102 protein-coding genes and 2 pseudogenes (1 of these 104 only partly in view) are annotated in these 114,840 nt (G+C 54.4%); 66 read left to right on the plus strand and 38 right to left on the minus strand.

All coding sequences use genetic code 11. The features are described from left to right. Positions 1-306 precede the first annotated feature (306 nt). The 3 genes from ACTHPM_RS16850 (at position 307) to ACTHPM_RS16860 (ending at position 2,665) form a co-directional block, all read left to right on the plus strand. Positions 307-975 carry a cobalamin B12-binding domain-containing protein gene (locus ACTHPM_RS16850; protein ID WP_440396605.1) on the plus strand — a complete coding sequence of 223 codons (669 nt, stop codon included), beginning with the start codon at positions 307-309 and terminating at the stop codon, positions 973-975. Position 976: 1 nt separating this feature from the next. Further along, a complete protein-coding gene (locus tag ACTHPM_RS16855) occupies positions 977-1,555 on the plus strand; it encodes a hypothetical protein (protein WP_440396604.1) in 579 nt (192 codons plus the stop codon). Positions 1,556-1,708: 153 nt separating this feature from the next. Then, entirely contained in the window at positions 1,709-2,665 is a 957-nt protein-coding gene (locus ACTHPM_RS16860) for a bile acid:sodium symporter family protein (RefSeq protein WP_440396603.1), read from the plus strand. 166 nt (positions 2,666-2,831) lie between these two features. Here ACTHPM_RS16860 and ACTHPM_RS16865 read toward each other — a convergent pair whose 3' ends face one another. Further along, positions 2,832-4,052, minus strand: coding sequence for a hypothetical protein (locus tag ACTHPM_RS16865; RefSeq protein WP_440396602.1), 1,221 nt, complete (start codon positions 4,050-4,052; stop codon positions 2,832-2,834). A 279-nt stretch (positions 4,053-4,331) separates the two neighbouring features. Here ACTHPM_RS16865 and ACTHPM_RS16870 point away from each other — a divergent pair, with 279 nt between their 5' ends. The 11 genes from ACTHPM_RS16870 (at position 4,332) to ACTHPM_RS16920 (ending at position 15,831) form a co-directional block, all read left to right on the plus strand. Continuing rightward, positions 4,332-5,309, plus strand: a complete 978-nt coding sequence (locus ACTHPM_RS16870) for a ring-cleaving dioxygenase (protein ID WP_440396601.1) — start codon at positions 4,332-4,334, stop codon at positions 5,307-5,309. A 237-nt stretch (positions 5,310-5,546) separates the two neighbouring features. Then, positions 5,547-6,503, plus strand: coding sequence for a phosphotransferase family protein (locus tag ACTHPM_RS16875; RefSeq protein ID WP_440396599.1), 957 nt, complete (start codon positions 5,547-5,549; stop codon positions 6,501-6,503). A 103-nt stretch (positions 6,504-6,606) separates the two neighbouring features. Next, the gene (gene ypfJ, locus ACTHPM_RS16880) at positions 6,607-7,437 is read left to right on the plus strand and encodes a KPN_02809 family neutral zinc metallopeptidase (RefSeq protein ID WP_440396598.1); all 831 of its coding nucleotides are present in this window, start codon (positions 6,607-6,609) and stop codon (positions 7,435-7,437) included. Positions 7,438-7,579: 142 nt separating this feature from the next. Further along, the gene (locus ACTHPM_RS16885) at positions 7,580-8,764 is read left to right on the plus strand and encodes an NAD(P)/FAD-dependent oxidoreductase (protein ID WP_440396597.1); all 1,185 of its coding nucleotides are present in this window, start codon (positions 7,580-7,582) and stop codon (positions 8,762-8,764) included. A gap of 36 nt (positions 8,765-8,800) precedes the next feature. Beyond that, on the plus strand, positions 8,801-9,670 hold the full coding sequence (sigJ, locus tag ACTHPM_RS16890; RefSeq protein ID WP_440396596.1) for an RNA polymerase sigma factor SigJ: 870 nt from the start codon (positions 8,801-8,803) through the stop codon (positions 9,668-9,670). Between the two features lie 192 nt (positions 9,671-9,862). Further along, positions 9,863-11,485, plus strand: a complete 1,623-nt coding sequence (locus ACTHPM_RS16895; protein WP_440396595.1) for an ABC transporter substrate-binding protein — start codon at positions 9,863-9,865, stop codon at positions 11,483-11,485. Positions 11,486-11,639: 154 nt separating this feature from the next. After that, positions 11,640-12,590 carry an ABC transporter permease gene (locus tag ACTHPM_RS16900; RefSeq protein ID WP_440396594.1) on the plus strand — a complete coding sequence of 317 codons (951 nt, stop codon included), beginning with the start codon at positions 11,640-11,642 and terminating at the stop codon, positions 12,588-12,590. Positions 12,591-12,594: 4 nt separating this feature from the next. Next, positions 12,595-13,440 carry an ABC transporter permease gene (locus ACTHPM_RS16905; protein WP_440396593.1) on the plus strand — a complete coding sequence of 282 codons (846 nt, stop codon included), beginning with the start codon at positions 12,595-12,597 and terminating at the stop codon, positions 13,438-13,440. Between the two features lie 37 nt (positions 13,441-13,477). Next, positions 13,478-14,491 (plus strand): ABC transporter ATP-binding protein, encoded by a 1,014-nt coding sequence (locus ACTHPM_RS16910; protein WP_440396592.1) that lies wholly within the window; start codon positions 13,478-13,480, stop codon positions 14,489-14,491. Continuing rightward, entirely contained in the window at positions 14,488-15,375 is an 888-nt protein-coding gene (locus ACTHPM_RS16915; RefSeq protein WP_440396591.1) for an ABC transporter ATP-binding protein, read from the plus strand. The genes ACTHPM_RS16910 and ACTHPM_RS16915 overlap by 4 nt, the downstream gene beginning before the upstream one ends. A gap of 21 nt (positions 15,376-15,396) precedes the next feature. Beyond that, positions 15,397-15,831 (plus strand): hypothetical protein, encoded by a 435-nt coding sequence (locus ACTHPM_RS16920; RefSeq protein ID WP_440396590.1) that lies wholly within the window; start codon positions 15,397-15,399, stop codon positions 15,829-15,831. Between the two features lie 203 nt (positions 15,832-16,034). Here the strand turns inward: ACTHPM_RS16920 and ACTHPM_RS16925 are convergent, their stop codons facing one another. From ACTHPM_RS16925 to ACTHPM_RS16960, 8 genes and pseudogenes are all read right to left on the minus strand, one after another. Next, entirely contained in the window at positions 16,035-16,934 is a 900-nt protein-coding gene (locus ACTHPM_RS16925; protein ID WP_440396589.1) for a GNAT family N-acetyltransferase, read from the minus strand. Next, positions 16,924-19,329, minus strand: a complete 2,406-nt coding sequence (locus ACTHPM_RS16930) for an S-layer homology domain-containing protein (RefSeq protein WP_440396588.1) — start codon at positions 19,327-19,329, stop codon at positions 16,924-16,926. Before ACTHPM_RS16930 ends, ACTHPM_RS16925 begins: the two co-directional genes overlap by 11 nt. Before the next feature lie 195 nt (positions 19,330-19,524). Beyond that, the gene (locus tag ACTHPM_RS16935; RefSeq protein ID WP_440396587.1) at positions 19,525-20,451 is read right to left on the minus strand and encodes a helix-turn-helix transcriptional regulator; all 927 of its coding nucleotides are present in this window, start codon (positions 20,449-20,451) and stop codon (positions 19,525-19,527) included. Positions 20,452-20,553: 102 nt separating this feature from the next. Next, positions 20,554-21,723 carry an epoxide hydrolase family protein gene (locus ACTHPM_RS16940; RefSeq protein ID WP_440396586.1) on the minus strand — a complete coding sequence of 390 codons (1,170 nt, stop codon included), beginning with the start codon at positions 21,721-21,723 and terminating at the stop codon, positions 20,554-20,556. A 252-nt stretch (positions 21,724-21,975) separates the two neighbouring features. Next, positions 21,976-22,983: a FecCD family ABC transporter permease gene (locus ACTHPM_RS16945; RefSeq protein ID WP_440396585.1), complete on the minus strand. Its 1,008-nt coding sequence runs from the start codon at positions 22,981-22,983 to the stop codon at positions 21,976-21,978. Continuing rightward, entirely contained in the window at positions 22,980-23,984 is a 1,005-nt protein-coding gene (locus tag ACTHPM_RS16950) for a FecCD family ABC transporter permease (RefSeq protein WP_440396584.1), read from the minus strand. Before ACTHPM_RS16950 ends, ACTHPM_RS16945 begins: the two co-directional genes overlap by 4 nt. A 6-nt stretch (positions 23,985-23,990) precedes the next feature. Further along, positions 23,991-24,809 (minus strand): annotated as a pseudogene (locus ACTHPM_RS16955) (iron-hydroxamate ABC transporter substrate-binding protein); the annotation flags it as partial. A 243-nt stretch (positions 24,810-25,052) separates the two neighbouring features. Then, positions 25,053-25,838 (minus strand): ABC transporter ATP-binding protein, encoded by a 786-nt coding sequence (locus tag ACTHPM_RS16960; RefSeq protein ID WP_440396583.1) that lies wholly within the window; start codon positions 25,836-25,838, stop codon positions 25,053-25,055. 196 nt (positions 25,839-26,034) lie between these two features. On the opposite strand from ACTHPM_RS16960, the gene ACTHPM_RS16965 reads away from it, so the two are divergent. From ACTHPM_RS16965 to ACTHPM_RS16975, 3 genes are all read left to right on the plus strand, one after another. Further along, entirely contained in the window at positions 26,035-27,084 is a 1,050-nt protein-coding gene (locus tag ACTHPM_RS16965; protein ID WP_440396582.1) for an NAD(P)/FAD-dependent oxidoreductase, read from the plus strand. A 461-nt stretch (positions 27,085-27,545) separates the two neighbouring features. Beyond that, positions 27,546-30,344, plus strand: a complete 2,799-nt coding sequence (locus ACTHPM_RS16970; protein ID WP_440396581.1) for a sensor domain-containing phosphodiesterase — start codon at positions 27,546-27,548, stop codon at positions 30,342-30,344. 66 nt (positions 30,345-30,410) lie between these two features. Continuing rightward, on the plus strand, positions 30,411-32,048 hold the full coding sequence (locus ACTHPM_RS16975; protein ID WP_440396579.1) for a thiamine pyrophosphate-binding protein: 1,638 nt from the start codon (positions 30,411-30,413) through the stop codon (positions 32,046-32,048). Positions 32,049-32,119: 71 nt separating this feature from the next. Here ACTHPM_RS16975 and ACTHPM_RS16980 read toward each other — a convergent pair whose 3' ends face one another. After that, the gene (locus ACTHPM_RS16980) at positions 32,120-32,863 is read right to left on the minus strand and encodes a hypothetical protein (protein WP_440396578.1); all 744 of its coding nucleotides are present in this window, start codon (positions 32,861-32,863) and stop codon (positions 32,120-32,122) included. A 287-nt stretch (positions 32,864-33,150) separates the two neighbouring features. Here ACTHPM_RS16980 and ACTHPM_RS16985 point away from each other — a divergent pair, with 287 nt between their 5' ends. Then, positions 33,151-34,746: a PTS sugar transporter gene (locus tag ACTHPM_RS16985; RefSeq protein ID WP_440396577.1), complete on the plus strand. Its 1,596-nt coding sequence runs from the start codon at positions 33,151-33,153 to the stop codon at positions 34,744-34,746. 25 nt (positions 34,747-34,771) lie between these two features. On the opposite strand, the gene ACTHPM_RS16990 is transcribed toward ACTHPM_RS16985, so the two are convergent. Continuing rightward, positions 34,772-34,912, minus strand: coding sequence for a hypothetical protein (locus tag ACTHPM_RS16990; protein ID WP_440396576.1), 141 nt, complete (start codon positions 34,910-34,912; stop codon positions 34,772-34,774). A gap of 175 nt (positions 34,913-35,087) precedes the next feature. Between ACTHPM_RS16990 and ACTHPM_RS16995 the strand changes: the two genes are divergently transcribed. Then, positions 35,088-36,062: an aldo/keto reductase gene (locus ACTHPM_RS16995; RefSeq protein ID WP_440396575.1), complete on the plus strand. Its 975-nt coding sequence runs from the start codon at positions 35,088-35,090 to the stop codon at positions 36,060-36,062. Positions 36,063-36,425: 363 nt separating this feature from the next. Then, entirely contained in the window at positions 36,426-37,838 is a 1,413-nt protein-coding gene (locus ACTHPM_RS17000; protein WP_440396574.1) for a hypothetical protein, read from the plus strand. Positions 37,839-37,928: 90 nt separating this feature from the next. On the opposite strand, the pseudogene ACTHPM_RS17005 reads toward ACTHPM_RS17000, so the two are convergent. Continuing rightward, positions 37,929-38,174: pseudogene (locus ACTHPM_RS17005) on the minus strand (KGG domain-containing protein); the annotation flags it as partial. A gap of 318 nt (positions 38,175-38,492) precedes the next feature. Between ACTHPM_RS17005 and ACTHPM_RS17010 the strand changes: the two are divergent. The 6 genes from ACTHPM_RS17010 to ACTHPM_RS17035 all read left to right on the plus strand — a co-directional run bounded on the left by ACTHPM_RS17010 (position 38,493) and on the right by ACTHPM_RS17035 (position 42,451). After that, a complete protein-coding gene (locus tag ACTHPM_RS17010) occupies positions 38,493-38,930 on the plus strand; it encodes a VOC family protein (protein ID WP_440396573.1) in 438 nt (145 codons plus the stop codon). A 112-nt stretch (positions 38,931-39,042) separates the two neighbouring features. Further along, a complete protein-coding gene (locus ACTHPM_RS17015; protein WP_440396572.1) occupies positions 39,043-39,624 on the plus strand; it encodes a TetR/AcrR family transcriptional regulator in 582 nt (193 codons plus the stop codon). Positions 39,625-39,673: 49 nt separating this feature from the next. After that, positions 39,674-40,132, plus strand: a complete 459-nt coding sequence (locus ACTHPM_RS17020) for an SRPBCC family protein (protein WP_440396570.1) — start codon at positions 39,674-39,676, stop codon at positions 40,130-40,132. 40 nt (positions 40,133-40,172) lie between these two features. After that, on the plus strand, positions 40,173-41,117 hold the full coding sequence (locus ACTHPM_RS17025) for a helix-turn-helix transcriptional regulator (protein WP_440396569.1): 945 nt from the start codon (positions 40,173-40,175) through the stop codon (positions 41,115-41,117). Between the two features lie 68 nt (positions 41,118-41,185). Next, positions 41,186-41,719: a DinB family protein gene (locus ACTHPM_RS17030; protein ID WP_440396817.1), complete on the plus strand. Its 534-nt coding sequence runs from the start codon at positions 41,186-41,188 to the stop codon at positions 41,717-41,719. A gap of 261 nt (positions 41,720-41,980) precedes the next feature. Further along, positions 41,981-42,451 (plus strand): hypothetical protein, encoded by a 471-nt coding sequence (locus tag ACTHPM_RS17035; protein WP_440396568.1) that lies wholly within the window; start codon positions 41,981-41,983, stop codon positions 42,449-42,451. On the opposite strand, the gene ACTHPM_RS17040 is transcribed toward ACTHPM_RS17035, so the two are convergent. Further along, positions 42,448-43,584: a glycosyltransferase WbsX family protein gene (locus ACTHPM_RS17040; protein WP_440396567.1), complete on the minus strand. Its 1,137-nt coding sequence runs from the start codon at positions 43,582-43,584 to the stop codon at positions 42,448-42,450. The two genes, ACTHPM_RS17035 and ACTHPM_RS17040, sit on opposite strands and share 4 nt — an antisense overlap. A gap of 21 nt (positions 43,585-43,605) precedes the next feature. Then, complete coding sequence (locus tag ACTHPM_RS17045) at positions 43,606-44,805, minus strand: glycosyltransferase family protein (RefSeq protein ID WP_440396566.1); 1,200 nt, start codon at positions 44,803-44,805, stop codon at positions 43,606-43,608. 254 nt (positions 44,806-45,059) lie between these two features. Here ACTHPM_RS17045 and rlmN point away from each other — a divergent pair, with 254 nt between their 5' ends. Beyond that, positions 45,060-46,157, plus strand: coding sequence for a 23S rRNA (adenine(2503)-C(2))-methyltransferase RlmN (rlmN, locus tag ACTHPM_RS17050; RefSeq protein WP_440396565.1), 1,098 nt, complete (start codon positions 45,060-45,062; stop codon positions 46,155-46,157). Between the two features lie 85 nt (positions 46,158-46,242). Here the strand turns inward: rlmN and ACTHPM_RS17055 are convergent, their stop codons facing one another. Continuing rightward, positions 46,243-46,611 (minus strand): DUF423 domain-containing protein, encoded by a 369-nt coding sequence (locus tag ACTHPM_RS17055; protein WP_440396564.1) that lies wholly within the window; start codon positions 46,609-46,611, stop codon positions 46,243-46,245. A 257-nt stretch (positions 46,612-46,868) separates the two neighbouring features. On the opposite strand from ACTHPM_RS17055, the gene ACTHPM_RS17060 reads away from it, so the two are divergent. The 7 genes from ACTHPM_RS17060 to ACTHPM_RS17090 all read left to right on the plus strand — a co-directional run bounded on the left by ACTHPM_RS17060 (position 46,869) and on the right by ACTHPM_RS17090 (position 54,024). Beyond that, positions 46,869-47,837: an AAA family ATPase gene (locus ACTHPM_RS17060; RefSeq protein ID WP_440396563.1), complete on the plus strand. Its 969-nt coding sequence runs from the start codon at positions 46,869-46,871 to the stop codon at positions 47,835-47,837. Then, positions 47,837-48,940 carry a DUF58 domain-containing protein gene (locus ACTHPM_RS17065; RefSeq protein ID WP_440396562.1) on the plus strand — a complete coding sequence of 368 codons (1,104 nt, stop codon included), beginning with the start codon at positions 47,837-47,839 and terminating at the stop codon, positions 48,938-48,940. Before ACTHPM_RS17060 ends, ACTHPM_RS17065 begins: the two co-directional genes overlap by 1 nt. After that, positions 48,940-50,187 carry a hypothetical protein gene (locus ACTHPM_RS17070; RefSeq protein WP_440396561.1) on the plus strand — a complete coding sequence of 416 codons (1,248 nt, stop codon included), beginning with the start codon at positions 48,940-48,942 and terminating at the stop codon, positions 50,185-50,187. The genes ACTHPM_RS17065 and ACTHPM_RS17070 overlap by 1 nt, the downstream gene beginning before the upstream one ends. A 217-nt stretch (positions 50,188-50,404) precedes the next feature. Next, the gene (locus ACTHPM_RS17075; RefSeq protein ID WP_440396560.1) at positions 50,405-51,502 is read left to right on the plus strand and encodes a glycosyl hydrolase; all 1,098 of its coding nucleotides are present in this window, start codon (positions 50,405-50,407) and stop codon (positions 51,500-51,502) included. A gap of 205 nt (positions 51,503-51,707) precedes the next feature. After that, positions 51,708-52,580, plus strand: coding sequence for a diguanylate cyclase domain-containing protein (locus ACTHPM_RS17080; RefSeq protein ID WP_440396559.1), 873 nt, complete (start codon positions 51,708-51,710; stop codon positions 52,578-52,580). A 12-nt stretch (positions 52,581-52,592) separates the two neighbouring features. Then, positions 52,593-52,736 carry a hypothetical protein gene (locus ACTHPM_RS17085; protein WP_440396558.1) on the plus strand — a complete coding sequence of 48 codons (144 nt, stop codon included), beginning with the start codon at positions 52,593-52,595 and terminating at the stop codon, positions 52,734-52,736. Continuing rightward, on the plus strand, positions 52,729-54,024 hold the full coding sequence (locus tag ACTHPM_RS17090) for a glycosyltransferase family 2 protein (RefSeq protein WP_440396557.1): 1,296 nt from the start codon (positions 52,729-52,731) through the stop codon (positions 54,022-54,024). Before ACTHPM_RS17085 ends, ACTHPM_RS17090 begins: the two co-directional genes overlap by 8 nt. A 129-nt stretch (positions 54,025-54,153) precedes the next feature. On the opposite strand, the gene ACTHPM_RS17095 is transcribed toward ACTHPM_RS17090, so the two are convergent. Then, positions 54,154-54,615: a DUF4385 domain-containing protein gene (locus ACTHPM_RS17095; protein ID WP_440396556.1), complete on the minus strand. Its 462-nt coding sequence runs from the start codon at positions 54,613-54,615 to the stop codon at positions 54,154-54,156. A gap of 292 nt (positions 54,616-54,907) precedes the next feature. Here ACTHPM_RS17095 and ACTHPM_RS17100 point away from each other — a divergent pair, with 292 nt between their 5' ends. Beyond that, positions 54,908-55,444 carry a CD3072 family TudS-related putative desulfidase gene (locus tag ACTHPM_RS17100; protein WP_440396555.1) on the plus strand — a complete coding sequence of 179 codons (537 nt, stop codon included), beginning with the start codon at positions 54,908-54,910 and terminating at the stop codon, positions 55,442-55,444. Positions 55,445-55,599: 155 nt separating this feature from the next. Continuing rightward, on the plus strand, positions 55,600-56,376 hold the full coding sequence (locus ACTHPM_RS17105) for a hypothetical protein (RefSeq protein WP_440396554.1): 777 nt from the start codon (positions 55,600-55,602) through the stop codon (positions 56,374-56,376). 52 nt (positions 56,377-56,428) lie between these two features. Here ACTHPM_RS17105 and ACTHPM_RS17110 read toward each other — a convergent pair whose 3' ends face one another. After that, the gene (locus tag ACTHPM_RS17110; protein WP_440396553.1) at positions 56,429-57,202 is read right to left on the minus strand and encodes a hypothetical protein; all 774 of its coding nucleotides are present in this window, start codon (positions 57,200-57,202) and stop codon (positions 56,429-56,431) included. A 167-nt stretch (positions 57,203-57,369) separates the two neighbouring features. On the opposite strand from ACTHPM_RS17110, the gene ACTHPM_RS17115 reads away from it, so the two are divergent. Both ACTHPM_RS17115 and ACTHPM_RS17120 read left to right on the plus strand, forming a co-directional pair. Further along, positions 57,370-58,329 (plus strand): helix-turn-helix transcriptional regulator, encoded by a 960-nt coding sequence (locus ACTHPM_RS17115; RefSeq protein ID WP_440396551.1) that lies wholly within the window; start codon positions 57,370-57,372, stop codon positions 58,327-58,329. 43 nt (positions 58,330-58,372) lie between these two features. Beyond that, positions 58,373-58,861, plus strand: a complete 489-nt coding sequence (locus ACTHPM_RS17120; protein ID WP_440396550.1) for a GyrI-like domain-containing protein — start codon at positions 58,373-58,375, stop codon at positions 58,859-58,861. A gap of 76 nt (positions 58,862-58,937) precedes the next feature. On the opposite strand, the gene ACTHPM_RS17125 is transcribed toward ACTHPM_RS17120, so the two are convergent. After that, positions 58,938-59,477, minus strand: a complete 540-nt coding sequence (locus ACTHPM_RS17125) for a PadR family transcriptional regulator (protein WP_440396549.1) — start codon at positions 59,475-59,477, stop codon at positions 58,938-58,940. 166 nt (positions 59,478-59,643) lie between these two features. Further along, a complete protein-coding gene (locus ACTHPM_RS17130) occupies positions 59,644-60,804 on the minus strand; it encodes a YhgE/Pip domain-containing protein (RefSeq protein WP_440396548.1) in 1,161 nt (386 codons plus the stop codon). Positions 60,805-61,039: 235 nt separating this feature from the next. Between ACTHPM_RS17130 and ACTHPM_RS17135 the strand changes: the two genes are divergently transcribed. The 6 genes from ACTHPM_RS17135 to ACTHPM_RS17160 all read left to right on the plus strand — a co-directional run bounded on the left by ACTHPM_RS17135 (position 61,040) and on the right by ACTHPM_RS17160 (position 67,306). Beyond that, positions 61,040-61,459: a BlaI/MecI/CopY family transcriptional regulator gene (locus tag ACTHPM_RS17135; protein WP_440396547.1), complete on the plus strand. Its 420-nt coding sequence runs from the start codon at positions 61,040-61,042 to the stop codon at positions 61,457-61,459. Positions 61,460-61,476: 17 nt separating this feature from the next. Then, positions 61,477-63,741 carry a M56 family metallopeptidase gene (locus ACTHPM_RS17140; RefSeq protein WP_440396546.1) on the plus strand — a complete coding sequence of 755 codons (2,265 nt, stop codon included), beginning with the start codon at positions 61,477-61,479 and terminating at the stop codon, positions 63,739-63,741. A 155-nt stretch (positions 63,742-63,896) separates the two neighbouring features. After that, positions 63,897-64,187, plus strand: a complete 291-nt coding sequence (locus ACTHPM_RS17145) for an ArsR/SmtB family transcription factor (protein WP_440396545.1) — start codon at positions 63,897-63,899, stop codon at positions 64,185-64,187. Positions 64,188-64,337: 150 nt separating this feature from the next. Next, positions 64,338-65,345 carry an NADP-dependent oxidoreductase gene (locus ACTHPM_RS17150; protein ID WP_440396544.1) on the plus strand — a complete coding sequence of 336 codons (1,008 nt, stop codon included), beginning with the start codon at positions 64,338-64,340 and terminating at the stop codon, positions 65,343-65,345. 41 nt (positions 65,346-65,386) lie between these two features. After that, a complete protein-coding gene (locus tag ACTHPM_RS17155) occupies positions 65,387-66,691 on the plus strand; it encodes an aldehyde dehydrogenase (protein ID WP_440396543.1) in 1,305 nt (434 codons plus the stop codon). A gap of 207 nt (positions 66,692-66,898) precedes the next feature. Then, positions 66,899-67,306: a hypothetical protein gene (locus ACTHPM_RS17160; protein ID WP_440396542.1), complete on the plus strand. Its 408-nt coding sequence runs from the start codon at positions 66,899-66,901 to the stop codon at positions 67,304-67,306. Positions 67,307-67,382: 76 nt separating this feature from the next. On the opposite strand, the gene yedF is transcribed toward ACTHPM_RS17160, so the two are convergent. Together yedF and yedE are read right to left on the minus strand one after the other, a co-directional pair. Then, positions 67,383-67,610, minus strand: a complete 228-nt coding sequence (gene yedF, locus ACTHPM_RS17165) for a sulfurtransferase-like selenium metabolism protein YedF (RefSeq protein WP_440396541.1) — start codon at positions 67,608-67,610, stop codon at positions 67,383-67,385. Beyond that, the gene (gene yedE / locus ACTHPM_RS17170; protein ID WP_440396816.1) at positions 67,600-68,808 is read right to left on the minus strand and encodes a selenium metabolism membrane protein YedE/FdhT; all 1,209 of its coding nucleotides are present in this window, start codon (positions 68,806-68,808) and stop codon (positions 67,600-67,602) included. Before yedE ends, yedF begins: the two co-directional genes overlap by 11 nt. A gap of 213 nt (positions 68,809-69,021) precedes the next feature. Between yedE and ACTHPM_RS17175 the strand changes: the two genes are divergently transcribed. Continuing rightward, complete coding sequence (locus tag ACTHPM_RS17175; RefSeq protein WP_440396540.1) at positions 69,022-69,300, plus strand: hypothetical protein; 279 nt, start codon at positions 69,022-69,024, stop codon at positions 69,298-69,300. Positions 69,301-69,477: 177 nt separating this feature from the next. On the opposite strand, the gene ACTHPM_RS17180 is transcribed toward ACTHPM_RS17175, so the two are convergent. Beyond that, the gene (locus tag ACTHPM_RS17180) at positions 69,478-70,224 is read right to left on the minus strand and encodes an SDR family NAD(P)-dependent oxidoreductase (RefSeq protein ID WP_440396539.1); all 747 of its coding nucleotides are present in this window, start codon (positions 70,222-70,224) and stop codon (positions 69,478-69,480) included. Between the two features lie 296 nt (positions 70,225-70,520). Between ACTHPM_RS17180 and ACTHPM_RS17185 the strand changes: the two genes are divergently transcribed. From ACTHPM_RS17185 to ACTHPM_RS17195, 3 genes are all read left to right on the plus strand, one after another. Continuing rightward, on the plus strand, positions 70,521-70,697 hold the full coding sequence (locus tag ACTHPM_RS17185; protein WP_440396538.1) for a hypothetical protein: 177 nt from the start codon (positions 70,521-70,523) through the stop codon (positions 70,695-70,697). Between the two features lie 201 nt (positions 70,698-70,898). Then, positions 70,899-71,600: an N-acetylmannosamine-6-phosphate 2-epimerase gene (locus ACTHPM_RS17190; RefSeq protein ID WP_440396537.1), complete on the plus strand. Its 702-nt coding sequence runs from the start codon at positions 70,899-70,901 to the stop codon at positions 71,598-71,600. A gap of 36 nt (positions 71,601-71,636) precedes the next feature. Then, the gene (locus tag ACTHPM_RS17195; RefSeq protein ID WP_440396536.1) at positions 71,637-72,545 is read left to right on the plus strand and encodes an ROK family protein; all 909 of its coding nucleotides are present in this window, start codon (positions 71,637-71,639) and stop codon (positions 72,543-72,545) included. Positions 72,546-72,902: 357 nt separating this feature from the next. Here ACTHPM_RS17195 and ACTHPM_RS17200 read toward each other — a convergent pair whose 3' ends face one another. Continuing rightward, positions 72,903-73,103 carry a hypothetical protein gene (locus ACTHPM_RS17200; protein WP_440396535.1) on the minus strand — a complete coding sequence of 67 codons (201 nt, stop codon included), beginning with the start codon at positions 73,101-73,103 and terminating at the stop codon, positions 72,903-72,905. A 112-nt stretch (positions 73,104-73,215) separates the two neighbouring features. Beyond that, complete coding sequence (locus tag ACTHPM_RS17205; RefSeq protein ID WP_440396534.1) at positions 73,216-73,563, minus strand: hypothetical protein; 348 nt, start codon at positions 73,561-73,563, stop codon at positions 73,216-73,218. Positions 73,564-73,674: 111 nt separating this feature from the next. Here ACTHPM_RS17205 and ACTHPM_RS17210 point away from each other — a divergent pair, with 111 nt between their 5' ends. Further along, entirely contained in the window at positions 73,675-74,031 is a 357-nt protein-coding gene (locus tag ACTHPM_RS17210) for a MerR family transcriptional regulator (RefSeq protein ID WP_440396533.1), read from the plus strand. A gap of 23 nt (positions 74,032-74,054) precedes the next feature. On the opposite strand, the gene ACTHPM_RS17215 is transcribed toward ACTHPM_RS17210, so the two are convergent. Beyond that, on the minus strand, positions 74,055-74,939 hold the full coding sequence (locus ACTHPM_RS17215; protein WP_440396532.1) for a LysR family transcriptional regulator: 885 nt from the start codon (positions 74,937-74,939) through the stop codon (positions 74,055-74,057). 167 nt (positions 74,940-75,106) lie between these two features. Here ACTHPM_RS17215 and thrC point away from each other — a divergent pair, with 167 nt between their 5' ends. The 3 genes from thrC (at position 75,107) to ACTHPM_RS17230 (ending at position 79,630) form a co-directional block, all read left to right on the plus strand. Continuing rightward, positions 75,107-76,348 carry a threonine synthase gene (thrC, locus tag ACTHPM_RS17220; RefSeq protein WP_440396531.1) on the plus strand — a complete coding sequence of 414 codons (1,242 nt, stop codon included), beginning with the start codon at positions 75,107-75,109 and terminating at the stop codon, positions 76,346-76,348. A gap of 252 nt (positions 76,349-76,600) precedes the next feature. Next, positions 76,601-77,830: an MFS transporter gene (locus ACTHPM_RS17225; RefSeq protein WP_440421616.1), complete on the plus strand. Its 1,230-nt coding sequence runs from the start codon at positions 76,601-76,603 to the stop codon at positions 77,828-77,830. 378 nt (positions 77,831-78,208) lie between these two features. Beyond that, the gene (locus ACTHPM_RS17230; RefSeq protein ID WP_440396529.1) at positions 78,209-79,630 is read left to right on the plus strand and encodes an FAD-dependent oxidoreductase; all 1,422 of its coding nucleotides are present in this window, start codon (positions 78,209-78,211) and stop codon (positions 79,628-79,630) included. A 433-nt stretch (positions 79,631-80,063) separates the two neighbouring features. Here the strand turns inward: ACTHPM_RS17230 and ACTHPM_RS17235 are convergent, their stop codons facing one another. After that, positions 80,064-81,623 (minus strand): hypothetical protein, encoded by a 1,560-nt coding sequence (locus ACTHPM_RS17235; RefSeq protein WP_440396528.1) that lies wholly within the window; start codon positions 81,621-81,623, stop codon positions 80,064-80,066. A 225-nt stretch (positions 81,624-81,848) separates the two neighbouring features. Between ACTHPM_RS17235 and ACTHPM_RS17240 the strand changes: the two genes are divergently transcribed. Both ACTHPM_RS17240 and ACTHPM_RS17245 read left to right on the plus strand, forming a co-directional pair. After that, on the plus strand, positions 81,849-82,460 hold the full coding sequence (locus ACTHPM_RS17240; protein ID WP_440396527.1) for a TetR/AcrR family transcriptional regulator: 612 nt from the start codon (positions 81,849-81,851) through the stop codon (positions 82,458-82,460). 158 nt (positions 82,461-82,618) lie between these two features. Continuing rightward, complete coding sequence (locus ACTHPM_RS17245; protein ID WP_440396526.1) at positions 82,619-85,735, plus strand: MMPL family transporter; 3,117 nt, start codon at positions 82,619-82,621, stop codon at positions 85,733-85,735. A gap of 124 nt (positions 85,736-85,859) precedes the next feature. Here ACTHPM_RS17245 and ACTHPM_RS17250 read toward each other — a convergent pair whose 3' ends face one another. Both ACTHPM_RS17250 and ACTHPM_RS17255 read right to left on the minus strand, forming a co-directional pair. Further along, positions 85,860-86,984, minus strand: coding sequence for an NADH:flavin oxidoreductase (locus ACTHPM_RS17250; protein WP_440396525.1), 1,125 nt, complete (start codon positions 86,982-86,984; stop codon positions 85,860-85,862). A gap of 114 nt (positions 86,985-87,098) precedes the next feature. After that, positions 87,099-87,410: an ArsR/SmtB family transcription factor gene (locus ACTHPM_RS17255; protein ID WP_440396524.1), complete on the minus strand. Its 312-nt coding sequence runs from the start codon at positions 87,408-87,410 to the stop codon at positions 87,099-87,101. A 287-nt stretch (positions 87,411-87,697) separates the two neighbouring features. Here ACTHPM_RS17255 and ACTHPM_RS17260 point away from each other — a divergent pair, with 287 nt between their 5' ends. Together ACTHPM_RS17260 and mprF are read left to right on the plus strand one after the other, a co-directional pair. After that, the gene (locus ACTHPM_RS17260) at positions 87,698-89,836 is read left to right on the plus strand and encodes a catalase (protein WP_440396523.1); all 2,139 of its coding nucleotides are present in this window, start codon (positions 87,698-87,700) and stop codon (positions 89,834-89,836) included. A gap of 147 nt (positions 89,837-89,983) precedes the next feature. Beyond that, positions 89,984-92,629, plus strand: a complete 2,646-nt coding sequence (gene mprF / locus ACTHPM_RS17265; RefSeq protein WP_440396522.1) for a bifunctional lysylphosphatidylglycerol flippase/synthetase MprF — start codon at positions 89,984-89,986, stop codon at positions 92,627-92,629. A gap of 70 nt (positions 92,630-92,699) precedes the next feature. On the opposite strand, the gene ACTHPM_RS17270 is transcribed toward mprF, so the two are convergent. The 8 genes from ACTHPM_RS17270 to ACTHPM_RS17305 form a co-directional block, all read right to left on the minus strand. Continuing rightward, on the minus strand, positions 92,700-94,757 hold the full coding sequence (locus ACTHPM_RS17270; protein ID WP_440396521.1) for a CotH kinase family protein: 2,058 nt from the start codon (positions 94,755-94,757) through the stop codon (positions 92,700-92,702). Between the two features lie 112 nt (positions 94,758-94,869). Next, a complete protein-coding gene (locus ACTHPM_RS17275) occupies positions 94,870-95,568 on the minus strand; it encodes a DUF4956 domain-containing protein (protein ID WP_440396520.1) in 699 nt (232 codons plus the stop codon). A 51-nt stretch (positions 95,569-95,619) separates the two neighbouring features. Beyond that, a complete protein-coding gene (locus tag ACTHPM_RS17280) occupies positions 95,620-96,333 on the minus strand; it encodes a polyphosphate polymerase domain-containing protein (protein WP_440396519.1) in 714 nt (237 codons plus the stop codon). A 281-nt stretch (positions 96,334-96,614) separates the two neighbouring features. Next, entirely contained in the window at positions 96,615-97,922 is a 1,308-nt protein-coding gene (locus tag ACTHPM_RS17285) for a sensor histidine kinase (protein WP_440396518.1), read from the minus strand. Continuing rightward, a complete protein-coding gene (locus ACTHPM_RS17290) occupies positions 97,915-98,601 on the minus strand; it encodes a response regulator transcription factor (protein WP_440396517.1) in 687 nt (228 codons plus the stop codon). The genes ACTHPM_RS17285 and ACTHPM_RS17290 overlap by 8 nt, the downstream gene beginning before the upstream one ends. Before the next feature lie 179 nt (positions 98,602-98,780). Beyond that, the gene (locus tag ACTHPM_RS17295; protein WP_440396516.1) at positions 98,781-100,061 is read right to left on the minus strand and encodes an MFS transporter; all 1,281 of its coding nucleotides are present in this window, start codon (positions 100,059-100,061) and stop codon (positions 98,781-98,783) included. Positions 100,062-100,267: 206 nt separating this feature from the next. After that, complete coding sequence (locus ACTHPM_RS17300; protein ID WP_440396515.1) at positions 100,268-100,690, minus strand: DoxX family protein; 423 nt, start codon at positions 100,688-100,690, stop codon at positions 100,268-100,270. Then, entirely contained in the window at positions 100,690-101,208 is a 519-nt protein-coding gene (locus tag ACTHPM_RS17305) for a cupin domain-containing protein (protein WP_440396514.1), read from the minus strand. Before ACTHPM_RS17305 ends, ACTHPM_RS17300 begins: the two co-directional genes overlap by 1 nt. Positions 101,209-101,630: 422 nt before the next feature. On the opposite strand from ACTHPM_RS17305, the gene ACTHPM_RS17310 reads away from it, so the two are divergent. Beyond that, a complete protein-coding gene (locus ACTHPM_RS17310; protein WP_440396513.1) occupies positions 101,631-102,335 on the plus strand; it encodes a DUF2294 domain-containing protein in 705 nt (234 codons plus the stop codon). A 23-nt stretch (positions 102,336-102,358) separates the two neighbouring features. On the opposite strand, the gene ACTHPM_RS17315 is transcribed toward ACTHPM_RS17310, so the two are convergent. Further along, positions 102,359-103,198 (minus strand): lipoate--protein ligase family protein, encoded by an 840-nt coding sequence (locus ACTHPM_RS17315; protein ID WP_440396512.1) that lies wholly within the window; start codon positions 103,196-103,198, stop codon positions 102,359-102,361. Between the two features lie 57 nt (positions 103,199-103,255). On the opposite strand from ACTHPM_RS17315, the gene ACTHPM_RS17320 reads away from it, so the two are divergent. Both ACTHPM_RS17320 and ACTHPM_RS17325 read left to right on the plus strand, forming a co-directional pair. Continuing rightward, complete coding sequence (locus tag ACTHPM_RS17320; RefSeq protein ID WP_440396511.1) at positions 103,256-103,399, plus strand: hypothetical protein; 144 nt, start codon at positions 103,256-103,258, stop codon at positions 103,397-103,399. Positions 103,400-103,608: 209 nt separating this feature from the next. Beyond that, positions 103,609-103,833 carry a cold-shock protein gene (locus ACTHPM_RS17325; protein ID WP_440396510.1) on the plus strand — a complete coding sequence of 75 codons (225 nt, stop codon included), beginning with the start codon at positions 103,609-103,611 and terminating at the stop codon, positions 103,831-103,833. A 78-nt stretch (positions 103,834-103,911) separates the two neighbouring features. Here ACTHPM_RS17325 and ald read toward each other — a convergent pair whose 3' ends face one another. Beyond that, on the minus strand, positions 103,912-105,042 hold the full coding sequence (gene ald / locus ACTHPM_RS17330; protein ID WP_440396509.1) for an alanine dehydrogenase: 1,131 nt from the start codon (positions 105,040-105,042) through the stop codon (positions 103,912-103,914). A 199-nt stretch (positions 105,043-105,241) separates the two neighbouring features. Between ald and ACTHPM_RS17335 the strand changes: the two genes are divergently transcribed. The 7 genes from ACTHPM_RS17335 to ACTHPM_RS17365 all read left to right on the plus strand — a co-directional run. Beyond that, positions 105,242-106,933, plus strand: a complete 1,692-nt coding sequence (locus tag ACTHPM_RS17335) for a PucR family transcriptional regulator (protein ID WP_440421617.1) — start codon at positions 105,242-105,244, stop codon at positions 106,931-106,933. A 35-nt stretch (positions 106,934-106,968) separates the two neighbouring features. Then, complete coding sequence (locus tag ACTHPM_RS17340; RefSeq protein ID WP_440396507.1) at positions 106,969-107,970, plus strand: glycosyltransferase; 1,002 nt, start codon at positions 106,969-106,971, stop codon at positions 107,968-107,970. A gap of 96 nt (positions 107,971-108,066) precedes the next feature. After that, entirely contained in the window at positions 108,067-109,812 is a 1,746-nt protein-coding gene (locus tag ACTHPM_RS17345; RefSeq protein WP_440396506.1) for an ABC transporter ATP-binding protein, read from the plus strand. Between the two features lie 28 nt (positions 109,813-109,840). After that, positions 109,841-111,679, plus strand: coding sequence for an ABC transporter ATP-binding protein (locus ACTHPM_RS17350; protein WP_440396815.1), 1,839 nt, complete (start codon positions 109,841-109,843; stop codon positions 111,677-111,679). A 327-nt stretch (positions 111,680-112,006) separates the two neighbouring features. Then, entirely contained in the window at positions 112,007-113,230 is a 1,224-nt protein-coding gene (locus ACTHPM_RS17355; RefSeq protein WP_440396505.1) for an ABC transporter substrate-binding protein, read from the plus strand. 26 nt (positions 113,231-113,256) lie between these two features. Continuing rightward, positions 113,257-114,123 carry a carbohydrate ABC transporter permease gene (locus ACTHPM_RS17360; protein ID WP_440396504.1) on the plus strand — a complete coding sequence of 289 codons (867 nt, stop codon included), beginning with the start codon at positions 113,257-113,259 and terminating at the stop codon, positions 114,121-114,123. Continuing rightward, positions 114,123-114,840 carry the 5' portion of a carbohydrate ABC transporter permease gene (locus tag ACTHPM_RS17365; protein WP_440396503.1) on the plus strand. Its footprint extends 101 nt past the window's final position, so 718 of the gene's 819 nt are visible here — the first part of the coding sequence; it begins with the start codon at positions 114,123-114,125; its stop codon lies beyond the right edge, outside the window. The genes ACTHPM_RS17360 and ACTHPM_RS17365 overlap by 1 nt, the downstream gene beginning before the upstream one ends.

Raw genomic sequence — 114,840 nt, forward strand, 5'->3', positions numbered from 1 at the left:
GCAGCAGCCTTGCATCTGCTAAACGACGGGGCGGCAATCCAATGAACAATATACATACAGGATCCTCCTCAGCACTCTATGAATGCTAAAATAGATTATAATTAGGGTAAATGACAGTATATCCAATTCCTTCAAGTATTCCTTATCATAGTGGATACAACCGAACCTCGTCAATTTCGACAAAAGCTTCGGTTTGAGACGACAAAAATCCCCTAGTCGCGCAACGGGACGGTGTATTACAATGTTGTACGCGTCCTGGAATCTTCAGCACGGATTATCGATGATCAGAGGTGATTGTCTGTGAATATGGAAATTGAACATCTGGCGGAGCAGATGATTAGCGGCATGACGGAACCATGCTGGCAGAATCTCGTCCATCATATCGATTCGGGAAAAAACAGTCTATATATTTACGAGCAGCTGCTCGTGCCTGCCATGCGTTACATCGGATCGCTCTGGGAGCAGAATCTCATCACGGTGGCGGACGAGCATTTGGCCTCCGGAGTGTGCGATATTTTGCTTACGCGTTACGCGGCCTTGAGCAAGCCTGAACAGGGCCATGGAAGAAGGGCAATGTTTCTGTGCCTGGAAGAGGAAGCCCATAATTTTGGTTTGAAAATGGTAAGCTCGCTCTTTCAGGAGCGGGGTTTCGAGACCCGATACTACGGGGCCGACCTGCCGCTGGAATATGCCATGCTAAGCGCGATGAAATGGAAGCCGGACGTGATCGGACTGTCTGTTTCCATCGCCTATCATCTGCCTAAGCTGCAGGAGTATGTGGAGGAGCTCGGGAATCTCAGCTATCAGCCGATCATCATGATTGGCGGCCGCATCATTGAGCCTTACGGGATTCATCAACGGCTTGGGGACCGTGCCGTATTTTTGCCGGATCTTCTCCAATTAAACGACTGGATCACCCAATACTTGTTTACAGAACTCGGATTAAAGAATGCGAGGGAAACAATATATGGATAACATGGCTTATTTGCCGGTTCCCTATTTCGAAATTGACGAAAATTTCCGGATAGGATCCGTTTCCGACTCGGCCCGAGCTTTGTTTCCCGATACGGAGTACTGGTTTCAGCTGGTGGATGAGGGGTCGCTGGACAAAGCCGGGGAATATTTGTCTCCTTCGCACTCAGGCTTCAAGGTGGAGTTGATTCTCAGAACCCGAATGGAGCCGTTCGTGCCTTTTGACGTGTATCAGCACTGGGGGCCGGATGGGACGGGGTATGTGGTATGCATCTGTCAGCAGGGCCGTTATCAGACGGTCACGAATCAGCTGAGCCAGCTGGAGGAGAGTCTGAGGCAGGGGGTGCACGGAATACACGGTAGAACGGCCCCCTTGAACGGGATGGAAATACAGGCTCAGCCTTTGCTTAATTCAAGCAAGTCCGTCAGCCGAGAACTATGCGCGACCCTTGAAACCGTCCGGGATCTGGTCGATCTTCTGTACCCGAGTTTGCTGGAAATCGATCAGACTACCTACGCGGACATTATTAAGGAGCAAATCGACACCGCGTTAAAAGACCTGCCTTACGGATTTCGCAGATAGATCAATGGAAGAGCCCGCGCGCAGCAGCACGTTATCCGGGCTCTTTGTGCGCTGCTTCAGGAAGGAAATTCCATTGTGGGACGCGGTGTCTAGGCGTAGAATGATTTTTAATATACAGCTTGGTGATTACATCGGAAGTGAGGTTTGATGCGGATGGGCAACGTTGCAAAGGTAAGCCGTTTTGTGGGAGGGACCTTTTCCCTGTGGGTCATTTTGTTTGCGGCATTGGGCTTTTTTTTACCCGGAGCCTTTAGCCATTTAAAGGGGTACATTTCCCTCTTTCTCGGTATCGTCATGTTCGGCATGGGACTTACGCTGTCCTCTGCGGATTTCCGGGAGGTATTCCGCCGCCCGTTGGAAGTACTGATCGGGGTTGTGGGCCATTTCATAATCATGCCGCTGCTCGCGTATGTGCTGGCGCTTGTACTGAACCTGCCTCCGGATATTGCGGTGGGCGTGATTCTCGTCGGCTGCTGTCCCAGCGGCACCTCGTCGAACGTCATGACGCTGCTAGCCAAAGGGGATGTCGCGCTCGGGGTGTCGATCGCCTCAGTCTCGACGCTGATTGCACCGCTGGCTACGCCGGCTCTAATCAGCCTGCTGGCGGGACGCTGGATGCCGATCGACGGCGGGGCGCTGATCAAGGACATTTTGATGGTCGTGATTCTGCCGATTGTTCTGGGCGTCATCGTGAAGACGCTGTTCAAAAGGCAGGCGGAGGCAAGCGCGCAGGCTCTGCCGCTCGTCTCGACCCTGGCCATTGTGCTGATCGTGGCAATCGTCGTAGGCGGCAGCAAAACCAAAATTATCGAAAGCGGCATGCTGATATTTGCAGTCGTGATCCTGCACAACGTTCTCGGCTATGTCCTGGGATACTTGTTTGCCAAGCTGTTCCGGATGAATGAGGGTAAGCGCAAGGCTGTCCTTTTCGAAACGGGCATGCAGAATTCCGGCCTCGGCGCCGCGCTTGCCGCTGCTCACTTTAGCCCGGTAGCCGCCGTTCCGAGCGCGATCTTCAGCGTCTGGCACAACATTTCCGGCTCGCTGCTCGCGACCTGGTTTGCACGGCGGGCCGAGAAGGAAAGCCGGGAGGCAGGCAAGGCAGCCTGATGGAGCCTGTCGATTCCGTAAAAAACGATCCAAAACGAACAAAAAGCAAGGCCATCCCGGAGGACGGGATGGCCTTTTGAAGCTGGGTAGACGAATGAAAGATGAATGCCCGGACCGGCTTGCTATAATGACTTGTGCCGCGCGTTTGCTTGAAAATCCGTGCGGGCTACCATGGGATTCCGTTATTCTCCAAGAACTGCCGGCTCACATCCAGATCCTGCCTGGCGGCAGCCTTATACATGTCGATCGCTTCTTCGATTCGCCCCTGCTGCTGAAGCATGATGGCGTAGTTGTGCTGAGCCATCGCATCTCCCTGCCTGGCAGCTTGGCCATACCACTTGAATGCGCCTTCGGCATCTCCCAGCTCGCCCAGCAGGCAAGCGAGGTTATACTGGGCATCGGTGTCGCCCTGATTCGCGGCGAGCGAGTACCATTTCACGGCTTCCTGCGGCTCCTTCTCCTCCAGCAGGGCGCCGAGGCTGAATTGGGCGGCGGCCATGTCCTGTCCGGCCGCCATCTCATACCAGGATCTTGCCTCCTCCGGATAGCCATCCTTGCTCAGCATATGTCCCAGGCGATACTGGGCCTCGGCAAGCCCTCTTTCCGCCGCTTCGTGGATGAACTCGTACGCCTGGGTTCTCATCTGGTGTGCCGCATAGATGCTGCCGAGGCTGAATATCGCCTGGACATGCTCCTGTTTGGCTGCCTCCTCGTACCACTCGGCAGCCTTTTGCAGATCGGCCTGCTCCTGCTCGTAATATCTGCCTAACCGAAACTGGGCCTCCGCATCACCGTCTGCAGCCGCCCGTTCGTAGGCCTCCATCGGCGTTCTCGCTTTGTCATGAGGATGACGAAGTTCCTGCTCCGGGGCTCTTCCCTGCATCCGACGCTCCTTCACATCCTCTTCGTCTGTTCCCTCCCACAAGGCCAGCTTTTTGCGGGCTCCGGGGACACCAAGCTCATCTGCTTTTAAATAGAAACCTTTCGCTTCATCTACGCTTCCCTCCTGATAGAGGAGATCTCCATAAAAAAGAAAGGCAAGCGGGTAATTGTCCTCTAAAGCATCCTCGATAAGCGTCATGCCAGCTTCGGAAGCGCCGGATTGAATATACATGGTCCCAAGATTATATTTGGCTGCGGCATGCTGCTCCAGAATCGCAAGCTTATACCACTTTTCGGCCTTCTTCGGTTTGCCCAGGAACTGGTAAGCTTGGCCGGCGCCGGTTTTAGCCGCGGTATTGCCTTGCTTGGCCGATTTTTTATACCAGGCCAGGGCGCTCTTATACTCACCCTTATTCATTAAATAGCTTCCCAAGGCGCATTGTGCCTGGTGGTCGCCATTTTTGGCTCTTCGTGTTAATCCTTCGACATCGACGTTTTTTTCCATTTGCGTATTCAAGCCTCAGTCCATCTCCTTTTCTTCTCGCGCGTAATTATGAATGATGACAGGATGGCAGACCGGTATACTTAGGTCACTCCATAATTTACACCATAAGAACGCAGGATGGAAACCCGGCCAAAGCCTCGAACCGAAAAAGTTGACAGACAAAAGGCAGCATGTTATTATTATCTTAAATTAAAGATTCTTTATTATTAAATGATGAACGATCACACATTCATCTAAAATACGGATTTGGGGAAGCTTACATTTAAAGGAGGAATTATGATGAACGGATTAAAAGGCGTGCACCACGTGACTGCGATTACGAGCAGCGCGGAAAAAAACTATGAATTTTTCACTTATGTGCTCGGAATGCGGCTGGTGAAGAAGACGGTAAACCAGGACGACATTCAGACCTATCATTTATTTTTTGCTGACGATAAGGGCAGCGCGGGAACAGACATGACATTCTTTGATTTTCCAGGCATACCGAAGGGGGTGCACGGCACGAATGAAATTTCCAAAACGTCGTTCCGCGTGCCGACCGATGCGGCGCTGGATTATTGGGTGAAGCGCTTTGACCGCCTGAACGTACAGCACTTTGGGATTAAGGAGATGTTCGGGAAAAAGACGCTGTCCTTCGCCGACTTCGACGATCAGCAGTATCAGCTCATCTCCGATGAGCACAACGAGGGAGTCGCATCGGGAACGCCTTGGCAAAAGGGACCGATTCCTTTGGAGTATGCGATCACAGGCCTTGGCCCCGTATTCGTACGGATCGCGAACTTTGATTACTTCAAGGAAATGCTGGAAAAGGTGATGGAATTCCAAGAAATCGGCCAGGAAGGCTCGTACCACCTGTTCGAGGTGGGCGAGGGAGGCAACGGCGCGCAAGTGGTCGTGGAATATAACGCCGTGCTGCCGCCTGCCCGCCAAGGCTTCGGCACCGTGCATCACGCGGCTTTCCGCGTGGAGGACAGAAGCGTGCTGGAACAGTGGATCAAGCGCCTGGACCAGTTCGGGTTCTCGACCTCGGGCTATGTGAACCGCCATTTCTTCGAATCGCTGTACGCCAGAGTCGCACCGCAGATTCTGTTCGAGCTGGCCACGGACGGCCCAGGCTTCATGGGCGACGAGCCGTACGAGACGCTGGGCGAGATTCTGTCGCTGCCGCCGTTCCTCGAGCCGAAGCGGGAGCAGATCGAAAAGCTGGTGCGTCCAATCGATACCGTACGGAGCACGATCGAATTCACGAAGGAATAACGATAAAGAGCAGAGAAGCATGAACAGGGGAGTGCATCCACGATGCACTCCTTTTTGCCATCGGCCTTGGTGCAGCCTCGTTACGAAAGCACGTAACTATGAATAGAGGGAAGCGGCACCGGCCAGCCGTGCAGTACGGCCAAGAGATAATCTTTCATTATAAATAAACTATACCGCAACGCCTCAGGAATCCTTCCTTTATAATCACTGCTATACGGAGCGGAAGGAGCGATGGGATTGAATACCAGGGAAGCGCCGTCCATTGAACGGGTGGCGGCCTACGCCCGGCGTTATTTTCAGAGCGCCGAATTCCATATCGAAAGGGAGCCGAGCGGCGTCTCCACATATGTCTACCGCATTCGTGCAGGAGGGGAAACGTTCTACCTGCGCATACTTCCAGAGGCGGATAGAAGCTTTGGTGTTGAGGTCCATGCTCATGGACTGCTGCGGGACATGGGAGTGCAGGTTCCCGAAGTGGTTGGATACGAACAACTTGCCGAAGGGCTCGGCATGTCCGCCATGCTGGTGCGCGAAATCGAAGGAAGCGCAGCCGGGCAGGACGCCGGCATGACGACGAGCGCTTCGTATGACCGTGTCATGAGGGAAGCAGGCAGGCAAGTGGCCCTGATGCACCAGGTTCCAGTGGATGGCTTTGGATGGATCCGGCGTGACCGCCATGAGGCGGATGCTGTTTTGCGGGGAGAAAAGGGTACCGCGAGCGGACACCTGACCGAATTTTGGGAGGAGGACCTGCGCTTTCTATCCCAGGCGATTTTGAGCGAGGCGGAGATTTTCCGGCTGCGTGAACGATTCGAGGCTGGATTTCCGCTGATGGCCAGGCAGGAAGCAAGGCTGGTGCATGGCGATTTTGATGATTCCCATATTTTTCAGTCAGGCGGCGCGTATACCGGCATCATAGATTTCGGCGAGATGCAGGGGAGCAGCCCGCTGTACGACCTGGGACATTTGAAGCTGCATGACGGGCAGCGTTTTGCAGGATTCGGAGCGCTGATGGCAGGTTACGGGGAGGTAACGCCTCTGACGACCGAGGATCGGCTGGAAATCAGCCTTTGGACGCTTTGGATCGGCATCAGAAGAATGGCGATTGCCGGCCGCCGGTCCCACGTTGGCTATCTGAAGCACTTAACGAAGGCGGTAAGACATGAACTGGACCAAATCGGCAGCGAATGGTAAAAACGTAACATGTTATTTTTAGACAGCTTCAATCCACCTGTGATCGGGGTATTAACTTACACGGAAGATGTGAAGAACTCCAATCAGGCAGGAGAGGATATAGATGCAGTGGAAAGGCAGAAGAGCTAGCTCCAATGTGGAGGATCGCCGCGGCAAAGGCGGGGGTCTCGCGATCGGCGGCGGCATCGGCGGGATTATTCTGGTGCTGCTCGTCACGCTGCTCGGGGGCGGCAATGGCGGCGATATTCTGAATTCGTTGACGGGTCTTGGCACCGAATCGAGTACGCCTTATCAGGAAACAGCGGAGGAGAAGGACCTTTCGCAGTTCGTGTCCGTCGTATTGGCCGATACGGAGGATGTGTGGACCGACATATTCAAGCAGAAGGGCATGACATATGAAAATCCGACGCTTGTGCTGTACACGGACCGGGTACAGTCCGCTTGCGGCACGACGGGCTCCTCCGTTGGACCGTTCTATTGCCCGGGGGATCATAAGCTGTATATCGATCTCAGCTTCTATGACGAGCTGCGGCAGAAGTTCCAAGCGCCGGGAGATTTTGCGATGGCTTATGTGGTCGCGCATGAAGTTGGCCACCACGTGCAAACCCTTTTGGGGGACATCAACAAAAAGGCCGCGGGAGGACAGACCTCGAACCAGTTGTCTGTGCGAACCGAGCTTCAGGCGGACTATTATGCAGGGGTGTGGGCACATCATGCGCAGGACATGAACGTTCTCGATCCCGGAGATCTGGAGGAGGCGCTGACCGCCGCGAGCGCCGTCGGCGACGACACGATCCAGAAGAAGGCTCAGGGCTACGCCGTGCCGGAAAGCTTCACGCACGGGACGGCCGAGCAGCGCATGCGCTGGTTCAAGAAGGGCTTTGACAGCGGGACCATTGAAGGCGGCGATACGTTCCGTGCGAGCAAGCTGTGAGCCGCGTCGAATCGGGAAGAGGGCTATCGGGCCCTCTTCTTTTTTTGTGCGATTTTTTATCGTTTATGCCTTCCTTTCGTGTCACAAAACAGCGCCCTATTTCGTTTTAGGTGCAGCACAAGGAATAGGGAGACGATTCGTTATGAGACATTTCACATGCATTGTTATCGGCGGGGGATACGCGGGGATTCAGGCGATTCAGGCCATTCGGAAGGGAATTTCCGAGGGGGCTCTTCCGGGCGGCACGAAGTTGATATTGATTGAAAAACAAGCGCATCACCTTCGGAAAGTGCTTCTTTTTCAGCCGGCCGTTCAGGAGAAGGATATCACGGTTCCGTTTGAGCAGCTTTTCCCGCAAGGATTGGAGCGGATACAAGCGGAAGTGACCCGCCTGGAACCGCAGGCCAAAAAGCTATGGTACCGGGATGCTGAAGGAGTCCTGCACGAGCTGGATTACAACGCTGCCGTGCTGGCGGCAGGAAGCGTGGTACGCGATCCCGGCCCGGACGCTGGGGGCATCGCATTAACGGGTCTGCGATCGGCGGAACGGATCCGCGAAGCCTGGCAGGCCAATTTGCGCCAAGCCGTGGCCGAGGAGCGCGCGGAGGAGCGGCAGCGGCTGCTGACGACGGCAATCGCCGGCGCGGGCATCAGCGGGATCGAAACGGCGGCGGAGCTCGTCCACGGCATCCGGGCCGACGCCAAAGCGCTGGACATCGAACCGGAGGAGATCCGTATTCTTCTATATAATGCAGCGGACCGCTTGTTTACGGAAGGGCCCGCCAAGGCAGGCTTTAAGCTGGAACGTCTGCTGACGGCCATGAGAATCACCGTCATTCATCGGTGCAAGGTGACGCGGGAAGCCGGCGGCGTGCTGAACCTGTCGGACGGCGGGCAGACGCCGGTGGGTTTGTGCGTCTGGACGCTCGGAACGCAGCCTGCTCCCGGTATGCGCGGCCTGGGCGTGCCGCTGACGCCGGACGGGTACGTGCCCGTCGACTCCGGCTATCGCGTTCCGGGATCGGAGGGGCTGTACAGCATCGGGGACTGCGCCCGGATCATCGATCCGCGGTCCGGACAGGTGGACGGCAAGACCTGCAAGGAGGCTTCGGCGCAGGCGGCCAGGCTGGGCCAGGTCATTGCCGCCGATTTGACGGGTAGGCCGGCTCCGGAGCATAAGTCTTACATGGATTTTTTCTGCTTCGGCCTTGGACCGCAGCAGGGTATGGTATGGACACGCCAGTGGGGCCTCGACCTGTATATCACGGGGAAGCTTGGGGGACGCATACGCAAGATGACATGGGACATGGCGAGTCTGTTAAGATAAGCTTAAGTAAAGATTAGGCGATGGGAGAGGTCGGAAGTGCGGGAGCTGTATAAGCAATATAAGGGACTGTTGTTTACGTTGGCTTATCAAATAATGGGATCGGTATCGGACGCGGAGGACGCCGTGCAGGACGTGTTCGTCAAAGTCCATGATGTCCAGCTGGAGCGTTTGACCGAACCTAAAGCCTATTTGTGCAAAATGGTCACGAACCGCTGCCTGGACCTGCTCCAATCGGCCCGTAAACGGCGTGAGCAGTATTTCGGGGAATGGCTTCCCGAGCCGCTGCTCACCCCTATCCAGGATGCCTTCGAGTCGGTCATTCGCGGCGAGCTGCTCTCCTATGCGATGCTGGTCATGCTGGAGAAGCTGAGTCCTGCGGAACGGGCGGCATTCGTGCTGCGCGAGGCGCTCGGCTTCGAATATGGTGCGATAGCCGAGCTTCTTGAGAAAAGCGAGCCGAGCTGCCGCAAGCTGCTGAGCCGGGCACGCGGCAAAATGGGACTATCCGTCGACGAGGTGAGGACCCTTCGTGCAGAAGAGGCGACCGGGGTCTGGGTGAAACGCCTTCTGGAAGCCATCGAACGGGGCAGGGTGCAGGATGTGGTATCCCTATTAGCGGAGGATGTCGTGCTGGTCTCCGATGGCGGGGGAAAGGCCTGGGCGGCCGTTCATCCGATTCGTTCCGCGGAACGGGTAGCCAGGTTCCTGCTCGGCATTATGAAAAAGGCGCCTGATTATTATGAAGGCGACTTGGAGATCGAGCTGACGGACATCAACGGTCAGACCGGGGTGCTTGTCCGAACGGAACGACAAATTACCGCAGCCGTTCTGCTTCATGTGGAGGCTGGCAACGTCCAATATGTGTACTTTGTCCGCAATCCGGATAAGCTGACATTTCGACAGTGAATTTCGACATTTTTCGAAAAATAGCTATAGCAATTTAGAATCAAACCTACTAAAATAAAGTTAGTTAATATTTTAGTCCAGCACCTTGTTAAACTGGCGCAACCGTTGTGAAATTCGGATTTTCATTGCAATTCCGAGTAATCCGATATACAATGAAAAACAGTTTGATAGAGAGATGGGGGATAAGACATCATGCGTAAAAAATATTTATCCGGAGTCATGATTTTGGCATTGCTGACGATGCTGGTCAGCGCATGCGGCGGCTCGGGAGACAGCTCGAGCAGCACGTCCGCGCCTTCAGGCACATCGTCCGATGCAGCGCAAACTACCGGAGACCAGCCGAAGGATGGCGGCAGTTTAATTATCGGCGTTGCAGCCGATCCGGTGATTTTGAATCCAAACTATGCGGGCGACCGTGTCAGTCTGACGATTGACCAGGCGCTTTACGCACCTCTTTTCCAAGTAAACAACGGCAAAAAAACGTTTTATCTGGCGGACAGCCTGGAGCCATCCGCGGATAATTTGACGTATACACTGAAGCTCAAGAGCGGGCTGACTTGGCATGATGGAGAGAAGCTGACGGCGGATGACGTCGTGTTCACCGTCGACAAGATTCTGGACGAGAAGCAAAACAGCATGCTCCGCGGCAACTTCATTATCGGCGGCAAGCCGATCAAGGCGGTGAAGGTCGACGATACGACGGTGGAATTCAAACTTCCGCAGGTCAGCCCGGCTTTCGAAGCCACGCTGGTTCAGGTATCGCCGATTCCGAAACATATTTTTGAGAATGAAGCCAATATCGAGAAGAGCCCTAAAAACAATGCGCCTGTCGGTTCCGGACCGTTCAAGTTCAAGGAATACAAAACGGGCGAGTATGTTACCCTGGAGCGCTTTGACAATTACTTTGGCGGCAAACCGCATCTGGACTCCATCACGTACCGGATTTCCAAAGATGCGAATGCGTCGAACCTGGCCCTGCAAAATGGCGAGATCAACATCAAGTATGTCGATCCGCAGGATGTAGCGACGATCGAGGCGACCGGCAACTTTGAAATGAAGAACTACAGCGAAGGACGCCTGTCCTACCTGCTCTTTAACCAGAACAGCGACACCGGCCTGATGGCCAAGAAGGAAGTCAGAGAAGCTTTGTCGTACGCCCTGAACCGCGAAGAACTGATTCAAGTGGCTTACACATCTCCGGAGTATGCCGATCCGGCCAAATCCTTTGTGACGCCTGACGGTTTGTACCACGACAATAACGTTACAACATACGACAATGACGTGAATAAAGCCAAAGAGCTGCTGCAATCGAGCGGTGCTGCGGGCATGAAACTGCGTTTCATGGTGTCTGGCGGCAACAAGGCTCAGGAGGCCATCTCCCTCTATGTTCAGCAGAAGCTGAAAGAAGTGGGGGTAAACGTGGAGATCCAGACGATGGATGCTTCCGCTTACAGCACCAAATTTACGGATCCAGCCACAGCTGACTATGAAATGACGGTAGGCGGATATATTATGGGCTTCGATCCTGACGCATACAGCATTCTGTATACTTCAGGCAACGACTCCAACTATGCGCACTACTCCGACAAAGAAGTGGATGAACTCTTCGCGCAAGGCGCCGGTGAAGCCGACGATACGAAACGCGGAGAAATCTACAAGAAGCTTCAGGAAAAAATCGCTTCCGATGCCGTTATCTATCCGATTGCATATACGAAAACAATCGTGGCCGTAGACAAGAAGTTCGGTGGCCTGGATGAAGCGGTGCTCAAACCAGTCGTGATCTTCGAAGATCCGGCCAAGCTTTATCAAAAGTAAAGTCTAAGATTTGAGAATCATAGCCTGAAACGACAGCTGCGCCCTTAAGGGTGCAGCCGTTTCTGTTCTGTTCGAGATATGATTTATGACCGAAACTGCGGTATAGGAACGGGAGACCTGTCCTTTTACCGAATTCAACTAGGAGACTATGAGCATGAAAAGACTGATCGTCAGAAGATTATTGCAAACCGTGCCCCTGCTGTTTTTTGTGTCGATCGTCTGCTTTGTTTTGGTGAAGGCGGCGCCGGGGGATCCCGTGCGTTCTTTTGTTACACCGAACATGCATGCGGCGGACATTGAGCGCGTAAGGCATAACCTGGGCCTGGACAAGCCTGCATACATTCAATATTTTATTTGGCTGAAAGAGTGCCTGACAGGCAATTTCGGCTACTCGCTCGTCAACCACCAGCCCGTGCTCGGGCAGATTCTCGACCGTCTGCCGGCAACGGCAGGCCTGATGGCTTCTGCCATTGCTCTGGCGGTCATTTTGGCGATCCCGCTTGGGATGGTGGCCGGGGCGAACCGCAGCCGCTGGGTGGATAAGCTGATCAATATGATCGCTTATATCGGGATTTCGCTTCCGCTCTTTTGGCTGGCGATTCTGCTGGTTTACTTTTTTTCGATTCAAATGCACTGGCTTCCAAGTATGGGGATGCGCACGATCGGCAAAAGCTCCGCGATGGACGTGATCAAGCACGGCATCTTGCCCTGCTCCGTTCTTGCGATCGGTTTCCTGACCGTGTACGTCAGGTATATCCGTTCAAGCACGATCAGCCAGCTGAAGGAAGATTACGTGCAAATTCAATATGCTTTTGGCTCTACGAAAAGAAACATTTTATTCCGGCACGTCATGAAGCACGTGCTGCTTCCCGTCATTACGCTGCTTGGCATGACGATGGGCGACCTCGTCGCAGGGGCCATCGTGACGGAGACGGTATTCTCCTGGCCGGGCATCGGCTCGCTGGGCATGACGGCGGTGCGGGGGATGGATTATCCGGTCATTATGGGCATAACTTTATTTTCCTCCGTTCTGCTGATCCTGGGTAACCTGCTCGCGGATATCCTGTACGGCATCGTAGACCCGAGAATTAAAACAACGAGGTGATCTCATGAAACGGAGTAAATGGGTTAATGTTGCCCGCGAGCTGAAGGGGAACAAGCTGGGGATCGCCGCCGTTATTCTTCTGCTTGTCATCGCCCTGGCCGCGATTTTTGCATTTTTGTCCTCGAAGGATCCCAACCAGTTGAATGCGTTGGAACGTCTGAAGCCGCCGAGCAAGGATCATTGGTTCGGTACGGATGATTACGGACGCGATACGTTTGCAAGAGCGCTGTACGGAGGCCGCATCTCCCTGATGGTTGGCGTGCTGTCCATGCTGTTCGCGACGGTGATTGGCGTGACGGTCGGCGTGATCAGCGGTTATTTCGGCGGTTGGATCGACGGTCTGCTGATGCGTATCCTGGATATCATCATGTCCATCCCGTCCTTCCTGATTCTGCTGCTGCTCAGCGTGTATCTGAAGCCGAACGTCAGCAGCATCATTATTATAATTTCCCTGCTCATGTGGATGAGCATTGCCCGGGTCGTGAGGGCGGAGACGATGACGCTGAAGGAGCGGGAGTATGTCCTGTATGCAAAGGCATCGGGCCAGAGCGCCTTCGGCATTATCCGCAAGCATATTCTTCCGGGGCTTCTATCCGTTGTCATCGTTAGTGCAACCAATAACATCGCCTCGGCGATCATGATGGAATCGTCCCTCAGCTTCCTGGGCTTTGGCGTTCGCCAGCCGCAGGCGACATGGGGCAGCATGCTGAACGGGGCTCAAGGGTATATAGCTCAGGCACCTTACATGGCTCTGTTCCCGGGGCTGCTTATTTTCTTAACGGTGCTCTGTTTTAACATTCTAGGCGATATTCTGCGCATCGGGCTGGAACCGAAGCTTGGCAAAAGATAAACCGCCGGCGCAGGCGATGAAGGAGTGAGAAACCAATATGACAAAACCACTACTGAACGTCGATGAGCTTAGGGTCTCATTCCAAACCAGGGACGGACAAAACCAAGCGGTACGCGGGGTTAGCTTTCACGTCGGCGCGGGCGAGACCGTCGGCATCGTCGGCGAATCCGGAAGCGGCAAGAGCGTGAGCGCGAAGGCCATCATGGGCCTGATTGCCCCGCCGGGCAAAATCACGCACGGCAGCGTTGATTTCCAGGGGCAAGACTTGGTGAACATGACCGAAAGCCAGTGGCGCAAGCTGCGCGGCAACCGGATCGCGATGGTGTTCCAGGACCCGATGACGGCGCTTAATCCGGTCAAAACGATCGGGTACCAGATGACGGAGGTCATCCGCCGCCACCGGGGGATCGGCAAGAAGGAAGCGCTGCAGGAAGCGGTGGAGATGCTGCGCAAAGTCGGCATTACCGAGCCGGAGCGCCGCGTGAAGCAGTATCCTCATGAATTCAGCGGCGGGATGCGCCAGCGGGTCATGATCGCGATGGCCCTTTCCTGCAGTCCGGAGCTGCTGATTGCGGACGAGCCGACAACGGCGCTTGACGTGACGATTCAGGCACAAATCCTCGATCTGCTCAAGCAGCTGAAAGAGGAGTCCGATACCGCCGTCATGCTCATTACCCATGACCTCGGCGTCGTTGCCCAGGTATGCTCTCGTGTCGTCGTGATGTACGGGGGCATGGTCATGGAGGAAGGAACGGTCGAGGACATTTTCTATCGGACCGGCCATCCGTACACCCAGGGTTTGCTGCGCTCGCTGCCGAAGCGGGTCGGCGCAAACCGCGAGCGGCTCGTGCCGATCGAAGGATCGCCGCCTGACCTGATTGATCCGCCTGCCGGCTGTCCGTTCCGGGACCGCTGTCCATATGCGTTCGATAAATGCTCGGAGCTGCCTCCCATGGCCGAGCTCGCCGAAGGGCACCGCTCCTTGTGCTGGCTCGTTCAGGACAAGGACACGCTGGCTGAGGCGCTGGCGGAAGGAGGGACAGGGCAATGAGCGAACAGATTATGGTCGACGTACGGAATCTGAAGAAGCATTTCAAGAAGGGAACGGAAGTGCTGAAGGCCGTGGACGGCGTCAGCTTCCAGATCCGCAAGGGAGAAACATTCGGTCTCGTGGGCGAGTCCGGCAGCGGCAAATCCACTGTCGGACGCTGCCTGATCCGGCTTTACGACTATACCGAAGGTGAAGTTTATTTTGACGGACAGAACCTTTCTAATCTGGGCGATAAGCAGCTCAAGCCGTACCGCCGGCGGATTCAGACCATTTTCCAGGATCCGTATTCATCCCTGAATCCGGGCATGAACGTGCTGGAGCTGATCGGGGAGCCGATGGATATCCACGGCATTCATACGAAAGCGAATGAACGCAAGGAATTCGTCGCAGGCCTGCTGAAGAAGGTCGGACTGAAGGAAGAGCATCTGTACCGTTACCCGCATGAATTCAGCGGCGGGCAGCGGCAGCGCATTTCGATCGCGCGTGCGTTATCGGTGCGTCCGGACTTTGTGGTATGCGACGAGCCAATCTCGGCGCTGGACGTGTCCGTGCAGGCGCAGGTCGTGAACATGCTGGAGGATTTGCAGGCCGAATTCGGCCTGACCTATCTGTTCATCGCGCATGACCTCTCGATGGTGCGCCACATTTCGGACCGCATCGGCGTGATGTACAGGGGGCGGCTGGTTGAAGTGGCGGAAAGCGACGAACTGTACGATAATCCGCTCCATCCTTACACGAAGGCGCTCCTCTCTTCCATTCCGATTCCGGATCCGCGGACGGCTCATGAGAGAATGGCGATCAAATACGAAGTACCCACAGCAGGAGACGGCGCGGTGCCGGAGCTGCGGGAAGTTAGCCCTGGCCATTTCGTGGCCGATCATTAAGGTACGGGAGGCGTTTTAAGCATGGACGAGAACCAACGCGTCAAACTATCCCAATGGGATGCATTAATGCTGGAAGGACTGCGGGCGTACGGCTGGTCCGATGAGGAGCTGCTGCAGCGGGTTCGCGAGCGGAATCTGCCCGAAGACACCAGCATGTACGAGTTCGATTATCAGGCTCTTGCCGAGTTTGCGGCTGCCAATTCCGACCTGTTCGAGTCAGCGGTCCGGGACGGATATTCCATCAAGTACAACACGCTGGGTGGCCTGCGTTCGTGGATTGCCGTGGCATATGGCCTCGAGCCGGTGATCGTGCGCGAGCCGGGACAGGAAGCGGTCTTCGCCGAGCTGACTCCCGCCCAGAAGGAGCGTCTGGAATCCGTCATTTCATTCGGCTGGGCTATCCTCGAGGAAGAGGGCAAGCCGGGCACGTACCGGATGGAGCCGATTCAGCGGTAAACAGCATGGTGCTCTACAAGTGTGGATAGAAAGACAAAAATAGAATGCGCCTTTCCCAAGTTCGCCTGACCTTTGTGGTCCGGATTAGCTTGGGGAAGGCGTATTTTTGTGTAGCCTTCATGCTCCTCATTGACGCTCAATTGCTCCGATAAGCCTTGGAATAAAAAGAACCTGCTCGCCGAGCAGGTTCTTACTTACTATTCTTATGAAGTCAGCGTAGAGGAAGTCCGCCATAATATTTCCTTGCGGATACCGGGATGGTTCATACGCCGGTGCATGAATTGGATCATGCTCTTATTGTCCGCTTCTGCAAAAAAGATGCCGTTTGTGTACTTTCCATCATGGAGTACGCGGCGGTATGCCTCGGCAACCAAGGCGATTCCCCGCCCCATGCGCTGGTATTCTTTCTTGACAAACATCGTTTTGAACAGGATAGTTTGATCGTCAAAATGCTCCAAGATCATCCAGCCGATAACCTTATGAAGGTGACGGAGGATTAAACTGCGCTCATGGTCGATGTGTTCTTCTTCGGCGAACGGATCGAGAATTGAAGGATACCAAATTCCTTTTCCTTGGCGAATCATCAAGCGTTCCTCTGGGGATAAGCCTCCAAAGGAATGAACCGTAAACGGAGGAGACAGCTGCAGCCTTTCGAGCCAAGGAGAATGCTGCACCATTTGAAGCGGACTGCTCCAGATATGGATTCCAGGGAGAGGCTCATGATAGCCGCATGTACCCAAAAATCGGGATGGAACCGAATCCGGTTCCGTCCCGGCAAGAAATTCAGCGTTTACGCATCCAATTCCCTGCTGCTTGAGCATGGATTCGAGCAATCGGTACAATTGACTGCCGATGCTTCTTCGTCTAACGGTCTCATCGACGTTGAGTGCAAGAAGCCGGGCCGTACCGGCAGAAGGGCGAAGATCGGCAATGGCGAGACCGAGTGGTGTACCTCCAAGCACGGCCCCCAGCGTCAGGCAGGAGGCAGGTAATGCTTGAAGAAAGGAGGCGATCTCCGGCGGAATTAAGGATGCAAATTCGCGTGGGAGGCTCTCTTGGTAATAACGTACTTCGATTTTGTGCGTAGGGGAGTTAAGGGACATCGACTACTTTAACTCCATCCCCTTGTAGATTGTTCCTTGCATAATCGGTAAATCCGAGAAACGTGATTTTAAACTTTGCCCCTGCTACGGGCTGAATATCCGATATCAAGGATATATCGAGTTCCTTGCCTCCATCTGAAAGGGCAAATGTATAATCCTGGTTACGAGTCAAATCTTGGGTCGATTCATCGAAAGAGCCGTCGGGAGAGTATTGTAGCTCAATATCCGGAAGTAGAGAGGACTGATATGGTTCCATGGAAACAGCCTCGTCGAATGTGACTTTGATTACGCCTTGTTCATAAGTAGCAGAAGTAACCGATGGTCCAGTCGTATCAAATCGGATCGGGAGGGATACGCTGTTCCTTTCTGTTTTATCGCTGCCAGACCCCTCGAATAGAGTGAAAACGAGCGACTCATTCACATTATTCTCGGAAGGATTTATAGGAGTCAATCGGACACCAAAGCTATCACTTCCAATGGTAACGGCCGGATTGTTTGAATTCCCCAGCTTCATGTCGATGGTTCCAACGACGTTCTTGGTCTTATCATCGATAACCTTGAAGACCTTCTCTTCAGTGTTAAATGTGAGAGACTCCATATTTCCGTTACGTGTAACCTTGATCAGATTCTTGATGTTTCTTTTGTTGTAGGACTCAGGGGAGGCATTATCAACAATGTATACACCTTGTCCCGATAAGTTAAGCAAAAAATCATTTGCAACTAAGGACAACGTTAACGGCTGCACCGGTACCTGCCAGCTTCCCAGTTCCCGGTATGCGGATTGAAGATGGTTGTAGGCACCCGAGATGGATTCTTGATCCGCTTCGGCGTCGGCAATCACTTCACCGGCATCGGCTAAAGCTTGCTGCATTTGCTCTACCAGAATTGGCGAATATTCGCCCGCCTCGTCACCGATATGATCCTTTGCCTGGTCATACAGGGCTTGCGCTTCTGCAACAAGGCCGCTTAGAAGCTGCTTGTTCGCTGCAAATATGGCCTGGATGTGGTCAAGAGGGGAAGCCAATTTCCCGGAGATGCTGCGGACGGTCGCATCCTGCGATTGAGGCTGATAGGAGATCTCGTAAGGATCGCCCATTCTGAGCGGGGAATCCAATATGATTTCAATGCTTTTGCCTTGGATCGCAATTTGTTTAATTGCTCTGGGAATCGCCTGGGATCCGTCCATAGAATAAACGTGGAGGTCGTCTTTAGTAGGAACATGACCGGTATCCAGGTCCTCTCCGTAACGTAGCACCAGCGTATCGCCTTTGGAAAAAGATACAGAAGGGCGGCCTAAGGCATAGGCTTGAAGCGTAATCGGCGGGGAGAGGCTTGACACTTTCCCGTACGAATCTGCCACATACAGCTTATATTCACCTTCGTACAGGGACGAAGTGGATACAGCAGTATCCGCATTGGCCGTAACGATAGACGCTTTAACCGCCATGTTGGCGCTTACCAGGGAATCGAGCAATTCTTTGGAGGTCGGGGCTTGTCCGGAAGGAACCAGATAGACGGTGCAGGGTTTGCTGCTTCTCATCTTGATATCTTGTCCGATTTGTACAGGGGACGCAGATACGAGCGTAACGATAGGAGCCGTGGTATCAGGCGTACTAGGCGTTCCCGGGTTAGGATTGCTGGTGCCGCCGGATGAACTTGGCTGTGACGAAGTATTCGTTGGTGTGGGTACGGTAGGCATAGGCTTGGTCTCGAGAGTCTCTTCGGAAGGTTTGGTAGGCGAATTTTCGTTATTCCTTATTTCCTCCTTTACCTGCAGGAATTGGATTGCAACCTGAGCTACCGCTTGCCTGTCAGCATTTCCGACAGGGTTAAAAGAACCGTTCGTGTTCCCTTGCAATAATTTCAGCTCAACCGCTGCAGCAACGGCATCCTTGGCATAATCGGCAATGATATCTTTATCCGTGAATTGAAGGGAGGCGCCTTTGCCTGAGATATTCAGGTCAGTTAGTGATTGTATCGATCGTACGAATAATACCGCCATGTCCTGGCGAGTCAGATTCTGGCCGTTGCCGAATTTTCCTTCCCCCATGCCTTTGATCAGTCCGGCTTTCGCAGCCGCTTCTACGAATTGGTAAGCATAAGAAGATGCAGGTACATCAGAAAAGGTGGCTGTTGCGGGGGCAGATGTTACGTCAAGGTTCAGGGCCTTGGCAAGGATAATGGCAAAATCCTGTCTCTGAATATTTCCTGTCGGATTAAAATTACCGTTACCCACGCCGTTAATGATGCCTTTATTGGCGAGTTCCGATATAGCATTCTTTGCATAAGAACCGTCGATATCGCCGAAGGTTGCGGACGCTGCATGAACCGGCAGCGCAATGGCTCCGAACAAGGCAGCCGTTGTCATGACTTTGAAAATAAGCTTTTGTTTCATAAATGTCCCCCTCATTTAATTCAAATTTAATCCAAGCTAGCCTATGTGAATGATTTGTGACTATATCATATATGGCGCGAAATTCCTTGGCAATTGTTTTTTTATGTCGAATAATCTTCTTAAACGGACATGGTCTGCACAATAAAAAAAGCATCCTTTATTTAGGATGCCTCTTCAAAATAAATAGGTTTGTCATCACAGTTCATACTTGCCCGCCATCGCCGCGATATGCCGTTTCAGCTCCTCAATTACCTCGGCTGGTTCCAGGACCGTGACGGCGCTGCTGAAGCTCAGGATGTTCTGCATCGCTTTATCCATCGAGGAGTAATGCGCGGTGACGGAAACCGTCCCGTCGGGATGGTCATGCATGCGATCATAGCCGAACTCGTCGCGCACCCGTGTCTTGACGTCCGGCCTGAAATGCAGCACGGCATGAACGCGCTGGAAATCGGCTTGGCTCATGAACTGCTTCTCCACGTCCTGAAGCGTGTAGGGGCGCCGAAGAAAGGTCTGAGGCAGGCTCTGGAGCTCGGTCATGCGGGTCAACCGGAATACGCGGATATCGGAACGGGTCAGGCAGTATCCGTAAAGATACCAGACATATCCTTTGAGGAACAATCCCATCGGCTCGATGGTGCGTTCCGATTCTTTGCCCTTGTTGTCGAGATACAGGAACTGGATCAAATGCTGCGTTTTGACTGCCTGCTGGATCGGCGTGATTTTCTCCTTTACCAAAGGTTCGGGTTGGAAATCGAGGTCGATATGCCCGCTGCTTAGGCCGATCGTACGCTCTGGTCCAGGCATTAATGCTCCGATCCTCTCGAGCAGTCCGTCGATGTCCAGGCTGTCCGTAGCCGACCGGGCCCCGCGCAGCGCGGAACAGATCGAGGAGAAATCCTCCAGGGACAGAACCTGCTTATCGATGCGGTAGCCTGACATGATCTCATATCCTCCGTCCGAACCGGCGAAGGAGACAATAGGAATACCTGCCTGGTTGATGGCCTCCATATCACGGTAGATGGTCCTTAGCGATACCTCAAAGCGTGCAGCCAGCTCGGTTGCGCTGACCCGCTGCTGATTCAACAACATCATTGTAATGGCGAGCAACCGATCCAGCTTCACGAACACATTCCTCCCGGCTAGAAATTCATCCCGATCATTTGGATATCCTCTTATTTCAACAGTGCGGATTCAAGACCTGCATCATTCCCAGAAAAAAGACGTTTATTCTGCTCTGAACCGGCGGAAAAACTTGCGGATGTCCGCAGTCAGCACGGCAGGCTCATCCATGGCGGCGAAATGGGTGCCGCGCTCGAATTCCGACCAATGCACGATATGGCTGTTGTCGCGCTCCGCGAAGCGGCGGATGGACTTGAAATCGTTCCCGAACACGGCCACCCCGGTTGGAGCAGCATTCACGCCTTGGGCGGCTTCCGCATTTCGGATGTTCTCGTAATAAATGCGCGCCGAGGACTCCGCGGTGTTCGTCAGCCAGTACAGCATGACATTGGACAGGAAGGCGTCGCGGTCGATAAAGTCGATATGATCTCCGAAGCCGTTGAACAGATCCGCGATCCAGGCCAGCTGTCCGGCGGGAGAGTCCGCAAGGCCGTAGGCGAGTGTCTGCGGGCGGGCCTGCTGAATTTGATTAAAGCCTGCGCGTTCGAAGAACTGCCCAAGGAATTGAAGACGCTTCTGATCCTCTTCCGTCAAGTCAGCCATTTCGGCCGGATCGCCGGATGGAAAGGAGAAGAGCTGCAATACATGGATGCCGAGCAGACCCTCCGGCTGCTGCAACCCCATCTCGCGGGACACGAGAGCGCCGCAGTCGCTGCCATGCGAGCCGTACTGCTCGTATCCAAGACGCTTCATCAGGGTATCCCATGCTCTGCCGATGCGAGAGATGTTCCAGCCGGCGTCAAGGGAAGATCCGGAGAACCCGAATCCGGGGACGGAGGGAATGACCAGATGAAAAGCGTCGGCCGGATCGCCGCCATAGTCGCGGGGATTGGTGAGCGGGCCGATCAATTCCAGAAATTCGACGACGGAGCTGGGCCAGGAGTGGGTCAGAATGAGCGGAAAGGCATCCGGTTCGGGAGACTTGACGTGAAGAAAATGAATGTTGGCTCCATCGATCGTCGTCGTAAACTGCGGGTATTCATTCAAGCGCCGCTCGTGCACACGCCAGTCGTAGCCATGTTCCCAATAGGCAGCCAGTTCTTTTATGTAATCAAGTGAAACGCCGTATTTCCAGTCTGCTCCGGGCAGTGCATCAACCCAGCGGGTACGGGAGAGACGGTACTTCAGATCGTCCAGTTCGGCTTGCGGGATATCGATACGGAACGGGCGGATGTCGCTTTCTTGCTTAATAAGATTTTGGTTTGTGATGGTCATGGGTATGGCCTCCTCAATCGGGATTGGATTTGGTTAACTCTTATATATTCATATTAAGCCAGCCACCCTGACAGCCTTATGTCAGGGTGGCGAGGAGGCGAAAAAATTATTGATTATTTTAGCAAAAACAAAATCAGTTCCGGTGCGGCTTCGAACTTCAGTCAGTTGCTGCGTCCACGGTATCAATCTAAAAAAGCTCAAGGCAGGCCTCGGATAATGATCCGTGCACTGCTTGAGCTTTTATAAGAATGGTTATTTTTTGAGCAGCAAATAGATAAAGTATGGTGCACCGATCAGCGCGACCACAATGCCTGCCGCCAATCCGTCCGCACTGGGAACCTGGCGGCCGATCGTGTCGGCCAGCACAAGCAGCCAGCCTCCGAGGAAAATAGCCACGGGAATGAACATTTGATTCCGCGGTCCGACCAGCGCTTTTGCGATGTGCGGCGCCATCAGACCGATGAACGCGATGCCGCCCGTCACCGACACGGCTGAAGCGGCGAGCGCCACCGCTGTTAACAGAAGGACGATCCGCTCTTTGTTCAGCGACACACCGACGCCGATGGCAACGGGTTCGTTCAGGGACAGCAGATTCAGACGATTAGCCTTGTACATCGTAAAAGGAATCAGGATGATCAGCCAAGGAAGAATGGCCAGGACAAATGGCCAATCGGCCCCCCAGACGCTGCCCGCGATCCATTTGGAAATAAAATCGACCTTCTCCCGTTCGGCGGAGGACACCAGCACGATCATGATGCCGGAGAACGCCATGGAGAAGCCGACGCCCATGAGTACCATCTTCACCGGCTGCAGGCCGGTTTTGCGGTTATAGGAGAAAACATAGATCAGGACCGCGGTGGCCATCGCACCGGCGAATGCGACGACCGGCAGCAGGTAAATGAACGATCCGGCTTCGATCGGGGCGAACAGGAAGAACAGCGCCACCGCCACCCCTGCGCCGGAGTTAATGCCGACAATGCCGGGATCGGCCAGATCATTCCGCGTGATGCCCTGCAGGATGGCTCCGGACAGCGCGAGCGCCATGCCCGCAAGCAGCGTGATCACGATCCGCGGCAGCCGAACAGAGAACAGGACGAAGTTTTCTTTGAACGTTCCTTGTCCGAACAGGGTCGGGATGAGCCGGTCGAAAGACAGGGAGGAGTATCCGAGCCCCATGCTGACGACGACGGTCAAGACAATAAGCAGGAACAGGGCTATCAGCACAAGCCTCTGTTTCCGAATAAGCGATGGATGGATCATGAGAATGCCCTTCCTCCTTTGCGTACGATGATGAGGAAGAACGGCAGACCCAAAATAGCGACAATGGCTGCTATTGGCGCCTCGTAAGGCGCGCTGACCGTACGGGCCAGCGTATCGGCAAGCATCATGAATGCGGCGCCGAAGATAGCCGACATCGGAATCGTGAAGCGGTAATCGGTACCGGCAATGGCGCGCACGATGTGCGGAATCATAAGGCCGATGAAGGTCAAGCTGCCTACCAGGGCCACGGAAGCGCCGGCAAGCATCACGGTAACGACGAACAATACCGTTTTGACGCGGGCCGTTTTCTGGCCGAGGCCGACGGCGACTTCCTCGCTCAGGCTCAGGATCGTCAGCTGTTTGGACAGCAGAATGGCGATAAGAACGCCGACGACGATAAACGGCACGATGACTTTGAGCTGATCCCAGTTGGCTCCGATGAGGCCGCCGGAGGTCCACATGGAGACGTCCTTGGAGATTTTGAAGGCGATGCCTATGCCGTCCGCAACGGCATACAGGAAGGCGGAAATGGCTGCCCCTGCAAGCACGATGCGAAGCGGGGAGAATCCGCCCCGTTTGACGGCGCTAATGCCGAAAACCAGGCCCGCTCCGACCGCGGCGCCAATAAAGCAGGCGATCATCAGGCCGAAGTAGTTGACGGACGGGAAGAGCGCCAGCGTAACGGCGAGCGCCGCATTCGCCCCGGCGGTCAAGCCGAGGAGACCCGGATCTGCGAGCGGGTTGCGCGTCATGCCCTGCATGATGGCCCCGGAGACGGCCAGCGCCGCTCCCACGAAGATCGCCGCAATCTCGCGCGGCAGCCGGATCTCGCGGATCATGGTTACCTTCTCGCCGCCGGCTCCGCCTGTGAGGGCGGACCACACGTCGCCGAAAGGGGTGTGCGCCGCTCCAAGCACCATGGAGAGGATAAAGATGGCTGCGAACAAGACGATGGCCGCAAGCAGTTTAAAGATGAATGGGATGCGTTCTACCTTGTTCATGGCGCCTTACTTCCCGAGAAAGCTTTTTGTAAAGAAATCCAGCTGGTAGTCGAGCGTCAAAGGATCGTTGAAATAGAACGCTTTGGCATCGGCCACGTACACATGGTTGTTTTTTACGGCTGGAATGTTTTTATACGTGTTCGTCTCTTCGAAGGAGTTATCGGCATCCTTATTTTTGCTGAAGATAACGTAATCGCCGGCAAAATCGGGCAGAACCTCTGGAGACAAGGCATAATAGCCCTCCTTCAAGGCGGCATCCTTCACCTTTTGCGGCATGTTCAGCTTCATTTGCTGATACAGAATTTCGGTGCCGCGGCCCCAGTTGTCGCCGAATACATACAGCTGCTTATCAAAGCTTTCGATAACGGATACGGTGGCGTCCGGTCCGATTTTTGCCTTAATTTCGTCGCCGGCTTTTTGGGTGCGGGCCTTGAAGTCATCTACCCAAGCTTGGGCTTCCTTCTCTTTGTTGAGGAGCTTGCCGATTTCCAGATGCTGCGTCAGGTAATCCACTTTTCCATAGGTATAGGTGACCGTCGGAGCGATTTTCTTCAGCTTATCGACGTTTTTGATATTCGAAAGACCGATAATGAGATCCGGATTCAGCTCCATGATCTTTTCCAGATTCTCGTCGGAAACCTCCTGTGCATCCTTCAGCTGATCCTGAAAGTTCGGGTTCATCTTCGACCAGGAGTCTGCGCCGACGAGATTCACGCCCAGGGAAATGACGTTACCGGCAAAGGATGAAAGGACAACGACGCGCTTCGGATCGGCAGGGACTTCAATAGGTCCGCTTTCTGACTGGTAGGTGATCGTTTGCGCTTTGGCGCTATCGGCTGCTGCGCTGCCCTCGACCTTTTCGCCGGCAGGCTCCTCGCTCGCCGTTTTTGTGCCGCAAGCGCTAAGGATCAGGATGAGGCATAATATAAGGGGCAAGTACGCTTTTTTCATGGGAATAAACTCCTCCATAGGAAATGTTTTTTGTATCCGGATCTGTGAACTCGGAATTTCGGATGTATCTTTTAAAAAAAAAAATTAAAGCTTAAATCCTGCTTCTCATTAACTCCGCTACTTAATTAAATTGTAGGTGACGCACATCGGCTTACCCGTCCGCGGATCGCGTCCGATGGCCGCATCGATCTGATACACCTGCTTCAGGACCTCGTGGGAAATAACCTCTTCGCTGCTGCCCGTTTTGACGATTTCGCCATCCTTCAGGGCGACGAGGTAGTCCGCGAAACGCGCTGCCTGGTTAATATCGTGGAGCACCATGACGATGGTACGCTGCTGCTCCTGATTCAGCTTCTGCAAAAGCTCCAATACCTCCAGCTGATGCGCCATGTCGAGGTATGTAGTCGGCTCGTCGAGGAAGATGATGTCGGTTTCCTGGGCCAGCGCCATAGCGATCCACACGCGCTGCCGCTGTCCCCCGGAGAGGGTATCGACGGGACGGAACTTGTAGTCCTTGGTGCCCGTCTTTTCGAGCGCCCAGTCAATGACTTCATAATCCTTGGCAGTCAGTCGTCCGAAGCCCTTTTGATAAGGAAAGCGTCCATAGGACACCAACTCGCCGACCGTCAGGCCGGCTGCGCTTTCCGGCGTCTGGGGCAGGATAGCCATCTTTCTCGCCAGCTGCTTCGTGTTTTCCTTGGCAATGTTTTCGCCGTCCAGAATGACTGTCCCGGCTTGGTGCGGAATGATCCGGGTGATCGCCTTCAGCAGCGTGGATTTGCCGCAGCCGTTCGAGCCGATGATTGCGGTAATCTGTTTGTCGGGAATGTTCACACTGAGATTCTTTACAATGGAGCGCTCGCCGTATCCTATATTCAGTTCCGTCGTGTACAGCCGAACCATGGCCGGTGTCCCCCTATATCACATTGATGTTCTCACTCGAAATATTAGTTGATAATGATTCTCAATATCGTTAAAAGGATAAGTTTATTTTGTGGAATTGTCAATAGAATCTTGAAAAGTGAGCGAAATACGTGTATATTTTTAATGAGAATGAGAATTGTTATCATTAATATAGATTGCTGAGGAGCGAGCGGAAATGGTTCAGGAAGAAATTTTCGATATGACAGTGATCGGCGGGGGTCCGGCTGGACTTTATTCCGCTTTCTATAGCGGGCTGCGGGAAATGAAAACCAAAATTATTGAGTTCCAGTCCGAGCTTGGCGGCAAGGTCCATGTGTATCCGGAAAAAATGATCTGGGACGTCGGCGGTCTGACTCCGATGCCTGGCGCCAAGCTGATCGAGCAGCTGGTACAGCAGGGATTGACGTTTAGCCCGGAGGTCGTGCTGAATGAGAAAATTGAATCCATTACCCGCCGGGAAGACGGCATCTTCGAGCTCCACGGGACTTCGGGCCGCGCGCATCTGTCGAAGACCGTCATCGTGGCGGTCGGAGGCGGCATCCTGAACCCGCAGAAGCTGGATATCGAAGGCGCGAGCCGGTTCGAAGTCAGCAATCTTCATTATACGGTGAAATCCCTCAAGCAATTCAAGGATAAGACCGTCATCATTTCCGGCGGCGGGAATGCGGCCATCGACTGGGCGAACGAGCTCGAGCCGATCGCGAAGAAGGTCTATATTACTTACCGCAAGGAAGCCCTAAGCGGTCATGAGGCGACGGTGGGCCACCTGCTGAACAGCTCGGTCGAATGCCTGTCGCATACTTCCATTACGAAGCTAATTGCGCGCGGCGATCACGAGGTGATCGAACGCGTGGAACTGAGCCATCACCAAACCGGCGAAGTGCTGGAGCTGGAGGTGGATGAGGTGATCATTAATCACGGCTACGAGCGGGACGCATCCCTGTTACAGCAAAGTACGCTCAAGATCGATATCGCCGATGAATTCTACATCGCAGGCTCGGCCAGCAGCGAATCCTCCGTTCCCGGCCTGTATGCGGCAGGAGACATTCTAAAGCATGACGGCAAGCTGCATCTGATCGCGGGTGCATTCCAGGACGCGGCGAACGCCGTCAATAAAGCGAAGATGTTCATTCAGCCGGATGCCGATGGATACGCTATGGTCTCCTCCCATAATGAGTTGTTTAAGGACCGCAACAAGGAACTTGTCAAAAAAATGATGGGCTAAGCCCCGTCACCTTACATATCTATGGATGATCTGAATATTAGCCGGATGTGGATAGCATAAGCCCCCTCAAAATGAGGGGGTTTTTTTATCGCAATAAGAACAGCATCTTAACTTGGCCTCATTTCTTATAGAAAAAAGGCAAAACATGCTCTAACCAAGGGGCTGAAAATCAGGAAAAATGCCCGAAAAGAATGAGTAATGCCGCTGGATGATTCCTTTTGGTGTATGTTTTTATCATGGGCATGGTTAAATAACTAAAAATTACTATTTTTTTAGGAATGGATATATAAAAAAGAACCCGATTTGAGTTAAAATAAGGAAAATAGGACCTTATAATAGATAAGTATGGCCGGAGACTAGGATAGAGAGATCATACGCTTGCAAGAAATAAATAGTTCTTATTTAACAGGACAGGACCATACATCGATGTCAAATGAAGACTGACAAGGGGAGAGCGTGTGATGGTGAAGGAGCAAACGAGGTATTCCCGGCTTGCGAACATTACGAAATTAATCAACACGAAGCTGGAATTACGAGAGGTACTACAACATGTAACGACTGCAATCTCGGAGGAAATCGTCCGGTGTGATTCGGTAGGGATCTACTTGCCGCAGGAGGATGGGACGTTCAGAGGATATGTCGGCAAACCGGAAACCATTAACGGCATGACGCTGGACATGCATATCATCGATACCGACCATGACTTGCTGGCCAAAGAAGTGATCGAGACGCAAAAGACGATCTACATTCCGGATACTTCCCAAGACGAACGCCCGGATGCCTGGGCCATTGAAGGCTTTGAGATCAAATCACTCCTCGTGCTACCCATCTCATATGAGAAGGAATTGTTCGGACTCGCCTTTTTGTTCGATTACGGCATTCCGATGAACCTGACAGAGTCGGAAATTCAAACGGTCGAGGCTTACGTCAACATGGCAGCCGTCGCGATCCGCAACGCCAACAATTTGACGCATAAGGAAAACCTGATCGCCGAGAAGCAGCTCCTGCTTGACGTAACACGCAACCTGTCGATGTGTTCCACTATGCAGCAAGGACTGGACACCAGCTTTTATTATATAGCGAAAGTGCTGAACAACTATAATGTCGGCGCGCATCTGCTCGATCCGCTGGCTGGAAAGCGAATCAAGCCGGCCAAGCTGAGCAAGGACAGTGACTGGACCGAGGAGGACTGGATGCGGACGCATCAGAAAATCAAAATCGATCCGGAGAATGACGCCGTTTTTCAAGAGGTCATCCGCACCAAGAAGGTTATTATCATCCCTGATGTTTTCCAGGATGACAGACCGAACCACGAGGCCTGCCACGATTTCGGTATCAAAGGAATGTATATGTTCCCGCTTGTGTCGATGGGCGAGGTGCTGGGCGTCATTGCCGTCGTGAACCTGGGCGAAAAAATCATCAAATATTCCGAGGCGACGATCCAGCTGTGCCAATCCATCGCCGAAGCGACGGCTTCCACGCTGTCCAACCTTCTTTACATGGAGAAGCAGGAGGTCATCATCGAGGAGCGAACCTCGGAGATTACGGTGAAGAACAAGGAGCTGGAACGGGTCGTTGCCGAGCTTCAGCAGCTGAGCCGGGAGAAGGAGCTCATCCTGAACTCCGCCGGGGAAGGGATCTTCGGTCTGGATCTGGAGGGCAACATTACGTTTTGCAATCCGGCAGGTGCAGCCATGCTGGGGTATGAGGCGAAGGGCGAGCTGATCGGTCAGCCCGGCAGTGTGATTTTTAACGGCAAAAAAGCGAGAAAGGACCGGGAAAACGGCATGGGCCAGCGGGCATGGAGCAACTGTCACACCGACGACCGCTTTTACCGCAAGGACAATTCGAGTTTTCCCGTGGAATATGTCATCTCTTCCATCAAGGAAGGGGAGGACATCGTGGGTGACGTCGTTACCTTTAAGGACATTACACAGCGCAAGCAGATGGAAGAAGAAATTAAGTACCATGCGTATTTTGACAGCGTGACGGATTTGCCTAACCGGGTGCTGCTCAAAGACAGGCTTAATCAGGGCATCAAGTATGCCCAAATGAATGGGGGAAAAGTAGCGCTCCTGTACCTGGACTTGGACCGCTTCAAGTTCATCAACGATACGCTGGGGCACTCGTACGGGGATCTGCTGCTGCGCGATGTGGCTCAGCGGCTGAGCGCCTGCATCCCGAAGAGTGCCACGGTTTCACGCCAAGGCGGGGATGAATTTACGATTTTCCTGCCGAATATCCAGAACAGGAAAGAGATCATGAAGGTCGTCAATCAGGTCATCGCTTCCTTCGCCGAGCCTTTCTATGTCAAGGATAACGAAGTGTACATCAAAACGAGCATCGGCATCAGCCTGTTCCCGGATCACGGGGACACGAGCGAATCGCTGATTAAAAACGCAGACACCGCCATGTACAAATCGAAGGAGATTTCGGGGAACAGCTACCACTTCTTCAGCTCGGGCATGGATACGCGTACTTTTGAAATCGTTAAATTCGAGAATGCCCTATATAAAGCGCTCGATCAAAACGAGCTTATGATCTATTATCAGCCGCAGATTAATTATGAGACGAACGAAATCGTCGGCGTGGAGGCGCTGCTGCGCTGGAATCATCCGACCGAGGGCATGGTGTCTCCGGACGAATTCATCCCGATTGCGGAAGAAACAGGGCTCATCGTCCCAATCGGGGAATGGGTGCTTCGTAACGCCTGCATGCAGATCAAGGAATGGCATCGCAAGGGCTATCCGCGTATCAGCGTCTCGGTGAATTTATCTGTGCGGCAGTTTGAACAGGACAACCTGTTCGGAATGGTCAAAAGCGTTCTGAAAAAGACCGAATTGTCGCCGGAGTATCTCCACTTGGAGGTAACCGAAAACCAAATTATTAAAAACTCCGATGTTACGCTCAAGACGATGGAGCAGCTCAAAGGTCTCGGCATCAGCATTGCGATCGACGACTTCGGGACCGGTTATTCCTCGCTTGGATACCTGAAGAACTTCCCGATCAGCACGCTGAAGATCGACAAGTCCTTCGTGCAGGATATCATCCAGGATGAGGATAATGCGGCGATTACCAACACGATTATTACGCTGGCCCAGAATTTACAGCTGAACGTAATCGCCGAAGGCGTCGAGACCAAGGAGCAGGCGGAGTTTCTGGCTGCCCGAAGCTGCCATTTGATGCAGGGATATTATTTCAGCCGTCCGATGAAAGCGGAGGACATTGCGGAATTATACCTATCCTGTGGAGTGAACTAAGCCCTGCGGGGCAGGCGTTCGCTCTGTTACACCATAGATAAATAAAGAATTTTTAGGAGGATTGCTATGAAAGCAGCTCGCGCAGTATTGGAGTATCTCAAGGGACAAGGCGTCAGACATATCTTCGGCATTCCGGCCGGGTCGGTTAACGTGTTGTTCGACCAGTTGGTGGAAATGCCTGAAATTACTCCGGTTGTCACCAAGCATGAAGGGGCCGCGTCGTACATGGCGGCGGCCTATGCCAAATATTCGAATGAGATGAGCGTCGTGATCGGCTGCAGCGGTCCCGGCGGAACGAATCTAGTAACAGGCGCCGCCAATGCGATGAGAGAGCACCTTCCGGTGCTGTTCCTGACGGGCGCGGTTCCGGTGAATACCCTGGGGCTGAACGCATCGCAGGAGCTGAATGCGGAGCCGGTATTCCGTCCGGTAACCAAGTACAGCGTGATGGTCCGCGAGTCCAAGGATCTGCTGGCTGAAGTGGTGAAGGCCGTAGAAATCGCCGTTTCCGGCGTCCCTGGGCCGGTCCATGTGGCGATGCCGATCGACGTGCAGCAGGGCGAAGTGGAGCATGTCATCATTCCTGCCCCGCCGAAAAGAGCGCCGATCGTTCCGGATTTAAGTGTGATCAAGCGTGTGGCAGAGGAGCTGACGCAGCGTGATAAGGGGTATATTTTCGCGGGACAAGGCGTACGGAATTCGGTGGACCAGCTGATGGAGCTGGCAGAGCTGCTCAACTGGCCAATCCTGACTTCCCCGCAGGCCAAGGGCTTACTCCCTGAGGAGCATCCGCTGCATGCAGGCGTATTCGGATTCGCAGGCCATGAAGGAGCATCCGCACTCGTGAACGAAGGGGACGGGCAAGCGCTGCTGATCCTCGGTTCGAGTTTGGGTGAGACTGCAACAAACAACTGGAATGTGAATCTGACGCGAAACCGATTCTGCGTGCAGATGGATTTTGACGAGACCGTATTCAACCGGAAGTACGAAATCGATATCCCGGTGCTGGGCGACATCAACCTGAGCCTGATGTTCCTCCTGGAAGAGCTGAAGGAGCTTGGCCTGCCCAAGGCGGATGCTGCGGCGTTCGAGAAACCGCAGGGCTATACGGTGACGGAAGAATATAATACGCAGAACGTGCTTAAAAACCTGCAAAAGCACCTGCCTGCGGATACGCGCTATACGGTGGATATCGGCGAGTTCATGTCCTATGTAATCCATTATATGAACGTGCTCGATTATAATACGTTCGATATTAACGTGCATTTCGGTGCGATGGGCAGCGGCATCGGCTCCGCCATCGGGGCGAAGCTCGCCGATCCGGACCGTCCGGTGGTGTGCATCACGGGAGATGGCTGCTTCTTCATGCATGGCATGGAGGTGCTGACGGCGAAGGAGTATAATCTGCCGATCCTGTTCGTAGTTATGAACAATGCCCGGCTTGGCATGGTATATCACGGACACGAGCTGCAATATAAACGCTCGCATGCGTCCTTCGGACAGCAGCCGATCAGCATTGCTGCCATGGCTTCAGCGATGGGAATTCCGAGCTTCCGTGTGGACGAGCTGGCCGACCTGAGCCAGGAGGCGCTTCGCGGTCTGCTGAATAACGGCGGACCGGCGGTGCTGGAGGTTGCCCTGGTGGACAACAATACGCCGCCGATGGGTGACCGCGTGAAGTTCCTGTCTTCCTTCGGCAAATAGAAGTGTTGGAAACGAAAAGGGCCCTGATCTTCCGAGAAGATCAGGGCCCTTTTTTGGGTGCATGGTCAAGATTATAAATGAGCGCATGAGCTGCGAATCGCTGCCATAATAGCGCCCATCGTTTGCCCTTTAAAAGCATCGGCTACCGCTTGTCCGTGCGGATCGGCGTAATAGTAACCGTCTTGTTCCGTGTCAGGCCGGTAGCCAAGGCTGCGGAGTGTCTGCTGAAGGTCCTCCGGCAGTCCGCTCTTCCCCGCTTGCGCCTTGTACAGCCCGGTCGGGTATACTTTGACATCCACGTCCCCTTCGCCGGTAAATACGACGAACAGATCATGGTCATGCCGTACGATCCATTGACCTTTGGAGTACAGCGAGATTCTCGCTTTTTCCAGTGTCGAAATGGCATCCAGGTTCACGCCGAACAGGCGATTCAGCATGCTGCGGATTTCCGGACCCGTCCGGTGACCGCCGTAAGCAGCAAGCTGGGAATCGATAATGGTGCGGGGCTGCATACTGCTGCCGGAAACATCTGATGCCGTATCAGCTTCAGCCGCCGCCAAGGCTTCCTTCTCGCCCTCTGTTAATAGCGAAACCTGATCCAGATCGATTTCGAATACGGTTTGCACGACGGCATGGACGGCATCGGCCGTCAGTTCCCCTTCGAAAGATTGCAGATAGGCGTCCATCTGCTCCGCTTTGCTCAGCTCGAGCCGCCGTTCTTCCAGTTCGGTCGGGCTGGCTGCAGGCAGTCGCTTGGCTAACGTTTCAAGAATATGTTTGCGAATCGTATCTTGGGATGTGTGTGATGGATTCATAGAACCTCCGAAAATGTTAAAGTTATCCAGTCCCTGGTTTGATATTATTATAGCTTAATCCGGGCTTGCCACAACCCTATTCTTTTTAATGGAGATGTTTCGTACTGTCCCGGATGTGGGCATGTACATGCACGAATGAAGGATCTAATAGAAGAGAGAATGATCGCCCAGCGGGCTGCCAGGCTCACGTTTTGAATAAACGGTTGTTCACCTCACATTTTACTCTTATAATATGGTAATACGGTACCTAAATAAAGCGTTGAAATCGATCAATAGAGGAGCGCATCATGAAACGATTAGCAGTCATAGGCAGCAGCGGCGGCAATTTATTTAATTTGGGTGGCAAGGATCCGGACAAGCTGATGGGTGAAATTGCGGCTCAGTGCAAGGGCGCGGGCATTGAAATAAGCGGAGTGCAGTTCATCGCGGCATCGGAATCGATGGACACGGCCAAAGAAACGACGGCGGCCGTTTTATATGGATGGAGCCCTTCCGATCACGGGCTGATGAAGCGGGCAGCAGGTTCCCTGAAGGAAGTGAACCTGGCAGCAGCCGAGATGGATAGCGAGATGGCCGGTCTGATCCGGTCCGGGCAGGTCGACGGCCTGATCGTGATGAGCGCGGACCCGGAGGAAGCCAACCGGATGACGATCGAGGCGGCGGCAGAGCGGAAGATCCCGGTCGTTGGTACGGGGGGCACTTCCATGGCCTTGATCGGCTCCAAGGGAGCGAATGTGATCGCCACTTCCGGAACGACGGGAACCACGAACCGTACCCGGGCGGTGTCGTTCATCACTTCGCTGTGCAAGCATTGGGGCTTGAAATACATACCGGTGCTTGGCAGTCCGGAAGGTTCAAAGCTGACAGCTTCCGGTAAACCGTGGCGGAGAATCAATTTGAAAGGGATCATGCAGTCGTCCCTTCCCGGCTTTATTGCCATGGCCATCGTGCTTGCGTTAAGCCAGATCCCTGCATTAAAAGGGTTAAGCGAAGTGTTCGATGTCATGCTGAAGGCCCTTCCGGTCGTGCTGGCAGTTATCGCAGCCAAGCAAATTTCCGATTTGGACGAGGTATCGATCGTGGCGGGGGTCATTGCAGGCGCGCTGTCTATCAACGGCGGGATTATCGGGGGGATCCTCGGCGGAATCGGTGCTGGACTGCTCGTACAGTTCCTGTTCGTCAAATGCGTTCAGTGGCGGTTTCCGATGACGACCGTCAACATCGTGGCCGGCGGCTTCGCCGGGTTGATATCCGGCCTGATCATGTATTATCTGGTTGCTCCGTTCGCGCTGCAGGCGGGTGAATTCATCAAGTACCTAATCAATGAAGCGATAGCGTTTAACCCGATCGTAGCCGGCGTCATCGGCGGCCTGCTGATCTGGCCTGCCATCCTGGGCGGCGTATACCATGCGGCGATCTTGCCGATCGTCCTGCTCGAGATGGAGAAGACGGGCAACAGCTTCCTTGGAGCCATCGATATGGTCGGACTGGTGATGGTGTCCGCAGGCATCACGCTCGCGAACATCGTAGCCCCGAGAGACAAAGGCGAGGCCGCAGTCGCGGCGCCGGGCTTCCTGATCAACATGGGCTTCGGCACGTTCGTGGAAGCGGCGTATCCTTTCATGTTTTCGAACAAGTGGGTATTCACGGGAGCCATCCTTTCCGCGGGCGTCGGCGGCGGATTGGTAGGCGTGTTTAATGTGCGGGGTACCGCGTATGTCCCGTCCTTTATGGGACCGCTGCTATCCAATAACGTGATCGGGTTCACCCTCTCCATGGTCGTGGCACTGCTGCTTGCTTTTGCAGTAACGCTCGTGGCCAATAAGGCGGCGAGAAGCCGGAAGCGGGTGGAAGAAGGCGTATCCGTTCAACAATCAGCTTAATCATCAGAAATCCGGTTGGTCCTGTCTAAAGGACCAGCCGGGTTTTTGCATATGGCAGTCTGTACCGGATGACGAACACGAATTTGTCGAACTTGCGGAGAGGGACCCGGGGCGTCAGGCGCTTATGGCCTTTGACTAGAGTGACAATCAATTCATCTTGGCTCATAGCTCGCTGCCTTTCTCTTTGGTCATGGAATAAGAGGAATATCCATTATAGTTGATGAATGAGGTTAATTACCGGTGAGGGAAGATATCCTAGAAAGGTAGAATTCCTCTTCAAATACGATAGATGAAAGCGTCAGAAAGGGCGTCTTAACCTATCGATAAAGGAGCAGATGACGATGAAGTATCGCCGACTTGGACATAGCGGCATGGAGGTGTCCCTTCTGGGATTAGGGACCAACGCATTCGGAAAACGCGCAGATCAGGAAACATCCACGAGGATTATCCATCAGGCCATCGATCGGGGCATAAACTTCATCGATACGGCCAATATTTATGCGGGCTCGGAATCCGAGAGGATTATTGGCGAGGCCTTGTCCGGGCGCAGGCATGAGGTCGTTCTGGCGACCAAGGCCGGCCTCGTTAACGGGGAAGGGCCCAATACACGCGGCTCGTCGCGCTATCATGTGATGCAGGAGCTCGATCGCAGCCTGAAGCGGCTGAGAACCGATTACGTGGATTTGTACCAAATCCACACATTCGATCCGAGTACCCCGCTGGAAGAGACGCTGCGTACCCTGGACGACATGGTGCGTTCCGGCAAAGTGCGCTATATCGGGGCCTCCAACTATGCCGCGTGGGAGCTGATGAAGGCACTCGGCATCAGCGAGGCTAAGGGACTGAACCGGTACGTGTCGACTCAGACTAGCTATTCGCTTGCCGACCGAACGCCGGAGCAGGAATTGGTGCCGATGTGCCTCGATCAGGGCGTGGGCATCATTCCGTACTTTCCGCTGGCTGGTGGGATTCTGACCGGAAAATACAGCTTTGCCGACCGCGCGCCGCTGCAGTCGCGCGCACAGACGGACCCCAGCTTCGGCCGGTTCATTAACGACCGGACGCTGACGCTGGGCGAAGAGGTCAGCCGGATCGCTGAAGCAATCGGCTGCACGCCGGGCACGCTGTCGCTCGCATGGCTGATGGAGCAGCCGGTGGTTTCGAGCGTGATCGTGGGCGCCACCCGCCCCGAGCAGCTGGATGAGAACCTGAAGAGCCTGGAGCTGGACCTGAGCACTGAGACCCTTCGCAGCCTGAACGAGGTCAGCGAGCCGTTCCGGTACGGAAAGCCCTTCGCGACATACCGCCTCTCCTAGTCTCTTGAAAATGAAGCACATAACGCGCAGCCAAGTGCCCTGAGATACACACAAAAACCACTCTTCGGAGTGGTTTTTGCGCTACTTCGAAGCATCGGAGCAGGCGTATCGATCCCGAAGAAGCGTTAGCGGTCGCCTTTGTACCCGAAATATAACATTGGAAATATCATTCATAGGATTTCGGGGACAACAGCGATTGGAGGGATGATACGCATGTGGAGCCACATTTCGATGTAGTCGTCCCGAAATGCTTTCAAAAGTAGACATACACACCGAAGAGCCCCGCACCCATGAACATTCGCCCAGGCCCCTGCATAGCATATAGCACCACTTTGCAGTAGGGGAAGGGAGTGACCTCAAGCGATGGTCATTCATTTAACGGCAATTCATTATGTGTATCTGACTTTCATCGTGTTCATTATGGCGCTGCTTATCCGGAGACGGGATACGACGATGATCTGTGTGGCCGGGGTTTTTGCGCTCGGCATTCTGGCAACGGGCATGCTCAGCGGCTCGGTTTCCGGCGTGTTCAATTCCTTCATCTATGCCACCAAAGAGCTGATGGGGACGATCATGATCATCTCCATCATCGTGGCGATGAGCCGCGTACTCATCCGCACGGGAATTAATGAGGCGATGGTGGCCCCGCTTACGCGTTTTTTACGGACGCCGGCCTTGGCCTTCTGGGGCATCGGCATCATCATGATGGTCACGTCCTGGTTTTTCTGGCCGTCCCCCGCGGTTGCGCTGATCGGCGCCGTCCTGCTGCCGGTAGCCATTCGGGTCGGGCTGCCAGCGCTTGGCGCCGCGATGGCCATGAATCTGTTCGGGCACGGCATTGCGCTATCCGGCGATTATATCATTCAAGGGGCGCCGAAGCTGACGGCAGACGCGGCAGGTCTTCCGGTAACAAGCGTCATGGAAGCGAGCGTGCCGCTCGTGATCGTGATGGGGCTTGTGACGACGGTAACCGCGTTCTGGATGATGCGCAAGGATCTGAAGAATGGAACCTGGAGAGACGGACTCGTATCCGTGAAAAGCACAGGCAATGTGCTGGCCTCAGACGGGGAAGATGAGGGGAATGTGGTGCTGCCCCCCAAAGTGAAAAAAGGGCTGGCCGCAGCCATCCTCCTTCTGTTCCTGGCGGATGTAGCCGCCATGTTCGTGCTGAAGCTTCAAGGGGGAGACGCGACGGCGCTCGTCGGCGGCACGGCCGTGCTGATCCTGATCGTGATTTCGCTTCTTGCTCATAAGAACCAGGGATTGGAGAAAATAACGTCCTATCTAATTGACGGCTTTGTGTTCGGCTTCAAAATTTTCGGTCCGGTCATCCCGATCGCTGCGTTTTTCTACCTCGGTGATGCGGCGTTTACCGATTTGTTCGGCAAAGTGCTGCCCGAGGCCTCGCATGGCATCGTAAACGACCTGGGAATTGCACTTGCGGGCAGCGTTCCGCTGAATGGCGCGGTAGGTGCGGTGACCTCCACCATTACGGGCGCGATCACCGGCCTGGATGGATCCGGATTCTCCGGCATCTCGCTTGCAGGCTCGATTGCCCAGTTGTTCGCGGCAGCGACGCATACCAGCGCGGCGACACTGACGGCGATGGGACAAATCGCTGCAATCTGGGTCGGTGGCGGCACGCTGATTCCGTGGGCGCTGATTCCCGCGGCGGCCATATGCGGTGTCAGCCCGTTCGAGCTGGCGCGCCGGAACCTGAAGCCGGTGCTGATCGGCCTTACCGTGACCACTCTTGTAGCCATCTTCCTCATCTAATGGTTTAAACAACGGCAAAAAGCACGATTTCAATGAGCCATTGAAATCGTGCTTTTTATTCTAATTTATGAAGGCATGATCCCATTCTTAGTTGTTCTTACCTCGGGACTCTCCGCCTTTTTCACCGATTTCGCGGTAAAAATCTTTATCGTGGTTTTTGGAAGTGGCTTCTCCGCCCTTTTCACCGATCTCTTGGTAAAATTCCTTATCATGAGTACGGGCAGTTTCTTCTCCGCCTTTTTTGCCGATTTCCTGATAGAAATCCTTGTCATGATTGCGTGCTGTTGCTTCTCCGCCTTTACGACCTGCTTCTTCTCTGGACATTTTGTCTGCCATGATTAATCTCTCCCTTTATTTTGTATTTTTGCAATAATCTGTGTTATTGCTACGTTATTTATATAACCGCGATCCGGGAGGGTTAAACAAAAACTTTGCTTAATCTTTTTTTTGAATAGACGCCGAAGGCTTTAATATCCTGAATCGGCGTCATCCCACCGGACCCGGTAGCCTACTATTACCCGTCTGGTCAAAAAGCAATCGCAAAAATAGCTGGGAAATAGCTGCAGAACTTCTGAATCTGTTAGAGGAGTCGGGCCATGCGCAACAAATACATATAGATGAACATTCCAAAATTGTATAGAGGAGCTGAATGACATGGTCCATAACTATTCGGAAGACAATCGCTTTGAGGAGCACAAGTTCGAGAAGGGGGCCAGCTCGCGGCTCAAGTCGCTTTTCCATATGCAAATTCCCGTGAAGAACTTGGAGGATTCCATAGCATGGTATAAGGACATTTTGGGCTTCAAGCTCCTGGAAAGCGATGATACATGGGCATTTCTCGAACTTCCGTCCGGACCTCCTCTCATGCTGTGGCAGACGGCTGATGATACCACGGCCAATTTTACGGTGAATGGAGCGGCGATGCCGGTGCTCTTGTATGCGACGGATGATATCCACACCATGGCGGGTTTGCTAGAAAAGAACGGGGCGGTCATTGCGCATTATAAAAATGAAGGCTTCGGTTGGGTGCTCAAATTCTACGATCCGAACGGGAACATGTGGGGAATTGTTCAGGAGCATCAGGCGAGGTGAGCGTATTCCGGAAATCAGGGTCTCTGTTATTGACATATGCCATAAAATGGAATACATTAGAAATGTTAGTGAGTACTAACAAAAGAGGCGAACGACAGAGGATTGAGCATAGATGAACGAGAAGCGAAGCAGTAAAGACAGGCTGCTGCAAGCGGTCATGAACTTGATGGCGGCCAAGGGCTATAACGGTGTCACGACCAAGGAAATCGCCGCGGCCGCAGGCGTAAGCGAGATGACGCTTTTTCGCCAATTCGGCACCAAGCGTTCCTTGCTGGAAGCGGCAGTGGACCATTTCTATTATACCGAGGACATGAAGCGGATCTTTCGGGAGGAGCTTGTGCGGGATTTAAGGGCCGATTTACGACTCTTGGCGGATTACTACCATGAGAGCATGCACCGCAACCGGAAGCTCATTCAGATTGTGCTGAGGGATGCCGAGATGGTCGATGTGACGTTGAAGGCCCAGAAGCATCCGAGACAGTTAAAGGAAATGCTGATGGATTATTTCTGCGAGATGCAGGGAAGGGGAAAGATGATTGCCGTAAATCCGGAAGCGCAGGCAATGAACTTTATGTGGATGAACTACGGCGCTTTCATGACGAGCCTTCTCCAGGCAGACTCCATTACCGGCGTCACGTTAGAGGAATTCAAAGAAAGCAGCGTGGATTTGTTTGTGAGGGCACTGACCCCATGATGTATATCGCAGATATGACATGAATGGAGTAGAGGGAGGTTCGCATGTAATGAATGTATCCCATCCAGAAAAGAAATCAGCAAATGACGCTGCAGCCACGCCGGTAGGGAAGACTGCCGCGGCGGGCTTTCAGGTCGGTGTTCGCAGAACGTTTCCGTTGTCTCCTCAGGAGGCATGGGATTTGCTCGCTTCTTCCGAAGGAATGAAGTATTGGATTGGCGTGGTGGACGGCCTTGAGCTGTTGCCTGGCCAGACTTTTGTCTCAAGTGAGGGCACGGCGGGAGAACTCCGGGTCGTCAAACCGCAGGAGCAGCTGCGCATGAAGTGGCAGCGTGCCGGGTGGAAGCATCCGTCAACGCTGCAAATCCGCATCATTCCTGCATCGCCGGGAAAAACGACCATCAGCTTTCATCAGGAGAAGCTCGAGGATATGCATGCCAGGGAGACGATGAAGAAGTACTGGGAAGCGGCTTTGGACAGAATCAGGGAGCTGGCGGAGAGAATGTAATCCGGACAGGAAGATATGGAATCGAAGGGACGAACATCAAGTGAACAAAACAGACCGATTGCTGGCTATCGTCCTTGAACTGCAGGGCAGACGGGTGGTCAGAGCCGAAGAGCTGGCAGCCCGCTTTGAGACGAGTGTGCGTACGATATACCGGGATATGCAGGCGCTCAGCGAGGCGAATGTGCCGATCTTAGGCGCGCCGGGTCAGGGCTATTCCCTGATGGAAGGCTACTTCTTGCCTCCTTTGAGCTTTACGGCCAGCGAAGCCGTGACCCTTCTGCTGGGCGCGGAATTCGTCCAGAAACAGCTCGAGCCGAATTACGGCGTTCATGCCGAATCGTCCAGAGCAAAAATCGAGGCGGTGCTTCCTGAGCATGTGCGGCATGAGGCAGAGCAGGTAAGGGCCACCATGCGTCTGTTCCCGGCCAGGGAATCTGGGGGCAATAAGCGGGAGCAGGAACATATGGAGCTCCTACGGAGGGCGATGCTGAACAGGCAAAAGATCAGATTCCACTACGCCAAAACGACCGGACCGGTCGGAGAGCGGGACAGCATTCGCGTAGCGGCACCTTATGGGCTTGCGCATATCCGGGACAAATGGATGCTGCTGGCAGCTTGCGAGCTTCGCCGGGATATCCGCCACTTTCGGCTGGCCCGCATGAGCGGGCTGGAGCTGCTGCCGGATCGCTATGAGCTCCCTCCGGGTTTTGATCTGGAGGCATACAAGCCGCAGGATGACCGCCATATCGAAGTTCTCCTATTGGCAGATTCGGAGGTGGCAGGCAGGATCAAAGAGTCTGATCTATACTATATCGAGACCTTGGAGGAACGGCCGGAAGGACTGCGGGTGAAGCTGCGCATCAGGCACATGGAGGAAATTCTGTCTTGGGTGATGGGCTGGGGGGCGGGAGTCACCGTCCTGGAACCGGAACTCTTGCGCTTGCGGCTTCGGGAAGAAGCGGAAAAAATCCTGAAACGCTACTGACATAACGTTGTCAGCAGCCTCCTTGTATATTGATCTCAAGATTATATCCAAGGAGGAACGAAGCTGTGATAGACACGCAAGCAACGATACAGGATCTGGAGAGAATTACGCAGCACTACCTGGAGGAGCTGGAGTGCTTCAGCATGGAGGAATTAACGCGCAAGCCTGGTGAAGAGGAGTGGTCGCTCGGACAAATGTATATGCATCTGATTCAGGCATCGCTGTATTTGCATTTGAAGAATGTCCGTACCTGCGCTGCCTCAGCCGAAGGGGTGATAACGGGAGGGGAGAAAACGGAACGGGGGAAAGCCGCATTTGCCGAACGGGCCTTTCCGCCGATAAGGGTTCAGGTTCCGCCGTCCCCTGCCTATACGCCTCCGCAGCCCGGCAGCAAGGAACAAATCCGCGAAGGCCTGATACATGTCCTGGCCGAAATGAGGAAGTCCGAGCCGCTGGTACACACAGCGCCGCCAGAGAACCGGGTTATCCATCCGGGGTTTGGGGCTTTGAACGCGGAAGAATGGTTTGCCCTGATCGAAATGCATTACCGCCACCATTTGCGGCAAAAGGAGCGGCTGGAAGGCTTTTTGGCTGAAGTTTGAGGGAGGATGCCGGAACGATCAAGAGTTTAATCCCGAAAACCGGAAGAGGACAGCGCAGGCTGTCCTTTTGTCGTTGATCGAAACCGCACCCCATCGGGCAGGCATGATGAGATCTACAATAGATGGCTACCTTAGCTCATCGGAATGGGGCAGGCGCACTATTTTACATGACATGTCTATAAAATTGTGCCGCTGACTTGTACGGGGATCAGGCAAAGCACATATCCTATCTTAATCTATGTTGAAGGGATGGAAGAGCGAATGCCAACTTTTGATAACGTGCTTGTCACGGGGAACCAGACCATCAATCAGAATTTGCAGGTGGACGGCAACGAAACCGTCGGGGGAATGCTGCATGTCAACAGCAACCAGACAGTCATGGGCAGCATGCAGGTGAACACGAATCAAACCGTATTGGGCAGCAGTCAGGTGATCGGTGATCAAACCGTAGCCGGGAACACGGCCACGGGAGGGATACATCTGGTCAACGGAGACACGCTGGTCTTCGGATCGGTCAACGCCGGCAGCACGCTCAATGCTGTATACCGGGTGACGTCAGTATCGCAATCGACGACTCCACCCGGCGGATTCAGCGCCCAGCAGCTGCGGTTCTACCCTGCCATTCTGGCTGGACAGCCCGGACTCGTACTGAAGGGAACGGACGGCAACGATTATGTCCTGTTCGTGGATGTCAGCGGCGGGGTGCCGAACCTGGGGATCATGAGAGCTTAGGTGGATAGGTAGAACGGGGCTGCAAGCGGGGCGGGTCTTACGGCCGCTTTCCCCAAAGGGTCATTGCATGGGGGAGGATAGAGCCCGTGATCAGCCAATGCTTCCTTGACGGCTTCAAGATAACCATAACGGTGGTGCTGATCGGGCTCCAGAAAGGCCCCTTCAGCCCACTCATTCCATGCATTGATAAACATAAACTCGCTTCTGTAGACGGATACGGCACGGCGGATCTGGAAGGACAAATAGCGGCGGAACTTGCGCGGAGAGGCTCCGATGCAGCTTTGCCCCCTATCCCCGAGTCTTGGTGTATTATCCCAGTTCACGAAAGCGCCCGGATACAGTGTCTCGCCATCACGATGGGGAGTCCTCCCCAGGATTGACTGCCACACGCTGTCATAGTCCACAATCAAGTGCGGCTGCTTTTCACTCGTTGCCACTGTATTCCATAAATTCCCGTGATGGTGGGCGAACGTGTAATGGGGCTCAAATTCCACGCTGGCGTCAAAGCCTTCTTGCTTCGGCACGGCAAACCCGCCGAGCGTCCGCACAAAATAGATGCCATCGAGTCCGTTTTGGCGCGCCAGCTTGTTCCAGAAATGAAGCATCTCCTCACAGCGGGGAATATTTCCGGGACGGTAGATGAGAAAAAGGGGTTTGTGATCCACCCGGATATATCTTTCATCCTCAAAAGCCTCTAATAGATCGTAAAAGTGAAGCTCCCAATCATATTCATTCCCATAATCCTGCGGCTGGAGGATATGACGTTCCCCGCCGTCCCATTTGCGCGTCCAAGGTTCGTTCGCCCAGGACAGGCAAAAGGGAAAGTGCGGCTCGCCGAGCCGCAGGACCTGATTGAGAGGCTTCTCGAGCAGACGCTTGCCCCGGAACCAATAGTGGTAGTAGCAGAAGCCATAGATCCCGTAGGCGCTAGCCAGATTGGCCTGCCACAGTCTTGCGGTGCCATCGGTCAGGTCATAATAATAATGGTCAAGCGGCTCTCTGGGCTGCTGATGTCCTCGGTACAGCGGCCTGCTCTTCCGGGTATTCGTCCACTCCGTGAATCCGTCTCCCCACCAGCTGTCATTCTCAGGAACCCGGTGAAACTGCGGCAGCAGAAATGCGATAAGCTTCAAGCTTGAACGCCTCCTTCGGCATTAGGGTGTATATCCGGCGTGCGGCGCAGGAAGCATCGTCTGCAGAAGCTCCATCGCCATATGCAGAGGCGAGTAATCGTAATGCGAACGCCACAGCGCCTGACTTGCGATCTTTCTGCGCTGGTCAATCTCCCCGGCATAATGGGTCAAACGGGTACCAAGCTCAGCTGCGTCCTGAAACGGCACGACGTCGCTGCCGGCTTCCATGTACTTAAAAAGATCGGCACTTGCTTCCACGAGCTGAAATACGCCACAGGCGGCCGCCTCGAATACTCGACGCTGAACCGGCTCCCACTGGATAATGGTGCCGGCCCGGTTGTATATCCCCTGCATGCTGGCGCTGGAGGGAGCGGAGATGACGGGAATGGAATGCTTCTCCCAACCGCTGCCCATCGCGAGCACGCGAAGATTGCCGGAGAAATCCCGGATTACCCGGATGTGCTCTTCATGCTTGGATTCAGCATCGCCGATGACAAGAATATCGCAGCGGTCCGATTCATGGCAGGATTGAGGGGTGAATACCTCCGGATCGGCGGGGAAAGGCAAATAGTCCGCGTGTATGCAGCCCGCTTGCCGATAGGCGGCCAGATGCGCCTGATGCTGCGAAAATACATAGTCAAAAGCCTGTGCCACGCGCTTTAGAGCGTCGTTTAGCCCCTGCTCGTCATCGATCCATACGGCTGAACGCGTACCGGAAAGCTGTATCGCATCCAAATCGTAGGAAGAAACCGGCTCATTTCCGCCCAATAGCAGAAGAACATCGGGATGAAGCCGGGTTAAAGCATTGGAAAAGCCCTCATAAGCTTTGACGACGATCAATTCCTTGACCAGAAGCCTCAGGGCCTCGGGGATGGATTGTCCTTCCGCGGGGTGCCCCGAATCGGAGAGCGGAGCGACGAGAAGAACCCGCAGATTTTTAAAAGCGGCGAAAGCTGTTCTCGTCCCGCATTCGGCCTGCCTGGGCGGTTTCGGCTGCGCTTGCTTCAATTCCGGAAGCTCAAGGTCCGTCTTTTCGGGTTCCCGGGGCGGGACAACGGGTTCGCCATCGAAACGCATGGATATCATCTTCAGCCATTCCTCCAGACGAACGGAAGCGGCGCTATGGATAAGTTTTCGGGCAGGGGAGTTTCTCCGGGCAGTCCTTTTTTTCGAAGACCGGATGACGGGACGGCGATTGCTGGACCCTTTTTTTCTTTTCATGGCTACACCCTTTACGACGAAATCATCCTCTTTTTTGGATCAGTATATGTCGGGAAAGGCTCCTGTTACAGGGCGGGTGTGCGCAATGCCGAAAAATAGGCAAGCGGCAGTCGGCATCTTTCCGGCGCAAATCCTGCCTGTCTCCCCTTGTTTTAACAATAAAATTTTGGCACAATAAGGGCAGATTGCCGTTCCATTTCTGGTAAAGTAGAGAGGAACTGAATTTTAGGTTTTTTGAAAAGAGGAAAGCAGCAATGAACAAACCATCCATTTATGGATTAACTCTCGATCAGTTGGCCGCTTGGCTGGCTGAGCACGGGCATAAAAAGTCGCGGGCACTGCAGGTATGGGAAGGTTTGTACCGTAAGCGTGTGACGGATTTCGCCTCAATGGCGGACGTGAAGCCGGAATGCCAGGAGCTGCTGGGCGAGCATTATGCGATTCAGACGCTCGAAGAGCACACCAAGCAGGAGTCTGCGGACGGTACGGTCAAGTTCCTGTTCCGCCTACAGGACGGCAACCTGATCGAAACGGTGCTGATGCGCCATAAATTCGGGCTCTCCGTCTGCGTTACGACACAGGTTGGCTGCAATATCGGCTGCAGCTTTTGTGCCAGCGGGCTGCTGAGCAAGAGCCGCGACCTGACCAGCGGCGAAATCGTCGAACAGGTGATGAAGGTGCAGCTGTACCTGGATCAGAAGCAGAAGGATGAGCGCGTCAGCCATATTGTCGTCATGGGGATCGGCGAGCCGTTCGATAACTTTGAGCATATGTCGAATTTCATCCGGATCATTCGCGACCATAAGGGGCTTGCCATCGGCCCTCGCCATATCACGGTGTCGACCAGCGGACTTGCACCGAAAATCCGCGAGTTTGCCGACAGCGATCTGGGGACAAACCTGGCCATTTCCCTCCATGCCCCGAACAATGACATCCGCACGCGGATCATGAAGATCAACAAGGCATATCCCATTGAGCCGCTGATGGAGGCGATCGACTACTATCTTGAGAAGACCAATCGCCGAATCACGCTTGAGTATATCCTTCTCAAGGATGTCAATGACCAGCCGGAGCATGCGCGGGAGCTGGCGGAGCTGGTGGGCGACCGCAGATCCCTGGCGAACGTGAATCTGATTCCATACAACCCGGTCGACGAGCACAGCCAATACCAGCGGAGCTCGCAGGAGACGATCACTGCCTTCTACGATACGCTGAAAAAGCAGAACATCAGCTGCAGCGTACGTCTGGAGCATGGCACGGACATCGACGCGGCCTGCGGACAGCTGCGCAGCAAGCAAATTCAGAGTGATCGCGGACGCGGCACGAAGGCGAGCCGGGCTGCGAACCAATAGAAGATAGAAGCAACGAAAAGAGCGCAGCTCCCTTGAAGGGAACGCGCTCTTTTTTGCTGTTTGGCTTCCATCGGCTCTCGGATGTTTATCCCTGCGCAGCCGCAGCGATAAACATGACCCACCCGGCCAGAAAAGCCACGCCGCCAAGGGGCGTAATGGCGCCAAGCTTCCGGATTCCCGTCAGGCTCAGGGCATACAGGCTGCCGGAGAACAGGATAATGCCCGCCGTGATGAGCCATCCCGCCCATAAGGTCAGGGAGGCATGCTCCGTCATGCCGGCGTAAAGCCCGATCAGCACCAGGCCAAGCCCGTGGATCAGGTGATACTGAATGCCGGTCTGGTATGTTTTCTGCTGGTTTTCATCCAGCCGCTCCTTGAGCGCATGCGCGCCAAAAGCACCCAGCGCCACCCCGAGGAACAGCATGATGCCGCCGAGTATCAGCAGGGTTGTCATTTCAATCACCTCTTACGCTCATCTTAACGACCGCCCGGCTCCGGCGTCAACGTCCATCTTTCATTCATCGGATCGCTTCCCCATTGCCATACAAAATTTGTTAGAATGGTGGGGTAAGGTAAAACCGGATGGCATCCATCACGAAAATGAGATTATAGGCACCATTCAAAAACAGGAGTCTTGCTCCATTTTGCAAGCGTTTTAACGACACCGGGGATGGACCAAAATGGCGGCAAGAGGAAGGACGGGGAAGAGACATGGAGAGCGTTCATCAGTTGGCGCAGAAGTTAAAGGATAACATCGCAAACGTGATCGTAGGCAAGGAGCATGAAGTGGACCTGCTGTTGACGGCGCTTCTCGCTTCCGGGCACGTGCTGCTGGAGGACGTTCCGGGAACGGGCAAAACACTGCTTGCCAAAAGCCTGGCGGCGTCGCTTAGTCTGAGCTTTCAACGGATTCAGTTTACTCCTGATTTGCTGCCATCGGATTTGACGGGCATCCATTACTTTAATCAGAAGGATGGGGAGTTTCATTTCCGCCCGGGGCCGCTGTTCGCCCGCATTGTGCTGGCCGACGAAATTAACCGGGCCACTCCGCGGACACAGTCGAGCTTGCTGGAATGCATGGAAGAGAGGCAAATCAGCATCGAGGGAGAAACGAAGCCGCTGGCGAGCCCGTTTATGGTCATGGCCACGCAGAATCCGGTGGACAATCAGGGTACCTTTCCGCTGCCGGAGGCGCAGATGGACCGCTTCCTGATCCGGATGAAGCTGGGGTACCCTTCAGCGGCGGAAGGTGTGGAGATTCTGAAGCGGACGGCTGCCGCGGGCCGCTTAAGCGCGGAGGAAGCGGGGCAGACCGCGACCGCCGAAGAGGTGCTGGAAGCGCAGCGGCTGTGCGGACAGGTTCGGATCGCCGACGATCTGCTGGGCTACATCGTCGCTTTGGCCGAGGCAACGCGCAGCCACGACGATACGATGCTCGGCATCAGCCCGCGCGGCACGCAGGCGCTGCTTCGCGCATCCCAGGCTTATGCGGCGCTGCAGGGAAGAAGTTATGTGCTGCCGGATGATATCAAACGGCTGCTGCTGCCGGTTTGGACGCACCGGCTGGTGCTGCGGAAACGGCATGAAACAGCTGGTGGCCAAGCCGAGCGCATTTTGACGCAAATCCTGGAGAGTATTCCGGTTCCAAGTGAAAAGGAACTTGAAAGCGGCGTGAAATAATGGCGGTGCTGTGGCTGTTTCTTGCCTGCGGACTCGTCATGCTGCTTCAGGGGCTTATTCTGGGGAGGAACGCGCTGGGGAAGCTGGATTATGATCGTCACTTCAGTGCGCGTACTTGCCACGCCGGGGACCGGATTGAGATGGTTGAAGTGATCGAGAACAAGCGCCGGGTTCCGATCCCGTGGCTGCGGCTGGAAGCGATGCTTCCGGCGTCGCTCAGCTTCAAGCGGAGCAAGGAAACGTGGATCAGCGAGGGTCAGATCTATCAGAACCATATAAGCTTCTTCTCGCTGCCCGCCAGAACGAGGATTACGCGGACGCATCAGATTCAGTGCCGGGGCCGCGGCATTTACCGGATGGACACGGCCACGATGACCGGCAGCGATTTGTTCGCGATGTACACCCCTTCCCTGAAGGTGACACTGAACAAACGGCTGGTCGTCTACCCCTCCCTGCTGAGGGATGAAGAGCTGCCCTCCTCCTGGAAAACATGGCAGGGGGAGCTGGCCGTGCGCCGCTGGATTGTGGAGGATCCGTTTCTGTATACGGGGGTGCGAGGGTATGCGCCAGGCGATGCCATGAACCGCATCCATTGGAAGGCCAGTGCAAGGACCGGAGAGCTTCAGGTGCACCAGCACGGTTATTCGGCTGATCCGAAGGCGATGATCCTCCTGAACATTGAGTTATCGGAGCAAATGTGGAATGTCGTAACCAAGCCGGAGATTATCGAAGAGGCGCTGTCGTACGCGGCAACCTGCGCGGCTGCGCTCATTCATCAGGGCATGGCGGCCGGATTCGCCAGCAATGCGTATTTGTCGGCCGAAGCGGACGCCCGTCTGGCACGGCTTGCTCCCGATTATGGAGTCCAGCATCTCGAGGAGCTGTTTGAGGCGATGGCCGCGGCAGAGCTGAAGGTGTACAGACCTTTTTACGAGCAGCTGAAGCTTGAGGCTGAGGCGGAACCCGCCGAGACGATCGACTATTTCGTGGTAACGCCCCACGTTTCTCCTGCGATCCGGGAGGCGGTCCGGCAGCTGGAGCTCCAAGGCCACCGGGTGTCGATTGCGGATCTTGCATATGGAATAAAGGAGGCGGGAGCCTGATGGGAACCGAGCACAAACGCAGGCTTCTGACCGTGCTGGGCCATTCCTTCCTGGAGACGGCGTCCTGCTATCCCTTCGTGCTGCTGTATATGCTGTACGCGATGCAGGCAGCGCCTTGGTGGCTGCTTCCGCTGATCGTACTGCTGCATGCCGGGGGGACGCTGATCGGCATCCGGCAGGCAAGGGGCAGCAAAATGCCCGTGCCTGCTGCCCTGCTGTTCGCGGCTGCGCTGCTGCCGCTGGCCGGACTCGGGCTGCGCCATGCGATCCCGGCAGTGGCGCTGCTCCTGCTGGCCGATTTCCGCGGGCTGATCGTCGGCCGCAAAGAGCTGTGGAGAATCATGCAGCTGAATCTGCCGCTAGCGGGTCTGGCGGCTTCCCTGATCACGTATGCCGTATCTTCGCGGGTGGAAGAGATAGAGCCCTTCCGGATATCGCTCTATCTCCTGAGCGTGCTTACTTTGGTCGCGCTGCTCGTGCGCTGGAACGGGGATCGCGTGCGGGAGGCCTCCAACGCGCAGGAAACGGACCGGCTCCTGCTGCGCCGGATTCTTTCCAGAAACCGCTGGATGACCTGGCTGACCATCGCATTCATGCTGATCTTGAGCCTGTGGAACGGTCTGGGGCAGGGGCTCGCGTACTTCAGGCGGTGGCTGGCCGGCATGCTGAATGGTCTGATCGGCAGCGAGCCGCCCGAACTGACGGAGCAGCCTCCGCAAGCCCCGCAGCAAGGGGCGCTGGAGCTTCCTCCGGCCTCCCCGTCGCCAAGATGGGCGCAAATCGTCAGCCAGGTCATTTTCGTGCTGCTCGTCACGGCTGTGGCCGCAGCCCTGCTGCTTCTGCTGTACCGGCTGCTGCGGCGCTGGCTTCCGGAGCGCCTGCGTGCCTGGCTGGCGCGAATCGCGCAGCGCTTTCGCCTGCTGCGCGAAGTGCGGAGCTCGGCCGTCGATCAGGGCGACTACGTGGACGAAGTGGAGAAGATCGAGCGTGTGCCCAAGCGGCAGGGAAGACTGCGCAGACGGCGCAAGGACGGGGCCGCCGCGGCTGGGGACGGAGACCCTCGGCGCGCTTATGAGAACCTGATCCGCGCCGCCATTAAGCGGGGCTACAAGTTCCGTCCGAGCCTGACGCCGACGGAGAATGGCAAGGCTATTAGCGCGAAGGCGGATTATACCGGCCTGCCGGTGCAGGACGTGGAGCAGGTGATCGGCAGCTATAACCACATCCGCTACGGGGCGGAGGAATAGCGCAGCATGATGCCGATTCGGCAGTCTGCGTGGCAACGAATATGATAAACAGACTTGGCAATGCCTGGGACCCGTCCCGGGCATTTTTTTCTTTTTCACAAGTTCATGAGCGGTGCGGTTCCCCAGGGTGAACTCGCCATGATGCCAATCCATTCCGATGCGGGTAATATATCCTTTATAACTAAATGGACGCCAAAGGAAAGGCGGGATTCTTGCCATGAACAGGCATCGTGCTTCGCGCTGGCTTGCCGGATTGCTTCTCGTGAGTGCGGCCGGCTTCTGGCTCTACAAGGAAGTGAGGCCGCATCAGCCGTCGCCGCTTCAAACAGAAGCTTTTATCAAGCAATATATGACCAACACGAACGGTACCCTTGCCACGTATCTGCAAAGCGGGAAGGCAAGCGATCCGGAAATTGCGGCGGGGCGGGAAGCTTTGTCCGAGTCACTGGGGTTCTGGATGCAGCATACGCTCATCCAGCAGGACCGGGGCTCGTTTCGCCAAAACTTTGCGATATTAAAAGAATACTTTGTCACGCCGCAGCATTACGTGGCATGGAAGCTGGAGCCTGACGGTACATCGGGCATGCATACGAATGCGCTTGGGGACGACCTGCGTATTATCGGGGCGCTGATTGAGGCGGGGCGGCTCTGGGAGGAGCCGGATGTGGCCGGGATGGCGGAGCTGCTGACGAAGACGCTGATCTCAAGTGCTCAGGTGAACGGGTACCTGACGGACTTTCACGATTTTGCTAACCGGACGTCGGCGCAGACGCTTAGCCTGGCCTACATCGACAGCGATGCTTTGATGCAGATGAGGGATGCGCGGCTCATCGATGAGCCGTTCTTCGGCCGGATGATGCAGGTGCTTGCCAACATGCCCGATGACGGCTCCTTTTATCCGAAGAGCTTCAATGTCATGACCGGGCAGTATAAGTACGAGCATTCGGTGAATCTGATTGATCAGCTGCTCGTTGGGATTCATGCAGCGGAATCCGGGCGCAGACCGGAGCCGCTGCTATCTTTTCTGAAGAAGGAGTGGGAGAGGGGCCATAAGCTGTACGGGCAGTATGACAGGACGTCCCGGTCAAAGAGCGTGGATTATGAGTCGCCTTCCGTTTACGGTTTGGCAGTCCAATTGGCGCTGCAAAATGGCGACACGGCGTGGGCGAAAGAGCTCTACCGGCACCTGCTTACCCTGCGCGATGGGGATTCCCAATACCCCGGCGGCTATGTATTCAGCAATAATACGCATATATTCGATAATCTGCTGCCGCTTATTGCCGGAGAATGCGTTCAGAATATTTCGCAAAAGTGAAAATTTGGTTGATTTTAGGGAGCGTATTGGTTAATTAATGATTAAATATAAATTGAAAATGTCGTAATTTGTAGTATTGTGTATCTATCAGGCGGTTCATTCTTGCGTCGGTCCCTTTCGCGTTCGAATGAGGCGCACTTTCAACCGATCGGTTGGCCGTCGTGAAACGCATCGTTCAGAGAACGGTTTACGGGGAGGAATGCGAATGAACAAGACAACAACCCGCCGCCTGGAGCTCGGATATATTCTCTTAATCGCTCTGATCATGGGGCAGGAGCTCTTGATATTTCTGAAAGTATATCAGGACCAAGCCTATTCCACGCTGGAGCTCATGTTCAGCATGGCGACGCTTGCGGCGCTGCTGCTCGGCTTCATTATACCGATGGGGATTTCCGTCGTGCTGGTATTCGTTTTTCTGGTCAGTTATTTCGTCTGGCTGACGACGTACGCTCCGCTCAACCTGCTGACATTTTCCTGGATGCTTCTGCTTCCCGCCAATACGCTGGTGGCTGGTTTTATCAAGTCGGGTCTGATCGGAAGCAAACGCTGGATGGAACGGATGAATGAAATGAAGGGAAGCCTGCCCCAGGTGGATATCGAAACGGCCCTTGGCAACAAGGAAGCGCTGGCTGATACGGTGCAGAAGCAGTCTAACCTGGCACGGCGGTACTCGGAACATTATGGCTTCTCCATGGCGATGTTCAAAATCGACTTTCTGCCGCTGGTGCAGGAGTCGCTCGGATCCCAGCTCTACTCCCGCCTTTTGCTGGAGCTGTCGTCCACCATTCAGAAGCAGATCCGTTTCGAGGATTATAAATTCTCGATCAGCAAGGGACGCTTTATCGTCCTGTGCCCGATGCTGGGGCAGGAGAACCTGCACATGCTGACCCACCGGATCAAGCATGCGCTCATGGCGGTCCGGATTCTCGATAAAAAGGGGCAGGAACTCAAGCTTGTCGTGCGCGCCGGGGCACTCGTATTCCAGAAGGAGCAGTTTAGCAAATACGAGCATATCGATCAGGTCATTGCCGCGCTCGAACGCAATGCCGAGACCGATCTGATCGGCGAATACATCTAAGGAGGAATTCAAATGTCATATACGAGCTGGTTTATCCCGCTTTGCATCGCCATTAGCGCGATTTTCGCCGTGACCATTTTGATCCTCACGATCGCAACACTGAAATTCCGGTCGGATATCCACAAAAAATACGATCGGGGGAACTTCAGTGACTGACTTCCTGCTCATTCTATCCATCGTGACCATTTGGGTTGCCGTGTTTGAATCCGTCATCATCATGGCCGGCGCCGTACGGTTCATTTTTAAGCAAAATAAAGTGAAGCTCGCGCTGCCTTCCAATATGGATGACTTTCCGACCGTCACCGTCATGGTTCCCGCGCACAACGAGGAGCTTGTCATTACAGCGACGGCGGAGCATATTTTGCAGCTCAATTATCCTGAGGCGAAGGTGCAGCTTATTGTCATTGCCGACAACTGTTCCGATGATACGGCAGGCCGTCTTAAAGCGCTGAAGGAGAGGACCAGCTATAAGGACCGGAATTTCATTATCCTTGAACGCAAGGGGACGGGCGGCAAATCGGGTGCGCTGAATGACGCGCTGAAGCTGGCAACGGGCGAGTGGATTTGCGTCTATGATGCGGATGCGGCGCCGGAGCGCAATGCGCTGCTGTTCCTGACCCAGAAGGCGATGGAAGAGCCGGACAAGTACGGCGCCGTCTTCGGGCGCAATAAGGCCCGAAACCGCGGCCAGAATTTCCTGTCCCGCTGCATCAATCTGGAGATCGTCACGATCCAGCGCGTTCATCATACCGGGTTATGGGAGCTGTTCAAGCTTGGAACGATCCCCGGCACCAATTTCATCGTGAAGACGGCTTTGATGCGAGACATCGGTGGTTGGGACGAGCAGGCGATCACAGAGGATACGGCCGTTTCCTTCGAGATCATGTCGCGCGGACAGCTGATCGCGCTGGCTCCGCGGGCGGAAGCCTACCAGCAGGAGCCGGAGCAGCTTGGGGTGTACATGAAGCAGCGGGAGCGCTGGGCCAAGGGCAATTACAACGTCGTCGTCGAGAATCTGCACCACTTGTTCGACCGCAGCAGCTGGCGGATCAAGCTGCAGGTGCTGTACTATGCGGCAAGCTATTTCTGGTTCATGATCGCGATCATCGTGTCCGATATCGTATTTGTCGCAAACCTGGTATATCAGGTGATCGCGATCTTCAAGCCTGGTGTCGTTTCACCCTTTCAGTTCCAATCGGATGTCTATGTCTATCTCGTGGTAGCCTGGGCCCTGATGTACTTTCTCTATGTGCTGCAAATCAATCTTGCGCTTGCGTCGGATATCGGACAAAGCAATGTCCGCAATTTCGTGCTTTCATGCATCTCCTATTTTACGTATGCACAGCTATTCCTCGTCATTTCCGTCAAAGCCTTCTACAATATGGTCGTCGATAAGATTACCGGCAGGGAGAGCAAGTGGTATAAGACCCAGCGATTCAGCTGATCGAAGGGAAGGGCCTACCGGTCCTTCCCATTCTCATGCGGCTGTGAGCCGTTTCTCATCCCTTGTTCGCGCGTTAGATCCGGCTCTTGCCGTGGGGACGCTTTGGATATAGCCCTGCAGGCCGGTTTATCATGGTTCCTCCTCTTCGTACATTTCCCTGTGCCGCTTTTTCATCCGTATATAATCCGGGTCCTGCTTGGCTCTCTCCCATACCGCTTTGAAAATAGCAGCGGATTCGGCTTTGACCGGATCGTTCTGAAACGGCAGCACGGTTCCGTCTTCCGCATACTTTCTCCCTCCTTTGTGATTGGTGTAGCGGCGGGCACGCGTATAGCCCATCTGCAGAAATTTACGAGCCATATCCATGCCGACAAAATCGTTTTGACGTTTGTAGCCCTCGAAAATCCGAAAGATAGCCTCTGCGGATTCACGGGCGATATCCGGCGTCTTAAAGCGCCAATAGGGCAAAATCTCGCTTTTATAAGGCTCGACCAGCAGCACGCCCTGCTCTCCACGGCCGACGGTATACCATTCGGGATGCTCGCGCAAATTCAGATTCTTGTAATCCAGCGTGTAGTCAAAGGCTTTCACGAATCCATCACCCTCCCTCTCGATCACTGCGGTTAAACATGTATACCCCAAAATGGGCTTGAAACGAACGGGATGCGGGTCTTCACCGCCGGATTCATCCGATCGAACGCGGCCACCTAAGCCTATATCGGGCTTCCAGTACGGCCGTTACAGGAAAGTGGTTGACTTCTGAGCGATTCGTCCTACAATTAGAATAAATTAATCCGATTAGATTGGTAGGAATAATATGGAAGTCCAGCCAGTCCATACAGCACAACTATAGAAGCGTTCACTGACAGAAAAGGGGTGCCCCGTGCAGCGTGGCAAACAAATCATCATTGCATCTCACTGCGTTCTGAACCAGAATGCGCTCGCATCCGGTACGGCCCTGAGTTCGGGCCTGCTGCAATCAGCCGTCGATTGGGCAGCCAAGGAAGGGTATGGCATATTCCAGCTGCCGTGTCCGGAGCTCATGTTTCTCGGGCCAGACCGCCAGCCCATGATGGCGGAAGATTGTGACACTCCCGAATATCACGCACATAACCGCCGAATTTTGCTGCCTGCCATCGAGCAGCTCAAAATGTACCAGCAGCATGGCTATGAGCTTGTCGGCGGCCTGGGCATTTCGGGAAGCCCTTCATGCGATCCGGGCAATGGAGTCTTTATGAAGGACTTCCTGCAGCTCGCGGCAGAGCATGGCGTACATATCGATTTCTTTTGGCAAATACCTCATCCGGAAGAGGGCGTCTTTGACCCGAGGGATAAGCAAAGCATCTATGGCCCCGTCGGCATGCGAATCCCAACCGTGCCTAAAGGATCAAAGGTCAAAGTCTGGCGCAAAAGCCCGTGAACATGCAGGACAACGGATCATTACAGCAGGCAAGTTCAGTACAGCCTTTTCCAAGCGGACTGGATCTGTCCGATCTATTTTGAATCGATCTATTTTGTATAACGTTATTTCCGGGAAAGCTTCGGGTATAAGCTTCTATAAAGGAGGATGGGGCCATGCCGACTTCAACACGGTTTGAGCATTATAAACCGGCCATGTTGCGACTGCCTCCCAAGGGTGAGCTGACCCGTAACGACCTGCTCACGGATGCCTTCCGCATGGCAGTGGAGGGACGGACGGAGATGTACTACGCGCCTCATAACGACTGGGCGAATGATCACGCCCGCGTGGCAATCATCGGCATTACGCCGGGCTGGACGCAGATGAAGCTCGCCTATCAGGCGGCACGGGCCGGCTTTGCCGAAGGGCTGACGGATGACGAGATTTGCCGCCTCGCGAAGCGAAAGGCCGGATTCGCCGGGCCTATGCGCCGGAATCTGATTGCCATGCTCGATCAGCTCGGACTTGCGGAATGCCTGAATCTCCATTCGAGCGCAGCCTTGTTCGAAGAGCAGGGAGGTTTGCTGCATACGACCTCGCTGCTCAAGTACCCTGTGTTTGTACAGGGACGAAATTACGGGGGCTCAAGCCCCGACATGCTGGCCTCGCCGCTGCTGCGCAGGGAGGCCGCGGCTTCCGCCGAAAAGCTTCTGACCCTGCCGGATGCACTGCTGATTCCGCTCGGCAGGGCTGTGGAACGTATTCTGAGCCGGATGGCCGAGCAGGGGCAGATGCAGGAGGAACGGATATTACGCGGATTCCCACATCCGTCCGGTGCCAATGGGCATCGGCACCGGCAGTTCTTAGAGCAGCAGGAAGGCATGAAGAAGACAATGCAGACGTTCTTCCGGCAGCATGCCCATGACAGGCGGAGCATGGCGAAGGAAAGCTAAAAAAGAGCAGCCGCGCAATTGCACGGCTGCTCTTTCGGGCTTCAACACGAAGTTATTCAAACTTGACGGATTGGATCATTTTCTCCGTTTCAGCTTCGGATGCTTCGTCGAAGAATGTAGTAATGATATTGAGCGCGTATCCGTCCGTAAGGGTACTGTAATAGCGCTGGGTGACGGTGACACCGTCTCCTTGAAGCGTGGCTTGCATCATCTGGAATTCCTTACCGCCCACGTTGGCGCTCTTGATGTCGTCAAACTCGTAAGGGAGATTCGATTGTTTCAACATGGTCTGGGATGCCTCCAGATATTGCTTGGCTGTTCTGACCTGCAGCTTGCTGACCTTCTCCGCATTGGAGATGACGTTCGGATTCATCTGCTGGGAGTCCGTCGCACTCTTGGAAGCAAGGAAGAAATTCAGCACCTTCAGTTCCGCTTTGTCCAGCGCCTTCTGCTTGTCCTCGTCGCCGTCGGCGATAATCTCTTTGCCGGTCTCCATGACGTCCTCGAGCTCCCCAGGACCCTGGACCTCCCAGCCCTGAGGCATTTGGACTGTCATCCCGAAATATTCGTTAGTGTACACACCATCTTTGAGATATCCTTCATCGGCTTTGCCCGATGGTTTATCCGCATTCTTTTTGTCGGCAACCTCTTCTGACGTTTCTTTGATGTCTTCGTCTTCATTGGCCTTGCTGCCGCTATCCGCTGCTTCCGCCGTTTCCGTCGGCTTGGCCTCTGGCTCTTCCGCCGCTTTTTTGCCACCGCACGCGCTGACAAGCAATACGAGCAGTACGAGAATAATAGATGTTGCCGTAAACCTTCTGTTCATTCCTTGACCTCCGAATTATGATAATAGTAGACCTTGTTCAGGTCGGGAAGGGTATAACCCCCTAGATGTATTAAACTTCCAGAACATTTCCTAAACATTTCCTTTCCTATTTTTTTAACGTTTTTGTTTCAATCCGTGAAATTCTAAACAGGGAGACTGAAAGTTAGATGAAAATAGAACGATTGCTTGCCATGACTGTCCTCCTGCTGAACCGGGGGAGGATCAGCGCCAAAGAATTGGCTGAGCGGTTTGAAGTGTCCACGAAAACCATATACCGGGACATGGATGCACTCTGCAGGGCAGGAATTCCGATCGCAGCCCATCAGGGGACGAGCGGCGGGTTCGAGATGATGGGCCAATATACCATCTCGCGGCAGTTCCTCACGATGGACGAGATTCTATCGGTTATAACGGCTGTTCAAGGCGTCAAGGCTGCGCTGGACGATCCGATGACGGAGCGGCTCCTCGATAAGGTGGAGTCAATGATTCGGCATACCGGCCAAGGCCCGGAAGCGCGCTCCTCCGATCTTTTCCTCGATCTTCATCCCTGGGGGCAGGGAACGAACGTCAGGGAAAAGGTGAAGAGGATTCGGCAGGCGATCCGGGAGAGGAAGAAGACGGATGTGCTCTACGTCAACATGAACGGTCAAAACGGCCGCCGAATTCTGGAGCCGGGCAGGCTGATCCTGAAGGGGAATGTGTGGTATTTGCAGGCTTACTGTACGCTCCGTGCGGAATTTAGAGTATTTCGGCTTTCCCGCATGCAGGACATAAAGCTGCTCGAGGACATGTTTGAACCGCGGGAGCTCCCTCTTTTGAACGCGTACGACTGGCAGCCGGAGTGGTCGGCCGGCGGGGCACCATCGAGGGTAACGCTGCGATTTTCGCCTACGGCCAGGCACCGGGTCGTCGATGCGTTCAGCCCGGATGGAATAGAAGCGGAAAAGGACGGAAGCCTGCGGGTGAGAGGGGAATTCCCTTTGGATGAATGGTTCTACGGCATGGTCCTCAGCTATGGCGATCAAGTGGTGGTTGAAGGACCGGAGCATGTGGCGGCGGAAGTATGCAGGCGGGCCCGCAAAATTATGGAGCAGTACGACAAACCGGACAGACGGATGTCCAGGTAGCTCCTGTAGAATGGAGTCATTCACAGGAAAAGAGGAGATCAAGATGTACAAAGAGATCGTGCGTAAACCGGCGGCAAAAGTGACAGGATTCGCCATTCGAACCTCCAACTTGAAGGAAGGAGGGCCTGACGGGCTGATTCCATCGCTGTGGGAGCGGTATTTGCAAAGCGGCATGCAGCACCGGAACGATCTGAAGGATCCGCCATTTCTGTATGCGCTGTATACGGAATACGAGAACGACGTCAACGGCTCTTATACCGTGCTGCTTGGACATGAACTGGAGCATCCGGTTACGGAAGAAGGACTCCAAACGGCGTTCATTCCGGAAGCAGAATACATGGTATTCACATCATCCCCAGGGCCTATGCAGCAGGTGGTACCGCAGCTGTGGCAGGAGATTTGGAGCTTCTTTCAAAGCAAGGAGACGGAGAGGGCTTACACGGGGGACTTCGAACTGTATGACTTGCGCGGATTTCATCCGGATCAGGTGGTCGTGAATATTTATATCGCGGTGAAAAGGAAGGCAGAGTAAAATATGAAACGGCGTGCGCGGATAGTCCTCTAAGGGACTTTCCGGCACGCCGTTTTTGGGGCCAATTTACTTGTGATTACTGCTGCTCCTCAAGCTGCTCAAGCACATGCTTTTCAAGCTTCTGCAGCCATTTCAGGTCGATTTGCAGCTGGTTGATGGAATGATCGTGGATCAGGTGCACCGGAGGCGGCGTCTTGTCCTGAACCGTTTCCCAGAAAGAGACGTCGTTCTTGATTTTGTTTTCCAGCTTTTCCCGGGCCTCTTGAATCAAAAAGACGAGTTTTTTCGGATCGGCATATTTAAGGAACAGCACGGCAGAGTAAAGGGAATCCACACGGGTGAAATTTTTGAAGCTGGCGTAAATTTCCTGCTGCAGATGCTCTTTGCCGAGCGGCGTGATGCCATAGGTCGTTTTCTCCGGACGGTTGTCGTCCCGGATCACCTCGATTTTTTCGATATACCCTTTTTTGAGCAAAACCTCGAAGTTGTAGTACAATGTGCCATCGTTAATTTTGGAGTTTTCGTCCAGCACGTTCTGTTTGAACATCTTCTTGATGTCATAAGGATGATGATGCCCAGATCTTAATACACCCAGTATAAAAATTTGAAGCGACATACATGCAACACTCCCATCCGAATCATACGAAAAGCCGGCTGACTCGGGGGAGTGAGCTGGCTTCGCGTTTATGTGTCATAGAATGGCCCGGGCGGGATGCCCAGGCATTCTATGCGAATCATAATCATAATTTAAATTCATCGTGCATTCCTGACGGTTACCGCTCTTAAGCGGCTGCTACAGGTTTGTTCTCATCGGCCGTTTCTTTAGGGGAAACGAAATAGAACGCAATCAGGCAAATGATCATGGATGCAATGGAAACGATCCACAAGCCGAGCAGATGCTCGGTCAGTCCGCCGCCGCCGAAAATGATCGAGAAGTCGGTTTGAACGGTGTAGAACATGATGGAGATATAGCTCATGATGTTGAAGAGCCATGGCATCATTTCCCGAGACATCGTTGCGCCGCTGCTGATGGTTTGGATCAGCATGAGCGTCAGGTTTACGAAAATAGCCTTGTCCTTTAATAATAAACTGAAGATGGACATAAACTCAATGGCTCCGAACAGTTCAAGCGCGTGCACAAGCCATACCTTGAAGAAGACATCCGCACCGTGGCCGCCCTGAATCAGGAAATAAATCGAAATTCCGATCAGAGGTGCAATCAGAGCGACGATCGCATTGGTTGCCTGCGCGGACCAAAAGGCCTGCCACAAGCCCATTTTGCGTTTCAGCGCGTTCATGGCACCGACCATCATCATGGAGAAGATCATGGCACCCACATAACTGACCATCGTCAGGAAGAAAGGGGCCATCTGGTTATGCATGCCTGCCGGCACCGGATTCGTGTTCACGATATTGGCATCCAGCTTGGTAGGAATTTCAGCTGCGAGCTTCTGTGCCTGCTCTGCAGGCATTTTCATGGACTGAAATACGCCCTGCGCGGTCTGCGTCGCGAATTGGTTGTTCAAATTGGTCGTGATTTGCGTTACGACCGACTGCATGCTGCTTGTGACCATCGCCGGATTCGACTGATTCATGAAGAAATCCATTTTGGCTTTTGTTCCGGACGTGGACAGCTGCTTCGTAAAGTCCTGCGGAATGTGAATGACGAGCGCGAGATCACGGTCGTTCAGCTGCTCTTGGGCTTTATCCAGCGGAAGATCCGTCACCATCTTGAATGGAAGCTGCTTGGCCAGGCCGGCCGCGATTTCTTTGCCTGCCTGTTTGTCTTCGTTGACAATGGCAACGGACATTTCGCCCATGTTTTTCGGAATGGCGCTGTAACCTGTCATGAAGACGAGGATCATGACGACCTGATAAAACAGGACCATCGTGATACCACCGATAACGGATTTGTTCTTAAGAAACATTAAAATATTTTTCAATGACCCACACCTCAATATATCTAAATTTGATTTAATTACTTTAATTAGAGTAATTGATTTAGAATTATACGCTGGGGTAAGGAATGTGTCAACGAATGTATGCGCTTTATGTGATTTTTGTCATATACAAAATGAAAAGTTTTCATTTAAGACACAATTACAATTGTAATAGTTGGGTGCTTAGGTTATATTTACATTTGTAATAGTTAATCTGAAGATGAGAGGGGGGATGGGTATGGAAAGCATGCCAAAAATTTCGGAGTCGGAGTGGGAGATCATGAAGATCGTGTGGAGGGAAAGCCCGCAAACCGCGGAGCAAATCGCGAATCAACTGCCCGAAGGGACAGAATGGAGCGATCAGACGGTCCGAACCTTCATTAACCGGCTGATGAAGAAGAAAGCGCTGGGATATGAAAAAGCGGGAAGAAGCTATCGTTATTATCCGCTGATTGCCGAAAAAGAATGCGTGCGCGCGGAAAGCAGGTCATTCCTGAACCGGGTGTTCAATGGAGCTGCAGGGCTCATGATGACGAACTTTCTGGAGGAAACGCCACTTTCGGATCAAGAGATCGAGCGCCTGCAGCGGATATTAACGGAAAAACAGGGCAAGGAACCGAAGGATGCATTACGGCCTGCAGATCGAGCGCGAAATTGACCAAGTGAGGTGATTCCATGAATATTGCCGAGAGCCTATTCCGATGGTTTGTCGCTGCGACGCTGACGGCGAGCATGGCCGGTCTTGTGGTGATGGCCGTGCAGCGGCTGCTTCGCAGGCGCATGAGCGCAAGGCTGAGATACGCCCTATGGCTCATTGTGCTGGTGAGGCTGGTTATGCCGGTTTTTCCCCACAGCCCGGTCAGCTTGTTCCATGCACTGCCCACGTATTCAGACATAAAAAATGCTGTTTCGGGAATTCCGTTTCCACAGGACAAGCCTGCCACGGAATCCTTTAACAGCGTCAAAGAAATTTCTCAACCATCCTATTATACAACGAATGCAAGCGAACGGAACAGTTTGCACCAGCAGGTGATGCCACAGGAGCTTGGTGCAGGCACCGCTCTACCGGCACAAGAAACGCATCCTGCTAATCTGGCTCTCTCAGCCCTCTGGCTGGCAGGAACCATCGCCTTTCTGACTTATAATGGGGTCTACTGGCTGCGGCTCAAGAGAAAGCAAAGAAGCTTCCGCCGCGTCAGTGATCCCGCCGTGACGGCGGTCTTGGCGGAATGCATGGATTTATTTCACGTTAAAAAACCGATATTACTCTTCACCGATGCAACCATTCCAAGCCCGTATATCGCTGGGTTAATGCGCCCCGCAGTCTATATGCCCGAATCGCTTGGCGCAGCAGCTGATACTGGTCCGCTTAAGCATATCATCGCGCATGAACTGGCCCATTATAAAAGAAAGGATATGGCCTGGAACATGCTTGGCAGCCTGGTGCTGGCCGTCCACTGGATGAATCCCATGGTTTGGTACATGATGCGACGTATGAAATCGGACCGGGAGCAGGCATGCGATGCCTGTGCGCTGGAAGTGCTTGGCGAGAGGGAGGCGGTACCGTACGGTATGACGATCATCGGTTTTCTGAGGGCGAATTCGACCGGGCGAAATCAGCCGCATCTTCTGTATTTCAAGGGGATGAACGGGGAAAAGGACATTACGCGCCGGATCCGAATGATTAGTTCATTTAAGAAGGGTTCTTACAAGTTGTCATGGTTGGCGGTGCTTCTGGTGCTTCTGCTCGGTACGGTCACGCTGACGAACGCGCCGGTATCGAAGGCAGGCGCTTCGGCCTGGGTCCATGCAGAGGAAGGCGGGAGCGAGAGGCTGTTCGATGACGGAGGGTTCCTCGTATACGATAATCTGGAGAAGGGAGCCCGGGTGGCGCCGTTCGTGTTTAAAGTGCCATCGGTGCTGCCGGCCGGATATGCCTTCGACGAGTTGTCCTTCCATGAGCTTCCCCTGACTTCTTCGGCTAGCCCGGTGGTGACTATCAACTATTTAAAGGCAAGAATAAATAACAGCAGCGGCAGCATGCATCTCAAAATCTCGCGAAGCGCAGGCCTGGAAGAGATCTATGAACGAATCGCCGCGGACGAGAACAAATCGCTGGAGGGCCTCGGGAATAAAGAAGGGAGCTACGTCATCGAGAAAGCGCCGATCTCTCTTTCCGGCGTAGAGGGAGTGAAAATAACAATCCGCATGCTCGTCTGGGAAGGCCAGCCGGAGCGCTACTACTATATCTGGAAGGACCAAGGGATCACTTATCAGCTGGATTCATATGGCGGTGTAAGCCCTGACGATTACGAGCGCATGATCCTTTCCATGCAGCTCCCGGACCGTGAGCTGAACAAGCTTTATGAAAACAATGATTATCATGGAAGAACAATGACATACCTGTTCGACACTGAAGATGTACGGCGGGCTCAGAAGCTGATCGGCTATAACGCGGTTTTTCCGCGTGAGCTCCCGGGTGGCTTTGCTGCAAGCGGATCTTACGTATCCCGGAAAGTGAATTTCAACTACCCCGAGAACGACCAGGACTCCATGCGGATGCTGCTTGAGGTCAGTTATCACCCCGTCAAGAAAGACAAAAGCAAGGAAGAACAGGTTAAAGGTATTAAGGACGTCGATTACACCCAGATGCTGAACGGCACGATGTATGAAGAGATGAAGAAACTCGGCAGGGTCTCCTTCATGCGCATTGACGGAGAACGAAACAACGTCAAGCTGAAGCCGGTCTCGATTGGTGGACGGGAAGCGCTCCGCACAGAAAAGTTCAAGGTGGACGGTCCGCTCAGCAGTCCCGGCGAGACCGATCTCGTCAGCTATTTCTGGCTGGAGGACGGCGTTTGTTTTCAAGCCCGCTTTACCGGTCAGGGTCCTGAAGAAGAGCAGATCGTCCAGTATTTGATGCAGCAGGACAAATCATGATGAAGTAGAATCGAGAGCGGGAGCCGGCGTAGGAGCCAGGCTCCTGTTTGGATGCGTGGATTACGAAAAGCGGGAAGCGGGTATATATTGACTGCCCATAAAAAGGAAGAAGAAGCTGGATTGACTTCCCCGGGGATGGAGCATACTATAGTTCTATGACTATCAAACCTTCAAAAGACGATGAGAAGCGGGCCAAAATATTCAAGGCCATGGCCGAAGTGAAGCGCATTGAAATGATCCGCTACCTGCATCTTCACCGCAGCAGCAACACCTGCGGCGATATCGGGGATGCGATCGGCATGGACAAATCCAACGTTTCATACCATCTCAAGATTTTATATGAAGCGGATCTGATCCAGGTGTTCCGCAAGGGTCAAGTGAAGAACAGCCAGCTGAGAGAGGATACATTCAACGAATTTATGCCGGGTTTCTTGGACAGTTTATAAATGGACAGGGAACCCTAATTTCGGACCAATAGTTTTAAAGTTTTAAAACTATCCAATTCACTGGGTTAGCACGAAGGCTTGCCTTATCGCCCATGTTTCCTAGTCATCACAGTCACCAAAAAATCAAAATATTAGGAGTAGTGATCATACATGCAGTTACAGAATCGATCGATAGCTTTAAAATCCCGCCCGGTAGGCATGCCGACGGAGCAGAACTTTGAATACCGCGAAGCACCGGTTCAGGAGCCGCAGGAAGGACAAGTCGTCGTTCGCTCGCAATATATGTCGGTGGATCCTTACATGAGAGGCAGAATGAGCGACGCCAAGTCCTATGTAGCCCCTTATGAGCTGAATGAAGTTATTTCCGGCGGGGTCGTTGGCGAAATCGTCGAATCGAAGTCGGATCTGTTCCGGGCGGGCGACAAAGTGATCGGTATGCTGGGCTGGCAGCTGTACAACGTGGTGGACGCGAAGCAGGTTCGCAAAGTCAACGAATCGATTGCACCGTTGTCCGCTTATTTGAGCGTGCTTGGATTGACCGGGCTGACCGCTTATTTCGGTCTATTGGATATCGGACAGCCGAAGGCAGGCGAGACCGTCGTTGTATCCGGCGCCGCTGGTTCCGTGGGCATGTTCGTGGGCCAAATCGCCAAGATTCAAGGTGCACGCGCCGTCGGCATTGCCGGTACGGATGAGAAATGTGCCTATTTGATCAACGAGCTGGGCTTCGATGCGGCAATTAACTACAAGACGACGAAGGATCTGGGGAAGGCTCTGGAAGAGGCATGTCCGAACGGCGTCGACGTCTATTTTGATAATGTCGGCGGCAGCGTGTCGGATGCGGTCATGAGTTTGCTGAACGATTATGCCCGGATTCCGCTGTGCGGCGCGATCTCTTCTTACAACACCACCGATGGGGACATGGGCCCGCGGATTCAATCGAAGATCATCAAAACCCGCTCGCTCATGAAGGGCTTCGTGCTTAGCGATTATGCTTCCCGTCAGCAAGAAGGCTTGGTTGAGCTCGGCAAATGGCTGTCCGAAGGCAAGCTGAAATATGAAGAGACCATTATCGAAGGCTTTGACCATGTCATTGACGCATTCCTGCAGCTGTTCGAGGGCACGAATCTGGGCAAAATGCTCGTCAAAGTAGACTAATACACGAATACAAGCGTCAGGCGAAGGAGAGAATCAACATCATGGAAAACTACAAGCAACTGGCCGAGCAGCAGCTCGCCTTCTTTCGTACAGGACAAACCAAAGCGATGCAGTTTCGCATAGATGCGCTTCAAAAACTAAAAACCGCGATCGAAGCCGGCCAAAAGGATATTTTGGCTGCGCTCCGGGCGGACCTGAACAAATCCGAAACGGAAGGCTACGGCTCGGAAATCAAAATCGTCATGGAAGAAATCGAATTCTCGCTGGAGCATTTGGAGCAGTGGATGAAGCCGCAGGAAGTGGACACCCCTTCGTTCATCGCCGGCGCGACCAGCGTCATTTATCCGGAGCCATACGGCGCCGTGCTGGTCATCGCGCCATGGAATTATCCGTTCCAGCTCGCCATGGCTCCGCTCGTCGGGGCGATCGCAGCGGGGAACTGCGCCGTGCTGAAGCCATCCGAGTTCACTCCGGAAACCTCCCGCGTGCTTGCGCGGATCGTGAAGGATAACTTTCCGGAGGAATACGTGGCGGTCGTGGAAGGCGAAGTGGAGACGAGCACGGCGCTGCTGAAAGAGAAATGGGATTATATTTTCTTCACAGGCAGCACGCCGGTCGGCAAAGTGATCATGGAGGCGGCGGCCAAGCATCTGACGCCGGTCACCCTGGAACTGGGAGGCAAAAGTCCGTGCATCGTCCACAGCGATGCCGAGCTTGAGTCTGCGGCCAAGCGGATTGCCAGAGGCAAGCTGCTGAATGCCGGCCAAACCTGCGTGGCGCCGGATTATCTCCTAATCCAGCGGGACGTGAAGGACAAGTTCCTTGGGCTTTTGAAGGATGCGATCCACGCACAGTACGGTGAGGATGTGCTTCAAAACCCGGACTTCCCGAGAATTGTCAGCGAAAAGCACTTTAACCGTCTAAGCGGCTTCTTGGATAACGGTACGCGCTTCTTCGGCGGCAGAACCGATGCTTCGCGCCTCGTCATCGAGCCGACCATTCTGGACGGGATTACTTGGGAAGATCGCGTGATGCAAGACGAGATCTTTGGCCCGATTCTTCCCGTGATCGTTTATGACGATCTCCAGGACATCATCCACGAGATCGTGAAGCGTCCGAAACCGCTGGCTTTGTACATTTTCTCCGAAAGCCGGGAAGTACAGGAACAGATTCTGAGTCAAGTATCCTTCGGCGGCGGCTGCATCAATGAAACGCTGGCTCATCTGACGTCCCCTTACCTGCCGTTTGGCGGCGTGGGCGAGAGCGGAATCGGCTCATATCATGGCCATGGCAGCTTCGATACCTTCTCCCACCGCAAGAGCATTCTGAAGCGGCAGGCGAATTAAAGGCATCCCTGCTTCTGGTACAGCAAAGGCTCCTCCCCATAGGGAAGGAGCCTTCTTGCATAAGGGCGCGCTATCGCCCCCTGTTAGGTGACAAGGGGAGGCTTTTTTTGCCGGGACGCCTTGTGTGGAGAGCAAAATCGCGTTATATTGAAGAGCCGGTACTTTATGGGTTATGCCCGAAATTTCAACAAAGGAAGTTTTCAGATCATGACTGCAAAATTCAAAGGCAACAAGATGAACATCGTGATGTTTGGGCTGCTTCTGCTCGCCGTGATCATCCGGCTGGCGCTGCAGTCTACCTCGGATTACTCCCGGGCACAGGCCGTATGGAATATCGTGTTTATGGCGGTGCTCCTGCTCCTGGCATTGCGGTTTGCTTACGTGTACGCCCGCTATATCCGAATCCAGGGAGACAAGGTAAGAATCGTGAATGTTCAAGGCACAAGGACGTTTGATGTGACGGAAGTCGAGAAAGTGATGATCTATAACAATTGGATCCGGTTTACGATGAAAGCGGACCGCGACGTATTTATTCATATGAAGGATTTGAATGAGAGAGGCCGGGTGCCGTTTGTGGCCTGGACGGCGGATCAGTTCGAAATTGAAAAGGATTAGGGAGAACGATGCTCACCCTAATCCTTTTTTTTGTTATACAGAGGGATGTGATTGAATGACGCCGATATGATTTCGTCTATGCACGGATCAGGAAGAGCAGCTCTTTACCGTTCTTCATTGGCTCCTGCTCCAAGGTGTAACCATGCTTGACGACTTCCTCGGGAACGTTCCGGAAAGCAGCCGGGCAGTCGGCGATGACCTGCAAGAGCTCCCCCTTCTTCATTCCCTGCAGCGTTTCAAGCGTATAAATGACCGGGTAAGGACAAGATTCTCCGCGGAGATCGAGCGTGTAATCAATGGACATGTTTGGTTTCCCCTTTCTTGAATCCGACGCCGAAGCGATAGTTTTTCTGCCAAATGACCGCGATGATAAAACCTGCGGCGAGCAGGGCAAGCGTGAGAATCAGCGCCCAGGCTGCTCCCATTTCGTCGATCAGGTTGATCGGCTTGCCCATCTTCACGAGTGTGTTGTAGATGCCGAGATGATCCCAGCCGTAAGCCAGGACGGTCGCGCCGATGATGTTGCCGATGAATACCGGCAGGAAGACGACCTGTCCTTCCATCAAGCGGTACATCATTCCCGTTTCGCAGCCGCCGGCCATGACGATGCCGACGCCGAAGAGCAGGCCGCCGATCAGGGTGCTTGGCGCAGCCATTTTGGTGACCGGATCCATGCCGTTCACCAGGATGATGATGAGTGTGACGACCGAGCTGACCGCCATGCCGAGCGTGATCGCCTTCGTCATGGTGGCGCGTCCGCTAATCCACAAATCGCGAAAGGCGGAGGTGAAGCAGATTTGTCCTCTTTCAATGAGGATACCGAAAGCGGCGCCGAACAAGGCCGCCGTTCCGAGCATATTTTTGCCCGCCGCATAAAAATAGATGATGAGTGCCGCATAAGCCAGAGCGAGGATTCCGCCAATGTACGGCTGGATTTTTGCGCGCTCCTTAACGATCTTCGCCGTATTGCCTTTTTGCAGCACCGGCTTGCCCTTCCACCAGGAGGTATTCACGATTTTGGCTCCCCCGAAGGTGCCGACAGCCGTTGCGACGATGAAAATCCACGAGTGCAGCGAAAACTGCGGCACGCCCGTGAAGAAAGCTGCCAGGTTGCAGCCGAGTGCCATGCGGGCGCCGAACCCGGCGATAAATCCGCCGATCAGTCCCTGTACCAGACGGCGCTTCTGGCGCGGCATCCTAATTTTGAAATTGTTGCTGAACAGCACCATGAGCAATGCCCCGATGAACATCCCCCAGACGATCCAGCCGTCCGTGCGGCTGAAGGTCGTTCCTTCCATATGAATCAATTTGAAATAGGCCCATCCGGAAATATCCACGCCGAACCATTCCAGAATATGCCCGCCGAGACGGGTGAATTCGCCGGTTACAGCCCATACGGTCTTGGTGATGCCGAAATACAGAGCGCTCAGCACGCCGGCAACGGCCAAGACCAGATAAGGGCTCCAATACGAATGAAACACTTTTTTAAACACGACTTCGATTCCTGCCCTTCTTCACAAATAAATGCGGCGATGATCCATGTGTATGATACAAACCCTATCAATTTTACATCATTTTTCGGATCCTGTGTGGATCTTCAATAAGAATAATTGCCGACTTTTGTAAATTCTCAAAAATGCCGCTTGAAAAAATGGAAACTGCAGCAATTTGTGTTACAATGGCGCTAGGACATGAAATAAGGAGATGAAAAGGCCATGAGCGGCACACTCAACGAGCAGGAGCTTGTGCAGTACATAGCGGCTGAAACGGGCGCTGAACCCGAAAGCATCAGGGTTGTCCTGAAGCATGAAAAGACCTTTATCAACACGGCGGAAGCGAATGAGCAAGGCGAGGTGGAGATCGACAGCGATGATTTGGTCGATTACGTCCTGAGCCGCAAAGATGTGAAGCTGGATGAAATGACCGTCGAAGCTGTGCTGGATGCCGAGATGGATTACCTGATGGATATAGGCATTGCCGTAGACGAAGATTAGAATAGGTTCCGAATTGCCGCAAGAGCCCATTATTCCGAAGCCTGGAGTAATGGGCTTTTCTATATCCAATGCCGCTGAATTGGAATTCTGAAGTGAAGGAGCGGGCGCGGAGACTTTTTCATCATATAAAAAAAGGGCTGCCCGTAGGCAGTCCTTTGCATGGAACAGCTGGATGATTTACATGCGCTGCGCGCCGTCAATATTGATGCAGGCACCGTTCACATAGCTGGCTTCATCGGAAGCAAGGAAAGCGATGACGTTCGCGATTTCCTCCGGCTGCGCCAAACGGTCCAGCGGGTAGGACGGATAGTACTGGCGGTCGGTTTTCGGCATGTCCTTGGCTGCTTCCTTGACGAGGTTGGTGTATACGGTGCCCGGGCAAACCGCATTGATGCGAACGCCCAGCGGCCCGTATTCCACGGCAGCGGTTTTGGTGAAGCCGACGACGCCGTGTTTGCTGGCCGCGTAGATGCTGTTCAGCGGGGTGCTGAACAGGCCGCCGATGGAAGCGGTGTTGACGATGGCGCCTTTTTTCTGCTCTACCATGATCGGGAGCACGTACTTCATGCCGAGGAATACGCTTTTCAGGTTGATGCCGATGATGCGATCGAAATCAGCCAGCGTTTTCTCCGCGAGCAAGGTTGCTTTTTCCACGACGCCGGCGTTGTTCACCAGCACGTCGATCCGGCCGTAAGCTTCCATTGTTTTTTGGATATAGTTTTGCACGTCGGCTTCGGAGGATACATCGGTTTTGACGAAAATGCCTTCGCCTCCGGCGCTTTTGATCTTTTCGAGGCTTTCGAGCCCGGCCGTTTCATTGAAATCTACAAGCACGACCTTATATCCTTGGGAAGATAGTTTTTGAACCGCGGCAAATCCGATTCCTCCGGCGGCTCCGGTTACGATGGCTACTTTTTCTGTCATGATGCTTCATCCTTTCCTTTTCTGAATGTTTATGTTTCTTGTGCCGTCCTTCCTGTCTGACCCATCCCCAAATGATTGCATTCTTCACCTTGGAATCATACCATTTGCCGTCGCAACAGCTAGTATGTCTATAATAGGCGGCAGACTATCCTAACATATTTACAATCGGGCGTCATGCGTAAGTTGTTGCCGATCCTTGAATTTTTGTCCTGAAGTTCGCCGGGATTTGCTAGTTGAAATCGGAAATATGGGTACATTTTATATAAGCTTTGCTATTGTGGGAGGGATCAAGCAGCATGGAAAAAAAGGATTACAGGGAGCTGTATATCCGAGGGATTCTCGACTTGGCGGAAGAGCATGGGCTGGATTACCGGAGAGTGGTGCTGGAGCAAATGGCGGAGAAGGATCTGATTGAGCTGCGCGACGCGCTGAGGATGAAGCACGGCAATATGAATTTTAAGCGCTTTTGCTGAAATGGAAACGCTGATTTGGGAGAGCCTTGAAGCCTGGAGGATGGATTCTCCGAAAATCGGCGTGTCTTCAATTGAAAGAAATAATCTCCTAATTTATAATTAATAATGGTTATTACCTCCATTCGCTGTTATAATCAGGATCAGAAGGCATCAAAAAATGACCCGCAACCCGAGAGGTGAAGGGGAAGAGGAGATGAATTCATGAGCGATCCATATTTCGAACAAATTCAAGGCGGTCTGATTGTTTCATGCCAGGCACTCGAGGATGAACCGCTGCACGGAGGCGACACAATGGCCAAGATGGCCTTGGCCGCCGAGCAGGGGGGCGCTGTCGGCATCCGTGCGAACAGCGTCCACGATATCGCAGCCATCAAGCAGGTAACGAGGCTGCCGATCATCGGCATTATCAAGCGTGACTATCCGGGTAGCGGCGTATACATTACGCCTACGCTGCGCGAAGTGAAGGAGCTGATGGAGGTCGGGGTGGACGTGATCGCCCTTGATGCCACGCCGAGTCCGAGACCGGGCGGGGAAACACTGGAGGAGCTGGTTGCTTATATGAAGCGCAGCGGGCAGAAGGTGATGGCGGATATATCGACGCTTGCGGAAGCTGTGCAAGCGGAATCGCTTGGGGTAGACTGCGTCTCGACAACGCTTTCCGGGTATACGCCGTATTCGCCGCAGCAGCAGGAGCCTGACCTTGCACTTCTGCAGGAGGCGGTACGAAGAATTCGTATTCCGGTCATCGGGGAAGGAAGAATCAACACGCCAGAGCAGGCCGCGCAATGCCTGAAGCTTGGGGCTCACGCCGTTGTTGTCGGTTCGGCCATCACGAGACCCAAGCTGATTACGGAGAAATTTGCTTCGGCTGTCCGCGGGGCACGCGGGGGCCAAACCCGTTAATGCGTACACATAAACGAGGAGAGGGATGAAGCAGGCATGAAGGTCATCGGAATAGATATCGGCGGCACCTCCATGAAGGGCATCGTCGTGGACGAGTCCGGCAGGCTTCTCGGGCAAGGGAAAATAGCCACCGAAGCCAAGCAGGGCCAGGAACGGATTCTCGGGAATCTGATGGCTCTTGTGAGGAATCTGCAGGCTGATCATGAGAATATTCGCGGCATCGGCATCGGCACTGCTGGCCGGGTGAACGTATGCACAGGGGAAATTGTGTATGCAACCGACAATCTCCCGGGATGGCAGGGGACGAATGTGGCGGCAGTCGTTGAGGCTGCGTTCGGGCTGCCGGTATTCGTCGACAATGACGCCAATACCGCGCTGGTCGGCGAAGCGTGGCTTGGTGCCGGAAGGCAGGCGCAGGATTTGGTCATGTTAACGCTTGGCACCGGTGTGGGCGGAGCGAACATGATCCGTGGCGAGCTCTACCGGGGCGCCGATTGGAACGGCGGCGAGTGGGGACATACCGTGCTCGTGCCGGGCGGCCGCCTATGCAACTGCGGGCTGCATGGCTGCATCGAGCAGTATTTGTCCGGAACGGCCTTGGTGAAGCTGGCCAGCGAGGCGACAGGCCATTCCTATGCGTCCGGCGTCGAAGTGCTGGATGATTACATGAAGGGAAAGCCGGAAGTAACGACAGTGCTGAAGCAGTTTGCCGTCCATTTGGCGGTGGTAGTGAACAATATACACGTCGGACTAAACCCGGAGGCGCTGCTCATTGGCGGCGGCTTGATCGATGCCAAGACGATCTGGTGGCCTCTGCTGCTGGAAGCGATGCATGGCATGCGGCTTCAAGCGGACGTCCGTCCGGCTGAGCTCGGGAATGAGGCTGGAGCTATCGGCGCAGCCAAGCTGATGCTGGATCAACTGCGGGAATCCGATCCGGCATAAGCGAGGGCGAAAGGCGATAACCCATCAGAGGGTGAGCCGGTGGCAGATCGGTGAGTGCTGCACAAGCTAACCCGCAGTTGTTCAGCGTTCACCTATCACCAGTGCATCTTTAGGTACTCGCCCCTCCCTCTTTTTCGGCGCTTCCGGTATGAAATACTCGCCCCTCACGCCGATCTGCAAACCGCCTGAGGGCAGCAGTCTTAAACGGAAGCTGCAGCCTGATTCAATAAGAAGCCTGCGCAAGGCTCCTTTGCCAACAAAGCAGAGGATCCTTGCGCAGGCTTTTTAGCGAAGGGTATCTATTGGCTTCGATAAGCATTTTTACATGAGCCCCTTCACCCTCTTATCATCGTGTCATTACGGCTTCTTCGTGACCGGGATCCATACCTCGCAGCGGCCGGGCCGATCGATGCGGATATGACCCAATCTGCGGCGGAAATGACGCGGATGACGCCGTTTCTCCTCTCTTCGGGAAATCCTGCGTCTGTACGCCCTGCCTGCTTTTTGGCCATCCAAATCCAGTTTAATAGAATAGCATTCGCCTAAGCGTCGCGACATTCCTGCCGGAAAAAGAATGGAATGCTGACTGTTTTTGACGAATGCTGGCGAGCGTTGTTCTAATGTGTACAACGCTATCTGGTATGCCAGGCCGATGGATCCATTAACAGGCTCAGGTCAGCCAATCAAGCGTGATAGCAGCAGCAAAAATGCCTGCCGTAACCGCATAATGCCGCCAGTGGTTTCGTCCAAAGAGGATGCGTCCATTCAGCCAGCGGGAACTCAAAATGAGGATCAGACAGCCGATGAACCATGCATAGGAGGTCTGGTGGAACACATGCCGGATAATCAGGCTGAACAGCAGCAGATGGCAAAGAAGAAAGAAGAGCGCCGCGCCCCAGGCTGCGGCAGGACGGAATCCGCTGCTGGAAGCAGGCTTTCGGTATAGCAGGGCTGCAGCTGCGGCCAGGCTGGCGAGATCATAAGCCAAAAGAATGACCGTGAGAATGATCGGAATCACCTCCTTTTCATCGATGGGGGATGGGACTACAATCAAGAAAAGTGAACAATACGGGGTGGACCCCGTGTCAACGGTTACTTCGAAAAAAGCTCTGTTTAAGGGAGAAGTGCTATGCGAATCGGGGAGTTTGTGGCTAAAGCGGGGACGACGAAGGATACAGTCAGGCATTATGAGGATTTGCAGCTGATCCGGTCGCTTGGACCGGATGGGAAGCGGCAATACGATCACGGGCATCTGGAGGATTTCAAGGTCATACAGGAGCTGAAAGGTTATGGCCTGCCGCTGAAGGATATTCAGCTCATTTTTGAGTGGAAGCGCGGCTCCGGCTGCGGAAGCCGGGAGCTGATTCGAGGGGTGGAGGAGGCTCTTGAAGGCCGCCTGGCCTCGCTGCGCGAGGAGGAGGCCAGGATTCGCGCAACCCGCGAGAAGCTGGAGGATATCACGCGCGAGTTGAGGGAGCTGCTGTAACTGAGCATCGCTGCTTTCCGAGCTTAAGGCTCGGCAGGCAATAGATCTTCGAAGAAGCGGCGGGCAACCGGAGGCAGCGGTTCTTTCCGCGTAAATACCGAGACGGGGTTCCTCAGTCTGACCTCCCGCACATCGACCTTTGAGAGCAAGTTCTGCGCGATGTAGGTTTCACTCTCGAGCGAGGAGAGGAAGGCCGCGCCGTATCCCTCCATCACGATCCGCAGCGTCTCGTGCAACCCGTTCATCTGAAGCCCGATGGCTGGTGCGGGCAGGTTGTGGAGCCTGCACACAGCAAGGAGCTGCTCGCGGGCAAAGCTGCCTTCCTCCCGGAAGACGAATGGCTCACGCAGCATGTCCGCTAACGATGTTTCAGTATTCGCGAGAGGATGCGCCGGATGGACGACGAAGCACATCTCATCCTCCAGCCAGGCGGTTCGCGTAAGCAGCGGATGTTCTTCGGCCATGCCGCCGACGACGGCCATGTCGGCCTTGAAACGCACGAGCAGCTCCAGCGCTTGGGTGGAGTTGGTTGTCGTCAAGTCAAGCTCGACGGAAGGATAGCGCCTTTTATAAGCAGCAATGGGTCCTGGCAGCAGGAAGTTGGAAGGCAGGTAGGTCGCCGCCAGATGGAGCTTCCCTGCTTGGCCCTTCTTCATCCGGTCCAGGCTGTCTTCAATGCTCTGCTCCAGCTCGAACAGCCTCTGCGCTTCCTCCGCCAGCATCCGTCCGGCTTCGGTTAAGGCAACCCCACGGCCTTGAGGAATCCAGAGCTGCATACCGAGCTCGCGTTCAAGCCTTTTAATCTGCGCCGTGACGGCTGGTTGACTGACCCGGAGCAGCTCGGAAGCGAGTGTCACACTGCCGGTCTCTGCTACCTTGGCAAAATATCGAAGTGCATGCAGGTTCATCTGCGCGTTCCCCCTTTTACGTCCCAATCATAACGAAATATTATACAAACGCTAAAATAATATATTAGATTAATGAGAAGCTTCTGCTTATTCTAATCCTAACCAGAGCGTAAGGCAATGAGCCGAAATGTACGCTCGATGATGGAATGGGAGAGGATGAGTGACGAATGAAGCTGGTATGTGTGGAATGCAAAGCGGAGGGGCATTGGCGGGATTACCGTATCTCCTGCTCATGCGGCGGAAGGATGGAGGTACAGCAGGAACTCAGCGGGCTGGATGGTGAAAGGCTGAAGGCATTGTTCCGGGAGCGGTTGGCTGAACGGATGTCGGCCTATGCCAGCGGGGTATGGCGGTATAAGGAACTGATTCTTCCGGATCTGCCGGAAGAGCATATCGTGACCAAATATGAAGGTAACACGGGACTGTACACATCCGAGCCGATTCGGGAGATGCTGGGCATCCGTGCGCTGCATTTTAAAGCCCAGAGTGAGAACCCCAGTGGTTCCTTCAAGGACAACGGGATGACAGCGGCCATATCCCACGGGCTTGCACTGGGATACAAGCGCTTTGCCTGCGCATCTACAGGCAATACCTCCTCATCGCTTGCGATGTATGCCGCTATGGCGGGATGCACATCGCAAGTATTCGTGCCGAGCCGGAGCGTCTCCCCGAACAAGGTTCGCCAGACGCTTGCTTATGGAGCGCAGGTGGTCCGCTTTGACGGAACCTATGATGATGGCATCCGTTTTCTGGAGCGCCACGGAGAAGAATTGGGCTTATACGTATGCAACTCCGTGAACCCTTTCCGGATCGAAGGGCAGAAAAGCATCGTCTTTGAGATTGCGCAGGCACTCGGCTGGGAGCTGCCGGACTGGATCCTCATTCCCGGTGGGGCGCTCAGCAACGTATCCGCCTTAGGGAAGGGGCTGGAGGAGCTATATCATCTCGGTATGATCGCGAGGCTTCCGCGCATCGCTCTCATCCAGGCCGAAGGGGCAAGTCCCTTCCACCGAATGATGGCGGAAGGCAGGGAGGAGCTGATCCCGGAGCCCAATCCGTTCACCGTGGCTTCCGCGCTGAATATCGGAAACCCGCCAAGCTGGAAAGTGGCCCGCCGCGGTCTGCAGCTCTGTCAGGGCGTTACCTGCAGCGTGACGGATGAGGAAATTATGGCGGCCAAGCGGATCATCGACCGGAGCGGAATCGGCTGCGAGCCGGCATCCGCCGCGACGCTGGCGGGACTGCGCAAGCTTCTGAATGACGGTACGATCGGCAGGGATGAGCGCGCCCTATGCATTTTGACCGGTAATTTGCTGAAGGATACGGACATTCTGGATGAAACAGCGGATGCTCCTTTACACGCGGAGCTGACCGTGGAAGCGGTAAAGAAAAGTATTGTGATGGCATAGGCAGATCAACTATAATCGAGTAAATTTATGCCGGATTCCAAATATCCGGACTGGGAGGTTATCTATTGTGTTAAACATTCAATCGTACGTAACCGGAACCTTATCCAATAAAGCGACAGGCAGTGTGATGCGTACGTATCAAAAGCAGTGACCTGAAAGGAAAACATCACGGTCTTTTGATTCATGTGACGCGCCGCCTGCCGGAAGGGCGGAATGAATATGAACCCAAATCATGCGTCACAAGTGTATATGATGATGAGCTTCATCATGGCCTTGGCCAACAGTTTGATGTTTACCACGAGCGGCATCTATCATGTCTCCTCGCTGGGTCTGAATCCTTTCGAGCTGGTTCTGATGGGGACCGTGCTGGAAGTGACCGTCCTCATCTTTGAAGGCGTGACCGGCGTCGTAGCCGATACTTACAGCAGACGGGTTTCCGTTATTATCGGCATGTTTGTTCTGGGCCTTGGTTTTGCCTTGGAGGGCAGTGTTCTGTGGCTCGCGGGCCCAGGTTCGGCGATATCCGTATTTGTCTGGATCGTCTTCTCGCAAATTCTGTTCGGAGTAGGCTGGACCTTTGTCAGCGGAGCGAATACGGCCTGGGTCGTTGACGAGGTCGGCGAGGCACAGGCAGGTGGAATTCTGATGCGGGCGCAGCGGATGTCGCTGCTCGCTTCGCTGCTTGGCATCGGCGCAAGTGTAGGGTTATCCCTGGTAGCGCCGAATTTGCCATACCTGACCGGGGGAGGGCTTTATGCTTTGCTGGGTCTGCTGCTTCTGGTCCTCATGAAGGAGACCCGTTTCGTACCGCAGGAGCATGCTCCGCAGGAATCGCACTTCAAACGGCTGGCAGGCACGTGGCTCAGCGGTGCCCGGGTCGTGCGCAAGCATCCTCTTCTCGGCATGATCATTGCCGTGACCCTCCTTAGTGGCGCAGCCTCGGAGGGGTATGACCGCCTGTGGCAGCCATACCTTATCAGCGGCATCGGATTGCCGGATTTGCCTGTATCCATGGCTGTCTGGCTCGGACTCGTGTCCGCAGCGTCCGCTCTGCTCGGCATGGGCGGTGTTCGGCTGGCCGAGAAATGGATCGATATGCGTGATGGGCGGAAGGTATCCGCAGCGATGCTGTGGCTGACTCTCATCCGCATCGCTGCGATTCTTTCTCTGGCTGCGGCACCGAATTTTGCCTGGGCGATGGCGTCCGTCTTGGTTGCGGGGGCCACGGTTGCGGTTAGTGAGCCGGTCCACGGCACCTGGTTGAATATGAACCTGGAGAGCAAAACGCGGGCAACGGTACTGTCCATGGTCAGCCAATCGGATGCGCTAGGCCAGACCGCGGGCGGTCCGGCCGTGGGCTGGATCGGAACCCGGTACTCCGTCCGTGCTTCCATACTGACCGCCGGCGTGCTGCTGCTCCCGGTATTCGCCGTCTTTGCGAAGCTGATTCGCGGGAACGCATCTTCTGGCGATAAGAGTTAATTTACAGAAATTTGATATTTTTCAATGTTCGAGTAACCTTTTCGTCCATCTCGCCGTCCTAATAAGGGCGGCTTTTTTTAGGGGGTAATCCCCGGGAGAAGCTTATCCCTTCTTGAGCTCAATTTATACGGAACAAAAGGCTTGAAAAATAGGTTCTATGCATCTTTATCCAAGTGTTAAATATTGTATAAGAAAAGGAGGTGGTTTATAGTAGTAAAAGGAATTGTTAGAAATTGGTTTATCGTAAATCTAACCTGATTGATACCAGCTGATTTTGCGGAAGTCCTTGGGTTAACGGAAGTACTTAGCAATAATCCTTAATATAGAAGAAATGAGCTGATTATAGCCTTGCATCGTTCAAAGAAAATATGGCAGCTAATGCTGATTGTCATGGTATCCGCACTCATCATTCAATTTTTCATTCCGCACGGGTTAACCCGCAAAGCTCAGCCTGCCTCCTGCGGGGAAGGCTGCAGCCGCTATGATGTCGTCGTCGTCGGGAGTGAACTGCAGGGCATGCTTCTGGCCAAAGAGGCTCAGGATTTGGGGCTGAGCGTACTCGTCATCGATCCGCGGGAAAAGCCCGGAGGCGAGCTGCTCCAGGGGGAGATGCTGTTCCTCGACGAACCCTTTAACAAAGAGCGGAAAAGCTTGGTGCAGGGCGAGATGAAAACCTTGTTCAAACAATATAACAAAGGCAAAATCCGCACGCTGGATGATTTCACCGAATATTATAACGAGCTGATTGAAGACATACCTTTGAAAAGCGGCATCAAGATCAAAGCGGTCCAAGAAGCGGCCGCCGGGGGAAGCAACACGCTGCAGTCCTTGCAGTACACCGATCAAGACCAGAAGGAACATAAGCTGGAAGCGGGCTATTGGGTGGAAAATACCGATTTCAATGCGCTTACCGGCAAGCTCCAGCACAAGAAGCGCATTCCAGGCATGGAAGTGGTCGAGAAGAGCAATAAGCCGGATTATATGGGCGCGACCTACATGCTGAAATATAAGAACGTGGACTGGAAGAAGCTGAACAAGGATGTCCTGAAGCACTATCCGCTCGAAAATGTACGGAAGGTATTCGGGCCGAATACCTATGTCGACCACAACTTCGCGGTAGGCTTCAGCAACATCATGGCGAAGTATCAGCCAGTCGAGAAGCTGGTACGACTGCGCGGACTGAATATCGCTTACCAGGGCGATGGAGAGGTCATTATTAATGCGCTGATCATGTACAACATCGATCCGTCCAGCGAGGCTTCCGTGAATGAAGCACTGCGGAAGGGAAAGGTGGAGGCGCCGCGCATTCTGGAATTCCTCCGCACCCATTTGGGGGGCTTCGAGAATGCCGAAATGAACGGTTCGCCAAACTACCTCTACATTCGCGACTTTAACCGCTTCGAGACGGACTATGTGCTTACATTTGAGGATGTCATGAGCAGCAAAATGTTCTGGGACAACGTCAGCATCGGCGCTTATCCGGTCGACCTGCAGGGGACAGTTAACATCCCGCACGGCATCGGTTTCGGTACGCCGGATCCTTACGGAATTCCGCTGCGCTCTTTCCTGTTGAAGGAATATGACAACGTCATCGCAGTCGGAAAAAATATCGGTGCCGATATCAAAGCCTATGGAACCTCGAGAATCATGCCTAACAATGCGCTGGCCGCTCAATGCATCGGGATCATCCTGGGTTATGAAGCGGATCGCAAGCAGCTGAAGGATTTGACGCCAGAGGATTTCGAACGGATTCACCGCTATTTGAAACGCAAATTCAAAATTGATGTCGCGGGTACCTAGTTCATTCGCTGACCGTCGAAGCCCTCCATGCCGTAAAGGCAGCGGAGGGCTTCTTGATTTACGCGATTAAAACCGGCGGTGATGGATGCGGATAAAATTTGTTCAGCTGATTTAACTTTAGTTAATTTTATTGGGCACCGATTGTTGATAATCTGGATGTACGGAAGCCGCATCTACACTTGGAAAAGGAGCAGCCCCGCTTGTCCCCGCCCCATCCCCCATATGGTTGTCCCCATGGAACAACCGCTTTGTCCGAGGGTTAATCTGTCCGCTTCCAGGCTTAACCCTTCTCCTTCATTGAAGTTCAAGAACAGCGGTCCCTGATGAGTCCCGAATTAGCCCGGGATACCATACCCCCGCAGGATAACAAAAAGCCGGGAACCCTTTCGGGATACCGGCTTTGCTACAGGTTAGGACATAGGATGGTATGAAATTAAGGTCTTGGCACCAGTGCGGGCTGCGCATATTCGAACTTCTCCAGCAGCGCCTGCCACCACGGAGCTCCGTCCGCGTTCCGGCTGCCGTCAACGTTGATGATGTCGAGCTGATCCGCCGATGACAAGCGCAGCTTGGTTTGGTATTCGCTCTTGAGAACGGACTGGCTTTCATGGCCGTAGTGGAAAATGACAAGCCGCTTGCCCGCCTCCGCCAGCGAGCGGAACAGCCCGTTGATATGGCCGTCGTCGCCACCAAAGCCGTAACCGATGATCGCGATGATATCGGATTGCTCGAACCGGTCATACAGCTCGACGTAGCGGCGGGACATCGTGATCGAGGTCAGCGGCTTGATGCCGCTCTGGGTAAAGATGAGCGGGACAAGCAGGCGCGGATAAGCGGCAATTTCTTCATCTGTAGGCTGCTCCAGGATCAGATTGCAGTAAGGGTCGTAATATTCCTCCACGCATCCGTTCAAATAATAGACGGGGACGGAAGGCAGCTGCCGGTGCACGAGCTCACGGGCAAAGCCGTTGTAATTGGTCGTGCCGACGGCATGGATCTCCGCTGCATGGGACAGCTCGGCCAAGTCATGGTAGTAGCCGGGCCCGGCAGCAATTCTCTCGATAAAATGGGCATCGGCCCGGCTGATGTACCTGCGCACGGTGCGCAGGAAAATGGCGATGCGGGTGAAGCGTGCCCAGTGGGCCTTCGGATTATACAAATAGCGGAAGTGGCTGTCGACCAGCGCCTGGTAGTCGAGCGTGCGCGAGTATATATCCTCCAGGACCGCGCGGCATAATGCCGTCATGATATCCACCGGCGTATCCTCCTCCGTCACCGTGTGGGCCGGTTCTCCGAGCACGATGTCCATGCCGGTCTGGCCAACGCTGTGATAGTTAAGGCTGAAGATGCCGGTGAGATCATCAAACACGGACAGCTTGTCCGGGGCCGCCTCGAATACCTCCTCGTTCAGCTTGGCGACGAGCCGTTGCCCGCAGGAGCCGACCAGCAGCTCCAGAATGGCGCGTACGCCATGCTGCAGCCCTGTTTGATCCGGGTGCAGCTCCAGCAGCTTCAGCCACGCGGAGAAGAAAGCCGAATTAAACAATCCGACGCTTTCCGCGAGCCGGCTGTTCAGCTTGACGGCTTGTCCATACAGGATTTGTCCCAGCTCGTGGCCGGTGCCGGTGCGGAATGCGGAACGAATATGCTCCTCGCTGACGTCCCAGGAACGGAGCAGGCGAAGCACATGCTGATCGAGCTGCTCAAGATACGCAAGAATGTCGTCCTTGCGGTATTCCAGACTGGAGGCGATGATGCCCTCGTAATCGCTTTTGCCGAAGACATGAATGCGTTTCTTCATATAATCGTCCGGAAGCCATTTGGTAGCGTAAGCCGACGTATTGTCCAGCGTCTTCAGCTGTTCCTTGAAGTCCGCCTTATCCTGATCGGCCGGAATCCGGAACAGGTCCAAGGCGAACTGTCCGCCGGAAGGCAGTCCGTACCCCACCTCGGCGCCAGCGCCGAAAAACAAGGAAACTACAGGTTTTTTCATGATCGCTCCCCCATTCGAGATTGCTAAATCCTTACATTTATTGTAGCATAAAGCGCTTACTCGCACCCCATAAAAATAGCCTGACCAAACCGCTTTTTTGCAAGAAGCGGCACTGTTTGTTTCACGGAAGCAGACGATTTTCCCATGATCGAACCGGAAGTTGCCAACGAACGACACAAGTCTTATAATGAGGTCTATAAAATAATAGTAAACAGGTGTTTATTTATGCAGACCCTAAAAGAAGATGTCCGCCAAAGCATTTTGCGGGCTGCCCTGAACGAGTTCAAATCCCATGACTATGCTGATGCCTCCATGCGCCGTATTTCGGCGGCGGCCGGTGTGACGACAGGAAACATCTATCGCTATTTCAAGAACAAGGAAGAACTGTTCGAAGCGCTGGTCGGCCCCATTTACGAAAAGATCATCCACTATATTCTCGATCTGAAAAAGGAGCTGGATCGCTGCTACACAGGTGAGGATAACGGACTGAAGTATTTGAAAATGGTCGAGGAAACGATCGTCGGGCTGTTTTTGGAATACAGCGCGGAGCTGACCATATTAATGAACCGCAGCAGCGGCTCGAAATATGGACAGGTCAAGGAGCAGATGGTGAGCCTGATCGTGACCATTCTGGAGGATGCTTTTACGGCCGGGCCGCAAAACGCGGCAGAACTTACGACGGCCAATCGTCAGAGTGCCAGAATGCTTGCCGGAACCATCGTGGAGGGCGTATGCCTGATTCTGAAGGAATACGAGGACGGGGAGACCGTGAAAAGGCTCGTGAACGAGTTCGTTTACCTGTACCATTTGGGCATGCAGTACAGGCGTACCGATTAAAGGGCGCCTGTACGCCCCATTTAAGGCGAATAAATTCAGCACTTATTCACTATGTATGATAAGTAGCGGACGCGGCAGCGGCGATGCTTTCTTTTTTGGCTCAATAATGAACGCCTGTTTACTAACCGAAATGGAATTAGAGGAGGAAAATCAAAAGCATGCGGCAAATCATCAAATGGCGCTGGGCGATCCTGGCGCTATGGCTTGTGGCAACCGTGCTGTTAACTGTATTTCAGCCGGATGTAAACGCCATTTTGCATGAGCGGGGCCAGGACCCGCTGACAGAGGACAGTCCGTCGAAGGTAGCCGGCAAGCTGCTGAACAAGATGACCGGCACCAGCGGAACGAGCGATATTATCGTCTTTCACAAGGAAGGCAAGTTGACGGATGAGGACATGAGCAATATCGGGTCCGGAATCGAGAACATGGTCCGGCAGAAATCGGAGCTCGGCTTCAGCCAGCTGATTGATCCGTTTACGACGCCAGCCGCCAAGTCCTCTCTTGTATCCGAGGATAACACTACGCTGATGGTCAGCTTTAATCTCGATAAAATGGGCCGCAACGTGGATGAGATCGACAAACAGTTCAAGGCGGCGCTCCAGGACGTCAAGGTTCCTTATTATTTGAGCGGCGAAGACTTTATTCAGAACGATTATCTCAAGGCATCGGTATCCGGCGTGGAGAAAAGCGCGGCACTCACCGTTATCTTTATTCTGGTCGTGCTGATCGTCATGTTCCGCTCGGTTATCATTCCGTTTGTTTCCTTGCTGGCGGTGGGCATTTCCTATCTTTGCTCCATGGGCATCGCCGCACAGATTATCGATAAGCTGAATTTCCCGGTGACGAGCGTCACGCAAATGCTGCTGGTGCTGATCTTGTTCGGTATCGGTACGGATTACAACATTTTGCTGTTCAACCGGTTTAAAGAGGAATTGTCCCACGGGCGCTCGGTAGACGAGGCAATCATTATTTCCTACAAGACCGCGGGCAAAACGATCATATACAGCATCGCGACGGTATTCATCGCTTTTGCCGGACTCAGCTTCTCCAGCTTCGGCATTTATAAATCGGCGAACGTCGTGGCCATCGGCACAGTCGTACTCGTGCTGCAGATGCTGACGCTGACGCCGTTCTTCCTGAAGGTGCTCGGACCGAAGCTGTTCTGGCCATCGAAAAAGGTGGCGGGACACAAGGAGAGCAAATTCTGGGCGAAGCTGACGGGCGTTTCCGTCAAGCATCCGATCATCGTCACGGCCATCATCGTGGTTCTCATGATCCCGGCGCTGCTGACGAGCGGGCAAAAGCTGTCCTTCGACCAGCTGAAGGAGCTTGGCGACGACTATCCGTCCACCAAGGGCTTCAGCATCGTGGCGGAGCATTTCAGCCGCGGGCAGGCGCTGCCGACCACCGTCGTTATTGAAGACGACAAGGCCATGGACAACAACGAGACCTTGGGCGTCATCGATAAGCTGACCGAAAAGCTGAAGGCAGTCGATGGCGTCAAGTCGGTTGCCAGCGTGACGCAGCCGCAGTCGGAGCCGATCGATCAATTCTATATCAGCAATCAGACTGAAACGGTCACGGAAGGCATTTCGGCTTCCCAAAAGGGCGTGGACCAGATTAAGAGCGGTCTGGACCAGATTGGCGACAAGCTGAGCACGCCGGATACATCCAGCGCGAATCAGCTCGTAACCGGCACCGGACAGGTGAAGGACGGATACGACCAGATCACCAAGGCGCTCGGTCAGGTAGCCTCCGGTATCAATCAGGGCGCGGATGGAGCCGGCGAACTGAGCAAAGGTATCGCGGGACTCAAGAACGGGATGGATACCGTGAGTACCAACACCGGCAAAATCAGCCAAGGCCTGACGCAAATCTCCAAAGGATATACCTCTTTGGCCGCTGGCTATAAGCAGATCAGCGGACAAATCCCGCAGATTCAGCAGGGCCTGGTCGGCATGAACGGCTTGATCGCCGGGCTTGGAGCCAACCACAGCGAGCTGGCAAGCGACCCGGATTACGTGAAGCTGAAAACGACCGGGGAAGGCCTTGCAGGGAGCATGGCACAGCTGAGCGGGGGACTGCAGGAGCTCGATAGCAACTATGCGAAGCTGAACGCTTCTCTGAACGAAACCTCCGGCGGCCTGGGACAGATCGCGGCAGCGCAAAAACAGATGTCCGCGGGGCTATCGGCGCTGCAAAAGGGCGCGGCGGATCTGCAGAAAGGCCTGCAGCAGGGCGGCAGCGGTAGCCGTGAAATCGAAGCGAACATGAAGAAGCTGAATGCAGCGCTCGGCCAGGTGCAAAGCGGGCAGGAGCAGCTGATCGGCGGGTTGTCCAGCTTGACCGGCGGCATGTCGCAGCTGAAGGAAGGCATCGATAAGAGCGGCAGCGGTCTCGGCGATATTTCCGAAGGGCTGGGCAAAACCGGCGATTTCCTGACGCAGCTGAACGGCTCGAAGACCTTCTTCATTCCGCGCGAGGCTTTGGACAGCGAGGACTTCAAGCAGTCCGAGGACAATTTCATGTCCAAGGACCGGAAGATCACGAAGCTGCTCGTGATCCTGAAGGATGATCCGTATTCGCCGGCAGCGCTGAAGACCATTGAGAAGGTCAATGACACAGTATCCAGCAGCCTGAAGGGAACCGTGCTGGATCAGGCCGAATACGGCGCGGCAGGACCAAGCTCAACGACCTATGACATGAACAAGGAGCAGTTGAAATCGTTCAACAGCACCGCCATTATCGTCATTGTGAGCGTGTTTGTCGTTCTGCTGTTCGTCATCCGGTCGTTCTGGCCGGCGGTCTTCATCGTATTGTCGCTCGTCGCTTCCTATTATGTGGCGATGAGCGCATCGAATCTGGTTACGAGTTATATCATCGGAGCGGACGGCGTTTCCTCCTTCGTGCCATTCTTCTCGTTCATCATCATCGTGGCCGTAGGCGTCGACTACAGCATCTTCCTGATGGAGCGCTACCGCGAACACGGCGATATGGCGCCGGGGGATGCCATCGTCAAAGCGGCGAAGAGCGTAGGGGGCGTCATCATTTCCGCGATGATCATCCTGGGCGGAACCTTCGCCACGTTGGTCCCATCCGGTCTGGTGCTGCTGATCGAGCTGGCATCGGCCGTCATCGTAGGCTTGATCGTGCTCTGCTTTATCCTGCTGCCGATGCTGGTGCCGGCACTGATCGTGCTGCCGGAGAAAATGCAGCAGCGGCGGGCGGAACGCCTGCGTGTCGCGCATGTAAGCGGCAGGGATCACGACAAGTAAGTGAAAGTGTGGAAGTTAAATAAGCAAAAAGGACCGGAAGAGCTGCAGCTCTTTCCGGTCCTTTTGTATATTAAGGTGTCATCCTAGTCTGCTCGCATAGAGGGGAGAGCTTGCAGAGCCAGAATTAAACCAGGGTTTTCAGCGCTTCAGGCGTGAAAGCCTGGAGTTCGTCAAAGCGGCCGTCGCGGACCTTCGCAGCCCAGGCAGGATCGGCAAGCAGGGCACGCCCTACGGCAACCAGATCGAATTCCTGGTTCTCCAGACGTTCCAGCAGGTCGTCAATATCCTTCTTGCCTGCGCCCGTGCCGTCGGTGAAGAGGCTGGTAAAGGCTTCATCCAGGCCTACGGAGCCTACCGTAATAACGGTTTTTCCTGTAAGCTTCTTCGCCCATCCGGCAAAGTTCAGATCGGAGCCTTCGAATTCCGGCTCCCAGAAGCGGCGCGTAGAGCAGTGGAATATATCAACGCCCGCATCGGACAGGGCGGTAAGCAGTTCCTTCAATTTGTCCGGCGTATCTGCCAGTTTCGCGTCATACTTGGTCGTTTTCCATTGGGAGAGACGCAGCGCAACCGGAAAGTCCGGACCCACCGCCGCGCGGACGGCTTGAACGACTTCAATGGCGAACCGGGCACGCTTCATCATGTCGCCGCCGTATTCGTCAGTCCGCTGATTGGTCGTTTCCCACAGGAATTGGTCGATCAGATAGCCGTGGGCGCCGTGGATTTCCACGCCGTCAAAACCGATCCGTTTCGCGTTGGCGGCTGCATCGGCATAGGCTTTGACGACATAGTTAATCTCATCCACCGTCATTGGCTCGGTCACTTTGTTGCCGTTCAGGTCAAGCCCGGAGGGGCCGATCGGCAGTGCTTCCGGGTTCGGCTCAGAGCCGACGGAACGCGTCATGCCGACATGCCAGATTTGCGGCATGATTTTGCCGCCGGCTTCATGGACCTGCTTCACGACTTCAGCCCAGCCGTTCAAGGCTGCTTCACCGTGGAAGTTCGGTATGCTCGGACTTTCGACTGCCGCCGGATGGTCAATGCCCGTGCCCTCTGTAATAATCAGGCCGACGCCGTTCTCGGCGCGGCGGCGATAGTAGGCAGCTACATCGGCTCCCGGCACACCGTTCGGGGAGAAGCCGCGGGTCATGGGCGCCATGACGATGCGGGTAGGGAGTTGAAGATTACCCATGGTATAGGGCTGGAATAGTAAGTCTGTAGAGCGGACATCCTGTTTTTGTTGACTCATGTATGGAATCCTCCGATTTGTTAGGTTTTTTGTACTTATCTATATTTCCATAAAAACAGATATATATGATCAAAAGAAAGAGCTTTTTGCTTAATTGCGTTCTTGCTATTAAGCCTAAAGCTCTTTCTTGAGTTGTTCAATAAAGCGGTTAATACCCTCCTCATTACGGCGGTAATATGTCCATTGTCCCGAACGGCGGGACTCCAGCAGGCCTGCCTTTTGCAACTTGACCAGATAGCCGGACACAACCGATTGGGCGAGGCCTGTTTTGGCGGAAATCGAACCGACGCATATGCCGCCATTGAAATCGCAGGTCGCAGGCATGTGCTCCTGGGGACCAAAATGCTCCTCGGGATGCTTCAGCCATTCCAAAATGTTGAACCGGGTCTCGTTTGAGATCGCTTTGATCGTTTGTAATATATCCATGTGCCTTATTATATCTATTTTTATAGAAATGTAAATATCCTTCGGAAAATTTTATTGAAGACAACGGAATGCTGCGGCAGCATCCGCAAGAATGGGATACCCGCCAAAGCGCCTCTTTAGGCCTAACTATTCACGATACCCGTGCTTAACATGGAGATGGGGTGAGTTCAAGAGGATTCGCTTACCGTCACTGTCTGGTTTAATGGTTCATCCCAAAGGGTAATTACCGAGTGTATTCATCTTCGGACGTAAGCGCCGTTACATAAGAACAGGAGGGATTGAACTTCATGAACAAAGACCGGGAAAACTTGAACATCAACGAAGAAAGCAAGAAAGAGCAGCTGAAGGATTTCAGCGTAGACGACTCCGGGCACAAGATGACCACCAACCAAGGAGTGCGCATCACGGATGACGAGCATTCGCTGAAGGCGGGAGACCGCGGGCCGACGCTCATGGAAGACTTTCAGTTCAGAGAGAAAATGACCCATTTTGATCATGAACGGATTCCCGAGCGGATCGTCCATGCCAGAGGCTTCGGCGCGCACGGTTACTTCCAGGTCTATGAGCCGATGAGCGAGTTCACCAAAGCGAAGTTCCTGCAGGATCCGTCCGCCAAAACACCGGTATTCGTCCGGTTCTCGACCGTAGCGGGCTCGCGCGGCTCCGCGGATACGGTGCGTGACGTGCGAGGCTTCGCAACCAAGTTTTATACCGAGGAAGGAAACTTCGACCTGGTGGGCAACAACATGCCGGTCTTCTTTATACAGGATGCCATGAAATTTCCCGACTTCGTGCATGCCGTCAAGCCGGAGCCGCATCATGAGATGCCGCAGGCCTCCACGGCGCATGATACGCACTGGGATTTCATCGCGAATAACACCGAATCCACCCATATGATCATGTGGGCCATGTCTGATCGCGCGATTCCGCGCAGCTACCGGATGATGGAAGGCTTCGGCGTACATACCTTCCGTTTCGTGAACGAGCAGGGCGAGGCGCATTTCGTTAAATTCCACTGGAAGCCGCTGCTCGGCGTGCATTCCCTGGTATGGGACGAAGCGCAAAAAATCGCCGGCAAGGACCCGGATTTCAACCGCCGCGATCTGTGGGAAGCGATCGAGATGGGCAACTATCCGGAATTTGAATTCGGCGTGCAGATCATCCGCGAGGATGAGGAATTCAGCTTCGACTTCGATATTCTGGACCCGACCAAGCTGTGGCCGGAAGAGCTTGTTCCCGTGCGCCGCATCGGCAAAATGACGCTGAACCGCAACGTGGACAATTTCTTTGCTGAAACCGAGCAGGCTGCTTTCCATATCGGCCATGTCGTTCCGGGCATCGATTTCACGAACGATCCGCTTCTGCAGGGCCGCCTGTTCTCCTATACGGATACGCAGCTGTCCCGCCTTGGCGGACCGAACTTTCATGAAATACCGATCAATCGTCCGCTTGCGCCGATTCATAACAACCAGCGCGACGGCATGCACCGCATGACGATCAACCAGGGCCAGACCAGCTATCACAAAAACTCGCTGAGCAACAATGATCCTCATGAAGCCACCGCGCAGGAAGGCGGGTTTGACCATTACCAGGAAAAGGTGGAGGGACGGAAGGTGCGCTCCCGCAGCGACAGCTTCAAGGATCATTACAGCCAGGCGAAGCTGTTCTGGAACAGCATGTCCGATGTCGAGCAAAAGCACATGATCAAAGCTTTCCGCTTTGAACTCGGCAAGGTGCAGAGCAAGAGTGTGCAGCAGCAAATGGTGAACAACCTCAGCAACGTTGATCTGCTGCTCGCGCAGCAGGTGGCGCTTGGCATCGGCGCCGAGGCTCCCCAGAAGCCGACAGAAGAGATGCGCGATAGCGTGACCCTGCTGTCGCCGGCGCTGAGCCAGCTGAACACGGCCAAATCCGCGGCTACCCGAAAAATCGCCGTGCTGGCCGCAAACGGCTTCGATTCAGCCGAAATGAAGGCCGTACAGGCCGCGCTTCAGGCCGCCGGAGTGACGGCTGAAATCGTCAGCGAGAACCTTGGCGTGATCACGGGAACGGAAGGGGACCAGTTGCAGGTGAAGCAGACCTTCCTGACAGCCGATTCGGTGCTGTACGATGCCGTGTACGTCGCCGGCGGTGAGCAGAGCATTTCGCAGATCGGAATGATCCGCGAGGCGGTCAATTTCGTTATTGAAGCCTACAACCACTTCAAAACGATAGGCGCTTCAGGCGAGGCGTTAAGTCTGCTGGGAACGGCAGGGGTCCATGTTACGGGCCCGAATCAGCCGGCAGGAAGCCCGGGGACGCCGCTTCAGGATACCGGACTTGTCATCAGCGGTGAAGCCGTAAGCGGCATAGACTTTGGTCAAAAGCTGGTGGATGCGATCGCCATGCACCGTCACTGGGACAGAGAGCTGTCCATGTCCAAATAGGCCGCCCCCCGGCCCCATATTTCGTTCAAGCCGGCCCGCATCTTGTTGCGGGCCGGCTTTTGTTTTAATCATTTGTATCGGGCGAGCTTTATGTTAGGATAGTAGGGGATTTTGATTCCAATCTTTACAAGCGAAAGGGTGCATGGCATGAAGGAAAGGCTGGAGCGGTACAGAATATTCCGCATTCTGGCTTCCATTTATCGGATTAAAGCGGTGAGGCTGCTCATACCGATCGCGGTCATCGCGCTGGTGTACTGGGAAGGCCAGAAGGAGCTGCGCCAGATTTCCCTCGGCCGTACGTTTGGCGAGCTGCGCCGGCTGTCGGTCGAAGCCGTCATGGAAATATTTATATTTTCTCTCTTTTCGATTGCGGTCATGAGCCTGTATGACTTTATGATCCGCCGCCATTTCCGGTTAAAGGTTGGGTTCTGGATTACGTTCCGTTATGCGTGGATTGCCAATACGTTCAACAATATCATTGGTTTTGCCGGATTAACCGGGGCCGGGCTCCGGACGATTTTATATAAAAGAAGCGGGATTTCGCCTGTGCTCATGGCCTCGGCAGTCGTCTTTCTGTCGCCGATCGTCGTCACGGGCCTTTCCATGTTCTCCTGGGGGATCATTGCCGGACTGTTTACCGTAGGGGATCTTTTCGTGGAGCATCACTGGCTGATCTTTGCGGTGTGGGGCATGGCTTTATACCTTCCCCTGTTCGTGCTGATGCAAAGATCCTCGCTCTTCGCCAAATGGTTCAACCGAGGCGAGGGAAGAACGCCCTGGTCAACGGTAGGCGTATCCCTGAGCGCCTCCCTGCTGGAGTGGGCCTGCGCGGCAGTGACCTTCTGGTTGATCGCCAGCAGCGTTCTTCATGATGTATCCTTCAGGGAAGTCATCGGCATGTACGCCGTATCCGCGATTGCCGGGATTCTGAGCATGGCGCCGGGAGGCATCGGGGCCTTCGACCTGACCGTGCTGCTCGGGCTGGAGCAGCTGGGCTTCCCTTCGGACCGGGCCATGGCGGTCCTTGTCCTGTTCCGCTTGTTCTATTATATCGTGCCGTGGCTCATCGGACTGATTCTGTCCGCCTTCGAGCTGGGCAATGCAGCGATGCGGACCGGGGACAAAACGGACGCCGGGCCTGATTTCCCGCTGAATGTGTGGCAGAGGCTGTGGCGCTGGCCGGGGCAGTACCGCTTTCTGAGCGATCTTGGCGTATGGGCGCTGGGCAAGCTCGTGCTGGTGAGCGGTCTGGTGCTGCTCTTATCCGCAGCGACGCCGGGATTATTGTACCGTCTGCGGCTCACAGAGGAGCTGCTGTCCATGCCGGTCATGCGCATATCCCATCTCCTGTCCGTCATAATCGGCTTTATGCTGATTGTGCTGTCCCGCGGCATCTCGCTTCGGATTCGCAGAGCCTATGTCTGGACGGGCGTGCTGCTGCTAGCGGGTGCGGTCTTTACCTTTACCAAAGCCTTTGACTTCGAAGAGGCGATCTTCCTGCTCATCGTCGGTATCGCGCTGTGGGTATCGCGGGCACGGTTTTACCGTGCGGGAGCACCGATCGACCTTCGAAGCTATCTGTTCTGGTATGGGCTGTCTGCCGTTATTGCAGCCGCATACTATTGGGTCGGCAGCCACGTCCATCACGGCTGGCTCCGGCATTTGCCGACGGCCGACCGCATGCACTGGATGTTCGGTCCGCGGCCTTATGCGATTACGGCGCTGATCGGCCTGGCGGGCGCGTGGATTCTGCTGACCATGCTGCTGCTGCTCCGCCCCAACCGCAAAATCGCCGCCGCCGCGGGATCGGAGGAACTGGACAAGCTGCGCCTGTTCCTGAAGGATCATGATGGCAATCTGCTGACACATATGCTGTTTACCGGCGACAAGAGCTTCTTCTGGGCGCAGAATGATCAGGTGCTTATTCCATATGCCAAGGCAAGGGACAAGCTGGTGGTGCTGGGCGATCCGCTGGGTCCGATCAAAAGGGTCCCCGAAGCGATTGCCGAATTCCAGAAGTATGCCGACCAGTATGCGATGTCGGTCGTCTTCTATCAGGCAACGCCCGCGTATTTGCCGATCTATCATGAGTACGGCTACCGTTTCTTTAAACTGGGGGAAGAGGCGTTGATCCCTCTGAAGGATTTCACCCTGAGCGGGAAGAAAGCGACAGACCTGCGGAGCGTCCGCAACCGGTTCGAGCGCGAGGGATATCGATTTGAAGTGGTTTCTCCGCCTTTTGATGCGGGACTTATGGCAGAGCTGCGCACGGTCTCGGATGAATGGATCAAAGGCCGGCGCGAAAAGGGCTTCTCCCTCGGATGGTTTGACGAAGCCTACCTTGCGCAAGCGGAGATCGCCGTGTTAAAAGGTCCTGAGGGAAACGTCGCGGCCTTCGCCACGTTGGCCCCCGGCTATGATGGCGGCCGGACGATGTCCATCGACTTGATGCGGCATCAAAGCGGTACACCGAACGGCACGATGGACTATCTGTTCGTCAAGCTGCTGGAATGGTGCAGGGAGCGGGGATACGAGATGTTTAACCTTGGCAACGCGCCGCTCTCCAGCGTCGGCGAAAGCAAAAGCGCCCTGCGCGAGGAGAAGCTCGCGGCGCTGGTATTCCAGTATGGCGGGCATTGGTACGGCTTCAAGGGACTTCGTCGGTACAAGGAGAAGTTTGCGCCGGAATGGGAGCCGCGTTTCCTGGCTTATCCGGCATCTGTATCGCTGCCCGTGCTGACGGTGGATCTGGTAAGACTCGTATCTAGGCGGGTACAGGGCAGGAAGCCATAGACCGATTACAAAGAAAGAGCAGAAGCAGCACGATCACCCTCAGGATGGTCCGTGCCTCTGCTCTTTTTGCTTATTTATCTATAGATTTGCCGCTGACGGGAGATGGTTCGGTTCCGGTCGGTTTCGGGCGCGGAACTCTTCTTCGCTTGAATTTCAATGCGAAGATGAGAGCCGCAATCAGCAGCACCAGGAAGATGGCGGCAATGATCACATCCTGCGCGGTGTATTTGCCGACTGCCGTTTGGGCATTATTTCCGCCCATACCCGGGAATCCACCGCCAGGGAATCCTCCAGCACCGCGATTACCGCGGCCTTGTCCCATCTGCGCGTTTTGCCTGTTGCCATCCGGGGGCTGCATGCCATCAGGAGGCTGCATGCCATCCGGGGGCTGCATGCCATCCGGGGGCTGCATGCCATCAGGAGGCTGCATGCCATCAGGGAGCTGCATGCCATCCGGAGGCTGCAACCCATCCGGCATTGCAGGCATCTTCCCTTTATCGGCGCCCTGTCCATTAATGGCCTGTCCGCCGCCGAAGCCGCCGCTGGTATTCGCCTCGACGACGAGCTCGCCGGAGAGCTGCTTCCTGATGGATTCCGCCCGCTTGGCCGCGAACTTCACCAGACTTTTATCGCCGGATACGCCCTCTTTGAATTGCTCCGGTGTGTAGAAGCTGGTCGGATCCTTTTCCACATAGGAAGTTATCAGAGAGGAGATGGAATCGGTCAGGGACTGCATGTTGTCCTCCGCTAAAAATCCATCGGCAATTTCCTTCAAATACGCTTTATATTTCTCTTTGTACTTTTCATTGGACAGAAGGGCGTTCAGCAATGGGCGACTGTCCAGCGTGGTGCCGGATACCGGCGTGGTAATGCTAAAGTTGATGTTATCCTCGTCGAGGAAATTGGCAGCCATGTTGTCCATGCCGCCAAAACCGCCGCCGAAGCCGCCACCATTTCCTGCTTTGCCCTGGCCTGCGGCCTGACCGTTTGCCTTTGCATCGTTTGGTCGGTTTTGGCCCGGTTTTGCATCAGCTTGCTTGCCGCTTGCGGCGCCCAAATCCTGCGTATCTCCTTGTCCTGCAGCCTGGCCGCCGGGGCCTTGGTTCTGCGCGTTATTCTTAGAATGATCCTGCTTGTTGCTTTGTCCGTCCTGTTTCTGCTGGCCGTTTGCGTTTTGATCCGCCTTACCGCCAGGCCTTCCACCCATGCCGACCCCCATGCCGGCAAATGACATGTTGTAGTCCCAAGGCAAAATCGAAAACTTGCCGTTCTTCTCATAGAGGTAGTAATTATGCTTCATCATGCCCTGATAGCTGTCGAGGCTGACAAGTGCCGTGTTGGCGGCGAAATATCTCAGCATTTCATCGACATCCATCACTTTTTCCAGGTTGCCGCCATGATTGATGGCATCGAGCAGCTTGATCATGGACTTTTGGTCCGAGTTGTTGTTCGACTTCAAATTCAGGCCCGGGTAATCCTTGATTTTATCGCTGATCCACTTGAGGTCGCTGCCCGTGCCATCTGGCTTGTACAAATCTCCTGTGCTATCGGCGAAATTACGCTGAAGGTAAGGTTCCTCGATGGCCTCAACGCCGAGGTAGAGTCCCCATTCCTTACCATTGATGGTGACGTACATATAAGAATATCCTGGTGTGGGAATCCCCATTTTATCCATGAGCTCGTAAGATAGATACTCCCTCATGAGCGTTGGATCCGTGTAGTTGTTGTTCAGATTCAACTTTTTGAGTCCGTACAGGTTTTGGTCGCTATTGTAATGATCGAGATCAAGTTTAAAGCTGTAGCGATCCGAATCCTCCATGCGGGCCACGGAACTGAGCGTCATATTTCCCTTGGGCCGGATGCCTACGCCATCGACCTTGACACCGTTAATGACGACGTTCGCCTCCATCATCTGCTCTTCATCAAGCGGATTGTCCAGCATCGATTGCAGATCCTGCGGTTTCATGGTGATGTCCACGGAGGTGACCCTGCTTTTATCAAATACCTTTTCCATGTATGAGTTTTCCAGGTTGGCAGACTCGAATCCCGCCCGCGGAAGAATGGCTGTTACCGCGACGAACAGCCCGATCAGCAAAGCGAGTGATGCGATTATAGTCCTGTTTTTCACAAAGCGAAGACTCCTTCCGTCTTAGAATTCATACTGCGGAAGCGAGGAGCGTATCGTGACCGGGTTACCCCTCTGCTCCACAGCGTGTTTGAAACCTTGAAGGATCCCGCATTTAAGCCGTAAAATTGCCGTCATAGCTCAGCATGATAGCGGACTTTACGCCGTCCATGCCGGTAATTTGCTGCACGAAACCGGTATTGTTGTCTTTCAGGCGGATCTCATAGGTCATTTCCAGGCTGCCTTCCACCGATACGGATTTGGACTTGACGGTATGCCTTTTCGACTGCATGGTAATCAAGTGCTCCAGCGATTTTTCGACGGAAGGGTCAGCGTATTTGACGACGAGCAGGTAAGGGTTGTCCACTGTCAAACGGTTCACGAAGAAGAGCAGCACGAGACCGATCAGGATCGCGCCGATGATGACGAGCGGAATGAGTCCGGCGCCGCACAGAATGCCGGAAGCGACGGCCCAGAAAATAAAAATCAGGTCGATCGGGTCTTTAATCGGCGTTCTGAAACGAACGATGGAGAGCGCGCCGACCATGCCGAGCGAGAGGACGATATTCGTGGAAATGCCCATGATGATGAGTGCCGTGGCCATGGTCATGACGATCAGCGAGATGTTGAAGCTGTGGGAGTACATGACGCCGCTGAACGTTTTTTTGTAAATCACGTAAATGAACAGCCCGACAGCGAAGGCGACCAGAAGGCCGATCAGCGAGTCGACGATCGAGAAGCTGCTTGTTTTTTCGAGAAAGCTGGATTTGAAAATATCAGTAAAATTGGTGGCGTTATTTGCGGTAGTATTCATTAAAAATCCCCCCAAAGCGTAGTAGTTTAAGCACCGCTTGCAGCACGACTTTTAGCCGTACATCCGGCTGTACTGGTATTTGGAAAAAGAGGTTTTGCGGCTGTCCCGCACCTGCAGCAGCAGCTTGATCACGTCCGGCAGATATTCGTCGTATTTCACTTCGAGAATGACGGTGTTCGGATCGATCGTATCGACCATGATCAGATCCGGATTCAGGATATCCGTATCCTTGTAGCTGGTCCGGATGGAGCTGTCGAAAGTCACACGAACATTGCCCTGCTCATAAATGTAGACCTCGCGAACATAGTCCACGACGGCGACCGGCTTCAGCTGAAAGAGATTCATATGCGTATGCAGCTCGCGCATCAGAGGACGCGCGTCCTCCTCCATCCAGGCGATATCCCCGCGATTCAGCCGCGTATACTCCTCGGCGGTGATGCGGCATTTCTGTTTGTAGCAGAGGTTGTCGCGCTTGCTCTTTTTCTCGAGATGGATGAAGCTCGTGTCGTAGTCGTACAATCGTATGCGGTACTTGTCCCGGTGGAACATGCCCTCCTTTTTCTGATTCAGGATCTTGTTGTCGAAGTTGTCAAAATACACGCTCCGGATCAGGTATTGGCCGTCTTTCTTGGCATGCGGGTCCAGCGTCATGACCTGCTGCAGGTTATGGCGCAGCAAATGGCAGTCCATCCTCGTAATGACATGCTTCAGCTCGCGCCGTCCCTTAAGGGCAGGTTGTCCAGGCATCGGATCCAAGGTGCTCACGATGTGGTTTCCTCCTGTTCTGTCGTAAAGTATTCCAGAAACGTTTCCGGTTCAAGAAACTATTGTCGCAGGCTAAACTTAACGAAACCTTAAGCGGACCCGGCTGCATAAATTGAACGAAAGAAAGGGGAGGCACTTGCCTGCATTCCAGAAGGAATCGGGGGACACAGGGTCAAACTTTTTCGTTCGTGTATAGGCTTGGAAAAACAAAAAACCGTCTTCTCAAGCCCGTTACGGGACAAGAGAAGACGGCTGTGCGCGCCGGCGTGATGCCATGATATTCATTTGGGGAGCCGAATCCGGACAATCATGCCCTTCGGCTGATTATGCAGTGCCTGGATTGTGCCGTGGTGGCTGTCCACGATCCACTGCGCGATGGAGAGGCCAAGCCCGGAGCCACCGCTTTCGCGCGAGCGGGCCCGGTCTTCGCGGTAGAATCGGTCGAAGATGCGGGTGAGCCCCTCCTCGCTGATCCCGATCCCGGTATCGTTGACCTCGATGAATACTTTGTTCTCCTTCATGAATGTGCTGATGCCGATGCTGTCATGCTCGCCGGTATACTTCAGGGCATTGTCGAGAAGGATGACCAGCAGCTGATGCAGGCGGGCCGGATCGGCCGCAAGCCGGGTTTCGCTGTGCAGCTTCAGCCACATATGCTTGTCCGACAGCTCGGCGATTTCTACATACGGACTGCATACCTTATGGACGAAGGCATCCAGATCAATCGACTGTTTCTCCAGCTGCGTCTCGGTCGAGTCGGCCCGGGCCAGCGTCAGGAGATCCGTCGTAAGCCGCGACAGCCGCCGCGTCTCCGACAGGGAGAGGGCGATATTCTCGAAGGTATCGACGATCCGCTTCTCCGGCGTCGTCTGCAGCAGCTCCAGCTTGTTCTGGATAATGGTCAGTGGCGTCCGCAGCTCATGTGAAGCATTCTCCACGAATTCCACCTGCTTCTCCCAGGAGCGGATGATCGGCTTCATCATTTTTCGGGACAGAATGAAGCTGGCCGTGATGGACAGCAGGATGAACACAACCGAGCAGAGGATGATAATCCGCTTGAAGTTGTCGATCAAATTTTGCTCCGAGTCTACATTGACCATCAGTTGAATATACGCCCCCGCCTGCGAGGGGTGAGGAATGGAAATCGTCCGGAAATGATAGGTGCCGCTCACCTTGACGTTCGAAATACTTCCTACGGTCGCAGGATCAAAGGTCATGCCGCTGAAATAATTCTCGTAATTGATATAGCCGATTTGCTGGATGTTCACGATCTTTCCCTCTTTGTTCCACTGGATGGGAATGACGCGCGGATTAAAAACAAGCCGGCCGCTGATGTCGGGCGGGGGAGGGAAGCCGTTTTTGTCCGAAAAAGGGTCCCTGCCGGGATTCATCCCATTCAGGGAGCCTCTGCCGCCGGTTTCGATCATCGTTTGGTAGGAGTTCAGGTCATGATCCGTTTTGGCATAAAGCGTGGTTTTGATTTGGCCGAAAATAATCGTGCCGAAGATGCCGAAGAGAAGGGTGAACGCGATCAGGGTATATACCATGAAGCGCAGCTGCTGGCTGCGGATCACTTTGTTCTTATTCATGGTCCTCCCCGTTCTCGGACAGCATGTAGCCCATGCCCCGGATCGTTTTGATGTATTTGTCGTAGCCAAAGGCCTTGAATTTTTTGCGCAAGTTGCTGATATACACTTCAATGACGGTGTTGGTCGTGCTCGAATCCATCCCCCAGACGCGATCGAAAATCTGTTCCTTGGTTACAATCATATTCCTGTTGTTGATCAGATACTCGAGAAGGTCGATCTGCTTGCCGTTCAGCAGCACGGATTCCCCGCCGATCTGCACACCCCGGCTTTTGAGGTTCAGCTTGAGGTCCTTGAACAGGAGCGAATTCTCCTTGAACCCGCCGGCCGAGCGCCGCAGGATCGCCTCCAGCCGCAGCAGCAGTTCTTCGCGATGGAAGGGCTTGACCAGGTAGTCGTCCGCGCCTGTCTTAAAGCCGCGGATTTTATCGTCGATCCCGTCCTTGGCCGTCAGAATCAGCACCGGGGTCGCGACGCCCTTGTGCCGGAGCTGGCGCAGCACCTCGTATCCGTTCATGTGAGGCATCATAATATCGAGAATAATGACATCGTAAATGTTCTGCTCCGCCATATACAAGCCTTCTTCTCCGTCAAAAGCCTGCTCGGCGTCAAACAGGCCGCGCGTCGTTTCGCATACCGTATCGGACAAATGTTTATCGTCCTCGATGACCAAAAGCCGCATACCGGGTTCACCTCTATTAATATGGGTTCCATGGATACCGGGAAAAAGACCTTCCGGGTGATATCCATCCCTGATACTTAAAAATAAACATTTCACTGCGAATGTCAAATGCGCCCAAGAAAATAACCCCACAAAGTGGGGCCTTGCTCCGACTTCTATTCAGGTATTTTGCGGGGACATCAGCCGGGCATTTCCGTGTTCATATCCGCCGTATTGGCTATTGCCTGGTGCTGATGCTTGCGGTTCAGCGAAGGGAGCACGAGCAAGTAATACACGCTGACAATAAAGATGCTGACCGCCAGAATCCAATACAGCGCCGTCACGGATACGAGGGAAGGGAAGGCGATGGCGACGAATCCGAGCGCGATGGCCTGGCCTGCGGTGGAGAGCGGCTCGATCCAGGCGCTGACCCGGCCCATGCTTTGCGGCTCCACCAGCTCGGGCATCCATCCGCCGAGTACGACGTTGATCGGACCCAGAATGATGCCGAGCAGCACCATCGTGCCCAGGTACAGCTGAATGTTTCCGAAGCTGCCGAGTAAGATTGTGATCGCGCCGATCAGGAAGAGGCCGGCGATCAGCACGCTTACTTTCCCGGCCCTCTTAATCAGCGGCGAGCTGATCGCGCTGCCTACAAGGTATCCGATGCCGAGAAAGACCATGACGAGCGGCGTATAGACTTGGTATTGCTCCGGACTCAGCTTGTATTTCATGGTGAAGAGGGGGAGGATCGAGAACACGCCGTTCACGATCCCGAAGAAGAAGAAACCGAGTACGATGGCAAGCAGCAGCCGGTAACGGACGATGTACCCTAAGCCCGTGCCGAAATCAGCGGCGATGCTCTTCAGGTTCAGGTCCCTCAGCCTCACTTTGCCGTTCGGCTGGCGCACATGGAGCGGGAAATGGCAGAACGCAAGCAGAAGCCCTGAAATGATGAAGCTGACCGTATCGATCATAATGGCGCCTTCAATGCCAAGGTAATAATAGGCGGCCGATCCGAGGCTCATGCCGAACAGCATGAAAATCCCCATGATCGACATGTTGAGGCTTGAAGCCTGCACGTACTGCTCCGGCTTCATTATGCCCTGCAGCAGGCTCATTTCCGCAGGAGCAAAAAATTTGGAGATGGCGCTTCGCAGGAACAGAAGAGCGAAGGCGGCGATAATCCAGTCTTCATGCACGGCAAGCAGGAGGACGAGCGATAGTCCGGCCCGAATCCAGTCGCTTTGGACGGCTATGGCTTTACGGTCCAGTCTGTCGGCCAGCACGCCGATGAACAGGAATACCGCCAGCGTCGGGAGGGAATACATCAGCTCGGCCAGTGTGGCATAGGCGGGCTGATTGCTGAAACGGTCGATCAGATAAAAGGCGAAGGCCATGTTGCCTACCATGGTGCCGAGCTGTGAGGCGAAGGTGGCAAGAAACATACGGACGAATATGGCATTGCGAAAAAGTTCCATGCGGGGTCCCCATTTCATTTTTTTGTTATCCGGGTTGAAAAACACACGCTTTGTTGATGTGCTCTCAGTTTACAATGAATTTGCGGTTTCCGAATAACGGCCCGGGAACGAAATTGGCCTCCGTCTGCAGACGGAGGCGGAGGCGGGACAGAAGTTTAACGGGAATCAGAAACTTGGAAGCCGCGGCTTTAAATGCGTAATGGCGTTCAGCGTAAATCGGTTCCGCGTCCTCTCGAGCACCAAAGGACCCACCAGATGAGCAGCGGCTGAAAAACAAGCCGGATCCAGAGGGCAGCCTGAGGTGTATCGCTGAAGCCCGGCGCGGGAATATGCTTGACGGCGGCATAAATGTTGGCCGGAAAAATAAGGACCAGATACACCGCTGTCAGCGTACCGGCCGGCTTCATCGTGGCCGGAACAAGCAGCAGCACGCCGAGCGCGAGCTCTATCACGCCGGTCACATAAATCATCGGAAGCCGCAGCGGTACATCGTCCGGCAGCATCCGGGCAAAGCCGTCTGGCTGAACGAAATGAAACACGCAGGCGGCGGCCAAAAAGAGCGCGAAGATGATGCGCGCCCACCATTTGATGGTGCGAATGCGGGTATAACCCTGGGTTGAGATCGCCATCACCTTTCTTCCCTCACGGGCTTCCAGGCATCCATTAACGGTCCGCTTGCCCCATACAGCGGGTCGGTGCCGGGAAGGGGCACGAGTCGGATATGATCCAGCACGCGTGGGCGCTCGCCGGGGTCTCCGGTGCATATGTCATAGTCCATGCCGTCCGGATAGGCGCCCACAACGCGGAAATCAGGGGTGGCGGAGATCCTTTTGTGGCCGGTGCCGGCCGGCAGCACGACCACATCACCGGCCGTAAGCTCGACCTTGCGGCCTCGTTCGCCGCCGAGCTGAAGTACGGCTGAACCGCTGACAACGCCGAGTACCTCATGCGAAATGCTGTGGTAATGATGATAGCCGAATACGCCGTTCGTCCAGCTGTTCAGCCAGCCGTTCCGGTTGAAGATGCCTTCGGTCTCTTCGGGTTCGTCCCGCAGCACGCCTTTATACACCATGACGGGAAGATCAGGGTTGCCCGGAATCGTTCCGTCATCCTTGAAGTAGTAAGTGTTAATTTCCGCTCCGTTCATAGCGATCCCTCCATATAAACCAAAAGTAGGTATAAAATGGTGCGATTACTGAAAGTAATTAAACCTTTAGGGTCGGCTTGAACCCCTTTGGGAACTCGGACCCTTTTTTTTCTAACGGGACTTGTGCTATAATGCATTGTGGAATACAAACAACTTGATATTATGTGGGTAAATGAATGAATATATCCTTGGATAAAAGTCACTTTCATGGCCTAACTTCTCTTCATATGTTAAGGGAATGTTAGGCCTTTTATTGTTATAAGGCCCTACGTTCCGGCCATAACAAGACCGGCAGACAGGGTGATGGCCCGCCCGCTACTTCGTAATCAGGAGGGAAAGAAGGATTCGTTTCCAGACAACACGGCAGCCCGTACATGCTGCTTTCAGAAGCGCTAGACAGCCTATGGAACGAGTCAAATTCAATGGACCAATTACATAATCAATCATTTCAACAAATTATCGCCAGCTTTATCGGCAAGTTACTAAGAGACCATTTCGGCAAAGGGCCGGAGTCGGTCGTGGTTTCGATCGGAAATACATTCATAACGATTCATTTACGTAATTTCTTAACGCCCGCGGAGCGGATCCTGCTCATGCAGCAGCAAGAGGAGCTGGTGATCGATACGAGGGACAAGCTGATGCTGGCGGTGATACCGGAAATTTTGCGGTACTTGCAGGATGTGATCGGCGTGAGAACCGAGGAATGCTACTATGATTGGGATTTGGCCCAGAAGTCGGGGATGATCACGGTCATAAGCGATGACAAGATCCCTCATGCTCTTGTGATCCCGGACGAATACTCCGGGAAAGGCGAGGTCGAAGCCGAGCTAAACAGGATCAGCGCGCATGTGCAGAAGGCACCGTGCACCATGGCATCATATGAGATGAACCCGCGCACGCTGCTGGTGATCCGCAGCGGTGTACTGCTGCCGATGGAGCGCGAGATGATCCGGCTCGGTCAAGGTGACACCCTCAAACGCGTCAAGCGCAAGCTGGAAAAGGAATATATCATGAGCAGCCGGGTTCTCGAGGGGCTTCTCCACAACCGGATCAGCGACTGCTTCATCGATTGGAATTATTCATTGGATAAAAGCATCATTATGCTCACGCTAAACCCGCACCGCTAATCAGCCGTGCGGGTTTGTTGTTTTCAAGACCGCGCGTAACGCTGTCTGAGCTGTTCAGCCATGGCCGAAACCTCAGTGCTGCCAGGCAGCACCAGCCGGTCGGCCGAGGAGGCGATTTCTTCGGGGATTTGGCGGCTGCGGATCACGTTCTTGACAGCCTCGGCAAACGCCAAGGGCGGGTTCGGCCCGATTCCCGTCAGCTCCTCCAGCGAGGCGGTGCTGCCGCTTTCCACGTGCGGGAAATCGGACGCGTCCGCGCCGGCAGCCGCCCGGTCGTAGAATTCCCTGACGAGCCGGGCCCGTTCCTGCCCCGAGCCTTCGGCTACGATGAAGGCCTGCACGACAAAGGCATGAGCCTGCCGCCGCTGCGCGATGCCGCAAAATTTGCGCCCGCCAATGCTGAGGTCGAAGTCGCCGGGACAATAGGCTCCTGCAATTTCTCCCTTGTCCACTTCGAAGCCCGTGGAAGCCAGGGCTTCGCGGATCAGATCGTACATCCGTTCGAAGTCGCTCCGGAAGCGTTCATCGCCAGGGCCCTGCTTGGGCAGGATCAGTGACAGATTCACGACGCCAAGGTCAAGCGGTACGGCGGCTCCGCCGGAGTTGCGGATGGCGGTCCGGTAACCCTTGGCCTCGAGCCAGTCGCGGGCCTTGTCCGCGCCCGGCAGGCGGCTGTCGCGAAGGCCGATAATAAAGGAACGAGGGTGGCGCCAGATGTGGCACAGGGGCGGTCCACCCCTGCCGGTTTCCTTGCAGAGCAGCTCGTCCAAGGCAAAAGGGTACAGCGCATCCTGCTGCGTAACATCATGCATTCGGTCCAAGATAAGCATGGAACCGAATGCGTCATGGCGAATGTCGGTCATGTGAATCGCATCCTTTTCAGGTTGGTCTATATTGATTATGCCACAGGAGTTTTCCCGGTGGCTAGGCGGATAAACCGAAAGGGCTGCATTCCTTCTGCCAGCCGCTTTGATGTGCGTATCGCTCTCACCGGACCGTTAACGGTGCAGACGCTGCTGTTCAGGCCCCCGTCCTGTGACAACGATTTACCTCGCCTTGGATGATCCTTCTGAATTTGCACAACTTGTACGACAAAAATGCCAAGACGCTGCATAGTATATAAAGAATGCACCATTTCTTCCCTGACATGCAGCGGTCAACCGGGAAGGGAGACGACTTCGTTTTAGTCTTGGCAACATAATTCGGCGTTTCCGGGCCATACTAAGGAAACAGCTGGGATGCTGCGAAAATATAGGATGAGGACGGGATTGCGATGTACTTCGGAAAAAAAGCGGTTGAGGAAATTCCAGAGGCGGACACGACGGTTTGGTCCTGCTCGAACGAGGATTGCAACGGCTGGATGAGGGATAACTTTGCGTTTGAGCAGGAGCCCCTGTGCGCCCACTGCAGTTCTCCCATGATCAGCAGCACAAAAATGCTGCCCCTGGTCGTCAACGACCATCCTATTAAAATGCTGAAAAAGGGCACGTTAATTTAAATGTCCGCCATCATATGAAATGAGAAACAGGGCCCCGCGGAGGGGCCCTGTTTCTGTTCTGTTGTATCGCTAGCAGCCTTATGTGGCGGTAATTCTGGTCAAAGCCTTCTCGGCCGGGATATAATCGTATCCGAGATCGCGAGCTACCGCTTCATAGGTGACATGTCCGCCCAGCACGTTCGCTCCGCTGCGGATGGCCGGATTGGTGGTCAAAAGCTGCTGCAGATCCGTATCCGCGAGCTTGAGCGCAAACGGCATCGTCGCATTGGTCAGCGCGAGCGTTGAGGTGCGCGGCACGGCGCCCGGCATATTGGCGACCGCATAGTGGACGACACCGTGTTTCACGTAGGTCGGATTGTCGTGGGTGGTGATATGGTCGATGGTTTCCACCACGCCGCCTTGGTCGATGGCAACGTCCACGATGACCGAACCGGGCTTCATCGTTTGGACCATGGCTTCGGTAACGAGGCGTGGCGCCTTGGCGCCGGGAATCAGCACGGCGCAGATCAGCAGGTCGGTACCTGCCACCGCTTGGGCGATGTTGGCCGGGCTCGATACGAGGGTGCTGATCTGATTGCCGAAAATGTCATCCAGCTGGCGCAGCCGCGGAATGCTCAGATCCAGCAGGGTGACGTCGGCACCGAGACCGGCGGCGATTTTGGCCGCGTTCATGCCCACGGTGCCGCCGCCGATGATCGTCACTTTGCCTCTGGATACGCCGGGGACGCCGGACAACAGAATGCCCTTGCCGCCGTGCGGCCGTTCCAGCAGCTGCGCCCCGATCTGGGCGGCCATGCGTCCGGCGACCTCGCTCATTGGCGTCAGAAGCGGCAGCGTGCCGTTCACGTTAACCGTTTCGTAGGCGATGGCATGCACGCCGGAGGAGACCAAAGCTTGGGCCAGCTCCGGTTCGGCGGCCAGGTGCAGGTACGTGAAGAGGATCAAACCTTTGCGGAAATATCCGTATTCGCTTGGGAGAGGCTCTTTGACCTTCATGATCATGTCCGCCTTTTCCCATACCTCTTTGGCCTCTGCAACCATCACCGCTCCGGCTTCTTTGTATTCTTCATCCGTGAATCCACTTCCAAGTCCGGCACTGCGTTCCACGAGTACCTGATGTCCGTGCTGGATAAATTCCAAGGCGCCTGCCGGGGTTACGGCGACGCGATTTTCATTGTTTTTGATTTCCTTGGGTATTCCGATGTTCATGACAGATCACCACTTTCACTCATGTTTGGGAGAACGCGCGGGCGACGTGGCACCCTCTTTCTCCATGTATTCAAAGTTTACAGCCGATCATCAAGCGCCGCATCATACGACTTGTCAAGGAAATAGATCACATGACAGGACATAATGCTCAGCCCGGCAGGCATGGCCTATATTGAAAAAGCCTCGCCAAACTTCTATAATGTCTCCATTAAACCCGAGGGATGTGACGGTAATGGGCGGTTTTACGCTTTACGTCCGGGACGTGCTGGAGCGCCCCGTATTTCAAAGAGCCCGGCTGATCGCAGGCGCAGGCGGCCAAGGCCGCAGGGTCGAATGGGTCCACATCCTGGAGATTGCGAACGTGGCCCCTTTCGTCACGAAGAATGACTTCATCCTCACCACTGGCCTCTGGCTCCGGCATTCGGAACAACAGCGCCTGTCCTATATGCAGCAGCTCATACATCAGGAGGCGGCGGGTCTCTGCGTCGAACTAGGCACGAGCATCGAGAACATCCCGGGCGAGATCATCGAACTCGCGGATGCATCGGATTTTCCGCTGATCGTATTCGAGCAGCCTGTCCGCTTCGTGGAAATTACCCAGGATATCCACGGGCTGCTGATCAATCAGCAGCACCAGCTGCTGAAGGATCTGGAGGCATATTCCCGCAGACTCCAGCAGATTACCCTCCAGAGCACAGACGTGAACGCCATTCTCCATGTATTATATGAATACACCGGTCAGCAGGTTGTGTACCATTCGACCGTAGATACGAATAAATTTGTCCCCCGTGGAATTGCCGCAGCCGCAGCGGACGAAATCACCGCACTCTACAGACGGCGGGTGGAAGAAAGCGAAACTGCCCAGCAGGAAGCAGGCGCCTATACGCTTCCGCAGGACCGCGTGCTGCTGACGCACCCGGTCATTTGCCTCGGGCAGACCCTGGCGCATGTCGGACTGGTTTTACCGAGTCGGCAGACGCAGGACCGGATGACGCTGCTGCTCGACTATACCTCCAAATCGCTTGCCTCGCTCCTGCTTAGGATGCTTTTTCTCGAGGAAAAAATGCTCCGCGACCAAAACCAGCTCATTCAGGACATTTTGAACCATCACATCGAGGAGGAAGAGGAGGCGAGGACCCGCATGGCCATACGGCCGTCGAAGCAGGGGGACGCTTGGTTCGCGGCCGGGATGATCGAGACGGAGTATACCGGCGACGCAGAGGATGAGCCGGACCGGGATAAGGCCGAGTCAGCTCAGCAGGACCTGCTGGTAAGGCTGCGGGCGCTTTTGAAAAAGCATGCCCTTCATAATTTGCTGATGCAAAAGGGCCGCCGGATTTACCTATTGTGCGCGCGCGACAAAACAGCAAAGGACGATATCCCGATCACGCTGCAGCAGATCCTCCGCGTCATCGTGGAACGCCTGCAGGTCCCCGCGTCCGGACAACCGCACGTTCACCTGCAGGCGGGGTTCGGGCTCATTCGGAGCCGGATGACGGAGATGCACAAGAGCTTCAAGGAAGCCGAGCAGGTGCTCGAGGTGTCCCGGTCCGTGGCAGCGGTGCGGGAGGCTCTCTTTTACGACCGGCTCAGGGTGTACCGGCTGCTGAAGTCCATTCCGGCGGATACGCTGGAATCGTTCGTTCACGATCAAATAGGGCCGCTGCTCGCCTATGACCAGGAGCATCATCTTCACCTGCTGCAGACGCTCGATATGTATTTGAAATGCATGGGTTCGAAGAACGATACGGCCAAGGCGCTGTTCATTCACCGGCAGACGCTGTACAACCGGCTCGATAAGCTGACGGAAATTTTGGGTGAAGACTATCTGGAGCCGGACCGGCGCGTATGTCTGGAAATGGCGCTGCTCGCACGGCCGCTTTTGTCATAAAAATAACTGCCTCGCAGCATAAAGGATGAATAGAATTGAAAAAAGTCGGGCTTGTCATGAGAAAAATACAGTTTAGCGAAAACCAGGGACCGCGCGTGTTTGCGGACCGCCTGAAGGCCATCGGGGAAGAGCTCGGGGTGGACATCGTGTTCATTTCCCCGGAGCGGCATGTCAGCGGATATGACTGGGTGAAGGGGTACGAGCATGAGAAGGGTGATCTGGTCAATTACGATATCGTGCTGGATCAGATCCACGAGCATCACATTGAGCATGTCATCTACACCGTGTCAGGCTTTACTTATTTGAAGATGTTCCTTGAAAAAAGCGTGCTTTTTCCACACAGCTTTCCGGACCCCGCCCTTACAGGCTATGAAATGATGAAGCCCTTCTATCAGATGGTGGACAAAGCGATCGTGCAGACGGAGTTTTTGAAGGAGGAATTTGCCCGGAATTTCGGCGTTACCGACGTGAACGTCATTCCGATCGGATTCAGCGAAAGCCTGGCGGAGAAGCATTTCGACCCCGCTCAAATTGTGGATAACCGCATTCTCTGGATCGGAAGGGACGAGGAGAACCGGCGTCCGGATTTGGTGCTGAACTATGCGAAGCAGAATCCGGACAAGGAAGTGTTCATGGTCTTTGGCGGCGAGCGCTACCGGGAAAGCATGAAAAAGTACAGTATTCCGGATAATGTGCGCCTGCAGTTTGCGCTTAGTCAGGATGAGATATTCGCGCTGATGAACTCGGCCAAGGTGTATTGGAACTGCTCCCGCTTTGATACGTTTGCGATGCCGCTGACCGAAGCGCTCGCGATGGGCAAGATCGTCGTGAAACCGGAGCATCCGTGCTACCGGCATATTAACTCGCGCCACTCGTTTTCCGGCAACGAGGAGAATTGGTTCGAACTCGTCAACATGGCCGCGGCGGCGCCGCAGTCCTATTCGATGGATAATCGGCACTACGCGTTCGACCAGTTTTCCAGCCGGGTAATGAAGGAAGGATACAGAAACTTTTTCGATTCCTGGCTCCGGGATTGACGAAAACCAGCCAATCGGCAAATATGTATATATGTACATAATGAAAGATTCTGAATGATGGAATCCTTAATCTGAAGCGCAAAGGTGTGTTCATCTATGTCCTTTCTTCGAAAATATGTCCGGAAGTACGGCAAGATGTTCTCACTCGCCGTGCTCTTCTTGATGCTGGAGGCCTTCTGCGATTTGCTTCAGCCGACCATTATGTCGAAGGTCATCGACGACGGCGTCGCAACCGGAAGCATGAACAAGGTATTTGCCTTGGGCGGATTCATGCTGCTCGTCACGGGAATCGGAGCTTTGTCGGCCACGATCCGCAACATCGTTTCCAGCCATGTCTCGCAGCGATTCGGGGCGGAGCTTCGTTCGGACCTCTTCCGCCAGATCCAGTCGCTGTCCTTCGAGCATATGGACCGGTTTGACCGGGCCTCGCTCGTAACCCGGCTGACGAATGACGTGACGCAGGTGCAGAACTTCATGAACGGGCTCATGCGTTTCTTCGTCAAGGCTCCGCTGCTCGGCCTCGGTGCCTTGATTATGGCGCTTCGGCTGGACCTCCATCTCTCGGTCGTGCTGATCATCGTCGTGCCGATCGTGGCCGTCCTGATCCTTCTGAACATGAAGATCGGCTTCCCCTTCTTTATCCGCGTGCAGCGCGCGCTCGACCGGGTGAATGGCGTCATGAGGGAATACTTGTCCGGTGTGCGCGTCGTGAAGGCGTTCAACCGGTTCGACTATGAGGTGGATAAGTTCGGGGCGGCAAACGACGACCTGGCGCAGCGTTCCACGACGTCCATGCGGGTCATGTCGGCCTTCGGCCCGGGCATTTCGCTCGTGGTGAACTTCGGTATCATTGCCGTCCTGTGGCTTGGCGGCCTTCGGGTTGACAACAACCAGATGCAGGTGGGCAGCATCATCGCATTCATCAACTATATGACGCAAATTTTATTTGCGCTGATGATGATTTCGAATGTATTCAATATGTTCGTCCGTGCGAAGGCTTCGGCCGGCCGGATCGGAGAAGTAATGGCCGAGAAGAGCGGCATGCCGGGCGAGGGCGCAGACAAGGCTCCGGAGGCAGCAGAACGCGGCCGGATCGACTTCGAGGATGTCGGCTTCGCGTACGCGGAATCGGCCGGCGACCCGGTCATCCGCGGCTTTACGCTGACCTGCCTGCCGGGACAGACGATCGGCATCATCGGATCGACGGGAGCGGGCAAAACCTCGCTCGTTCATTTGATTCCGAGGTTCTATGACGCCACCTCGGGCAGAGTCAAGGTCAACGGCGTCGACGTCCGGGAGATGGACCCGAAGAAGCTGCGGGAGACGATCGCGATCGTTCCCCAGAAGATCATGCTGTTCACGGGAACGGTCGAAGACAATTTGAGATGGGGGAAGGAAGAGGCATCGGAAGAGGAACTGATCCGGGCCGCCAGGATGGCGGAGGCCCATGAATTCATCATGGCTTCGCCGGAAGGCTACGGGAGCCGGATCGGCCAGGGCGGCGTCAACTTCTCGGGTGGACAGAAACAAAGGCTGTCCATCGCCCGGGCGCTGGTCAGACAGCCGGAGATCCTCATTCTGGACGACTGCACGAGCGCGGTCGACGTGGCTACGGAGGGAAGGATCAAAGAGGCGCTGCGGACCTATGCGAAGGGTCTGACCTGTATTCTCATCGCCCAGCGGATTACCTCGGTCATGGATGCCGACCGGATCGTCGTCATGGACCGCGGAGAAATCGCCGGCAGCGGCACGCATGAGGAGCTCATGCAGGACTGCCGGGTGTACCAGGAGATTTATAAGTCCCAAATGGGAAAGGAGATGCAGCCGAATGCCGCAGAATAATGCAGCGGGTGGACAGCAGCAGGCTCCTATGCCTCAGGCGGGTCCCGGAGGCAGACCCGGTCCCGGCGGCCCGATGAGAGGGGGGATGGGCCGGGGCCCTGGCGGAAAACCCAAAAACTTCACGGGAACGCTTCGCCGCTTATGGGGCTATTTTGGATGCGAGCGGAGGCTTTTGTCGCTTATCCTGCTGTTTATCATCGTCGATGCCGGGGTGACGCTGCTCGGTCCGTATCTGATCGGCAGATCGATCGACGCCATGTCTCCGCTCGGCGGGGGCGTGAACTTCAGCCTGCTGCGCATCCTCGTGATCGTGTTGGCCTCGGCTTACGTGACGGATGCGGTGCTGACGTTCCTGCAAGGCTGGCTGATGGCCGGCATTTCCCAGCGGATCGTGGCTTCTCTGCGGAAGGCGCTGTTCGGCAAGCTGCAGAAGCTTCCGGTCGCTTACTTCGATGCCCGCTCCCACGGCGAGGTGATGAGCCGGCTGACGAACGATATCGACAACGTCAGCTCGACCATTTCGCAATCGACCGTCCAGCTTATGTCCGGTGCCATCACCATTATCGGTTCGCTGGTCATGATGCTCATCCTAAGCCCGATCCTCACGCTGGCAAGCCTGATTACAGTGCCGATCATGTTCCTGCTGACGCGGACCATCACGCGCAAAACGAAGGTGCTCTTCAAAGAGCAGCAGGTACAGCTCGGTATGCTCAACGGCCATATCGAGGAAAGCATCTCGGGGATGGAAGTCGTCAAGGCCTTCAATCATGAGGAGAAGGCCATCTCGGATTTCGAAAAGGTGAACCAGCAGCTGTTCGATGTCGGTCTTAAAGCGCAGATTCGCTCCGGCTTCCTCATGCCGATGATGAACGTGATCAACAACATCGGATTTGCGGCCGTGGCGCTGGTGGGCGGCCTGCTGGCCGTCAAAAACCTGATTACGATCGGCGTCATCGCTAGCTTTATCAGCTATTCGCGCCAGTTCGTCAGACCGCTCAACGACTTGGCCAATATCTATAACCTTCTTCAGTCCGGCATGGCCGGAGCGGAGCGCGTCTTCGAGGTGCTCGACGAGAAGGAGGAGCCTGCGGATTCCCAGGGCGCGAAGGAGCTGGGCAAGATTGCGGGCGAGGTCGAATTCGACCAGGTCAGCTTCGGATACCGGGCAGAGGTGCCGATCCTGAAGAACATCAGCTTTACCGCGAAGCCTGGCAGCAGTACCGCCCTTGTCGGCCCGACGGGAGCGGGCAAGACAACGATCGTGAATCTGCTGACGCGATTCTATGATGTCACGGGCGGCTCGGTCCGCATCGACGGAACGGATATCCGCGATTATACGAGAGACAGCCTGCGCCGGAGCTTCGGCTTCGTGCTCCAGGATACGTACCTGTTCTCAGGGACAATCAAGGAGAACATCAAGTACGGCAAACCGGAGGCAACGGACGCGGAGGTTCGCGAGGCGGCGGTCATGGCCAATGCCGACGTGTTCATCCGGCGGCTGCCGGAAGGCTATGACACGGTGCTCTCCGAGAATGGAGGCAATCTCAGCCAAGGGCAGCGCCAGCTGCTCGCCATTGCCCGCGTGCTGCTCGCCCGGCCGTCCATCCTCATTCTGGATGAAGCCACAAGCAGCATCGATACCCGCACGGAGCTGCACATCCAGGATGCACTGCTGCATATGATGCAGGGGCGGACGACCTTTATTATCGCGCATCGGCTGAACACGATTCGGGATGCCGATACGATTATGGTCATCGACCATGGGGAAATCATTGAGCAGGGAAGCCATGAGGAGCTGATGAAGCTTCAGGGATTCTATGCGGGCATGTTCGACAGCCAATTCAAAAATCTGAGCGAGCATGGGTGAAGCAAGACACCGATGTGCCGCAGGACTTAAATAGACAAGACGCCGGATGCCGGCGTCTTTTTTGCGTGAATTTCTTCATTTCCCTCCACTGCTTCATTCTCCCCGATATTTGGATCGCTGCCATTCTCCGTGTCTTCATCATAAAATAGAAGCTCGGCTTAAACATGTAAAAAATGCAAGTATATCACAGTTTTTGGCATGGAATAGCCAGTTTAAAACGTTTTCGTAACGGGTATTTCTTTAATATAATTAAGGCTTTTTCCATAAGTTAACCCGGTTTCGGGCAAAAAGCCTGTATTCGAAATTTTCTACTTAGGGGGGTCCAGCATGAAAAAAGGAAGACTTTTTCTGGCCTGCGTCCTGCTTGTCTCGATGCTGTCGGGATGCGGAAGCGGCGATGGGGCGGACGGGAAGGTCAAGCTTGAATTTTTCCAGAACAAGCCGGAAGCGAAAGGCTCATTTGACAAGCTGATCGCGAAATTCAACGAGAGTCATCCGGGCATCGAGGTTAGCCAAATCAATCCACCCGATGCGGAAACGGTGCTCAAGACGCGCGTCGTTAAGAATGATATCCCCGACGTCATCGCCCTCGGCGCGACCGATACGTATTCCATCCTCGCACAGAGCGACATATTCACCGACCTGACGCAAAGCAAGCTCCTCGGCAACATTGAGCCGAATTATATCCAAATGCTGAAGGACATTACCGGCATGGATCAAGTGACTGCCGTTCCGTATGCAACCAATGCCAACGGCATCATGTACAACAAGGCCATGTTCAAGGAAATGGGGCTGTCCGTTCCGAAAACCTGGGACGAGCTGATCGCTACAGCGCAGAAGGTGAAGGATAACGGCAAAATCCCTTTTTATTTTACATACAAGGATGATTGGCAGACGAACCTCCCGTTTAACGCGCTGGCCCCGAACCTGGTGGGCATCGATTTCTTCAAGGAGCTGCGGGAAGGAAAGGTTACGTTCAAGGATCAGTTTCAAGAGGTGGCGGAAAAGCAGCTGAAGCTGCTGGACTACGGCCATGGCGACAACTTCGGCAAAAACTACGCGGACGGCAACCGGGCCTTCGCCAAGGGCGAGGCCGCCATGTACATCCAGGGCAGCTGGGCGATTCCGGAGATCCGCAAAGCGAATCCGAAAGCCGACATCGGCTTCTTCCCGTTCCCGACCGGGAACGATCCGGACAAGATCAAGCTGATCTCCGGCGTGGATTCGCTGCTGGCCATTTCGGAAGATACGAAGCACAAAAAAGAAGCGGAAGCGTTCGTCTCCTTCCTTCTGGAGCCTGAGAACATCGGACAGTACATTCAGGAACAGACGGCATTTGCCGCCGTGAAGGGCGTAAACCAGGAGGACCCGGCAGTCGCTGAATTGCTCCCTTACCTGAAGCAGGGGAAGGTACTCGATTTTGCCGACCACTATCTGCCTGCGGCCATGCAGCTGAATTCGATCGTGCAGGGCTTCCTGCAGAACCGCGACATCGACGGATTTTTGAACACGCTGGACCGCGAATGGAATAAGGTGCAAAGCCGCAAATAAAGCACGGATCAAAGGAGGAAGGAAGAATGACGAAGCGACTCACGGCTTTTTACTGGATGACCGTGCCTGCCGTTATTTTGTTTTTCATATTCATGACGCTGCCGGCCCTGCAGGGCATTTATTATTCGTTCACGAACTGGAACGGCTTCGGCAAGCATTACGACTTTGTCGGCTTCAAAAACTACATCAACATTTTCACGGATAACAATGTGGGCAACGCTTACTGGTTTACGTTCAAATTCGCGATCGTGACCACGATCCTGATCAATATATTGAGCCTGCTGATCGCGCTCGGACTCAATGCCAAGATCAAATTCAAGAACTTTTTCCGCGGCATTTACTTTCTGCCGAATATTCTCAGCGTCCTGATCGTCGGGTACATTTTCAACTACCTGTTCTCGAACGTCTTTACAATTTGGGGCAAGAACCTGGGGATCAGCGCCTTCTCGACCAACATTCTCGGCAATGAAAATCTGGCCTGGATCGGCATCGTCATCGTGGCGGTGTGGCAGGGGATTGCGTTCAATACGATCCTGTACCTCGCCGGGCTGCAAACTATCCCGACTTCGCTCTATGAAGCGTCCAATCTGGACGGGGCGAGCCGCTGGCAGGAATTCTGGAAAATCACGTTCCCGCTGATCGCGCCCTTCTTCACCATCAACATGGTGCTCGCGATGAAAAACTCGCTCATGGTCTTTGACCAAATCATCGCGTTGACCAACGGCGGACCGGGCCGGGCGACGCAGTCGATTTCGCACCTGATCTATACCGGCGGCTTCCAAGGCGGGGAATTCGCCTACCAGTCCGCGAACTCGGTCATTTATTTCATCGTGATCGCGATCATCTCGGTGCTGCAGCTTAAATTCCTTCAGGGAAGGGAGACGGATATGTAATGCGAACGAAAACGAACTGGCTCGTCCTGGCCCTGATTGCCATCGGCACGATTCTGATATTGTTCCCGCTGTACATGACGCTTACGATCGCACTGAAGAACCCGGAGGAAATGACGCGCTCGGTCTTCGCCATTCCGACGACATTTCACTGGGAGAACTTCCGGAATGCGGTTAACATGACGCACTTCTTTCAGGCATTCCGCAACAGCGCGCTGGTGACCTTGTGCACGGTGGTGCTGACGCTGCTGACCAACTCGCTCGTGGCGTACGCCATCGCACGGAACATGAACCGGAAGTTTTTTAAAGGATTGTATTTTTACTTTATCAGCGCGATGTTCATCCCGTTTCCAATCATCATGCTCCCGATCGTCAAGCTGACCTCGGCGCTGCACATGACCAACCTTGTCGGCCTGACGATTCTGCATACGGTATATGCGCTGGCGTTTAACGTATTCGTCTATGTCGGCTATATCCGTTCGATTCCGGTGGCCCTGGAAGAAGCGGCAACGGTGGACGGAGCGGGTACGTGGGGCACGTTCTGGCGCATCATTTTCCCGCTGATGGGTCCGATCAACGCTACGGTGGGCATTCTGATCTGCTTGTCGACGTACAACGACTTCCTGCTGCCGCTGATCATTATCAGCGACCAGAATTCGTATACGCTGCCGCTGGTGCAGTACATTTTCCAAGGACAGTTCAATACCGATTTCAACTTGG

Origin of the sequence: Paenibacillus sp. SAFN-054 (assembly GCF_051966755.1) — a bacterium.
In the GTDB taxonomy this organism is placed as follows: domain Bacteria; phylum Bacillota; class Bacilli; order Paenibacillales; family Paenibacillaceae; genus Paenibacillus_AQ.

What these genes read in the sequence shown, in the direction of transcription:
- ACTHPM_RS17150 (WP_440396544.1), top strand. Translation starts at nt 64,338, where the DNA reads ATGCAGTTACAGAATCGATCGATAGCTTTAAAATCCCGCCCGGTAGGC.
- ACTHPM_RS16990 (WP_440396576.1), bottom strand. Translation starts at nt 34,912, where the DNA reads ATGAGCCAAGATGAATTGATTGTCACTCTAGTCAAAGGCCATAAGCGC.
- ACTHPM_RS17200 (WP_440396535.1), bottom strand. Translation starts at nt 73,103, where the DNA reads ATGTCGCGACGCTTAGGCGAATGCTATTCTATTAAACTGGATTTGGAT.
- ACTHPM_RS16895 (WP_440396595.1), top strand. Translation starts at nt 9,863, where the DNA reads ATGCGTAAAAAATATTTATCCGGAGTCATGATTTTGGCATTGCTGACG.
- ACTHPM_RS17360 (WP_440396504.1), top strand. Translation starts at nt 113,257, where the DNA reads ATGACGAAGCGACTCACGGCTTTTTACTGGATGACCGTGCCTGCCGTT.
- rlmN (WP_440396565.1), top strand. Translation starts at nt 45,060, where the DNA reads ATGAACAAACCATCCATTTATGGATTAACTCTCGATCAGTTGGCCGCT.
- ACTHPM_RS16940 (WP_440396586.1), bottom strand. Translation starts at nt 21,723, where the DNA reads ATGACCATCACAAACCAAAATCTTATTAAGCAAGAAAGCGACATCCGC.
- ypfJ (WP_440396598.1), top strand. Translation starts at nt 6,607, where the DNA reads ATGCAGTGGAAAGGCAGAAGAGCTAGCTCCAATGTGGAGGATCGCCGC.
- ACTHPM_RS17105 (WP_440396554.1), top strand. Translation starts at nt 55,600, where the DNA reads ATGCCGACTTCAACACGGTTTGAGCATTATAAACCGGCCATGTTGCGA.
- ACTHPM_RS16910 (WP_440396592.1), top strand. Translation starts at nt 13,478, where the DNA reads ATGACAAAACCACTACTGAACGTCGATGAGCTTAGGGTCTCATTCCAA.
- ACTHPM_RS16925 (WP_440396589.1), bottom strand. Translation starts at nt 16,934, where the DNA reads ATGTCCCTTAACTCCCCTACGCACAAAATCGAAGTACGTTATTACCAA.
- ACTHPM_RS17215 (WP_440396532.1), bottom strand. Translation starts at nt 74,939, where the DNA reads ATGAACCTGCATGCACTTCGATATTTTGCCAAGGTAGCAGAGACCGGC.
- ACTHPM_RS17110 (WP_440396553.1), bottom strand. Translation starts at nt 57,202, where the DNA reads ATGAACAGAAGGTTTACGGCAACATCTATTATTCTCGTACTGCTCGTA.
- ACTHPM_RS17250 (WP_440396525.1), bottom strand. Translation starts at nt 86,984, where the DNA reads ATGAGTCAACAAAAACAGGATGTCCGCTCTACAGACTTACTATTCCAG.
- ACTHPM_RS16920 (WP_440396590.1), top strand. Translation starts at nt 15,397, where the DNA reads ATGGACGAGAACCAACGCGTCAAACTATCCCAATGGGATGCATTAATG.
- ACTHPM_RS16915 (WP_440396591.1), top strand. Translation starts at nt 14,488, where the DNA reads ATGAGCGAACAGATTATGGTCGACGTACGGAATCTGAAGAAGCATTTC.
- ACTHPM_RS17000 (WP_440396574.1), top strand. Translation starts at nt 36,426, where the DNA reads ATGGTCATTCATTTAACGGCAATTCATTATGTGTATCTGACTTTCATC.
- ACTHPM_RS16900 (WP_440396594.1), top strand. Translation starts at nt 11,640, where the DNA reads ATGAAAAGACTGATCGTCAGAAGATTATTGCAAACCGTGCCCCTGCTG.
- ACTHPM_RS16885 (WP_440396597.1), top strand. Translation starts at nt 7,580, where the DNA reads ATGAGACATTTCACATGCATTGTTATCGGCGGGGGATACGCGGGGATT.
- ACTHPM_RS17315 (WP_440396512.1), bottom strand. Translation starts at nt 103,198, where the DNA reads ATGACCGACATTCGCCATGACGCATTCGGTTCCATGCTTATCTTGGAC.
- ACTHPM_RS17155 (WP_440396543.1), top strand. Translation starts at nt 65,387, where the DNA reads ATGGAAAACTACAAGCAACTGGCCGAGCAGCAGCTCGCCTTCTTTCGT.
- ACTHPM_RS17300 (WP_440396515.1), bottom strand. Translation starts at nt 100,690, where the DNA reads ATGGCGATCTCAACCCAGGGTTATACCCGCATTCGCACCATCAAATGG.
- ACTHPM_RS17355 (WP_440396505.1), top strand. Translation starts at nt 112,007, where the DNA reads ATGAAAAAAGGAAGACTTTTTCTGGCCTGCGTCCTGCTTGTCTCGATG.
- ald (WP_440396509.1), bottom strand. Translation starts at nt 105,042, where the DNA reads ATGAACATCGGAATACCCAAGGAAATCAAAAACAATGAAAATCGCGTC.
- ACTHPM_RS17055 (WP_440396564.1), bottom strand. Translation starts at nt 46,611, where the DNA reads ATGACAACCCTGCTGATACTCGGCGGCATCATGCTGTTCCTCGGGGTG.
- ACTHPM_RS17140 (WP_440396546.1), top strand. Translation starts at nt 61,477, where the DNA reads ATGAATATTGCCGAGAGCCTATTCCGATGGTTTGTCGCTGCGACGCTG.
- ACTHPM_RS16945 (WP_440396585.1), bottom strand. Translation starts at nt 22,983, where the DNA reads ATGATCCATCCATCGCTTATTCGGAAACAGAGGCTTGTGCTGATAGCC.
- ACTHPM_RS17060 (WP_440396563.1), top strand. Translation starts at nt 46,869, where the DNA reads ATGGAGAGCGTTCATCAGTTGGCGCAGAAGTTAAAGGATAACATCGCA.
- ACTHPM_RS17080 (WP_440396559.1), top strand. Translation starts at nt 51,708, where the DNA reads ATGAACAAGACAACAACCCGCCGCCTGGAGCTCGGATATATTCTCTTA.
- ACTHPM_RS17255 (WP_440396524.1), bottom strand. Translation starts at nt 87,410, where the DNA reads ATGGATATATTACAAACGATCAAAGCGATCTCAAACGAGACCCGGTTC.
- thrC (WP_440396531.1), top strand. Translation starts at nt 75,107, where the DNA reads ATGAAGCTGGTATGTGTGGAATGCAAAGCGGAGGGGCATTGGCGGGAT.
- ACTHPM_RS16865 (WP_440396602.1), bottom strand. Translation starts at nt 4,052, where the DNA reads ATGGAAAAAAACGTCGATGTCGAAGGATTAACACGAAGAGCCAAAAAT.
- ACTHPM_RS17335 (WP_440421617.1), top strand. Translation starts at nt 105,242, where the DNA reads ATGTCTCCATTAAACCCGAGGGATGTGACGGTAATGGGCGGTTTTACG.
- ACTHPM_RS17305 (WP_440396514.1), bottom strand. Translation starts at nt 101,208, where the DNA reads ATGAACGGAGCGGAAATTAACACTTACTACTTCAAGGATGACGGAACG.
- ACTHPM_RS17075 (WP_440396560.1), top strand. Translation starts at nt 50,405, where the DNA reads ATGAACAGGCATCGTGCTTCGCGCTGGCTTGCCGGATTGCTTCTCGTG.
- ACTHPM_RS17065 (WP_440396562.1), top strand. Translation starts at nt 47,837, where the DNA reads ATGGCGGTGCTGTGGCTGTTTCTTGCCTGCGGACTCGTCATGCTGCTT.
- ACTHPM_RS17175 (WP_440396540.1), top strand. Translation starts at nt 69,022, where the DNA reads ATGAGCGGCACACTCAACGAGCAGGAGCTTGTGCAGTACATAGCGGCT.
- ACTHPM_RS16960 (WP_440396583.1), bottom strand. Translation starts at nt 25,838, where the DNA reads ATGGTTCGGCTGTACACGACGGAACTGAATATAGGATACGGCGAGCGC.
- ACTHPM_RS17350 (WP_440396815.1), top strand. Translation starts at nt 109,841, where the DNA reads ATGCCTCAGGCGGGTCCCGGAGGCAGACCCGGTCCCGGCGGCCCGATG.
- ACTHPM_RS17180 (WP_440396539.1), bottom strand. Translation starts at nt 70,224, where the DNA reads ATGACAGAAAAAGTAGCCATCGTAACCGGAGCCGCCGGAGGAATCGGA.
- ACTHPM_RS17145 (WP_440396545.1), top strand. Translation starts at nt 63,897, where the DNA reads ATGACTATCAAACCTTCAAAAGACGATGAGAAGCGGGCCAAAATATTC.
- ACTHPM_RS16970 (WP_440396581.1), top strand. Translation starts at nt 27,546, where the DNA reads ATGGTGAAGGAGCAAACGAGGTATTCCCGGCTTGCGAACATTACGAAA.
- ACTHPM_RS17115 (WP_440396551.1), top strand. Translation starts at nt 57,370, where the DNA reads ATGAAAATAGAACGATTGCTTGCCATGACTGTCCTCCTGCTGAACCGG.
- ACTHPM_RS17245 (WP_440396526.1), top strand. Translation starts at nt 82,619, where the DNA reads ATGCGGCAAATCATCAAATGGCGCTGGGCGATCCTGGCGCTATGGCTT.
- mprF (WP_440396522.1), top strand. Translation starts at nt 89,984, where the DNA reads ATGAAGGAAAGGCTGGAGCGGTACAGAATATTCCGCATTCTGGCTTCC.
- ACTHPM_RS17210 (WP_440396533.1), top strand. Translation starts at nt 73,675, where the DNA reads ATGCGAATCGGGGAGTTTGTGGCTAAAGCGGGGACGACGAAGGATACA.
- ACTHPM_RS16995 (WP_440396575.1), top strand. Translation starts at nt 35,088, where the DNA reads ATGAAGTATCGCCGACTTGGACATAGCGGCATGGAGGTGTCCCTTCTG.
- ACTHPM_RS16860 (WP_440396603.1), top strand. Translation starts at nt 1,709, where the DNA reads ATGGGCAACGTTGCAAAGGTAAGCCGTTTTGTGGGAGGGACCTTTTCC.
- ACTHPM_RS17240 (WP_440396527.1), top strand. Translation starts at nt 81,849, where the DNA reads ATGCAGACCCTAAAAGAAGATGTCCGCCAAAGCATTTTGCGGGCTGCC.
- ACTHPM_RS16950 (WP_440396584.1), bottom strand. Translation starts at nt 23,984, where the DNA reads ATGAACAAGGTAGAACGCATCCCATTCATCTTTAAACTGCTTGCGGCC.
- ACTHPM_RS17275 (WP_440396520.1), bottom strand. Translation starts at nt 95,568, where the DNA reads ATGAATACTACCGCAAATAACGCCACCAATTTTACTGATATTTTCAAA.
- ACTHPM_RS17235 (WP_440396528.1), bottom strand. Translation starts at nt 81,623, where the DNA reads ATGAAAAAACCTGTAGTTTCCTTGTTTTTCGGCGCTGGCGCCGAGGTG.
- ACTHPM_RS17260 (WP_440396523.1), top strand. Translation starts at nt 87,698, where the DNA reads ATGAACAAAGACCGGGAAAACTTGAACATCAACGAAGAAAGCAAGAAA.
- ACTHPM_RS17035 (WP_440396568.1), top strand. Translation starts at nt 41,981, where the DNA reads ATGCCAACTTTTGATAACGTGCTTGTCACGGGGAACCAGACCATCAAT.
- ACTHPM_RS17310 (WP_440396513.1), top strand. Translation starts at nt 101,631, where the DNA reads ATGGACCAATTACATAATCAATCATTTCAACAAATTATCGCCAGCTTT.
- ACTHPM_RS17010 (WP_440396573.1), top strand. Translation starts at nt 38,493, where the DNA reads ATGGTCCATAACTATTCGGAAGACAATCGCTTTGAGGAGCACAAGTTC.
- ACTHPM_RS17085 (WP_440396558.1), top strand. Translation starts at nt 52,593, where the DNA reads ATGTCATATACGAGCTGGTTTATCCCGCTTTGCATCGCCATTAGCGCG.
- ACTHPM_RS17325 (WP_440396510.1), top strand. Translation starts at nt 103,609, where the DNA reads ATGTACTTCGGAAAAAAAGCGGTTGAGGAAATTCCAGAGGCGGACACG.
- ACTHPM_RS17135 (WP_440396547.1), top strand. Translation starts at nt 61,040, where the DNA reads ATGGAAAGCATGCCAAAAATTTCGGAGTCGGAGTGGGAGATCATGAAG.
- ACTHPM_RS17185 (WP_440396538.1), top strand. Translation starts at nt 70,521, where the DNA reads ATGGAAAAAAAGGATTACAGGGAGCTGTATATCCGAGGGATTCTCGAC.
- ACTHPM_RS17020 (WP_440396570.1), top strand. Translation starts at nt 39,674, where the DNA reads ATGAATGTATCCCATCCAGAAAAGAAATCAGCAAATGACGCTGCAGCC.
- ACTHPM_RS17070 (WP_440396561.1), top strand. Translation starts at nt 48,940, where the DNA reads ATGGGAACCGAGCACAAACGCAGGCTTCTGACCGTGCTGGGCCATTCC.
- ACTHPM_RS16985 (WP_440396577.1), top strand. Translation starts at nt 33,151, where the DNA reads ATGAAACGATTAGCAGTCATAGGCAGCAGCGGCGGCAATTTATTTAAT.
- ACTHPM_RS17125 (WP_440396549.1), bottom strand. Translation starts at nt 59,477, where the DNA reads ATGTCGCTTCAAATTTTTATACTGGGTGTATTAAGATCTGGGCATCAT.
- ACTHPM_RS16975 (WP_440396579.1), top strand. Translation starts at nt 30,411, where the DNA reads ATGAAAGCAGCTCGCGCAGTATTGGAGTATCTCAAGGGACAAGGCGTC.
- yedF (WP_440396541.1), bottom strand. Translation starts at nt 67,610, where the DNA reads ATGTCCATTGATTACACGCTCGATCTCCGCGGAGAATCTTGTCCTTAC.
- ACTHPM_RS17285 (WP_440396518.1), bottom strand. Translation starts at nt 97,922, where the DNA reads ATGAATAAGAACAAAGTGATCCGCAGCCAGCAGCTGCGCTTCATGGTA.
- ACTHPM_RS17230 (WP_440396529.1), top strand. Translation starts at nt 78,209, where the DNA reads ATGCTGATTGTCATGGTATCCGCACTCATCATTCAATTTTTCATTCCG.
- ACTHPM_RS17345 (WP_440396506.1), top strand. Translation starts at nt 108,067, where the DNA reads ATGTCCTTTCTTCGAAAATATGTCCGGAAGTACGGCAAGATGTTCTCA.
- ACTHPM_RS17195 (WP_440396536.1), top strand. Translation starts at nt 71,637, where the DNA reads ATGAAGGTCATCGGAATAGATATCGGCGGCACCTCCATGAAGGGCATC.
- ACTHPM_RS17120 (WP_440396550.1), top strand. Translation starts at nt 58,373, where the DNA reads ATGTACAAAGAGATCGTGCGTAAACCGGCGGCAAAAGTGACAGGATTC.
- ACTHPM_RS17290 (WP_440396517.1), bottom strand. Translation starts at nt 98,601, where the DNA reads ATGCGGCTTTTGGTCATCGAGGACGATAAACATTTGTCCGATACGGTA.
- ACTHPM_RS16930 (WP_440396588.1), bottom strand. Translation starts at nt 19,329, where the DNA reads ATGAAACAAAAGCTTATTTTCAAAGTCATGACAACGGCTGCCTTGTTC.
- ACTHPM_RS16980 (WP_440396578.1), bottom strand. Translation starts at nt 32,863, where the DNA reads ATGAATCCATCACACACATCCCAAGATACGATTCGCAAACATATTCTT.
- ACTHPM_RS17160 (WP_440396542.1), top strand. Translation starts at nt 66,899, where the DNA reads ATGACTGCAAAATTCAAAGGCAACAAGATGAACATCGTGATGTTTGGG.
- ACTHPM_RS17225 (WP_440421616.1), top strand. Translation starts at nt 76,601, where the DNA reads ATGATGAGCTTCATCATGGCCTTGGCCAACAGTTTGATGTTTACCACG.
- ACTHPM_RS16870 (WP_440396601.1), top strand. Translation starts at nt 4,332, where the DNA reads ATGAACGGATTAAAAGGCGTGCACCACGTGACTGCGATTACGAGCAGC.
- ACTHPM_RS17190 (WP_440396537.1), top strand. Translation starts at nt 70,899, where the DNA reads ATGAGCGATCCATATTTCGAACAAATTCAAGGCGGTCTGATTGTTTCA.
- ACTHPM_RS16905 (WP_440396593.1), top strand. Translation starts at nt 12,595, where the DNA reads ATGAAACGGAGTAAATGGGTTAATGTTGCCCGCGAGCTGAAGGGGAAC.
- ACTHPM_RS17045 (WP_440396566.1), bottom strand. Translation starts at nt 44,805, where the DNA reads ATGAAAAGAAAAAAAGGGTCCAGCAATCGCCGTCCCGTCATCCGGTCT.
- ACTHPM_RS17295 (WP_440396516.1), bottom strand. Translation starts at nt 100,061, where the DNA reads ATGGAACTTTTTCGCAATGCCATATTCGTCCGTATGTTTCTTGCCACC.
- ACTHPM_RS17015 (WP_440396572.1), top strand. Translation starts at nt 39,043, where the DNA reads ATGAACGAGAAGCGAAGCAGTAAAGACAGGCTGCTGCAAGCGGTCATG.
- ACTHPM_RS16855 (WP_440396604.1), top strand. Translation starts at nt 977, where the DNA reads ATGGCTTATTTGCCGGTTCCCTATTTCGAAATTGACGAAAATTTCCGG.
- ACTHPM_RS16965 (WP_440396582.1), top strand. Translation starts at nt 26,035, where the DNA reads ATGGTTCAGGAAGAAATTTTCGATATGACAGTGATCGGCGGGGGTCCG.
- ACTHPM_RS16850 (WP_440396605.1), top strand. Translation starts at nt 307, where the DNA reads ATGGAAATTGAACATCTGGCGGAGCAGATGATTAGCGGCATGACGGAA.